Source organism: Vibrio sp. D401a, assembly GCF_030248515.1.
GTDB lineage: Bacteria > Pseudomonadota > Gammaproteobacteria > Enterobacterales > Vibrionaceae > Vibrio > Vibrio rotiferianus.
In genome coordinates, this window is the sequence record NZ_JAHGAI010000038.1 from 1 (window position 1) to 115343 (window position 115343).

Genomic DNA, 115343 nt, shown 5'->3' on the forward strand with positions numbered 1-115343 from the left:
CGCAAGCGTCAAGCTCAATTCTTGCGCAAGCGAAACAAGCGCCAAACTCAGCGCTAAGCTTACTAGGTTAGTCAACCTAATACGACGCGATACAAAAGCCAGGCTCGCCCCTGGCTTTTTGCTTATTCAAATTACGCACTAGACAGGCCGTATAGGGCGGGGACAAGGAGTTGGTATCGATTAGATGGTCTCTTTAAATACCAATGTTACTGCGATGATGACGCAGCGACACCTCGGTCATGCAACTGAGCAAAATATAGAATCGCAGCGTAATCTTACCTCGGGTTATCGGATTAATTCTGCCAGTGATGACGCTGCTGGTCTACAGATCTCCAATACTCTTAATGTCCAAACAAGAGGGTTGGATGTCGCCTTGAGAAATGCGAACGACGCATATTCGGTGGCGCAAACCGCAGAGGGGGCTTTGCATGAGAGTAGCGATATATTGCAACGCTTACGCTCTCTGGGGCTTCAAGCTGCAAACGGCAGTAATGATTCAAGTGACCGGCAAAGTATTCAATACGAGGTCGTAGCGCTACAAGATGAGCTTGATCGTGTTGCGATCACGACGACATTTGCGGATAAAAACCTGTTTGATGGATCTTACGGCTCACAAAGCTTCCATATCGGAGCAAATGCCAACTCAATCTCTTTGACACTGCGAAATATGCGCAGCCATATCCCGGAGATGGGAGGGCAGCATTATATCGGTGATGCAGTCGAGAAAGATTGGCAAGTCTCCAAAGGTAATCAAACTCTCAAGTTTGAATACCAAGACAGCGAAGGGCAAACCCAAACAGAATCTATTAGGCTCAAACGAGGAGACCGCATCGAGCAAGTGGCCACTTACATCAATGCGCAGCAATCGATAGTGAGTGCCTCAGTGACTGAAAACAATGAACTGCAATTCTTTTCCTCGACGCTGAATGCGCCAGAAGGTGTGGAACTAAAGGGCAGTTTAGTGGATGAGCTTGATGTTACTGCTGGTGGGTTAGTCACAATGGACGACATCGATATGTCGACTGTCGGCGGAGCACAGCTTTCGGTTGGCGTGATAGATGCGGCAATTAAGTACGTTGACTCGCATCGAAGTGAAATAGGCGGCTTTCAAAACCGGGTTAGTGGCACTATGGACAACCTCAATACCGTCAATCGCAGTGTGACTGAATCTAAAGGGCGGATACGAGATACTGACTTTGCTCGAGAATCGACAGAGATGGTACGTTCACAAGTGCTGCAAGACGCAACGACAGCATTGTTGGCTCAAGCGAAACAGAGACCTAACTCGGCACTTGGCTTGCTCAGTTGAACGAGGTTCAGCGATAGAAATCGTTCGGAAGTAAAAGTTTCAGGTAATAAAAAACGCTGCCGTTGGCAGCGTTTTTTTCGTGTTAGGTTAAGTAATAATTACTTAGTTACACGTAGAACTGGAGTTTCACCAACAGTTACAGAACCAGAAAGCTTGTTCAGCTCTTTGATTTCGTCCATGTTAGAGATAACAACTGGAGTTAGCGTTGATTTCGCTTTCTCTTCTAGAAGAGCTAGGTCGAATTCAATTACAGTGTCGCCAGCTTTAACAGTTTGACCTTCTTCTGCGATACGCTTGAAGCCTTCGCCTTTCAGTTCAACAGTGTCGATACCGAAGTGAACGAATAGCTCAACACCGTCGTCAGATTCGATAGAGAACGCGTGGTTCGTTTCGAAGATCTTACCGATAGTACCGTTTACAGGAGCTACCATTTTGTTACCAGCAGGTTTGATAGCAATACCATCACCAACGATTTTCTCAGCGAAAACAACATCTGGCACATCTTCGATGTTCACGATCTCACCAGAAAGTGGTGCGATGATTTCGATTGCACCTGCGTCAGCGCTGTCGTCAGATACTAGCTTCTTAAGTTTGTCAAACAGACCCATTGTGTCATGCTCCTAACGTTTTATTTAATTCTGTCGAATTATAGTATACCAATCTTTCGAGATAGACGACTTTTTTTAACCGCCTATCTCATTGGAATTAGTTGATTATTGAGTTTTCTCTGCAATGAACTTTTCTACAACTGCTTCGATTTCTGCTGCTGTTGGTAGAGAAAGTGCTTCTTCAGCCATTGCTTTCACTTCTGCGAAGTTAGAGTTACGGATAACTTTCTTCACTTTAGGGATAGAGATACCGCTCATTGAGAACTCGTCTAGACCCATACCTAGAAGTAGAAGTGTTGCACGCTCATCACCTGCTAGCTCACCACACATACCAGTCCACTTACCTTCAGCGTGAGAAGCGTCGATAACTTGCTTGATCACAGTAAGTACAGCTGGTGATAGTGGGTTGTATAGGTGAGAAATCATCTCGTTACCACGGTCAACCGCTAGTGTGTACTGAGTTAGGTCGTTTGTACCAATAGAGAAGAAAGATACTTCCTTCGCTAGGTGGTGTGCGATAGCTGCTGCAGCTGGAGTTTCAACCATTACACCGATTTCGATGTTTTCGTCGAATGCATGACCTTCAGCGCGTAGTTCTGCTTTGTACTCTTCGATCGCTTTCTTAAGCTCACGGATTTCTTCTACAGAGATGATCATTGGGAACATGATACGCAGTTTACCGTGTGCAGATGCACGTAGGATACCACGTAGCTGGTCACGTAGGATTTCACGACGATCCAAGCTGATACGTACTGCACGCCAGCCTAGGAACGGGTTCATCTCTTTTGGAAGATCCATGTATGGAAGATCTTTGTCGCCGCCGATATCCATAGTACGGATGATCACAGACTCACCGTTCATCGCTTCAGCAACTTCTTTGTAAGCTTGGTATTGCTCTTCTTCAGTTGGAAGTGCATCGCGGTCCATGAACAGGAATTCAGTACGGTACAGACCAACACCTTCACCACCGTTACGGATGATACCGTCACAGTCTTTAACCGTACCGATGTTACCGCAAACTTCAACGCGGTGACCGTCAGTTGTCTCAGCGTGTAGGTCTTTTAGCTTCGCTAGCTCTTCTTTTTCAGCGATGAATGCAGCTTTAACTGCTTTCGCTTCTTCTAGTTCAGCGTCAGATGGGTTGATAACGATCTTGTTGTTCATCGCGTCAAGAATCAGCATATCGCCGTTCTTAACTTGTTTAGTGATGTCGTTAGTACCAACGATAGCTGGAAGCTCAAGAGAGCGAGCCATGATTGAAGTGTGAGAAGTACGACCGCCGATGTCACAAGCAAAACCAAGAACGTAGTCTAGGTTAATCTGTGCAGTTTCAGATGGTGTTAGGTCGTAAGCTACTAGGATAACTTCTTCATCGATGTCGCTTAGCGAAACGATGTTGATGCCTAGAGCGTTCTTAACAAAACGAGAACCGATATCGCGAATGTCAGTAGCACGTTCTTTTAGGTATTCATCATCTAGAGACTCAAGAGCACATGCTTGCTCTTCGATCACAGAGTGAATCGCGTGATCAGCAGTCATCTTGTCGTTTTTGATAAGTGCTAGGATTTCCTCTTCTAGCTCTTCGTCTTCAAGAAGCATGATGTGACCTTCAAAGATCGCTTCTTTTTCTTCGCCGAAAGTTTCAAGCGCTTTTTGCTTGATAGTTTCTAGCTGAGCTGCAGATTTGTTACGTGCGTCAAAAAAACGTGCAACTTCTGCTTCTACTTGATCGTCAGAAATAGTGTTTGTGTTTAGGACAATTTCATCTTCTTGAAGTAGTAGTGCTTTACCGATTGCAATACCAGGAGATGCTAGGATGCCTGAAATCATAGCCTTACCTTAAGTTGGTCAACTTTATAAAACGGGAGAATAATGGGTGCGCTAACGAATAGTATTAGCTTAGTTTTGAGCCTATTTCCAACGAAGCCATTTTGCTTTCACAAAATGGCTTCTGAAATAGGAGACCGAATTAGTGTAGTTGGTCCATTAGAGCAACTAGGTGGTCAACTGCTTGCTGAGCTTGTGGGCCTTCAGCAGAGATAGTTACTAGAGTACCTTTTACTAGGCCTAGTGTTTGCAGCTTGAATAGGCTCTTAGCGCTAGCGCTTTTACCGTTAGAAGTCACAGTGATGTCCGCGTCGAATGCTTTAGCTTCTTTAACGAACTGTGCAGCTGGACGAGTGTGAAGACCGTTTTCTGCTGTGATTTCTACTTGCTTCTCGTACATGTGATATACCCCAATAAATGTATTTTTTTGTTAGTTTGTGACTGAGTTTTAGCTTAACTGCTTTACTTCTTGTGCGCTAGCACGGGAGAGTTCAAAGCGTGTCAGAACTGATACTAGTCAAAAGTTTGGTAATTACGCAACTGTTTGCGTGCACAATTACTTAGAAAACTTTTTGGTTTAGATTCTTTATTTTGAACCTAAAAATAAAACACCCTGATATTACCAAAGGTGAGGCAGGGATCAACAAAAAAGCCCCTGAACGGGGCTTTTTTAAACGAAAAATTGATTTGACCACATATTACTGTTGGTTCTCTTTCTCGGTAAAGATACCCGCAAATAGCGCGGTACTTAGGTAACGTTCACCAGAGCTTGGTAGAACCGTAACAATAGTTTTTCCTTCAAATTCAGGGAGTTCTGCAAGTCGATTTGCTGCTACTACCGCTGCGCCCGAAGAAATGCCAGCTAGGATACCTTCTTCTTCCATTAGGCGACGAGCCATCTCGATTGCTTCTTCAGAAGTGACTTGCTCAACGCGGTCTAGAAGTTCTAAATCTAAGTTACCAGGGATGAAACCTGCGCCGATACCTTGGATTTTGTGTGGTGCTGGTTGGATTTCTTCACCTGCTAGCGCTTGGGCAATCACTGGTGATTCAGCTGGCTCTACTGCCACAGAAGTGATGGCTTTGCCTTTTTCGCCTTTGATGTAACGGCTTGTACCTGTGATAGTACCACCCGTACCTACACCCGCTACGAATACATCGATTTCACCGTCTGTTGCTTCCCAAATCTCAGGGCCAGTCGTCTTCTCGTGGATTTCTGGGTTAGCTGGGTTGTTGAACTGTTGTAGGAGAAGGTATTTGTCTGGGTTGCTTGCTACGATTTCTTCCGCTTTAGCAATCGCACCTTTCATGCCTTTTGCTGCTTCTGTTAGTTCTAGATTTGCACCTAGTGCTTTTAGAAGTTTGCGGCGTTCAAGACTCATTGACTCTGGCATGGTTAGCGTTAGCTTGTAACCGCGAGCGGCTGCTACGAATGCAAGCGCAACGCCTGTGTTACCACTGGTCGGCTCTACTAGCTCAACACCCGGCTTAAGCGTGCCAGCTTTTTCCGCTTCCCAAATCATGTTGGCACCAATACGGCACTTAACGCTGAAGCTTGGGTTACGTGCTTCGATTTTCGCTAGAACTTTGCCTTTGCTCACTTTATTAAGGCGAACTAGAGGAGTATTACCAATAGTAAGAGAGTTGTCTTCGTAGATCTTGCTCATAGTGATGTTCCTTCATTACACGTTTTGTGAATATGGGTAAAAGAATATGCGGTATGAAAAAAAGGGAAAAGGATTAAAAAGTTATATCTTATGAGGTTGGTCGAGAATTAAACAAAATGAAAGGGGGAGGTATGTGGAGCCTCCCCTAATCGGATGAAAACGCGCTTTATTGTTGATGCTTAAACTCGGTGACCCACATTGCAGTCGCACCACAGACGGCAACTGGCATCACGATGAGGTTAAGAATTGGAATGGTCGTGAATACAGAAACCAACACACCAAAGCCATATGCCTTACCTTGCTTTTGTTTCAATTTGTAACGCATGTCATTGAAAGGCACTTTATGATTATCAAATGGATAGTCACAGTACTGAATCGCCAACATCCAAGCCGTGAAGATGAACCATAGGATTGGTCCCACAGTTTGACCTAACGCCGGAATTAGTAGAAGTAAGAATAAGCCGATGGCTTTTGGTAATACATAGAGTAACTTTCGCCATTCACGCGCAAGAATTCTAGGCGTGTCTTTGAGTAAGGCTTTTAGTCCATCATCGTTAAGCTTTTTTCCAGTTAAAGACTCTTCTACTTTTTCAGCAAGCAGGCCATTGAAAGGCGCGGCGATAAAATTTGCTAGGGTGCTAAAGAAGTACGAGAAAGTAGCGAGGATGGTCAGTGCTAATAGTGGCCATAAAATGTACGTAAGCCAAGATAAGAACTCGGGTAGTTGCCCAATCCAACTCTCTATCCAGAGATTCAAATTAGAAAATAAATAATAGATAGCGCTACCAACCAACAAAATATTGGCCATTAATGGCAATACTACAAATCTTCTCAGTTGGGGAGAAAGGGCTAGTTTAAGCCCATAGAAAAAGTACCCAAATCCACTACGCTGTTTTATATCCACAGATTCCTAATCTCTTGTCATAAACGGTAAAGGCTCCATTGTAACCACCTAGTGAACAACTGCAATGTCGTAGCTCGCCCCAGCGACTCTTTGTACTAAAAGTGATAATCATGACTGAGGATTAATTTTCGTGGCAAAAATCACAACAAAAAACGGAACTTCTTGCATTAAGTTGTTCTAAACCAGCATACAGTTTTGGTAAAGTACATCTATCTATAGAATTTTTGGCGCTTAGCGTGACTGCTTCAGGATACCCAAAGGCAGTTTTACTAAGGATATTGAGAGTAAATAATGCAGGAATTGCGATTCGTACTCATCGTTGTTGGTGGTTTAGCCATTGCAGCGTTGTTGTTCCATGGTTTGTGGACAAGTAAAAAAGAAGGTAAAGCCAAATTTGGGGATAAACCATTAGGTAAGCTCGATAATGATCTGGTTGACGAGCAGAGCTTAGCTGGTGGTGACTTTGCTCCTGCGCCTGAAGATGATTTTGAGATAATCCGTAAAGACCGAAAAGAGCCGGATTTTGGTAGCAATGATCCTTTTGAGAAGAATATCGAATCGGATCCTTTGATTAACCACGATCCTCTTATTGATGGTGTTCCAGATACGGAGCCAGTAAAAAAGCCTTCAGCTATTGTAGAGCAAGAGAGTGAGTTGCCAGCGTTTAGCGCCGTTGCCGATGAAGAAGTCGAAATCGAGGCGCCAGTTGTTCAACCTAAAGAGTCGCTAAAGGAACCGCTTGAAAGTACCCTTGTAGAAGATACCGAAGAACAAGCGTTGCCAGAAGTGATTGAGCCAAACGTAGTAGAAGAACCAAAGCCAGAGCCAGAAATGCAGGTGATCATATTAAATGTGCACTGTGCTGGAGAAGACCCGTTTGTGGGAACTAAGCTGTTCGATAGTCTTCAACAAAATGGTTTGATCTACGGTGAAATGAACATTTTCCACCGTCATGTAGACTTATCTGGTAATGGCAAAGTGCTATTCAGCGTTGCAAACATGATGCACCCAGGCACGTTGGAGCACGGTGATCCAGCTGAGTTCACGACCAAAGGCATTTCATTCTTTATGACGCTACCTTGCTATGGTGAAGCGGATCAAAACTTCAACCTTATGCTGCGTATTGCACAACAAGTAGCGGATGATATGGGTGGTAACGTACTGGACGATCAACGTAACTTGATGACGCCAGATCGATTGGCATCATATCGACGTCAAATAGTTGAGTTTAATGCTGCTAACGCATAACCTTAACACCAAATAATGATAGGGCTCCGTTAGGAGCCCTTTTTCTTAGATTCCCAACCTCATTGAACAATATACACGGGGCTTTAATATGTCTGAATCAGTACATCAGCGACTAGAAGAATTAAAAGAGTCGTTGCATTACCACGCTGTTCGTTACTACGTGGAAGATAACCCAGAGATTCCAGACGCAGAATACGACCGTATGATGCGTGAACTATTGGATATTGAAGCCGAGCACCCAGAGTTGGTGACTGTTGACTCTCCAAGCCAACGTGTTGGTGGTCAGCCACTGTCTGAATTCAGCCAAGTCACTCACGAAGTGCCAATGCTGTCGCTAGATAACGCTTTTGATGATGCAGAGTTAGACGGCTTTCATAAACGTGCTCAAGACCGTGTTGTTGGTCATAGCATTAAACAATACTGCTGTGAGCCAAAGCTTGATGGCTTGGCGGTAAGCCTATTATACGAGAACGGCGTACTGGTTCAGGCAGCAACTCGTGGCGATGGTACAACAGGTGAAAACATCACTGAGAACGTGCGAACTATCAGTGCAATTCCTCTTCGACTGCAAGGCAATGATTGGCCTGCTCGACTCGAGGTCCGTGGTGAAGTGTTTATGCCCAAAGCGGGTTTTGACAAGCTTAACGAGATCGCTCGTCAAAAAGGCGAGAAAGTATTTGTTAACCCGCGTAATGCAGCGGCGGGTAGCCTACGTCAATTAGATTCACGTATTACCGCTTCGCGTCCACTGAGCTTTTACGCATACAGTGTTGGTGTTGTTGAGGGCGCTACACTTGCCAACAGTCACTACGAGCGATTCTTGCAAATCAAATCTTGGGGCTTACCAATGTGCCCTGAAACCAAGCGTGTCGACAACTTAGAAGAGGTCAAAGCTTACTACCAGTATATTCTCACGCGCCGTGAGGCTTTAGCTTACGAAATCGACGGCGTAGTAATCAAGGTTGATGACATTGCTATTCAAGAGCAATTGGGATTTGTTGCTCGTGCTCCGCGTTGGGCAATTGCCTACAAATTTCCTGCTCAGGAAGAAATTACAACGCTAAATGAAGTCGAGTTCCAAGTGGGTCGTACCGGTGCAATTACCCCTGTCGCTAAGCTTGAGCCAGTGTTCGTTGGTGGTGTGACGGTCTCTAACGCTACGCTTCATAACGCAGACGAGATCGAACGCTTACAAGTGATGGTCGGTGACCAAGTTGTTATTCGTCGCGCTGGTGATGTGATTCCACAAGTTGTATCGGTGATTAAAGAGCGCCGTCCAGAGACGGCTCGTGAGATCATCTTCCCGAATGCTTGTCCAGTATGTGGCTCTCACGTTGAGCGCATCGAAGGGGAGGCGGTAACACGTTGTACTGGCGGTTTAGTTTGTCAGGCTCAACGTAAAGAAGCGCTGAAGCATTTTGTGTCTCGTAAGGCTCTTGATGTGGACGGCTTAGGCGATAAGGTGATTGAGCAGCTGGTGGATCGTGAAATGGTGGAAACCCCAGCTGACTTATTCAAGCTCTCTGCGGGCGTATTGACGGTTCTAGAGCGAATGGGACCGAAATCGGCGACCAACGTTGTGAATGCGCTTGAGAAGTCAAAACTAACAACGTTGCCACGTTTCTTGTACTCGCTCGGTATTCGTGAAGTAGGGGAGGCGACTGCAGCCAACCTAGCACAGTACTTCAAAAACCTCGATGCCATTCAACAAGCCACAGAAGAGCAGTTGATTGAAGTTCAAGACATTGGTGTGATAGTAGCGAAACACATTACCACCTTCTTCAGCGAAGAGAAAAACCAAGTAGTTGTACAAGACTTGTTAGAACAAGGTATTCACTGGCCAGAAATTGCAGCACCACAAGAAGGGGTAGAGCTGCCTTTGGAAGGGAAAACGGTCGTGTTAACTGGCACTCTTTCTCAGTTAGGCCGCTCAGAAGCTAAAGAAGCGCTACAGAATCTAGGAGCGAAAGTGACAGGCAGTGTATCTAAGAAAACAGACATTCTGTTTGCAGGTGAGAATGCTGGTTCTAAGCTTGCAAAAGCGCAGGAGCTAGGTATTGAGATTCAAACTGAACAAGACTTACTCAATTTGATGAAATAACCCACCTAAAAAAACAAAAAATTGCCTTCAAGAGCCCAAAGCTGTTCAAGTTTTGGGCTTTTTGTTTGCGCGTAATAAGTCACACATTAGCACTAATTTACCTCGCTTTTTTTATTCAGTGATCAATGTCTCTCCTTTAAATATTGAATTAATATCCCCTACAGCCATGCGACGCACTTCAAACTAACTAATGAGTTATTTACTTAAGCTATTGTTATTCATGTATTTATTTATGGTTCCAACTAGTAGTGACAAAAATCAGATCTAGATCAATAACTTAGATGGAACTTTGGCGTGGCTCATATTTTTTTAGAAAAAAAATAAGTTCTATTTGGATGTTTTTAGCTGCGAAGTTAGTCTTAAAGTCATGGATACACGGTGTGTATGCAGGAGCTAAAAAAAACCAAATTAGAAATGATTAGGTTTAATCAGGAAATTGACTTCTTGCCTTCGGCGGCCAACTAAAGGTGAGGAAAACAAGTACAGCTATATCCATTTTTAGGAGTTTTTCCATGGACAAATTTTTTAAAGTATCTGCGATCACTGCAGCAATGATGGGCGCAATCGCTGCTGCTCCAGCAATGGCTGAAGACCCTATGGGTCCTGAGTATGCTGATGCAGTTTCTGAGTTTTTCTCAGAATCAACAATTAGCGGTAACCTTAACTTTTGGATGCGTGCTCGTGACCGCGGTAACGTAGATGCTAACGGCAACGATACCAAGAAAACGACAAACCTAGACCATGGCTCTATTTTTGCTAATCTAGGCTTTAACTCTGGTTACGTAGGTGGTGTTGCAGGTCTTGATGTTGTTATCTACAGCACTTTCGACATGTGGCAAAACGGTGGTGCTGACCACGAAATGAACTTCTGGGGTGTAAATAACCCTTATGATAAGCAACCAAAAGACAGCGCATGTTCTAACGTTTGGACTGACTGTACTGATAACGGTGTATCGTTTGCTACTGCAGCAGCTAAGTTCAAATTTGGTGAGAATGTAACTGCTAAGTTAGGTTACTTCCAGCCTTCAGTTCCTAGTTCTCTTGGTGTGAACTGGTCTTTCGCTCCAGGTTCATACTTAGGTGGTGAGATTGGTGGCTCGGTTGCTGGTTTAGATCTTGGTTTGGTTGTTGCAACTGAATACAAAGCCCCATGGTTCAAAGAAACTTATGAGTTCCAAACAACCAAAGGTGAAGATGCAGGCACATTGTACTCAATTGGTGGTCGTTACACTCTAGATAATGGTATTTCTCTTGATGCTGCATACGGTGGTCTATCTGATGGTGACCGTTGGAATGCTCATTTCAAAGTGAAAGGTACTACTGAAGGTGGTCTATACTGGTCTCCACAACTATACATCGTTGATGACAGTGAACAATATGATAGCACTGCATTCCAACTAGCTCTTTTAACTAGCTTCTCTTCAGGTCAGTACTCTTACCGTGCAGAAGCAACATACACGGGTGCAGATTCCGGCGACTCAGCAGTTGTGGGCAACATGTCTTACCGTTTAACAAGCCAATACGGTGGTTCTAATGGTGCTTACGAAATCTGGTGGAACAACCGTTCTGACTTTAACCATGATGAAGAGCTAGCGGTATTCGCATCTGTATCTCGCGACTTCTCTGACATTGGTGGCAAAGGTTTCAGCGCTGGTATTAGCGGTGCATATGGCTTCGGTTCATCTGTTCAAGGTTACGATGACCTAACAGAATACGCATACAGTGCTTTCGCTAACTACGCTATCCAAGCTGGTGCTCTTAAAGATGCACACATCAGCTTCTACTACACTAACTACTTCAATGACACTAATGCTCCAAACTGGACTGGTTACACAAACTTGTTCCAAGACGAGGAAGATTTCAAGTTAGTGTTGGCAATCCCATTCTCTGTGAAATAAGAGAACTTGTTTAGTTAACTACTGTCTATAAAGCTGAGCACTTGCTCAGCTTTTTTTATTTCTTTGGGGTGGGTTATGAATAGAAAAATATTGATTATTCCAGCTTTATTAATTGGTTTACAAGCTTGTTCATCAAGTCCGAAAACAGCATCAGAATACTGGATGGGACAAGGTGAGAGGTTCGGTTCAAATGGTTATAGTTATCAAAATGACACTATTGAAATGTTGAAGCTGAAAGTCCCGTTTGATGAAGAAGCTTATAAGAGTGGTTATGAGCTAGGGAAAAAGGAATATTGCGATCCATTTAAGGCCTTTGAAAAGGGAATCCAAGGACTAAAATATACTGACCAATGCAGAGGGCAGCCACAAGAAGTGATGATCAAAGCAGAATGGCAAAGGGGATGGGATGCATTTATTGGTGCGGATTTCTACAGATTTCGTTGATGAATAACATTCAAAAGGGCCACTAGCTTTGCTGGTGGCCTTTTTGTGGTGGTTGCTTCGTTCTGAAATGTGTTTATGCATGAAGGACTAGTTATGACTACTTATGCTCACCACCATACATTTTGCATAATTCTCTCGGAAGGTGTTTGACTGTCCCATCGCTAAACGTACAATCTACACCAGCTCCAAATGCATGCCCTGCGCTATTTTGAGCTGAAACGCTGGTTACTGAGAATAATAGTCCCACAGCAAAAACTAGGCTTAAGATTTTCATAGTACATCCTCTTACTTACCAAAAATATAAGCATCAAAGTGAAATGCTCATGCGTTAAGTATGTATAGAGACCAAGAAAGATCAAAAATTAATTCAACAGTGTTTTATTTTTTAAAATAAATTTAGATTACGAAAAAGGAAATATATTTTTCTATGTATCTGAATTATTCGACTCGAATAATTGAATGGTAAATAGAACTGATAGAATACTAATAATATTTCTATTACTTAATTTCTATGGATAATTTAAATAAGTCGATGAAATAAAAGAGGTAGTTGGAATAAATATGAAATAGGGTGCTTTACACCCTATTATTTTGACACAAATCAGCGAGAAACAGGCTTAATCTTAAGAATAATACCTTCTACAGCCACAATCTCGACTCGAGTTCCTGCTGGTAAATCGTGCTCAGATTCTGCTGACCAAGTTGAATCCGCTATTCTTAAGCGATTCATCCCTACCTTGAAGTCTTCTTCTAAAGTGACAATGTTGCCGATTAATTGTTTGTGTTTTTGGTTGAGATCTCGGGACTCATCACCTTTGCGATCTTTTGACCATTGTTTTCTCCACCATAGCCATGTTGTTACTAAGCTAAAAGTAGCAAATGCAAGCCATTGCATCTGCCAACTGATGGGTAAGAAGGACATAATGGCGCCCACGATCAGCGCTGAGATGCCTAGCCAAAGAAAGTAGCCAGCGGTTCCCAGTAATTCAACGGCAAGCAACGCGAGGCCAAATGCAATCCAATGCCAGAATGTAACACCTTCTAATAGGCTAAATAGATCCATACGCAGGCCTTAGTCTTTACTTTGTTTGAACATTTCTGCGATACCAGCTACTGAGCCCATGAGGCCTGTTGCTTCGAGTGGCAGCATGACGATCTTACCATTTTCTGCTTGGCCGATGCTCTTTAACGCTTCGGTGTAACCTTGGGCAATGAAGTAGTTTACAGCTTGTACATCACCTTTTGCGATGGCTTCCGATACCATGTAGGTGGCTTTCGCTTCTGCTTGAGCTGCCCGTTCGCGAGCTTCAGCATGTAAAATTGCGGACTGTTTTTCACCTTCTGCTTTGAGGATTTCTGATTGCTTCTGGCCTTCTGCTCGTAAAATTTCTGCTTGTCGAACACCTTCTGCTTCTAAGATTTCGGCACGTTTGTTACGTTCAGCCTTCATTTGGGCATTCATCGCCGCAGTGAGATCTGCAGGTGGTTGAACGTCTTTGATTTCAATACGAGTAACTTTTACGCCCCAAGGGTTGGTTGCTTGGTCGACAATAGAGAGCAGTTTGGTATTGATCATGTCGCGTTGGCTGAGCATCTCGTCCAGTTCCATTGAGCCAAGCACGGTACGAATGTTAGTGAGGGTTAGGTTGCGAATGGCATGTTCTAGATCGTTAACCTCATAAGCGGCTTTTGCAGCATCGATGACTTGAACAAAACCTACCGCGTCGATGACTACATTGGCGTTATCTTTGGAAATAACTTCTTGAGCAGGAATGTCGAGAACGCGTTCCATCATATTGACCTTTTGTCCGACACGGTCGACGAAAGGAATGATTAGGTTGAGACCTGGCTTTAAAGTGTGGGTATAACGCCCAAAGCGTTCAACTGTCCAGTTATTGCCTTGTGGAACGGTTTTAATTGCAGAGGCGAGGATGACGACGGCTAAAGCAACGAAAATACCGATGGTTATCAATGAGTCAATTGGCATGTGCTATTCCCTTAAATGCATAATAATTAATCCATTCTTACGCATTTCGCTTTATTAAACAATCGTAGAAATGAGAGGTTTGATAAATTCCGAATAAAATAAAGGCCGGAGATTTTCCGGCCTTTTCTATTCAAACTCTTTAACTTTACGAAGATTTGATTAGTACAAAATCGAGTAAAGTTGACGGCGGTATTTGCTTGCCAATGCGTTACCTTGGCCAAGTGCGCTCAAGATATCCATAAAGACTTTCTTCACTTCACCGTCTTGTGCACCGAGGTTGGCTTTGAGAATGTTCCAAAGTAGCTCAAGTGCTTCTTCATCACGGCCGACTTGGTTGTATTGAACTGCAAGCTCACACGCGAGTTCTAAATTATCAGGGTTTGCGGCTAGCTCTTGTTCAAGGCGTTGAAGCTCTGGGCTATCTGCGGCTTGAAGATGTAGATCTAACTTCGCGATCAAACCTTTGTAGTAGTTGTCTTGGTATTCCAGTGGAATCGCACCCAATAGCGTTTGTGCCAATTCAAACTGCTTGGTTTCCAGTAAACAATCTGCCATCGCTAGTTTTACATCACCACGGTTTTGAAGCTCTTCCGATAACGTTTGTAGAATCGCCAAAGCTTGAGCATGTTCACCTTGTTGGAGCAGTTCGCTGGCTTGCTTCAACTGCATTTCATCTTGGCTTGGTAGATGCTTTTGCAGCATTGCCGTAATCGCGTCAATTGGCTGAGGGCCACCCATCCCATCGACTGCTTGACCATTCATAAACAATGCGATGGTCGGTAGCACTTGCACGCCGAATTGAGAAGCAAGAGCAGGCTGCTGTTCACAGTTCAATAGAGCAAGGGTGAAAGCGCCGTTGTATTGCTGAGCCAGCATTTGTAATTCAGGAATCACTTGTGCACTTTCTGGTTGAGCACTCGCCCAAAAATGAATCAACACCGGCGTGTTCATTGATCCTTCAAGCGTTTCACGGAAGTTTTGTTCTGTTAACTCAACGATAAATGGGGATTGCATCAGAGTATCCTTGCTTTTTGTTTCTTGTCGTTGATTGTAGATATGGAGTTGATATTTGGGAAATTCAAGCGATAGAAAGGAAAAACGCTGCCGAAGCAGCGTATTCCTGATAGCAAGCGAAAGTGCTATTAAATTTGGCAAGTCCAGCACGGGTTAGAGAGTCTTGTTAGACGTTATAGTTGTGTGCTGGGTGTGGTATCAAAATAGGATGAACATGGTCAACACTACACCCACACTAAGCCAGTTAAGCTGATTTAATGTCATTATTGTCTCGCGAAAATACAAAACAGAAAGGGTGGCGATACCAAATCTAAAGTGAGTATCCACATCGCGTTCAGGCTCGATGGATGAAGATACTAACCTAGAAATTGATTCGAACATTGAGGTTTTCTTAACCTACATGCTCATAATGACATCACATTGTTACGATAAAATTACATTGTGATAAAAAGTTTTTATGCTGCTTGTCGCAAAATTTTATCAAGAAGACGAGTTGGTAATAGGCGCTTTAAAACGGCAAAGACTTTAGTTGGTGTGGTGATTCTGTAGCGAATCTTTGGTTTATCACTGTTGAGTGCGTGAAGCACGGGCTCAATACAAGATTCAGCAGGAAGCACAAACTTGTTGTTCGACTTGTCGTTATCTAAACGCTGCTTCTGCCCTTCGTAAGCTGCTCTGTGGGCGCTGCTTTCCACATCAATCCACTGCTCAAACGCCTTTAAGGCATTCTGTCTAAACTGGGTCTCTATCGGCCCTGGTTCGATCAATGCAACCTTGATGTTGGTATCCATCAATTCCAAACGTAGGGTGTCTGTCCAGCCTTCTAGCGCGAACTTAGATGCGTTATAGGCGCCACGATACTTCATGGCGGCAAAGCCGAGTACGGAGCTGTTTTGGATGATGCGCCCTTCACCCTGTTTACGCATGTGCGGTAGCACTTCTCTTACGAGTTGGTGCCAGCCGAAGAAGTTGGTTTGAAATTGTGCTTGAAGGGCCTCTGTCGGCAAGTCTTCCAAAGCACCCGGCTGACCGTAAGCGCCATTGTTGAAGACGGCATAAAGTTTACCCTCAGCTAGCTCGAGCGCTTGCGCGACGCCGGATGAAATACTCTCAGGATCATTAAGGTCAAGCTTAATACACGTTAAGCCCTCGTTGGTTAGGCGTTCGATGTCTTGGTCTTGTCGGCAGGAAGCAATGACGTGGAAGCCTTCCTTTTGCAAAGCATGGGCACATACGTAACCGATGCCAGTGGAGCATCCGGTGATAAGAACTGACTTTTTCATGGTATAGGGCTCACTGAGAGGGCGTGAGCCTTATGATTCAACAACTTCGGTCTTGAAGCAAGTGTTTGAGGGCTGGGGCAACTCTAGAGTAACTGAACTTGAAGCCGAGTTCGGTTAACTTTTTCGGCTTAGCTCGCGCACTATCGAAGAGTAGGCAAGCTGCCTCGCCCATGGCTAACTCCATCACCCATTTAGGAGAACGCATGAAGTGGGGACGCTTTAAGGTTTTTGCTAATGTCTTGCTAAAAATACTGTTGGTAACTGGATGGGGAGCGCATAGGTTAAAGAGTCCATGAGCATGAGGCGTTTCTAATAGGTACATTATTGCTCGCACCATATCGAGTAAGTGTATCCAAGGCATATACTGGTTGCCGCTACCCAGTGGCCCACCCAAACCAAACTTGTAGGGAGGGATCATTTTTGCCAACGCGCCACCATTTTGGCCAAGTACGATACCAGTGCGTATTATACAAACTCTAGTTTGCTCAGATTCGGCATGTTTTGCGATTTGTTCCCATTTTTCACAAACTTGATGGGCAAAGCAGTTGCTATTCACATGCAACGCTTCATCAAAGGGGTGATCCTGTTGGTCGCCGTAGTAACCAACAGCGGAACCACTTATAAACACCGAAGGTGGCTTGGTGCTGGCATGAATCAGCTCGACAATTCGCTCCGTTATTTTCCACCTACTACTGCAGATAAGCTCTTTTTGCTGCTTGGTCCAGCGTTTATCTGCAATTGGCTCTCCTGCGAGGTTAATTACGGCATCAATGTCGTTGAGATCTTCAAGGGAGTTAAGAGAGTCTAAGTATTGAATATTTCCAACATCAGCATGCTGAAGACGCTGTTTTGCCTGTGCGGGATTGCGAGTTAACAAAAGTACTTGATGAGTTGTGAGTAACTTCATCAATTCTGAACCAATAAAACCAGTGCCGCCAGTAAGCAGTATCTTCATGGTATCCCTTTGAGTTAAAGACATATTTACTCATTATAGTCTTTTTTGACTGAGATGATCAGTGATGTGTTCAATTGATGTTGATACATTGGCACATTCCCAATTTAAGTCATTGCCCTCCCACTTAGTTCACATTTTTAACATATGTAACCAAATGTTATTTATGTCGGAATGTTGCTCACACTCGCTTGTTCAAAACTATGTCATTCTAAAAAAGCACATACAAAAAAGGGAATTGAATGGCAGCATTGTTGGCACTATTTCGCGCCTGTCTAAGCAGCGCAAGGGACTTACTTCCTATTGTTGTTGTGATTACTTTTTTCCAACTGGTTGTTTTACAAGAGCCGCTACCCAACATCGCTCCAATTCTTTTTGGTTTATTGCTGGTTGTTCTTGGCCTGACGTTTTTTATTTTTGGGTTGGAAATGGGGTTGTTTCCGATTGGAGAAAGCATGGCGCAGGCTTTTGCCAGAAAAGGCAGCGTATTCTGGTTGCTTATTTTTGCTTTTTGTCTTGGCTTTGGAACAACCATCGCAGAGCCAGCTCTGACTGCTGTTGCTGATGAAGCTTCAGAAGTGGCAGCTGAGGGCGGGATGATACTCAATACCGAAGAAGCGATGGAAGAATACGCGGATGGCTTACGTCTCACAGTTGCATTGTCGGTAGGGATTGCAATCGTGCTCGGTGTTCTACGCATTCTTAAAGGTTGGCCAATTCAGTATATGATTATTGGTGGGTATATCGGTGTTGTTATTCTAACCGGGTTTGCTCCAGAGAATATTATTAGTATTGCTTATGATTCTGGCGGCGTTACAACCTCTACTATTACCGTACCTTTGGTAACCGCTTTGGGAGTAGGGCTTGCTTCTGCGATCAAAGGTCGTAATCCGATGATTGATGGTTTTGGGCTGATTGCTTTTGCCTCTCTTCTACCGATGATGTTTGTGATGGTTTATGGGATGGTGGTGGCATGATCTCATTTGCTCAGTTTTCGGATACTTTTCTTTCCACCGTCCGTGATGTAGTGCCTATCGCGACCATTATTTTTGGTTTCCAACTTGCGGTATTGAGACGTCCTGTTACCAACCTCTCTAAAGTCATACTTGGCTTCTTCTACGTTATTTTAGGATTATCTCTTTTTTTAATCGGGCTCGAAATGGCGTTGTTTCCATTAGGTGAAACAATGGCGATGCAGCTAACAGCTCCTGACTTTTTGATCGAATTTAAAGTCTCACTGGGTAAAGCTCTGAGTTGGGTTGACTATTATTGGGTGTACCTATTCGCGTTTTGTATTGGCTTTAGTACTACGATAGCTGAACCTTCGCTTATCGCTGTTGCCATCAAGGCAAATCAAGTGTCTGGGGGAAGTATTAGTGTTAACGGACTCAGAATTGCGGTTGCGTTAGGGGTGGCCATTGGTATTGCTTTAGGTAGCTATCGAATTGTAGTGGGTGATCCTATTCATTATTACATCATAGCGGGTTATATAGTGGTGGTTATTCAAACACTATATGCACCAAAGTTAATCATTCCCTTGGCATATGACTCGGGAGGGGTGACGACATCGACGGTCACTGTCCCATTGGTTACGGCTTTGGGATTAGGGCTTGCGTCTACTGTACCTGGACGAAACCCGATGATTGATGGTTTTGGCTTAATCGCTTTTGCCAGTCTATTTCCTATGATTTCTGTGATGGGCTATGCCCAAATAACCCAGTGGTTGAATAAAGATACCGCGGAGGAGAAAGAAAATGCGCTTTAAATTAATTCTGGCCTTTGTGGAGGATAGCAAAACCGACACAGTGTTGGATGCCGCTCGCGAAGCAGGTGCAACCGGGGCGACGGTCATCAATAACGCCCGAGGGCAAGGTTTAAATCAAAAACGTACCTTCTTTGGTCTCACTCTTGAAGTACAGAAAGATGTGTTGCTATTTGTCGTTGAAGAGCATCTTTCGCGGCATATATTAGAAACGATCAGTGAGGTCGGAGAGTTTGACCAAGAATCCGGTCAGGGAATCGCGGTACAAATCGATGTGGAAGACGCAGTGGGTGTTGCGCACCAAGTCGAGACATTAGCAAAGGTTGTTGAGGATGAGCTATGAGTAATCAAGAAATCATTCGTATTAGAGATGTGATGGCATCTACCTACGTTATCGTTGATGGACTTATGACGGTTCATGAAGGTATCGGTCTGGCTCGAAAACATCAGGTCAAAGCATTAGTCGTCCAGAAACGCAATCAAGATGATGAGTTTGGTATTGTGCTGATGAACGACATTGCAAAAAAAGTGCTTGCCGTTGATCGATCTCCTCAAAGAACCAATATCTACGAAATCATGACTAAACCAGCGCTGACAGTCGACCCTAACATGAACGTAAAATATTGTGCGCGGTTATTTGAGCGTTTTGGTATTAGTCGGGCACCAGTGATTGAAAATGGCCAAGTCATTGGCATGGTTAGTTACAATAACATTGTCATGAATGGGATGGCGAAAGGGGAATAGCTGATCATTAATCTCATTCAAGCGACTGGGAGTGAACAGCATTATTTCAGCTATAAATCCCTTTGCATAACCGAAGTATGCATTTTATCCTTTTGCAAAGAGTAGAATTTTAAGGAAATAGTGAATGCCTTTAGTTGCCTGTCCTGTCTGCGAAAGACAGATTTCAAAACGAGCACACAGTTGCCCGGGGTGTGGAGAGCCAGATCCTCTAAATCATTTGGCTAAATCTAAGTTTCTGTCGATGACACTATGGCTAGCTGCATTGATTGGTTTTGGTTATGCCTTCTGGTTTTACCTTTTGCCTATGATGATTGAGTTTGCTCGTCAGCAGTAGTTGAATCCGTACTGAAGCTGAATCGCTGTTGAGGTTATATAAGAAAGCCGTAGAATGGCGTCATTCTTTTTGAGGAGACGATGTCGTGAAACTATTTTTTGCCTCAGATTTGCACGGTTCTTTGCCAGCAACAGAAGAAACCATCAAACTGTATTTAGCCTCAGGTGCAGAGCACTTGATCTTACTTGGAGATACGCTCAATCACGGGCCGAGAAACCCAGTGCCAGAAGGCTACAATCCGCCACAAGTGGCAGAGCTTCTGAATCAATACAGTGAACAGATTATTTCGGTACGTGGTAACTGTGACAGTGAAGTTGACCAGATGCTATTGAACTTTCCAATGATGACAGACTATGCGTGGATCCTTTTAGAATCCGGCAAGCGCATTTTCTTAACTCATGGTCACTTGTATCATAGTGGTAAGCGTCCACCATTGCGTGAGGGAGACATTATTGCTCACGGCCATACTCATATACCAGTGGCAGAGGAACAAGACGGGGCTGTTATTTTTAACCCTGGCTCGATGACATTTCCTCGAAACGGTTTGCCGCGCAGCTATGGTTTGATGGAAGGTAACACACTAACCGTGCAAACGCCGGAAGGTGCAGTGCTAGCTCAAACAACGATTTAATCAACGAGTCATAGAGCACATCAGATATTAAATAATAGGGAGCCATTGGCTCCCTATTTTGTATCTGAATGGCCTAAATCACGCTCTGGGTCGATGATGTCTCTTACTCGTTGTTTAAGGACTTTAGCCTCAGGAAAACCGCCGTCTTTTTTACGCTCCCAAATTTGCGTGCCGTTGCAAAAAATCTCAAAACGGCCACCTGTGTCCGGATGCAAGCTGATGGTTTCAATCTCTTCACTGAAAGTATGAAGTAGCTCTTGCGATAGCCAAGTAGAGCGCAACATCCAATTGCACTGGCGACAGTAGTAAATGTCTATGATGGCTTTATCCATTTCTTATTTCCTTTCTCTAAAGACTAAAGTAGCAGTTTGATGCCGACAGCAAAGGTGAGGATCTCAAACGCAATCTTGATAACGCGATTGCTGTATCGAGTTGCTGCCCACGCACCTAAACTGCCACCTAAAAATGAACTCAATAACAGCACGGGTAGCCATGCCCAATGAATCGGAGCGCCTGCGTGTACGATGGCAACACCACCAATACCATTCCAAAACAGACCGACACAAATCATGGTGTAAGCCACTGCTTGCTTGTAGTCGTACCCAAACCAACGCACGAGGAACAGCGTCACAAGGAGACCTGAACCTGCGGTCAGAGAACCATTGACTATGCCTATTAACATCAACCCCAATCCGCCCAAGATCCAGCCCAATGTATCTCGGTGGGTAGCAAGCTCGACTTGGCCAAGTTCTTTTTTAAAGCGGGAATAGATGCCAAGAGCAAGGATCATCGCACCAAGCATTTTCTCAGCGATATTGTCAGGTATTTGGACAATCAGATTCGCACCAATCACGACACCAATGCTGCCGACTAGAATCAGATAAAGTGCGACTTTCGGTTTTATTGTGCCCGCTTTGAGGTGTGTGCTTGCCGCACCTAGTCCAAGTGCCACTGAAGCCACTTTGTGTGTACCAAGTGCGACAGAAAAGGGCAAGCCGAGAAAGATCAATAGCGGAAATTGCAATAAGCCAGCACCGCCACCAGAGAGGGAAGCGAGTGTATTTGCAACAAGGGAACCGAAGAAGAGAGTGAGAGTATCTAGCCAATCCATGCGTGAAAGAAAGGGGCCATCTTGGCCCCTTATCATTGAATCAAAATCAGTTTCTAAACAGTACCGTAGAACCGTGGTTCAAGCTAGTCAGTAGTAACGTTTTTTCGTTAACCACGTCGATGCGACGGCTTTGCTCGGCATCCAGTCGGAAAATCTGCGTAATTAAGCTCAGCTGTTCGTCAGTAAAATCCTTTGACTGAGATGACGAGATATCCTTGAACTCTGATGGGGTGACTAAGAGGTAATTGTCACTTACTTCCCAGCGTCCTCGTTCTGAAATGTTGATCGTGGACTCAGCAGATGAACCCTGAGCAAACAACTTAATATTTGCTACGCGAATGTAATCGCCGTTAGGTAAGTATTTGACGTTCGATTCAACGTTGACACGGCGTAATGGACCTACTGTGTCATCCGGTAAATTATCTGTAATGACGGTAACCATAGTGGATTGCCACTCATTAGAAGTCAGAACTTGTTCTACTTTTAGGTCACTGCCCCAATAAAGCCAGCTACTAAATAATGCAGACACGGCTAACACCGCAATAGCGAGTTTAATTTTCATCATGCCTCCTATTATTTGCAGATGTCAGTTGGGTCGTTTTGACCAGCAAAAATACGCAATGTCACATTTTCATATGAATGGTCCGTATCGTGAATGTAGTTCAATACAAGCTTATTACCTTGACCTCCAGTAGCGATAACTTTCACTGGCATTACATCGTTTGTATGATTTTCTACGTATCGAGCAACACATTGCTCGATGGAAGGCATCCACTGCATCAATTGAGGGTGGTTTGCCGGAGTCATAACGGGTACACCGCTAAACTCTGCAATTTGGCGAAATTGAGATTCAGCTGGTTTAGTGAGGGTAAAGACGATGATTGGCAGCAGTACAGCAACGAATAAAATGGCACGCGTGAACCAGTTGTTTTTTGAACTTACTTTTGCCGCTGAAAGTGGTGTTGCGTTGTCGCTTACTGAGCTTGGATCTGTTGATACAGAGTCTTCAGCCTGCGGTTGCGCTTGAATCTCTTCGGTAACACTTTCAAAAGTGCTTTCTTCAGCGTCGATATCTTCAAGCTCGGCATTTGGCTCTGAGGTTGGAGTGCTCATTCTTTCGACACTACAAATCAACTGATAGCCGCGTTTAGGTACCGTTTTTACAAACTCGGGGGATTTTGTTGAGTCCTTCAACATTTTGCGCAATGTAGAAATCGCTTGAGTTAGGCTTGAGTCATCCACCTCAAAGCCTTGATCTCGCCAAACAAACTCATGGAGCTCATGGCGGGTTAATACTTCATTTGGTCTCTCTGAAAGCATAAGCAGAATTCGACTTTCATTGCTTCCTAAGCGAACAACTTCATTGCCACTTTGTTGGTCAGCGAGAGAATTGCTATTTGGGTCAAAGATAAACCTTTGAGCAAGTAGGAATTTGGTGCCGATGTTAGTCATTTAGTTCTTCTTAGATGGATGATTTTGTAATAGTGGTGATTTGCATCGCATTTATTCTGCAATAACAAGATCAAAATAGTGAATTTTAGAAGGTTTTATGCATCAAGGATAAACAAATTTTTCTAAAAAAACACCGTTTTTACCAATATTGACCTTGAATTTACATTTGTCAGCCACATGTTAAATAGCATCTCACGTTGGCATTGAATGATTAAATGCCTCTCAGGCTACGCCAGTTATGGCCGTTAATTTAGATATATGGAGCAAACATGAGCGAGACCGTATCTCAAAACAAAGAAACTCGTGGCTTTCAATCTGAAGTAAAACAGCTACTTCACCTTATGATTCATTCTCTTTATTCGAATAAAGAGATTTTCCTGCGCGAATTGATCTCAAATGCGTCTGATGCATCGGATAAACTGCGTTTTCAAGCGCTATCTAACCCAGACTTGTTTGAGGGCAATGCAGACCTTGGTGTCAAGCTTGCGTTTGATGAAAGCGCGAACACATTAACCATCTCTGATAACGGCATCGGTATGAGCCGTGATGATGTGATTGAACACTTAGGTACGATCGCAAAATCAGGGACGGCAGAATTTTTCTCAAAATTATCTGATGAGCAGAGTAAAGACTCTCAGCTAATTGGTCAATTTGGTGTTGGTTTCTACTCGGCGTTCATCGTTGCTGATGCGGTAACTGTTCGCACTCGTGCTGCGGGCCTAGCGGTTGACGAAGCGGTTCAATGGCATTCTGCAGGTGAAGGTGATTACACCATCGAGACTATCACCAAAGACACTCGTGGTACGGATATCGTGCTACACATGCGTGAAGAAGGTAAAGAATTCCTAAACGAATGGCGTCTGCGTGATGTGATCAGCAAATACTCTGATCATATCGGTATCCCTGTTTCTATCCAAACTGCGGTTCGTGATGACGAAGGTAAAGAAACTGGTGAGAAGAAGTGGGAGCAAATCAACAAAGCTCAAGCGCTTTGGACTCGCAATAAATCAGATATCTCTGAAGAAGAGTACCAAGAGTTCTACAAGCACGTTTCTCATGACTTTGCTGATCCTCTTGCTTGGAGCCACAACCGTGTAGAAGGTAAGAACGACTACACCAGCCTGCTTTACATCCCGGCAAAAGCACCATGGGATATGATGAATCGTGACCATAAATCGGGTCTGAAGCTGTACGTGCAGCGTGTGTTCATCATGGATGATGCAGAGCAATTTATGCCTTCTTACTTGCGCTTTATTCGTGGTTTGATTGATTCCAACGATCTGCCTTTGAACGTATCGCGTGAAATCCTACAAGACAATAAAGTTACTCAATCGCTACGTAATGCTTGTACTAAGCGTGTGCTTACTATGCTAGAGCGCATGGCGAAGAATGATGAAGCTAAATACCAATCATTCTGGAAAGAGTTCGGCCTTGTGATGAAGGAAGGCGTTGCAGAAGACATGGCAAACAAAGAGAAAGTTGCCGGTCTATTGCGCTTTGCTTCTACTGAAGTGGATTCTGCTGAGCAAACTGTCGGACTTGCTTCTTACATTGAACGCATGAAAGAAGGCCAAGATAAGATTTACTATCTAACGGCAGACAGCTACGCAGCCGCGAAGAACAGCCCGCACCTAGAGCAGTTCAAAGCGAAAGGCATCGAAGTTATTTTGATGTTTGACCGCATTGATGAGTGGCTGATGAACTACCTGACTGAGTTTGATGGTAAGCAGTTCCAGTCGATTACTAAAGCAGGCTTAGACCTAAGTAAGTTTGAAGACGAAGCGGAAAAAGAAAAGCAGAAAGAAACTGAAGAAGAGTTTAAGTCTGTTGTTGAGCGCACCCAGTCTTACCTAGGCGACCGAGTGAAAGAAGTTCGTACGACTTTCAAACTTGCTACTACGCCAGCGGTTGTCGTGACGGATGATTTCGAAATGGGCACGCAGATGGCGAAGCTTCTCGAAGCCGCCGGTCAAGCGGTACCTGAAGTTAAGTACATCTTCGAAATTAACCCAGAGCATGAGCTAGTGAAGCGTATGGCGGACGAAGCAGATGAAGAAGCATTCGGACGTTGGGTAGAAGTGTTACTAGGCCAAGCAATGCTGGCAGAGCGAGGTTCGATGGAAGATCCAACGCAATTTGTCGGTGCCATCAACAAGCTTTTGACTAAGGTTTAATAGTCAAATATCAGCAAAAAGCTCGCAAAATGCGGGCTTTTTGTTTGCTACCGCATAGATTCACACTTTAAGTGTTGAGTTAGTAATCAATAAGACAAGAAAGCAGGCATTGCTAACATTCTTTAGTCTTAACCTGCTCATTGCATCGTTAACCTGTGTTAGAATCGCAACACTTGAATGTGAGTAATAAGGCGTGTATTTTGGCTCGCCTAAACGTTATACCGAAACTTATCGTTGCCAGTGCTTCGCAGGATTGATTCCTGGAAGCCCAGCTATTGTGAGCTTCGGTATAAATCTTAAATATTAAAGAGGATAAATCATGCGCATCATTCTTCTAGGTGCTCCAGGTGCAGGTAAAGGCACACAAGCAAACTTCATCATGGATAAATACGGTATTCCACAAATCTCTACTGGTGATATGCTTCGTGCTGCTATCAAAGCAGGTACAGAGCTTGGTAAACAAGCTAAAGCTGTTATCGACGCTGGTCAGCTAGTTTCTGATGAAATCATCCTTGGTCTAATCAAAGAGCGTATTGCTCAAGACGATTGCGAAAAAGGTTTCCTACTAGATGGTTTCCCTCGCACTATCCCTCAAGCTGACGGCCTAAAAGAAATGGGCGTTGACGTAGACTACGTTATTGAATTTGATGTAGCGGATGACGTGATTGTTGAGCGTATGGCTGGTCGTCGTGCTCACCTTCCTTCAGGTCGTACTTACCATGTTGTTTACAACCCACCAAAAGTGGAAGGTAAAGACGACGTAACGGGTGAAGACCTAGTTGTTCGTGATGACGACAAAGAAGAAACAGTACGTGCACGTCTAGGTGTTTACCACGAGCAAACAGCGCCACTTATCAACTACTACGGTAAAGAAGCTGAAGCTGGTAACACTAAGTACCTTAAATTCGATGGTACTAAGCAAGTTGCAGAAGTAAGCGCAGATATTGAGAAAGCACTAGCATAATTTGCTAACGGCAAAATTTAATATTTTGATATATTTAAAAGCGACCTTTGGGTCGCTTTTTTATTTTTGCCTGTAAGTACGATGAACCATCTGGTTCGTTCCACCGTACAAAGCAAGCCGATCACCATGAATAGGATGTTATGAAAAACAACAATAATAAACAGGGCGTGTTATTGGTTAACTTGGGTACGCCTGATGAGCCAACTGCACCAGCTGTAAAACGCTTTTTAAGTCAGTTTCTTCATGATCATCGTGTCGTTGATATGACGCGTTGGCTTTGGTGTCCAATTCTTCACGGTGTCATCTTGCCAATTCGCTCACCGAAAGTTGCCAAGCTGTACCAGTCCGTCTGGATGGAAGAGGGCTCGCCTTTAATGGTGTACTCAAAACGACAAGCTCAGAAGTTAGCTGTTGCCCTCGATATGCCAGTTGAGTTGGGTATGACTTATGGTAACCCAAGCTTACAATCAGGCTTTGAAGCGCTGCAGGCTCAGGGGGTAGAGGAAGTGATTGTATTGCCTCTTTACCCGCAATACTCAGGCACAACGACGGCCGCCGTCTCTGATGGTATGACGAAGGCGTTCAAAAAAATGCCTGTAATGCCAGAGTTTAGCTTTATCCGTGATTACCACGACCATCCCCAATACATCGCTGCATTGGCGCAATCGGTGCGTGACCATTGGGCAGAGCATGGCCAAGGTGATTACTTGCTGTGTTCTTACCATGGTATTCCTAAACGATACGCAGATAATGGTGATATTTACCCTAAGCATTGTGAAGAGACGACACGTTTGCTTGGTGAAGCGCTAGGCTTGAATGAAGAGCAGATCGGCATGACGTATCAGTCTCGCTTCGGTCGCGAAGAGTGGCTACAGCCATACACGGATAAGACCCTAGAAGTGCTACCTGGCCAAGGTAAGAAGAAGCTGAACATTATAACTCCAGCTTTCTCGGCAGACTGTTTAGAAACGCTTGAAGAGATCTCTGAAGAGTGTCGTGAAATCTATCTAGAGGCTGGTGGCGAGAGCTTTAGCTATATCCCTTGTTTGAACGACAACGATGACCACATCGAAATGATGACTGAGCTTGTTCGTTCTAAGCTGTAAAGCTTAATCCAAATCTATCACCAACGTTGTTTGAGTGTCAGAAAACAAAAAGGGTCGCGATTGCGACCCTTTGTTTTTATTTGTACTTTATATTAAGCAACTTGAGTTTGTTGCTCTTCAATTTGTTCTGCTGTGCTGTGCGTGTTTTCAGCACCGTGCATCCAACGAACTAGCGTGTTAGAGAACAACAGTAGAATCACGCCTGAAATTGTTGCAGTAACTGCGATGCCGCTGAAGATAGCTAGCGCACCAAGTTCACCCACGTGAGAGCCTACGTAACCTGCAACGTAGTTTGCAATCGCGTTACAACCAAACCATGCACCCATCATAAGCGAAGCAAGGCGTAGCGGAGCTAGTTTCGTTACTAGAGATAGACCGATAGGAGATAGACACAGTTCACCAAGGGTATGGAAGAAGAATGCGCCCACTAGCCATAGCATTGATGTTTTAACAGCAGTGTCACCGCCTTGTTCCATAACTGCACCAACCATGCATAGGAAGCCAAGAGCTAGGAAGAACATAGCTAAGGCAAATTTCATTGGTGAGTTTGGTTCACGTTTGCCTAGTTTTACCCAAAGTACTGCTAATACAGGAGCAAGGGTGATAATGAAGAATGGGTTTAGTGATTGGAACCACGCTGCTGGAACTTCAAAGCCACCGATCATGCGATCCGTGTATTGCTGCGTGTAGATGTTCATTAGACCACCAGCTTGCTCAAAGCCAGCCCAGAAAACGATAGTAAACAAACTCATCACTAGGATAACTTTGATTCGATCCACTTCTTCTTTCGTTAGTGGCTCTTTTTTCTCTGAATTCTTGTTTGCTAGATCGCGTTTTGCTGCTGGTTCACGGCCGATATCACCAAGCCAAGACTGAGCGAATGTCATTTGCATAACAAGGCTGACAAGCATACCAATACCAGCGGCAACAAAACCTGCTTTCCAACCAAATTCGTTAGTTACTGAGCCTGATACAACGCCAGCAAGCAATGCACCGATGTTGATACCCATGTAGAAAATAGTGAAAGCACCATCACGACGGTTATCACCTTCTTGATATAGGTCACCTACCATCGTTGAGATGTTTGGCTTAAACAGGCCGTTACCAGCAATAAGAAGTCCAAGACCTAGGTAGAAAGTGTGAAGAGAACCAAGACCTAGAGCATCTGCAGGCATCGCTAGCGTGAATTGACCAACAGCCATTAACGCACCACCAATCAGAATTGAGCGGCGTTGACCTAAGTAGTTATCCGCAAGGTAGCCACCGATAAGAGGAGTGATGTAGACAAGTCCAGTATAGATGCCGTAAAGATCTAGAGCATCTTTAGTCGACCAGCCAAGACCACCGTTCATGGTTGTGTCAGTCAGGTAAAGTACTAGAATGGCGCGCATTGCGTAGTAAGAAAAGCGTTCCCATAGTTCAGTTCCGAACAATAAGAACAAGCCACGTGGGTGACCAAAGTATTGATGTTGGTTTGACATAAGCTCTTCTAATAGTAGTTATTACATTTTTTAACGAAATCTACGTATACATTGCAATTTGTGTGATGACAAATAATAAAATTTCATGTTTCGATAGCAATCCTTTGTTAAGTTGCTGTTTTTGAGCATAAATCCAGTGTTTTTGTCGGTGTAATGTTTGTATTACAAACTTACTTTTCAGTTTTGGTTATAGACTTTTGTGGCGTTGGGTTGTTTTAAGTTATTGATTTCGTGGATGTGTTTTGGTGTTACGTATATGATTTTGATCGGGAATGACTCGTTTTCTTGATAATGCTACGATAATTAAAAAAGCAGTAGGCGAATATAAAAAATGAAACGTTGGTATTTGATTTATTGTAAGCGTGGTGAGCAGGCTAGAGCGAAACTGCACTTAGAGAACCAATCGGTAGAGTGTTTCTATCCGACGGTAGAAGTCGAAAAGATTTTACGAGGGAAAAGGCAGGTTGTTAATGAGCCTCTTTTCCCTTCCTATGTTTTTGCTAAGTTTGACTATGAGCAAGGACCAACATTTACGGCAGTTCGTTCAACTCGAGGTGTCATTGACTTTGTTCGCTTTGGCTCACAACCCACAGAAGTGGATGGAGCATTGATTTCTGAACTAAGGGAATCGGAACATCAAATCGAACAAGTAACAGCCAGTTGCTTGCCAAAGCAAGGAGACATGATTCGTATTAAGAGTGGTCAGTTTGCTGGTATAGAAGCGATCTTCCAAGAAAAAGATGGCGAGAAGCGTTCAATGATGCTGGTGAAAATGATTACGCAAAGCGTACCTGTCAGTATTGAGAATAAAGATCTCGACTTGTGATGCTAGGGTCTGTTGATCTTTCGCGGTTAAATTTTGTTCGGATGGGGACGCCTAGTCAGAATCGTTTTAGGCGCGGCAAGAAGTATAAAACGATTCTAACCGAACCCTTCGGGCAGCCTTTGTGGTTCATTTCTACAGCGTTATCGGCTTCTCGTGTAGGCTAGCTACACTTCAAAGCCTCTGCCTTGTAGAAATTTCCCACAAAGTGCTGCAAAAATCAGCTCAAAAGATCAGCAGGCCCTAGTAAATAGAAAAAGAGGGGCGAAAGCACCTCTTTTTGATCGTGTTTGTCTTACCTGTATTCAAGGCTGGGGAAGCCAGCCCTAATAAAAGCTCAATAAGATTAGTATGCGTCGTTGTGAACGGTCTGTACTGCACGACCCGATGGGTCGACACAGTTTTGGAACGACTCATCCCACTCGATCGCTTTAGCCGAAGAACACGCTACTGACGGACCACCAGGAACACACTCTGCAGCAGATGGCAGTGGGAACAACTCTTCGAAGATCTCGCGGTACACATAACCTTCTTTCGTCGTTGGTGTGTTGTAAGGGAAGCGGAATTGCGCCGTTTCCATTTGTTGATCCGTTACTTTCTGTTCTGCAACTTCTTTGAGCGTATCGATCCAGCTGTAGCCTACACCATCAGAGAACTGTTCTTTTTGACGCCATGCGATCGACTCTGGAAGGTAGTGCTCAAAACATTCGCGAAGAATGTGTTTTTCCATCTTGCCGTTGCCACACATCTTGTCTGCTGGGTTCAAGCGCATTGCTACGTCAATAAACTCTTTGTCTAGGAAAGGTACACGGCCTTCTACGCCCCATGCTGCTAGTGATTTGTTAGCACGTGCACAGTCAAACATGTTCAGAGCAAGCAACTTACGTACTGTCTCTTCGTGGAATTCCTTCGCGTTTGGCGCTTTGTGGAAATATAGGTAACCACCGAAGATTTCATCTGCGCCTTCACCTGACAGTACCATCTTGATGCCCATTGCTTTGATCTTGCGACCCATTAGGAACATTGGTGTTGAAGCGCGAATCGTTGTTACGTCGTAGGTTTCAATGTGGTAAATCACATCACGAATCGCATCTAAACCTTCTTGAATGGTGTATGTCATCTCGTGGTGAACCGTACCAATCTGGTCTGCAACTTCACGAGCGGCTTTCAAGTCTGGTGCACCTTCCAGGCCAACTGCGAATGAGTGCAGTTGTGGCCACCATGCTTCAGATTTCTCATCGTCTTCAATACGCATCGCTGCAAATCGTTTTGCAACTGCTGATGTGATAGAAGAATCTAGACCACCAGAAAGAAGTACACCGTATGGCACGTCTGTCATGAGCTGACGCTTTACTGCTGCTTCTAGCGCTTCAGTTAGCTCTTCTTTGCTTGTGCTGTTGCCTTGTACGGCTGCATATTCGTTCCAGTCGCGGGTGTAGTAACGCTGAGGCTCCGCATCTGCACTGCTGTAGTGACAACCTGGAGGGAACTCACTCACGGTTTTACACACGGGTACTAGTGCTTTCATTTCTGATGCAACGTAGTAGTTGCCGTGCTCATCGTAACCTTGGTAAAGCGGAATGATACCGATGTGGTCACGACCTACTAAATACTCGTCTTTTTCTTCATCGTAAAGTACGAATGCAAAAATGCCGTTTAGTTCTTCCAGAAGGTCAGCGCCCATGTCTTGGTATAGCGCTAGGATCACTTCACAGTCTGAATCGGTTTGGAATTCGTACTTGCCTTCGTAGCGAGCACGAATCTCTTTGTGGTTGTAGATTTCACCGTTTACAGCAAGGATGAGTTTTTTATCAGGGCTGTATAGCGGTTGGGCACCACTATTTAGACCAACGATCGCCAGACGTTCATGCGCTAGGATTGCGCGCTCTGATGAGTAAATACCAGACCAGTCGGGACCACGGTGACGAAGCTTTTTCGACATCTCAAGTGCGATAGGGCGCAATGCCGCTGCATCGCTCTTAATGTCTAAAATGCCAAATACTGAACACATACAACATCCTTTTTAAACTAAACAATTTTTAATCGGTATGGATTCAATTTGCCATTCTGAGTAAAAAAAGCAACGTTTTGTGATTAAAAAAATGATAAAAAGGCTTGTTGATTAGATTTTATTTAAAAATTATCTATTTTTAATGAATGAGATCAAGGTTTGGTTTAAGAAATGTACAAAAAAGCCCTCTTATTGAAAGAGGGCTCGGTAAAAATATCCACCTCGATGCTTATTTCATCGGCGTAAATTGAGGTTGAAGTTGATCGCAAACATGACGTGCAAAACCACTACCAGCTTCGCTATAGATGTTGAATGCGGCATCGACGCCAGTCTCTAGCAAGCCTTCAAGTTGATCTGGGTATTCGGCAATCGCTGCAATTTGCCCTTTATAGTTTCGACTTTGCAGCTGCTCTAGCGCAGTTTGGTTACCTTGGTGATGCGGCATCGCCAATAGAACCAGTTTGACGTTTGCTGTATCTAAAATACGCTCCCAGAAATCTGGGTCAGTCGCATCGCCAGAGATGACATTGCGGCCTTCAGAGCGATGCTTGTGAGCGGCGTCTTCACGAACTTCTACGCCGAGCGAAATCTTACCGTAGCGAGCGCGTAATTCGTCGTAAGCACCAGTGCCAATTCGACCCATACCAAGAATTAAGACTTGGGCATGGCCGGGATTGATGAGCTGGTCGCGTTGGTTCAGTTTTTCTGCTGCAGTTTCTTGCAACCACTTGCCAGAATGTTGGTAAATCTGGTGGCCAAGTCTGTTCAGCGGGGCTGAAATGATGAATGAAATAGACACCGCAACAGCAATTGCAGCCAGCATGTCGCTAGGCATCCATCCCATCTTATAGGCCAAGCCACCAACAATCAGACCAAATTCACTGTAGTTGAAAAGTGATAACGATGTCAGCAATGAAGTACGCACACGGAACTTAAAGTGGTTGATGGTCAGGAAGTAGAGCAAGCCCTTGATTGGCAGCAGCAGAATAAATAGCAGAGCTAAGCCAACACCTGTAAAGCTCAATGACGCAGATAAACCGATGTTAAGGAAGAAACAGACTAAGAATAGCTCTTTCATATTAAAGAGCGATTTTGATAGCTCAGACGCTTTACGGTGACCAGCCAGTAGCATACCTAAGATCAAAGCCCCTAAATCTGGTTTCATACCAACCAGTTCAAATAAGCCTGCACCAACCACTAACGCGAAAAAGATGCCGAACAGAACCAGCATTTCACCGTGACCTACTTTATCGAGCAGCTTGTAGAACAATGGTCGAAGGAGCGGTAATGCAAATAAACCTATGGCGTACCACTCTGGAATCTTGCCTGTAGAAGCCGTAAGGAAGACCACAGCAAAAATATCCTGCATAACCAGAATACCAATTGCTAACGTACCGTAAGTAGCATTCATCTCACCTTTTTCTTGTAGAGTTTTAACGGCAAATACGGTACTAGAGAAAGAGAGCGCAAAGGCAAGTAATAGGATCTGACTGTGATCCATGGTGGCAAGGGATGAAAGCCCAAGCAACTTCAGCCCAACGAGAACCAGCGCAAAGAAAAGAGTCGAGAGAATATTGTGCGCTGTAGCACCGCCCCAAATTTCTTTAGAAAGCAGCGTTTTTACATCCAGCTTTAAACCAATGGTGAAAAGCAGCAAGGTCACACCAAGATCTGCGAGCGTGACAATGACGTCATTACTTTGGTAGCCAAACGCATGAAGGCCAAAACCTGCAAGTAGGAAGCCGACCAAAGGGGGGAGGTTACATTTTAGAGCGATGAAGCCGGCGAGAAACGCCGTTGTAATTAGAATAATTTCCATACTGTTGAGCTATATTCCTGATATACAAAAACGGGCTGTGAAACCACAGCCCGAGATTGTAACTCAATTGGTTGTATAAACTTAGTCTTCTAGCAACTTTTGTAACAAAACTCCGTTCAACATAGCGCGTTTGATCATCGCAAAGGCACCCATTGTCGGTTGTTTATCAATAAGAGATGCGACAATAGGCAGCTCATTGTGGAATGTTTTAAGTGACTGGTTTTCAACATTACGCTGGATTGCAGGGAAAACAATTTCTTCTGCTTCAGTAATATCGCCGGCAATGACGATTTTCTGTGGGTTAAACAAGTTAACAGTAATCGCAATGGCTTTTCCTAACTGGTTGCCCACGCGGACTAAGCTTTGTTTCGCTAATTCGTCACCGTTTATTGCATGCGTGCATACATCTTCAATGGTGATGTGCTCAAGCTGGGTAAGGCTAGATTCGTAACCTTGTGCAATCAGCTTTTTCACTCGTTGAACGATAGCTGGGTTTGCCGCTACGGTTTCTAAACAACCGAAGTTGCCACATTGGCATTGTTCGCCAAGCGGGTCGATTTGAATGTGACCAATTTCACCTACGTTGCGGTTAAAGCCGAGGAATACTTGGCCATTCACAATGATACCAGCACCGGTACCACGGTGAACACTGACAAGGATTGAGTCTTGGCAATCTTGGCTCGCACCAAAGTAGTGTTCAGCCAGTGCCATACCACGCACGTCGTTACCAACAAAACATGCGGTATTGAACTTTTCACGAATGATCTCACCCAAGGCTAGGTTATCAATATCTGTGTTTGGCATGTACTCAACTACGCCGGTGGTAGGGTTTACCAAGCCAGGAAGCGTAATGCCAATAGCAATTAATTGATCGATCTTATCGTGGCAGCGATCCACAAATTCTTTTAACAAATCGACCAAACCTGCAATGAGGTCTGCTTGATTGGTGTAGTGAAGTTCGTGTTGGTCTTCTGCTAGTGCGGTGCCACCGAGGTCATACAGACAAAACTGAACATAGTCTCGTCCTAATCGAACAGCGATGGAGTGAAAAGGTTTTACTTCAGTGGTCAGCGAGATAGCTCGTCGACCGCCGGTAGAAGCTTGTTGCGCGACTTCTTTGATTAAGCCGCGCTCTAAAAGTTGGCGGGTTATTTTGGTAACACTCGCTGGAGCGAGCTGACTAACATCCGCGACCTGAATACGGGAGATTGGACCTTGTTGGTCAATCAGCCTATATACCGCAGCGCTGTTAAGCTGTTTTACTAAATCTACATTACCAATCTGTCCGCCATTCATGCTTAATTTTGCTCGTATTGTCCGTTAACAACCGTCGCTTTTACATTGAAGTCACGATCGAAAACGGTCAGGTTAGCTACCATTCCTTTTCGAATACGACCAAGACTGTCTTCAACACCAATTGCGGTTGCTGGATACAGCGTAGCCATTCGTAGAGCTTCGTCTAAAGCGATGCCTGCGTGCTCAACTGTATTCTGAACTGCTTCAATCATAGTCAGAGCTGAGCCGCCTAGTGTGCCATTTTCATCAACACACTTACCATCTCGGTAATATACTTTCTTACCGACAAAAATAAAGTGATCAATGTTAGCACCTGCTGGAGCTGTGGCATCCGTCACCAAAACAAGCTTTTCACCTTTGATTTTATGAGCAATTCGAATGTTTGCGTAATCAACGTGGAAGCCGTCAGCAATGATACCTGCATAAACTTCAGGAGTGTCGTAAATCGCACCAACTACACCTGGTTCACGACCAACCATTGGTGTCATTGCGTTAAATAGGTGCGTAGCGAAAGTGATACCTGCGTCGAAGCCTTGACGAGCTTCTGCATAAGTCGCGTTGGTATGACCAATAGAAACCACGATACCAGCCGCTTTCAAACGAGAGATGTGCTCTGGGTCATTTTGTTCTGGTGCTAGCGTTACTTTTGCGATGATGTCAGCATTCGCACAGATCAGGTCAATCATACCGTCGTCAGAAGGGCGGATGAAGTCAACGCTGTGAATACCTTTTTTCGCTACGTTTAGGTACGGACCTTCAAGATGCAAACCTAGCGATTGGTTTTGGTATTTATTGTGGTACTCGCGGGCCGCAGCAATCGAAGCACGCATGTCTTCGTCTGAAGAAGTGATAAGAGTAGGTAAGAAGCTTGTACAACCAGACTTGAGGTTAGCTTCATGCATAATCTGCATTGTTTCTGGAGTGATTTCATCATTCAACATCACGCCGCCGCAGCCGTTTAGCTGAAGGTCAATAAAACCCGGGCTTAGGTTGGCACCTTCTAGGTTTCTAATTTCCATACCTTCTGGCAGTTCAGTAACTGGCACTACTGATTGAATCTTGTCGTTGTCGATGATGACCGCATGATCGGTAAGAACATCACTACCGGTATAGATTTTACAGTTACTTAGCGCATACATAGTCAGCTAATCCTTATACGTGAGAATTTAAATTCTTCCTCGTTATCTAATAGCGATGAATGCGAACCTAATCGGTAACTTACTTTGTGTTACTGAATTAGATAACGAGTTAAATACAGCAAGTCGCGTTTTATCGATGTCATTATCAGAGTAACCAACTGAAAAACATAAAAGTAATTGGTTTTTATGATTGTTTTTTAGAGCGAAGTTACTATGAATCATCTATTGAGATACCAAAATAACACTGATTCTGTCTTGCATAAAGTGCGAGAATCTTATCTTTAAAACGCCATTTTTTCGTATAATAAAATAAGTTTTATGATCTCGCTAGCAAAAACCTTTTGGAAAGGCAAAAACTGGTGATTATGATCACAAACAATGAGCTTTTAATTTGCGGAGCAAAATTAATATCATAAACTGAGAACGACTAAATTGAACGACTGAAATAAGTCTTTCGACAAAACATAAAATCCTATAGGGGGAACTTAAGGTGAATATTCTTGGATATGCGCAAAAGTTAGGTAAAGCTCTTATGCTTCCTATCGCAACGCTTCCAGTTGCGGCGCTTTTACTACGCTTAGGTCAAGGTGACCTATTAGACATTCCATTTATGGCTCAAGCTGGTGGCGCGATCTTCGGTCAGCTTCCACTTCTATTTGGTCTAGGTATTGCGATTGGTCTTTCTAAAGACGGTCAAGGTGCTGCAGGTCTAGCTGGTGCAGTTGCTTACTTCGTAATTACAGCAACAGCGACCACAATCAACGCTGACGTTAACATGTCATTCTTCGGCGGTATCATCGCTGGTATTATCGCTGGTCACTCTTACAACGCTTTCCATGCTACACGTCTTCCTGAGTGGTTGGCATTCTTCTCTGGCAAACGTCTAGTACCAATCATGGCAGGTCTATTCTCGCTAGTAGCTGGTGCTGTTGCTGGTGTTGTATGGCCAACAATCCAAGGCGGTCTTGACGCGCTAGCTCACGCAGTTTCTACTTCTGGTGCTATCGGTCAGTTCGTATACGGTACTCTTAACCGTGCACTTATCCCTGTAGGTCTACATCACGTACTAAACTCGTACTTCTGGTTCGGTATGGGTACGTGTCAAGAAGTTCTAGTTTCTGGCGCAACGGCTGCTGGTCAAGCTCTTCCTGCTCTACAACAGCTTTGTGTTGACCCAGCTCTAGCTAAGACTCTTGTTGTTGGTCAAACTCACACATTCGAATTTGCTAACTCTGTAACTCCAGAAATCACTGCAACAGTTAAAGAAGTAACAGAAACTGTTAAATCTGGTGACCTACACCGTTTCTTCGGCGGCGATAAGAGCGCTGGTGTATTCATGAACGGTTTCTTCCCAGTAATGATGTTCGGTCTACCTGGTGCAGCTCTAGCTATGTACCTTGCAGCACCTGCTGAAAAACGTAGCCAAGTTGGTGGTGCACTATTCTCAGTAGCATTCTGTTCATTCCTAACAGGTATCACTGAGCCACTAGAGTTCATGTTCGTATTCCTAGCTCCAGCTCTATACGCAATGCACGCAGTATTTACTGGTCTATCTCTAGTAGTTGCTAACATGTTTGGTACACTGCACGGCTTCGGCTTCTCTGCTGGTCTTATCGACTTCGTATTGAACTACGGCCTAGCAACTAAACCTCTACTATTGTTCGCAATCGGTCTAGGCTTCGGTGCTCTATACTTCTTCACATTTAGCTTCGCAATCCGCGCATTCAACCTGAAATCTCCAGGTCGTGAAGACGATGACGAAGATACATCTGCTGCTCCAGCTGGTGATGCGAAGAAAGGTGACCTAGCTCGTCAATACCTGAAAGCGCTAGGTGGTCATGACAACCTAACTTCAATCGACGCATGTATCACTCGTCTACGTCTTACTCTTAAAGACCGCTCAGTAGCAGACGAAGCTGTACTTAAGAAACTAGGTGCGAAAGGTGTCGTTAAGCTAGGCGAAAACAACCTTCAAGTTATCCTTGGTCCTCTTGCTGAAATCGTTGCTGGTGAAATGAAAGCAATCGGTGCAGGTGAAGACCTATCAGATGTAAAACTTCCTTAGTTACATCAAACTGACTCTCTATGATTGGGCCTCCTTCGGGAGGCCTTTTTTCGTTTTTAAGACGATGAACTGCTGAGCAATCAAGCTAACACGATAAATAATGGCTATTTAAAGCGAGATCTTGTTGTCTAATTACTAATAATTGTGGATCATTAGGAGCAATGCACTCTGTAAAACCATAGCGGTTAACAGAGTCTCGTTTTCTCTGACAATACTATTATTTTGAGGTGCTATAGATGAGTGAAGCTGATGCTCGTCCATCAAACTTTATTCGCCAGATCATTGATAAAGATCTAGCGGATGGTAAACACACTAGCGTGCATACTCGATTTCCGCCGGAACCAAATGGTTACCTGCATATCGGTCATGCTAAGTCTATCTGTTTGAACTTCGGTATTGCTCAGGACTACCAGGGTCAATGTAACCTACGTTTCGACGATACAAACCCTGAAAAAGAAGACATCGAATACGTTGAGTCTATCAAGAAAGATGTAAACTGGTTGGGCTTTGAGTGGGATGGTGAAGTATGTTACTCATCAAACTACTTCGACAAGCTTTACGAATATGCAATTGAATTGATTAATAAAGGCTTAGCGTACGTTGATGAGCTAAGTCCTGAGCAGATTCGTGAATACCGCGGTACGCTAACGGCTCCGGGTAAACCAAGCCCATACCGTGATCGTCCGGTAGAAGAAAACCTAGCGCTATTTGAAAAAATGCGTGCGGGTGAGTTCGAAGAAGGTAAAGCGTGTCTTCGTGCGAAGATCGACATGGGTTCTTCATTCATGGTTATGCGTGATCCAGTGATCTACCGTGTACGTTTCGCGACTCACCACCAGACTGGTGATAAGTGGTGCATTTACCCAATGTACGACTTCACACACTGTATCTCTGATGCGCTAGAAGGCATTACGCATTCTATCTGTACGCTAGAGTTCATGGATAACCGTCGTCTGTACGACTGGGTACTAGATAACATCACAATTGAATGTCGTCCTCACCAGTACGAGTTCAGCCGCCTAAACCTTGAATACACAGTGATGTCTAAGCGTAAGCTAAACCAACTAGTAACTGAGAAATTGGTTGATGGTTGGGATGACCCACGTATGCCAACCGTATCAGGTCTGCGTCGTCGTGGTTTCACATCTGCATCTATTCGTGAGTTCTGTAAGCGTATCGGCGTAACGAAGCAAGAGAACATGATTGAGTTCGGTTCACTAGAATCTTGTATTCGTGATGATCTAAACGAAAATGCACCACGTGCGATGGCCGTTCTAGATCCAGTTAAGATCGTTATCGAGAACTTTGAAGAAGGCGCGGTTGAAACTCTAACGGTAGCTAACCATCCAAACAAACCTGAAATGGGTGAGCGTGAAGTGCCATTCACTCGTGAAGTTTGGATCGAGCGCGAAGACTTCCGTGAAGAAGCAAACAAGAAGTACAAGCGTCTTGTTCTAGGTAAAGAAGTACGTCTACGTGGCGCATACGTGATCAAGGCTGAACGCATCGAGAAAGACGCAGAAGGCAACATCACAACAATCTTCTGTACTTACGATGCTGATACACTAGGTAAGAACCCAGCAGATGGACGTAAAGTGAAAGGTGTAATTCACTGGGTTTCAGCGGACAAAGCGCTGCCTGCAGAAATTCGTCTGTACGATCGTTTGTTCACAGTACCAAACCCAGCTGCTGCGGATGACTTTGCTGCGACAATCAACCCAGAATCACTAGTGATTCTAAACGGTTTTGTTGAGCCAAGTTTAGCATCATCAGAAGCTGAAAAAGGTTACCAATTTGAGCGTATGGGTTACTTCTGTGCAGATTCGAAAGACTCTTCAGCAGATAATCTAGTATTCAACCGTACGGTTGGTTTACGTGATACTTGGGCGAAAATCGAGAACCAATAATCTCAATTTATCGCCAACAAAAATGCCAGCAATTGCTGGCATTTTTTGTTTGTACGTTAGTGTTAGAGACGTCCTGGTTTTGTTGTGGAAGCGGTACCTTGTTTAGAGTCATACCAAATCACAAACTGAGCGCTGTCAGGATCATCATCATATCCCTTTACTGTATATATGTAATAACATACAGACCAGTGACCAGAGCTGTCTTTTACTCTTTTTGTAATGAAGTCGACAGCATCATGCTGGTTATTGGAGTTAGATAAACGATATTCAGCCCCCAATAACGCTTCCCATACGGCGATACAGCCTGGGTTGTTCTTGCCAATGTTAAAAGGACTACCAATCTTACCGTTACTGTTACCTTTGTTGGTTCCTAGCGGATAGCCAAATTCATTTACATCCAGGCTTCCACCACCATATCCTTGTAAATTGACCTGAGCTTCAGGTGTAGCACCATTGGCGAGCCACTGACTCTGGGTGAACTTTACCCCGGTTTGGAGGTTTGTGGCGATATCTTCGATTTTAGCTAGATATGCATCGTCTTGAATGTTGAGAAATCTTGGCGCTGCTACGACAGCAAGAATACCAAGCACAAAGATCGCGATTACAAGCTCAAGCAGTGTAAAACCATTCTGCTGAGAATTCATGGCTACCTCCAAAACAAAAAACGCCAGCTTTACGCTAGCGTTTTAACCATAAATTACATAAACATCAACAACTATTTATTTTGATGGTTTATGTGCGTCAGGGTTGTCTTTGCAAGAGCCATCACTGCACTTACCGTAAAGGTATAAGCTGTGGTTAGTCAGCTGTACGTTGTATTGAGCTGCAATCTCTTTCTGGCGTTGCTCGATAATGTCATCTGAGAATTCAATAACCTCACCACAATCAAGACACACTAGGTGGTCGTGATGGTGCTGAGTTGAAAGTTCGAATACCGACTTGCCGCCTTCAAAATGGTGGCGAGTTACGATACCCGCATCATCAAACTGGTTTAGAACTCGATAAACAGTCGCAAGACCAATTTCTTCACCTAAATCGATAAGCTTCTTGTACAAATCTTCAGCGCTGATGTGTTGGCAGTCTGGCTGTTGTAGTACTTCTAAAATTTTTAGCCTAGGAAGCGTTACTTTAAGACCCGCATCCTTTAGCGCCTGATTGTTGTCTGACATATACTTTCCCGTTGGATCATCTGCAGCGATTTAACAGAATTCAATATTCCTACCATTATAGGTTAAGCCGCGTCAACAATAAACCACGAACTTCAAAGGGTTAATAGATTATTTTTGTAAATTGGGAACGGGTCGATTATATTACAGATCAGACCAGTTACAATTGCGTAACATGGAAATGTTAGAGGCATGGAAGGCAATGAATAAGCGACTCGCCAAAATATATAAGCCGGGAATAGTGAAGTTTGCGCTCAATATTTGGCCTCCTTTTTGGGGGGCTGGAATTAAAATCTTACATATTTCCGAGGACTTTCGAACAGTTAAAGTCCGACTGAAGCTTCGGTGGTGGAACAAAAATGCAAATCGAACCCAATATGGTGGCAGTATCTTCTCTCTGACCGATCCTGTTTATTCTCTGATGCTAATGGGCATTCTGCGAGAGGAATACTATGTATGGGACAAAGAGGCGAGCATTAACTTTATTAAACCTGGTCAAAGTGATTTGTATGCAGATTTCGAAGTGACCGATGGGATGTTAGATGAGATCTATCAGATGACGCGAAATGGAGAAAAGTGTTTTCCTGAATTCATCACTTATGTGAAAGACAAAGATGGTAACGTAGTGTCTGAAGTTAAACGTAAGCTATATGTACGTAAAAAGCCTCAGTATCGAGAAGAAGAAATTGCAACAGAAGCACCATAATCATCAGAGAAAAAAAGACCTCCCAATAGGAGGTCTTTCTTCATGAATGCTGTGTTAGCCTTCAAGCTCGGCTAGGCACATCTCTTCGTAGATTTGCTTAACCCAGTTTTCAACGCGTTCGTCAGTCAATTCAGGTTGACGATCTTCATCAATACATAGACCGACGAATTGACTGTCATCGCCTTCAACAAGTGCTTTAGACGCTTCAAACTCATAACCATCAGTTGAAGTGTGGCCTAGGATAGTACCGCCTTTTGCTTCAACGATATCACGCACTGTGCCCATCGCGTCACAGAAATACTCTGCGTAATCTTCTTGGTCACCACAACCGAAGATAGCCACAAGCTTAGTTGAGAAGTCTACTTGCTCAAGCTCTGGGAAGAAGTCATCCCAATCACATTGTGCTTCACCGTAGTACCAAGTTGGGATACCTAGAAGTAGAAGATCAAAGTTATCAATGTCTTCTTTGCTGCTTTTTGCGATGTCTTGAACGTGAACTAGCTGTTTACCTAGCTGCTTTTGAATCATCTTTGCAACGGCTTCAGTATTACCTGTGTCGCTACCGAAGAAGATACCTACACTTGCCATAGAGTCTATACCTTTACATTGTATGTTACTGGCGATGGGGGAGCCGGACTTAACCTAATCCAGTACCTTCCCAGCTTAGCTGAATAATGCCTTTAGCGATAAAACCAGCACAGCCTAGGAAAAGGACTAACCATACGATACGACGACCAAAAACAGGTACATTGCCTTGCTTGAGTACATCTTTTATTGCCATCCCGATGAAAAAGAAGATAGCAGCAAAAAGCAGATCGAGTCCAATTGACTCGAGCATGTCCATATAGTCGTATAGCATTGTCGTCCTTCATGCCAAAAAATCTTGGGCGCACTATACCACTGTTAATCCGTAAAGTTAATGCACTATAAGAAGGGTTAATTCAATAATTAGGCGTAGTTTTTCGAATTTGTTAACTCGAAATATATTTCCTGATCACGCGCATCACTTCGGCCGGCTTCTCGGCATGTAACCAGTGCCCGGTATTGGCAATAATGTGTGCTTTGGCGTTATTAAACTGGCGCTGAACCGCAGGCTGGTGCTCAGGCATTAAGTAATCTGAATCACCACCCTTAACAAACAAAGTGGGAATGTTTGTAGGTGCGATTTCTTGCCAGCCAATGATGTCGTTATAGTTGTTGAACAAACTCGCAACGTTAAAGCGCCAATCCATTTTGTCGCCATTTTTATACAACGATTTCGACAGGAACTGTCTGACGCCATCGATCTCAATATGTTGAGCGAGAATATCCATTGTTTGCTGGCGATTAGCTGGTTGCTCTTTGATGACTGCTTGCAAGCCATTAAATACGTTGTCGTGACGGTTGGTTTGGTAAGCCACGGGCGCCATATCCAGCACGACAAGTCGTTTAACAAGCTCAGGTGCTGCATCCACCAACTTCATAGCGACTTTTCCACCCATAGAGTGGCCGATGACAAGTGCAGGCTCAACCTTTAGATAGCGAAGTAAATCGGCCACATCTTGTGCTAGAACTTCATAATTGTGCGTGTCTGAATGGAAAGAAAGGCCATGATTTCGGAGATCGATACTGATCACCGAGTGATCCTGAACGAGATCGCGAGCCAGTAACCCTAGATTACTGAAACTTCCAAACAATCCATGAATCAAAACAACCGGTTGGCCTTGCCCTTCTTGCTTATAGTTGAGTAATGCTGACATTTTATCTTATTCGTGATGGGTTTAACGTGGAGTATCCGAGAGGATCTCGTTATAATCCCCCAGAGTTTAAACATTGAGAATGTGAAAAGCGAATGAAAACAATTGAGGTTGATGAGGATCTATACCGTTTTATTGCGAGCAAAACTCAGCATATCGGTGAAAGTGCCTCGGATATTTTACGACGCCTTTTGGACCTAGATGGTCAAAAACAGCAGCAAACAAGTGCTCCTGTATTAGAGCAGCCACAGGGAATTGTAGTAAGTAAAGATGCTGGTAAAGACGCGCAAATTGATACTGTGAAAGAAATGCGTTCGCTATTAATTTCGGATGAGTTCGCGTCACTTAAAAAAGCAATTGATCGTTTTATGTTGGTATTGTCAACATTACATAACCTGAACCCAGAAGGGTTTGCGCAAGCAACAAAGGTTAAAGGTCGCAAACGTGTATATTTTGCAGACAACGAAGAGACACTGTTAGCAAACGGTAATACAACCAAGCCTAAAGCTATTCCGGATACACCGTTTTGGGTGATTACCAATAACAATACCAGTCGTAAAAGACAGATGGTTGAGCAGGTAATGACACACATGGAGTTCCAACCTGACTTAATCGAAAAAGTAACAGGTTCAATCTAAAGAAACCTGATAGAAGCCTCATAATGTGTAGCGTTTAGCGGATATTATGAGGCTTTTTTAATTTTATTTGTATTTAAAGAAAGGATGTCAAACATGGCTATGCACCCTCGTGCTGGGCAAAAAGCGCAGCAGGAAGATCTTCACAATATCCCAGCACTCGTTGCTAACTACTTCTTACTTCAACCAGACGCAGCAAACGCAGAACACAAAGTTCAATTTGGTACTTCTGGTCACCGCGGTACTGCAGATAAGCACACTTTTAACGAAAACCACATTTTAGCCATCGCTCAAGCGGTAGCGGAAGTTCGTGCTGAGCAAGGTACAACAGGTCCACTGTTTGTAGGTAAAGACACGCATGCACTATCAGAGCCAGCATTTTCAAGTGTGATTGAAGTATTGATTGCAAATGGCGTGAAAGTGATTGTTCAACAAGACAACGGCTACACACCAACACCGGGTATTTCACACGCGATTCTGACTCACAACATCAAGCATGATGACAAAGCTGACGGTATTGTAATTACCCCATCGCATAACCCACCGCAAGACGGCGGCATCAAATACAACCCGACTCACGGTGGTCCAGCAGAGGCTGAACTGACTCAAGCAATCGAAGATCGTGCAAACGCGCTGATTGCTGAAGGTTTGCAAGGTGTTAAACGCCTACCACTGGCAGAAGCGAAAGCATCGGATCTGTTTGTCGAGATGGATTTGGTGAAGCCATACATCGATGATCTAGTGAATGTTATCGATATGGAAGCAATCCAAAAAGCAAACCTGAAGATTGGTGTAGATCCATTGGGTGGCAGTGGCATTGATTACTGGCGTCAAATTGGTCAGGCATACGACCTAGACCTAACGCTAGTAAGTGAAGCGATTGACCCTTCTTTCCAATTCATGTCTCTAGATAAAGACGGCGTTGTACGTATGGACTGTTCATCTCCTTACGCAATGGCAGGTTTGTTGGCACTGAAAGACGAATACGATCTAGCATTTGGTAACGATCCTGACTACGACCGTCATGGTATCGTAACGCCAAAAGGTTTGATGAACCCGAATCACTTCTTAGCGGTTTGTATCGATTACCTATACCGTCACCGTGACGCGTGGGGTAAAGATGTCGCTGTGGGTAAAACGCTAGTATCAAGTGCTCTGATTGACCGTGTTGTTGCAGATCTAGGTCGTGAGCTATGTGAAGTACCTGTTGGCTTCAAATGGTTTGTGGATGGCCTGTACACTGGTAAGTTCGGTTTCGGCGGTGAAGAAAGCGCTGGTGCGTCTTTCCTTCGTAAAGATGGTACGCCTTGGTCAACAGACAAAGACGGCATCTTGCTATGTCTTCTAGCGGCAGAGATCACTGCGGTAACGGGTAAGAACCCTCAAGATTACTATGAAGAGCTTGCAGCGAAGCACGGTGAATCTAAGTACAACCGTATTCAAGCTGTAGCAAATGGCCCACAAAAAGACGTACTGAAGAAGTTGTCGCCAGAAATGGTAGCGGCTGAAACTCTAGCAGGTGATACAATTACTGCTCGCTTAACGCACGCTCCAGGTAATGGCGCTGCAATCGGTGGTCTAAAAGTAACAACAACTAATGGCTGGTTTGCAGCTCGCCCATCAGGCACAGAAGATATCTACAAGATTTACTGTGAGAGTTTTAAAGGTGAAGAGCACCTAAAACAAATCGAAGCAGAAGCACAGGAAATCGTTAATCAAGTGTTTGCAGCCGCTGGTTTGTAATTCAAAGGATTAAGGTTTTGAAAGGGTCGACAATGTGTCGGCCCTTTTTTTGTTTGTTGAGAGGGAACGCTGTGCTTCGAGAGGCGAGAAAAAGAAAGAAATCCCCAACTCGCTCGTTCCTTACTCTTGAGGATGATGAATTAGATATACTGACTTTGATAACGTCTTTCCCGAAAGCGACGAAGGAACGTAGTCGTGAATCTCTTACAACTGTGAACATGGAGATTAGGACGTTGATATAACCTATCCACAGAAAACCAAAATAAAATCTTACCTCGTCTCTAGTTTGGCCAAGTATCTGGTACAACAAACCAAAATTCCCCGCTCTTAGTTTGAGCGTGAATGAACCTATCGGATGGCTTATTGATTGGCTCTAAGAACTCCTCATTGCCTATTGCCCAAAGCGGTTTAGAAAGGGCGTAAAGCGGCTCTTCGACTTGCTCCCATTGACTTTGATAGCACCAGTAACCGGATATTTGGCTTTGGTTTAGTTCGTATCCTAAACAGCTTGTTGGGATAGGTTCTGCAGAAAAAGGGTTAACGTAAAGACGTCCCTGCATCAGGAGGTGCTCACTCGGGATATGGTCTAAAGGCAGTTGCTGATGGAACTCTTCTCTCTGGCTCATCTTTAGCTGGTGGGTGAGCATACGTTCGAGTTTCTTATGCAGTTGGTCGTGTGCATTCGGGCCATACCAAATGCCTTCATGCAGTAAGTAGAATTTAATGGCGACTTCCCAATGCTCGTGTTGGTTTGTTTCCTGATTTTCGAGGATCAAATCGACGGCGCCAATTGTGCGACCGGTAGCATCATTGAGTTGAATCTCTTCGGCAACCAACTCATATCGAGAGGAGCAAGTCAGCAACTTGGTACAAAGATGTTGGTATAGAAAGCCGAGTCGTGGGTTGCCATCGTAATCTTCATTGTCTGGTAGCGGCAATGCCGGAATATCTTCAACAGTGACAAAGGGCGTTTGAAGTTTAAAAAGTGGTGGGGTGTTAGCAATCCATTGATAGAAACGTTGTAGAGAATTCATCCATTATCCTTGTTGTCACGGGCAAAGCGTCTTTATTGTATCTAAATTTATTTGACTTGGGGATGCCACAACTGGCATCTCGATTGCGGTTCGAGATACACTTTGCTCAAGCCACAAGTATTGGAAGTAAAAATGAATAATTTACAGCTGGAAAAGCTCCTTAACGAGAAACTGTCGCCGCAACTGATTAAAGACTATGCACCTAATGGTATGCAAGTAGAAGGCAAATTAGAAATCAAACGCATCGTGACAGGTGTCACTGCTTCACAAGCGCTGATCGATAAAGCCATCGAGTTAGATGCTGATGCACTGCTTGTTCACCACGGCTACTTTTGGAAAGGCGAGCCAGAGCCAATTCGTGGTATGAAAGGAAAGCGTATCCGTAGCTTGATCAAAAATGATATCAACCTATATGGCTACCACTTACCGTTAGACATTCATCCTGAACTAGGTAACAACGCAGAACTTGCACGCTTGCTAGACATTGAAGTGGAAGGCGGCTTAGAAGGGCATCCTCAATCGGTAGCGATGTTTGGTCGTTTGAAACAGGCAATGACAGGTGCCGACTTCGCGAACAAAATCAATCAAGTACTAAACCGTGAACCTTTGCATATTGCCCCTGGCAATGCAGACAAAATGATTGAGACAGTCGGCTGGTGTACTGGCGGTGGTCAGGATTTCATTGAGCTTGCTGCTCAGCATGGATTAGATGCATTTATTTCGGGTGAGATCTCGGAGCGCACCACTTACACGGCTCGTGAGTTAGACATTCATTATTTCTCAGCTGGCCACCATGCTACCGAACGTTACGGCATTAAAGCGTTGGGTGAGTGGTTAGCGCAGGAGCATGGCTTAGACGTCACGTTTATCGATATTGATAACCCAGTATAAAAGGGAAGGGCTTTGTCCTTTGCTATGAGAGACTGTTGTACTTCGGGATCTGAAGGGAAGAACAGATCCCCAACTCGCTCGTCCCTCGCTCTTGAGGATGACGAAGTACTCGGACCCCGCACGAGCGCTATCCCGCACCCATAGGGCTTCAGCTCGCTCCTGAGTTCCTTAAATAAAGAAAGGGTTGACGCTTTCACGCCAACCCTTATTTTTATTCGATTCTAACCGTTACTCACGCTCGTGCAATGGTGAGAACTCACGTTGAGTTTCACCAGTGTATAGCTGACGAGGACGACCGATTCGGTTTAGTGGGTCGCTGTGCATTTCGTTCCAGTGAGCGATCCAACCGATAGTACGAGAAATCGCGAAGATTACCGTAAACATCGATACAGGAATACCGATCGCTTTTAAGATGATGCCTGAGTAGAAGTCTACGTTCGGGTAAAGCTTCTTAGACACGAAGTATTCGTCAGAAAGTGCAATACGCTCAAGTTCCATTGCTACATCTAGTAGTGGATCTTTGATGTTCAGCTCTTTTAGAACTTCGTGACATGTTTCACGCATTACTGTTGCACGTGGGTCGTAGTTCTTGTAAACGCGGTGACCGAAGCCCATCAGACGGAATGGGTCATCTTTGTCTTTCGCACGCTCTACATACTCAGGAATGTTATCTACGCTGCCAATCTCTTCAAGCATCTTCAGACACGCTTCGTTTGCACCACCGTGTGCAGGACCCCATAGAGAAGCAATACCTGCGGCAATACACGCAAACGGGTTCGCGCCAGAAGAACCAGATAGACGAACCGTCGACGTTGAAGCGTTTTGCTCGTGATCTGCGTGAAGTGTGAAGATTTTATCCATCGCACGCGCAACAACAGGGTTTACTTCGTATTCTTCACATGGGTTTGCGTACATCATGTGTAAGAAGTTTTCTGCGTAGTTTAGGTCGTTACGAGGGTAAATAAACGGCTGGCCGATTGAGTACTTGTAACACATCGCCGCCAATGTTGGCATTTTCGATAGCAGACGGTAAGCCGCAATTTCGCGGTGCTCGTCGTTGTTGATATCTAGTGAATCGTGGTAGAAGGCCGCTAGTGCACCAACTACGCCACACATTACTGCCATTGGGTGAGCGTCGCGACGGAAGCCATGGAAGAAGCTTGCGATTTGCTCGTGGACCATAGTATGGCGAGTAACAGTTGTTTTAAATTGCTCGTATTGCTCACGGGTAGGGGCTTCGCCATAAAGCAGGATGTAACATACTTCCAAGTAATCTGCGTTATTGGCTAATTGATCAATCGGGTAACCGCGGTGCAAAAGAATACCTTTGCCGCCATCGATGTATGTGATTGATGATTCACAAGATGCAGTGGCAAGAAAACCTGGGTCAAAAGTAAAGTAACCATTGGCTCCCAGTTTACGAACATCAATTACAGGTGTACCTAGCGTACCGTCCATAATTGGCAGTTCGATCGGCGCATGACCTTCAACATGAAGGGTAGCTTTCTTATCCGCCATAACAATCTCCTTTGTTTATTATTTAATCCGTCCAGGATGTTTATGTGCCATTTTTGTACTGTTGTTAAAGCTTAAAGTCAATTTTTCTCCATTTTTGTGTGCACTTGTTATGATTTTTCTCATGAAAATCGTTAAAAATCTGTTCTATGTAGCATAATTTGTTACATCAATTGTATTAGAATGTTGCTGGTCGTATATTAGCACAGAAAATTTTAGTTAAATCCTTATAAATTCGGGGCTGGAAACAAAAGTGAGGTTTGTTTGTGGACTCCGGTTGTTAACAAAGTGTTTACAATTATCTCTAGGTATATTGCGAGTATTTGTTAATCAAATGTTAACTTTTGCACATTTGGAAGCTGAAATTAGTTATAACAATAAATGCTCAATGGAGCTGAGTGAGCAAGCCCGTGAAAGAAAGAAAGTCAAGACCTGTTAATTTAGATTTACAGACCATCCGCTTTCCCATCACAGCAATCGCGTCAATCCTACACCGAGTGTCGGGAGTGATTACGTTTGTTGCGGTGGGCATATTGCTTTGGTTACTGTCCATTTCTCTGTCATCCCCTATGGGTTTTATGGAAGCCGCTGACATTGTCGATAGCTTCTTCGTGAAATTCATTCTGTGGGGCATTCTAACTGCACTTGCCTACCACATTGCTGGTGGTGTTCGTCACCTACTGATGGACCTAGGCCACTTTGAAGAACTCGAATCCGGCGCGATGAGCGCGAAAGTCGCGTTTGGTGCTACTGCAGTGTTATCACTATTGGCGGGGATCTTGGTATGGTAAAACACGTTTCTTCATTTGGTCGTAATGGTGTCCACGATTTCTTATTGATTCGTGCATCAGCGATCATTATGACTTTATACACGATTTATCTGGTTAGCTTTTGTGCCTTCACAGATATCTCTTATGCATCTTGGACCCAATTCTTTGGTGGAACATTCACTAAAGTCTTCACCATGTTGGCACTTGTTTCAGTACTGATTCACGCGTGGATTGGTTTGTGGCAAGTATTAACCGATTACATTAAGTGCGCGAAACTTCGTGGTGCACTTCAACTTGGTGTTATTGCCGTGCTATTCGGCTATGTCTTCTCTGGTCTATTTATTCTGTGGGGTGCGTAAGTGTCTATTCCAGTTCGTGAGTTTGATGCCGTAGTAATCGGCGCTGGTGGTGCAGGTATGCGCGCTGCACTACAAATTTCAGAGCAAGGTCTTTCTTGTGCTTTGCTATCTAAAGTATTCCCAACTCGTTCACACACTGTTTCTGCTCAAGGTGGTATTACGGTTGCGCTAGGTAACGCGCACGAAGACCATTGGGAACAGCACATGTACGATACGGTTAAAGGTTCTGACTATATCGGTGACCAAGACGCAATCGAGTACATGTGTAAGAACGGTCCTGAATCTGTTATCGAGCTAGAGAAAATGGGTCTTCCTTTCTCTCGTTTTGATAACGGCACTATTTACCAACGCCCGTTTGGTGGTCAGTCAAAGAACTTTGGCGGTGAGCAAGCGGCACGTACAGCGGCAGCGGCTGACCGTACTGGTCACGCACTTCTGCACACGCTTTACCAACAGAACATCAAGCACAAAACAACGGTATTCTCTGAGTGGTATGCTCTTGATATCGTTAAAAATGAAGATGGTGTTGTTCTAGGCTGTACTGCGCTATGCATGGAAACGGGTGAAGTGTGCTACTTCAAATCGAAAGCAACTATCTTAGCAACTGGTGGTGCAGGCCGTATTTACGCATCAACAACTAACGCGCACATCAATACTGGTGATGGTGTTGGTATGGCACTTCGTGCGGGTGTTCCGATGCAAGATATGGAAATGTGGCAGTTCCACCCAACGGGTATCGCTGGCGCAGGTGTGCTTGTAACCGAAGGTTGTCGTGGCGAGGGTGGTTACCTTCTTAATAAAGACGGCGAGCGCTTCATGGAACGTTATGCACCTAACGCGAAAGACCTTGCTGGTCGTGACGTGGTTGCACGTTCAATGATGATTGAAATCCGTGAAGGTCGTGGCTGTGATGGCCCTTGGGGTCCACACATTAAACTGAAACTGGACCACCTGGGTAAAGAAACACTTGAGTCACGTCTACCTGGCGTTTGTGAACTGTCTCGTACATTTGCTCACGTTGATCCGGTCAAAGAGCCAATCCCTGTAATTCCTACTTGTCACTATATGATGGGTGGTATTCCTACTCAAGTATCAGGCCAAGCGATTCGTCAGGATGAGAATGGCGGTGACGTTGAAGTTCAAGGTCTATTTGCTTGTGGTGAGATTGCTTCTGTATCGGTACACGGTGCAAACCGTCTAGGTGGTAACTCACTACTTGACTTGGTGGTATTTGGTCGTGCGACGGGCCTTCATCTGGGTGAAACACTGCTTAAACAAGCTGACGCGAAACCTGCTACAGAAGCTGATATTGAACGTTCACTAGAGCGTTACAACCGTTGGGAAAATAGTACTGACGGTGAAGACCCAGCGCAAATTCGTAAAGACCTACAACAGTGTATGCAAAACAACTTCTCGGTATTCCGTGAAGGTGATGCAATGGCAAAAGGTCTAGTAGAGCTGAAAGCTATCCGTGAACGTCTGAAAAACGCTCACCTTGCTGATAAGTCGACTGAGTTCAACACACAACGTATTGAGTGTCTTGAACTAGAAAACTTGATGGAAACTGCTTATGCGACGGCGGTTGCGGCTAACTACCGCACAGAAAGCCGTGGTGCGCATGCTCGTTTTGACTTCCCAGACCGTGATGATGAGCAGTGGCTATGCCACTCTATCTACAACCCAGAAACGGAAGCAATGACGAAACGTGGTGTAAACATGGAGCCTATCCATCGTGAAGCATTTCCACCAAAAGCACGTACGTACTAAGGAAAGGAGGGTAATATTATGAAACTGAATTTCTCTTTGTACCGCTACAATCCTGATGTCGACCAAAAGCCGTACATGAAAGACTACACGCTTGAAGTGGAAGAAGGATCAGACATGATGCTTCTGGATGCCTTGATTCTATTAAAAGAGCAAGATCCTAGCATTGCGTTTCGTCGTTCATGCCGTGAAGGTGTATGTGGCTCTGATGGCCTAAACATGAACGGTAAGAATGGCCTTGCGTGTATTACGCCACTTTCAGCACTTCAAGGCGACCAGATTGTCATCCGTCCATTACCTGGTCTACCAGTAGTACGCGATCTTATCGTTGACATGACACAGTTCTACGATAACTATGCGAAAGTTAAGCCTTTCTTGATTGATGATGGTGCTCTACCACCATCTCGTGAAAACTTACAGTCGCCAGATGAGCGTGCCCATTTAGATGGATTGTACGAATGTATCATGTGTGCATGTTGTACAACGTCTTGTCCATCATTCTGGTGGAACCCAGATAAATTTATCGGCCCTGCTGGTCTTTTAGCGGCTTATCGCTGGCTAATTGATAGCCGAGATACAGCAACTGATGAACGTTTGTCCGATCTTGATGATGCATTTAGCGTTTTTCGTTGCCATGGCATCATGAATTGTGTAAGTGTTTGTCCTAAGGGGCTAAATCCTACGAAAGCCATCGGTCACATCAAGTCGATGCTAGTGAATCGTTCGATTTAATTAACAACAAAAATTGCCGCTCCACTTGGAGCGGCTCTTAATAGCTCGGCGCAGACCGAAGCAAACGTGAAAACTACTGGTTAAGGGAAAATATGCACAACGGCGTGATGAAGGCATGGCTCGAGTCTTCACACTTGGCTGGCGCCAATGCAACGTATGTAGAGGACCTCTACGAACTGTATCTAAGTGACCCCGATCTGGTAAGTGAGGAGTGGAAACGTGTATTCGATGAGTTGCCTAAGAACTCAGAAGAAGTGGCTGATCAGCCGCACTCGCGTGTCCGCGACTACTTCCGACGACTCGCTCAAGAAACAAAGCATTACAGTGTCCAGGTTAGTGATCCAGATGTCGACGCTAAGCAAGTAAAAGTTCTCCAGCTTATCAACGCATACCGCTTCCGCGGTCATGAAGCTGCTGAACTTGATCCTCTAGGTTTATGGCAACGCCCACCTGTGGCGGAGCTAGACCCTGCATTCCACAATCTCACCGAAGATGACTTCGCAGAAACTTTCAACGTAGGTTCTTTTGCCATTGGCCAAGAAACGATGCAGTTGAAAGACATCTACTCAGCACTGAAGAAAACCTACTGTGGTTCTATCGGTGCAGAATACATGCACATGACAGACACAGAGCAAAAGCGTTGGATCCAACAACGTCTTGAATCTGTCGTTGGTCAGCCATCTTTCGATAAAGACGAAAAACGTACATTCCTTGAGGAGCTAACGGCTGCTGAAGGGCTTGAGCGTTACTTGGGTGCTAAGTTCCCAGGTGCGAAGCGTTTCTCTCTAGAAGGTGGTGATGCACTGATTCCGATGACAAAAGAGCTGATCCGTCATGCTGGTACAAGTGGCATGCGTGAAGTGGTTATCGGTATGGCTCACCGTGGACGTTTGAACATGCTTGTTAACGTTCTTGGTAAGAAGCCGCAAGATTTGTTTGATGAGTTTGCGGGTAAGCATGATGAAACATGGGGTACGGGTGACGTTAAGTACCACCAAGGTTTCTCTGCAGACTTTGCAACACCGGGTGGTGATGTTCACCTCGCGCTAGCCTTCAACCCATCTCACCTTGAGATTGTAAACCCAGTAGTTATTGGTTCGGTTCGTGCTCGTCAAGATCGCTTAGGTGACTTTGATGGAAGCCGCGTACTGCCTATTACTATCCACGGTGACTCTGCAATCGCAGGTCAGGGTGTGGTAGCAGAGACGTTCAACATGTCTCTTGCACGTGGTTTCTGCGTTGGCGGTACGGTCCGTATTGTTGTTAACAACCAAGTTGGCTTCACTACGTCGAACCCTCGTGATACACGTTCGACTATGTACTGTACTGATATCGCGAAGATGGTTCAGGCACCAATTTTCCACGTTAATGCAGACGATCCAGAAGCGGTTGCTTTCGTAACACGCATTGCACTGGATTACCGTAACGAGTTCAAACGTGATGTTGTGATTGATTTGGTTTGTTACCGTCGTCACGGTCACAACGAAGCGGATGAGCCGAATGCGACTCAGCCGTTGATGTACCAAAAAATCAAAAAACATCCAACGCCTCGTAAGCTGTACGCTGATGTTCTGATCGACAAAAACGAATCAGACATCGAGGTGGCGACCCAGCTAGTTAATGAGTACCGTGACGCACTTGATAAAGGTGAGGTTGTGGTAAAAGAGTGGCGTCCAATGGCACTTCATTCAGTAGACTGGTCACCATACCTTGGTCACGACTGGGATGTGGAGTGGGACAACAAGTTTGATGCGACTCGCTTGAAAGAGCTAGGTCAACGTCTGATTCAATACCCAGATAGCCATAAGCTGCAAAGCCGTGTAAACAAGCTTTACAATGATCGTTCTGCAATGATCAGCGGTGAAAAGGCGATTGACTGGGGTATGGCTGAAACACTGGCATACGCAACGCTGGTTGATGATGGCAAGCGTATTCGTATCTCAGGCCAGGACTCTGGACGTGGTACTTTCTTCCACCGCCACTCAGTTCTACATAACCAGAACGATGCTAGCACCTATATCCCGCTGGCGAATATTCATGACAAACAAGGTCCATTCCAAGTCTTTGACTCAGTGTTGTCAGAAGAAGCGGTATTGGCGTTTGAATATGGTTACGCTACAGCAGAGCCAAGCGGCTTGACCATTTGGGAAGCACAGTTCGGTGACTTCGCAAACGGTGCACAAGTGGTGATTGACCAGTTCATCTCGTCAGGTGAGCAAAAGTGGGCTCGTCTGTGTGGCCTAACCATGCTGTTGCCACACGGTTATGAAGGTCAAGGTCCAGAGCACTCATCAGCGCGTCTAGAGCGTTACCTACAATTATGTGCAGAACAAAACATGCAGGTTGTAGTGCCATCTACACCAGCTCAGGTTTACCACATGATCCGTCGTCAGGTGGTGCGTCCTATGCGTCGCCCACTGATTGTTATGTCACCTAAGTCGCTACTGCGTCATCCACTTTGTACTTCAACGTTGGAAGAGTTGTCTGATGGCACATTCCAACCAGCAATTCCAGAAACTGATAATCTGGAGCCAAGCAAAGTGAAGCGTGTTGTGTTCTGTTCGGGTAAGGTTTACTTCGACTTGCTAGAACAGCGTCGCAACAACGAACAAGATGATGTGGCTATTGTGCGTATCGAGCAGCTTTATCCATTCCCGATGGATGAGGTTCAAGCCGCTATTGCACAATACACGAATGTTGAAGATTTCGTATGGTGTCAGGAAGAGCCTCAAAACCAGGGTGCTTGGTACTGTAGCCAACACAACTTCCGTGCTGCTATCCCAGCAGGCGCAGATCTTAAATACGCAGGTCGCCCAGCTTCTGCTTCGCCAGCAGTAGGCTACATGTCGGTGCACTTGAAACAACAAAAAGCGTTGGTTGAAGACGCTCTGAACGTGAACTCAAAAACTTCGAATTAAGAACTAGAAGTTAAAGGAAGAAACAGATATGACAATTGAAATTCTGGTTCCAGATTTACCTGAATCAGTTGCTGACGCAACCGTAGCGACATGGCACAAACAACCAGGCGACGCAGTAGAGCGTGATGAAGTTCTGGTTGACATCGAAACCGATAAAGTTGTGCTTGAAGTACCTGCTCCGGAAGCGGGCGTATTAGAAGCCATTATTGAAGAAGAAGGTGCAACAGTACTTTCTAAGCAGTTGATCGCTAAGCTTAAGCCAGGTGCAGTAGCAGGCGAACCAACAACAGATTCAACAGAAGACAAAGAAGCGTCTCCTGATAAGCGTCATAAAGCAACGCTAACAGAAGAGAGCAACGATGCGCTAAGCCCAGCAGTTCGTCGTCTTCTTGCTGAACACGGTCTTGAAGCTAGCCAAGTGAAAGGCTCTGGTGTTGGCGGCCGTATTACTCGCGAAGACATTGAAGCACACCTTGCAAACGCAAAAGCGGCACCGAAAGCAGAAGCTCCAGCAGCCGTTGAAGCGCCTGCAGCAGCTCGTAGCCAAAAACGTGTACCAATGACGCGTCTGCGCAAGACAGTAGCAAACCGTCTTCTAGAAGCGAAGAACAACACGGCAATGCTAACCACGTTTAACGAAGTGAACATGAAGCCAATCATGGACCTTCGTAAGCAATACAAAGACCAGTTCGAAGAGCGTCACGGCACTCGTCTTGGCTTCATGTCTTTCTACGTGAAAGCAGTAACTGAAGCACTAAAACGTTACCCAGAAGTGAATGCCTCTATCGATGGTGATGATATCGTTTACCACAACTACTTCGACATCAGCATGGCGGTTTCTACGCCACGTGGTCTAGTGACTCCAGTTCTAAAAGACTGTGACACACTAGGTTTTGCTGATATCGAGAAAGGCATCAAAGAGCTAGCGATCAAAGGCCGTGACGGCAAGCTAACGGTTGATGAGTTGATGGGCGGTAACTTCACTATCACCAATGGCGGTGTATTTGGTTCATTGATGTCTACGCCAATCATCAACCCACCACAATCGGCAATCTTGGGCATGCACAAAATCCAAGAGCGTCCAATGGCGGTTGACGGCAAAGTAGAAATCTTGCCAATGATGTATCTAGCACTATCTTACGATCACCGTTTGATTGATGGTCGTGAATCTGTGGGTTTCCTAGTAACCATTAAAGAGCTACTAGAAGATCCAGCACGTCTGTTATTAGACGTTTAATATCGCTAAAACGTCGAGTTGTCCTTGATAGCTCGACGTCCACGATATCCAAGGCTAGACTGGCTCAGCGTCTGGCCTTCACTTGAACTGCGCCCGATAAATACATAAGCAGTTGATTTGAGAAGACCCTACAGACGCACCGCATGAAGTGGTGTTATGGAAATAATAAATCCCTTGAGGGATAAACAAACGGAATATCAAAATGAATTTGCATGAATACCAAGCCAAACAGCTGTTTGCAGAATTCGGTTTGCCTGTACCGGAAGGCTACGCATGTGATACGCCACAAGAAGCTTTCGAAGCAGCGGGTCGCATCACTACTGAAAAGAAAGTTGTAAAATGTCAGGTTCACGCTGGTGGCCGCGGTAAAGCGGGCGGTGTTGAGCTACACGATACAAAAGATGGCGTAAAAGAATTCGCACAAAAATGGCTAGGTAAGAACTTGGTGACTTACCAAACAGACGCAAATGGTCAGCCTGTTACTAAAATCCTTGTAGAAGAAGCGTCTAACATCGCTAACGAACTTTACCTTGGTGCGGTTGTAGACCGTGCGACTCGTAAGATCGTTTTCATGGCTTCGACTGAAGGTGGTGTGGAAATCGAAAAAGTTGCGGAAGAAACGCCGGAGCTAATCCACAAAGCAGCAATCGATCCACTGGTGGGCCCTCAGGCTTACCAAGGTCGCGAGCTAGCATTCAAACTTGGTCTTGAAGGTGACCAAATCAAACAATTCGTTAAGATCTTCATGGGTCTTGGCACTATGTTCTCTCAGTACGACCTAGCGCTACTAGAGATCAACCCACTGGTTATTACTGGCGAAGGCAACCTGCTGTGTCTTGATGGTAAGATCAACATCGACTCAAACGCGCTATACCGTCAGCCTAAGCTTCGTGAAATGCACGATCCTTCACAAGAAGACGAGCGTGAAGCACACGCAGCTCAGTGGGAACTGAACTACGTAGCACTCGATGGCAACGTTGGTTGTATGGTTAACGGTGCGGGTCTAGCGATGGGTACAATGGACATCGTGAACCTACACGGTGGTAAGCCTGCTAACTTCCTAGATGTAGGTGGCGGCGCGACAAAAGAGCGTGTAGCAGAAGCATTCAAGATCATCCTATCTGATGACAACGTGAAAGCCGTTCTAGTAAACATCTTCGGCGGTATCGTACGTTGTGACATGATCGCAGAAGGCATCATCGGTGCAGTGAAAGAAGTTGGTGTAACTGTACCTGTTGTTGTTCGTCTAGAAGGTACTAACGCAGACCTAGGTCGCGAAGTTCTTGCTAATTCTGATGTTGATATCATTGCTGCTGAGTCGCTAACAGATGCTGCTCAGAAAGTTGTTGCTGCTGCGGAGGCTAAATAATGTCTGTACTAATTAACAAAGACACTAAAGTAATCTGTCAGGGCTTCACTGGTGGTCAAGGTACTTTCCACTCAGAGCAGGCAATTGCTTACGGTACACAAATGGTTGGTGGTGTATCTCCAGGTAAAGGTGGTCAAACTCACCTTGGCCTTCCTGTATTCAACACGGTACGTGAAGCAGTAGAAGTGACTGGCGCAACAGCAACAGTTATCTACGTTCCAGCACCATTCTGTAAAGATGCAATCCTAGAAGCGATCGACGCAGGTATCGAGCTTATCGTAACGATCACTGAAGGCATCCCAACAACAGATATGATCGACGTAAAAGTGAAGCTAGAAGAAACTGGCGTTCGCATGATCGGTCCTAACTGTCCGGGTGTTATCACGCCTGATGAGTGTAAGATCGGCATCATGCCTGGTCACATCCACAAGAAAGGTAAAGTGGGCATCGTTTCTCGCTCAGGTACACTAACGTACGAAGCGGTTAAGCAAACGACTGACGAAGGCTTTGGCCAGTCAACGTGTGTTGGTATCGGTGGCGACCCAATTCCAGGTTCAAACTTCATTGACATCCTGAAGCTTTTCCAAGAAGACCCTGAAACAGAAGCAATCGTAATGATTGGCGAAATCGGTGGTACTGCGGAAGAGGAAGCTGCGGCTTACATCAAAGAAAACGTAACGAAGCCAGTGGTTTCTTACATTGCGGGTGTTACTGCTCCTCCTGGTAAGCGTATGGGTCACGCAGGTGCTATCATCTCTGGTGGTAAAGGTACTGCAGAAGACAAATTCGCAGCACTAGAAGCGGCTGGCGTTAAGACTGTGAAATCTCTAGCTGAGATTGGTAAAGGTCTACGCGAAGTGACAGGTTGGTAATCAACCAAACCACGTTATAAGTATTAAAAAGCCTGCGATTTCGCAGGCTTTTCTTTTTCTGGTCCATCTTGATTTGCGTCTCAAGCATGGTTTTTTCTAACACTCAGTGCGATTATGCTTTGCGCCTAATCAGTTGGCTAAGCATAAACAGGGTCGTCGCGCTAATCACAACGGAAGGGCCAGCTGGAGTATCGAAATGCCAAGACAGGCTCAGACCCATCAGCACAGCAATCGAACCGATAATCGAAGCAAACAGTGCCATTTGTTCTGGCGAAGAAGAAACTTTACGCGCAGTTGCGGCTGGGATGATCAATAGCGACGTCATGATCAATGCACCAACAAATTTCATTCCGACTGCAATCACCACACCTACCATAAGCATCAGTACTAGACGCACTAAATCGGTGTTCACTCCTTCAACAGCAGCAAGCTCTTCGCTCACAGTGCTGGATAGCAATGGGCGCCAAAACAGATACAAACAAGCGCTGACTGCGACAACACCAGCATAGATGAACATCAGATCTTGAGGTGATACCGCCAATAGGTCACCAAACAAGTAGCTCATTAGGTCGACACGAACGTTGTCTAAGAAACTCACCGATACTAAACCGATAGATAGAGCACTGTGCGCTAAGATGCCCAGCAAAGTATCTGTTGCGACAAGCTGTTGCTTTTGAAGTGTCACTAGCAGTACTGCTAAAGCGAGACAGCAAACAAGCAGTGCAAGGTATAGATTTATATCTAGTAGGAAGCCAAGTGCCAACCCCATCAAAGATGCATGTGCAAGCGTATCACCGAAGTAAGCCATTTTGCGCCATACCACGAATGAGCCAAGTGGGCCTGCGATGATTGCGATACCAATACCGGCCAGAATTGAAGGCAATAAAAACTCAATCATGATGATGGTGTCCGTGAGAATGGTTTGAACAAGATGTCGCGTCACCAGTCACTGGTGCTCCAGCCAAGTCGTGATGATGGTGTTCATGGTCGTGATGGTAAAATGCTAAAGACTCACGAGCGGCGTTACCAAATAACGCAATATAAGAAGGGTGTTGAGTAATGGTGGCTGGTGAACCTGAACAGCACACATGGTGATGTAAGCAAATTACATCATCAGTTTTTGCCATGACTAAATGCAGGTCGTGCGAAACCATAAATACACCACAATCAAAGCGATGGCGAATGCTCTCTATCAGATCATATAAGTCGATTTGACCTTGTACGTCGACACCTTGAGCCGGCTCATCCAGCACTAATAACTCTGGGCGCTGTAGGAGCGCACGGGCAAGCAGTACACGTTGATTCTCACCACCAGAAAGACGGTGCATGTTGCTTGCGATGAGGTGTTCAGCACCGACAAGCTTTAATGCATCGAGGCATTCTTGCTTACTGTATTTTCCTGCTAAGTTTAAGAAGCGGATGACAGTCAGTGGTAACGAGTCATTGAGTTTCAGCTTTTGAGGTACGTAGCCAATTTTCAGTTTACGTTGTCTAATTAGCTTGCCACTAGTTGGCTTTTGGAGACCTAAAATGACTTTAACTAACGTCGATTTCCCCGCTCCATTGGGACCAATTAGGGTGGTGATCTTGCCCTTTTCTAATTCCATAGTGATATTATCGAGAACTCTGCGTTCGTCAAATTCGACGCATAACTGCTCAAGACGGACTAGTGAAGACATGAATGAAACTCATTTGCAATTCAATAATGTTATAATGTAACATTATCTCACTTTCCACGCCATACCCCAAGAAAAACTATGAAAAGAGCCATCATTCTTGCCGTTTCTACATTATTGACAGTGCCTGTTCATGCAGTAACGGTGTTAACCAGTATTAAGCCAATTCAAATGATCACAACCGAGCTGACGGAAGGCGTTACATCGCCAGATGTTTTGCTGCAATCAAATGCGTCACCTCATGACTATGCGCTTCGTCCATCAGATGTGAAGAAAGTAGCTTCCGCCGACCTTGTCATTTGGTACGGCCATGATCTCGAACCTTTCCTAGAGAAAGTGGTGACGGATAAAGGTAACACGCTAACTGTTAGCGAAATTCCGGGCCTGTCGTTACGTGCATTTAGTGGTGAGCATGATCACCATGATGGTCACGATCACGGCACACACGATCCACATTTCTGGTTGGGTGTTGAAACCGTAAAACAAGTTGCCAACGCTATCGCTCACAAACTTGCAGAAATCGATCCTACGAATGCAGACACTTACGCAGCAAACTTGAAGAAGTTTGAAGCGGAGTTAAAAGCTACGGATGCGGAGATTAAGCAACAACTGACACCAGTGCAAGACAAAGGTTATTTTGTTTTCCACGATGCTTACGGCTATTTTGAATCACGTTACAACCTAAATCAACTCGGGCACTTTACGGTTTCTCCAGATCGTAAACCGGGAGCAAAAACATTGATTCATATTCGTAAAACGTTGGGTACAGGTGATGTTGCTTGTGTGTTCTCAGAACCACAATTCACCCCTGCTGTGGTTGAAAGTGTGATGCGTGGCAGCGATGTTAATGCTGGCGTTCTTGACCCATTGGGTAGCAGTGTTGATGTTAAATCAGGCAGTTACTTTGTATTCTTGAAAGGAATTTCAAACAGTTTTGCTCAATGTTTGAGCGAAAAGTAACAATTGTGTTGTACTTGTCGGCATTGAATCTGTTTTTAACGTGATCCAGCAGTAAGATTTGACAGCAATCGTGAGTCGAAACTTTTATCGCACGGGAATTGATATATTATTAGCATAATTAGCGCTTCGAAATAACGATACTTTTAAGCCTGACCATGGATTGTTGAAAGGCATATGAAGCGCAATATTATGTTATTAAGGGTTTCGACTTGCTCCGTACTATCACCCAGCTATGGTTGGGTATTTTGCTTTCCTTTCCAGTACTTGCGCTTGATAGTGCCAGTGCAATCTTCTACCCATTACCGACTCAGATAAAGGGTACGTTCATTGCTGCCCAACACCTTTTCTCTGGAGAGCAGGGCGGCTTGTGGATTCATGACGTGCATGGCCGAGTGCTTTTTTATGATGGCAGTAACCTTCAGCCCAAGTCAGGTAGTTTGCTAGATTTTTCTGTAGATCAAGTTGCTTATATTGATGGAGCGTTTTGGACTTTTTTCAATAACGAAGTCTATAGAACTAAGCCAAATCAAGAACGAAAGCTAATCTTTAGTTTGAATCCAGGTGCACAAATTAGAAAAATTGGTGCATCAGGTGACTATATCTGGGTTAGTGATGGCTCGCAGTTTTACACTTACCATGTTGCTCAAAATAAGCTCGAGGCGTACTCATTGCTTCAGTTGTATCAACATAGCAACAACAGTCATGTTTACATCAATGACGCTATTTTCGTAAAAACGCGCTGGGTATTAGCAACGAACTCAGGGGCGTACTTATCTGAAGGCAAGCGATTTAATCATGTTGTCTCTTCTAAAAAGCACTTCATTGAAAAAGTTTATTATTCAGCCTCAAGGCGTGAGATCGTCATTGGTTCCCTAAAAGGGGCGTTAGTGTTCAGTCTAGAAAATGCAGAACAACCTATTGTAAGAATTGGCGATTCGCATGTATTGGCAATAGCAGAAACGAATCAAGAGTATTGGATAGGTACAGAGCATGGGCTCTTCGTTCATTCGTTCTTATCCGGTGAGACTTCTAAGGTAACCGCTGCCAGTTTCCAAGAGCTCGATTTGAGTCAAAGTAAAATCTACTCATTGCTTAATGACAACATGGGCGGTATGTGGGTTGCGACAAATCGTGGTATTCGATATTACTCGATGTTTAGCAAAAAATTTGAGCGAATGACTTTCGATGGTGGACATCGAATTGCAGATCTCAACAAAATTACGCAAACCTACACAGGGCCAAAGGATCAGCTGTGGTTATCAAGTGGTCGGAATGTGTATCTGCGCAGTAATGATCGTACCAAACTCATCATTCAAGCTCAAAATGAGATCACACAGTTTGCTATAAGAGAGAAGCAGATTTGGATTGCTACCAATGATGGCCTTCAAGTTTATGACTTATCTACACAACAATGGGTTGAGCTTCCATATCTGAGGGCATTAGCGGGAGCGCCAATAGAGCACATTATTAATACAGATGAAGGAAAAATATGGCTTGCTCGTGGAAAAAGCCTTTTCTACATCGACCCTATTAAGCAGTTGCTACGTAACTTAGGCGGTGATTGGCTCGTTGCAAAATATCTTCCTGCGAAAATAACCCGATTATTTGCTTCTAGCTCTGAACTGATTATTGGTACTGACCATGGTTATTATCAGTATGATGGCGAAAAAATACGATTTAATCACTTTTCGGCAAGTTATGGAGAGGTGCTAGATATTGTCGAATCAACCGATGGGGCATATTGGTTTGCTTCGGCGTATGGCGTATTCAAAACTCAGCTACGTAGTAATGAACAAGTATCCATGGCGTTGCGGATTGATAATGCTCGTCCGGCCTGCATGTTGGCTGACTCTGAAGGTGTCTGGCTTTCATCATCCGTAGGTTTAAGTTATTACCGGTTATCTGGTGAATTAGTCAAACACTACTCTTCAGCTTCAGGGTTGATCAACAATGAATTTACCTCAGGGGTTTGTAATCAGATTTCTCATCCTGAGAGTAACCATAAAACATTAGTGTTTGGCTCAAAATACGGTCTGGTTAAGGCTGACTCCACAACCCTGCTTGTGTCTAAATCTCCTGAATCCAAAGTCATTATTAGCCGGGTGTCCTCGGAAAGTGGCGTGATTCAAGTTGGCGGTGGGGAGCTTAATGACACTTACATTCCGTATGGGTCTTCGGTGAGCTTTTTATTCGGTGTGATGCCAAAACCGAATACCCAAGTACTTCACTTTAGACTCAATACCTATGATGAGTGGCAAGTGCTAGAAGGCAGACAATTGAACTTAGAGCATCTGAGTTCTGGTCACTACACACTTCAAGTTAGCAGCGGTGAGCAAGTTATACGCGGTCAGGTGGGGGCTGAGTTTCAATTTACGGTATTAGAACCTTGGTATCGTACGTCATTTGCTATTTTTAGTTTTGTAATGACGCTGCTGTTCGTGTTTGGCGCTGTAGGTTACTGGCGGTCACGTTATGTCCTTCAACATAATAAAGAGTTGGCGGCGCAGGTAACATTAAAAACTAACCAGCTTCGTCATCAAAGTCGGGTATTACTTTCTAGTAATCAGCAACTACGTAAGCAAATTCAAGTGAGAAACCTGCTTGTTGATCACGTTGCAAGTTCCATAAAAACAAGTATCGACGTCTTTGCTAAGTTTGTTCCTGATGATTGCGATGAATCGACGCAAGATCATTTGAAGAAAGCATATTGGCAGCTTAATGAATTAAAAGTAGTACCGGTAGAGAACACTGGGAGTGCTCAGAGTTACGATTTGAATCAAATTACCAGTTCAGTGATTGACGTGTGGCGAGAAGACTTTAAAAAAGCAGGCTTAGAACTAGAATTTCAGGATGTTGAAAGCCACAGCAGAGTTGTACTGGAAAGCTTTAATCTTGATGTGATCTTTAATACAGTTTTCGCCAATATTATTAAACGTTCTTATCGAGGTCAGTCCGTTAGGGTTTCAATCGGGGAAGATGAGCAGCATATCACTTTAACCATGTTGGATTTTGGTAATCAACTCCCTTCTAAACTGACGTTTGGTAAGCCAATATCAATGAACCAAGTGGATCTGAGTATTGAGCAGTTATCAACGTTGGTTGAAGCTAGTGGAGGGAAGTTATCGATTATAAGCTCTGATACGCAGAATAAGTTCGACATTACGTGGCCGAAAGTTCATTTCACGGATGAACAACTCGAGCATGTAATGATGAATAGCTTCGATGACGTGTTAGAGCCGACTAGGCAAGAGCCAGTTAAGATGTCACCAGAACAAGAGTGGCTCAACAAAGTTTATCAGCTAGTGAGTGACAATTTCTCCGACGCTGAGTTTGGTACTGCCTCAGCTGCAAAATTGTTGTTTATGTCAGAAAGAAGCTTACAACGACGTTTTAAATCAGCGTCATCTCGTACTTTTAAAGATTATCTTACCGAAGTTCGCTTAGAAACAGCATGCGAGCAGCTCCTAGCTGGCGAGAAAATTAGCGAGGTCGCGTTTAATTGTGGCTTTAATGACCCTTCTTATTTTAGTCAGAAGTTTAGACTGCATTTTGGACTGCCACCGTCCAAGTTCGCAACGACTCAAGAGAGCCAAACAAGCCTATAGCTCTTAATTCGATATGACTTAGCCCAGCCTTAGTGCTGGGCTTTTTTACGCTTGCCGTGCGAGCTGCTGATAGAACAAAGCAAACTAAATGTTGGTTTGTTGGATATCCGCTTTAATTTCTACGAGATACGAGATACGAGATACGAGATACGAGATACGAGATACGAGATACGAGATGTCGCCTAAAAACTAGACACAGGGCTTTAGTTAACTAGTTCAAAATCAATGGGGTGGTATGTAAGAGCGATAGGTAATAAGGGTAACAACGACTATTGACTAGTAGTAGAGATTTAAGAGGTTAGTGGAGGTTACTTAAGAAACAATAAAGAAAGAGAAGAAAAAAATATCGTGGTATAGCCGGGGGGACTATACCACGGGTGTCAATGACACCTTCGCTTGCTGCCGGAGTGACATGTTGCCATGCCACCTCTGGAATTCTTTTGAGTGGCTGTTGCCTCTCGATGGGTTAACTATACGGGACCTTACTTATTTTTCTTATAAAAATAACGACACCTTTATGTGAGAAATGCGACAAGTTGAATTTTATACCGTAAGGCATTGATAAATAGGGTTTAATTTATTTTTGGGTTTCTTTTGTTATCGGTTTGTTATTGTTTTCTGTGGGCTCATTTATTGATTTTGACGAAAATGACGGAGTTTTAATTAACGAACTTGACGACTAATAAACAGGGTAGATTCGTGGAATCTTTGATTTCACACAATGAATAGGAGGGTATTGGGGAGTAGAATCGCCCCATTGAATACTCTTAATAATAATATTTATCATTAGCAATACTCTTAAGGGCCATTATGAAGCTATCAGAGATCAAACCCGGAGAAACGGTAACTATTCGATTACTTGAAGGTCTATCCTCAGATGTTCGAAAAAAGCTCATGGTAATGGGGCTACTTCCTAACACTCTAGTAAAAGTAATTCGACGCGCTCCTATGGGCGACCCTCTGCAAGTTGAAGTTCGTGGTGTTTCTGTTGCATTGCGAGAAGCGATTGCGCAAAACATTGAAGTGGAGCGAGCATAATGCAATATCAAATTCTTACTGTAGGTAACCCAAACAGCGGTAAAACAACACTTTTTAATGGCCTGACAGGTGCTAAACAGCAGGTTGGTAACTGGGCGGGTGTAACTGTTGAGAAGAAAACAGGTCAGTTTAAACATGCTGGTGATGATTTTGCTCTGACTGATCTGCCTGGTATTTACTCACTTGATAGTGGTAACGACAGCAACAGTATTGATGAGTCGATCGCATCCCGTGCGGTTTTGACCCACCCAGCGGATCTGATCATCAACGTAGTAGATGCAACCAGTCTTGAACGTAGTCTATATATGACACTTCAACTACGTGAACTTGGCCGTCCAATGATTGTTGTGTTGAACAAGATGGATGCGCTTAAGCGCGAGCGCCAAATCATCAATGTAGCTGAACTGGAAAAGACACTGGGTTGCCCAGTAGTAAGTCTATCTGCGACAAACAAAGCACAAGTTGCCGAGTTTAAAGAGAAGCTACACAAATCTGTGGTTCAAGGTGTTGCACTAAAAGAAATGTCTTTGAACTACGGCGAGCAAATGGAAGCGGCGATCAATAACGTTTCGGCTCTTTTTAATGATCAAACCGTTTCTAACCGTGCTCTAGCGATTCGTGCACTAGAAAAAGATGCACTTGTTCTTAACAGTATGTCGGATGCTGACCGCAATAGCGTTGAAAACACTATTACTGAGCTTGAACTGGATGTTGACCTGCACGTTGCCGACACTAAATACACGCACCTTCACGAAGAGTGTAAGAAAGTACGCCGTAGCGAAGGTAAGCTAAGTCGTAGTGTGACTGAAAAGCTCGACCAGTTCATCCTCAACAAGTGGGTGGGCATTCCATTCTTCTTCGTTGTGATGTACCTAATGTTCATGTTCTCTATCAACATTGGTAGTGCGTTCATCGACTTCTTCGATATCGGTGTTGGTGCGTTGCTAGTTGATGGCGGTCACCACTTATTGGATGGTCATTTGCCAGTTTGGCTGGTAACTGTTCTTGCTGATGGTATCGGTGGTGGTATCCAAACAGTCGCGACTTTCATTCCAGTTATCGCGTGTTTGTACCTTTTCCTAGCCGTGCTTGAAAGCTCAGGCTACATGGCTCGTGCAGCATTCGTACTAGATAAAGTGATGCAGAAGATCGGCCTACCGGGTAAAGCGTTTGTACCGCTTGTTCTTGGTTTTGGCTGTAACGTACCATCAATCATGGCAACTCGTACTTTAGACCAAGAGCGTGAACGTAAACTGGCTGCATCAATGGCACCATTTATGTCATGTGGTGCTCGTCTGCCTGTATACGCGCTATTTGCTGCTGCATTCTTCCCTGGCTCAGGTCAGAACATTGTATTTGCACTTTACCTACTTGGTATTGTGGCTGCGATTTTTACTGGTCTTTTCCTTAAGCACACGCTTTACCCAGGAAGCAGTGACACGTTGGTTATGGAAATGCCAGATTACGAGCTCCCAACACTACAAAACGTCGTGATCAAAACGTGGCAAAAACTGAAGCGCTTTGTATTGGGTGCGGGTAAAACCATCGTAATCGTTGTGGCAATCCTAAGTTTCTTTAACTCACTAGGTACAGATGGTAGCTTTGGTAACGAAGACAGTGAAAATTCTGTACTTTCTAAAGCAGCACAAGTCGTGACACCAGTGTTTGCACCTATCGGCGTTCAAGAAGACAACTGGCCGGCAACTGTTGGTATTATCACGGGGATCTTCGCTAAAGAAGCTGTGGTAGGTACGCTTAACAGCCTATACACCACACCAAGTGATGGCGAAGAAGCGGAATTTGACCTAATGGGCAGCCTAGAAGAAGCGGTAATGAGTATCCCTGATAACCTTGCTGGTTTGAGCTACTCAGATCCACTGGGCATTGAAGTCGGTGACCTTACTGATTCAAGTGCAGTAGCAGAAGAGCAAGAAGTAGATGCATCTATCTTTGGTAACATTAAAGCTCAATTTGCTTCTGGTAACGCAGCGTTTGCTTACCTAATCTTTATTCTTCTTTACACACCATGTGTAGCAGCGATGGGTGCATACGTACGTGAGTTCGGCCATAACTTTGCACGTTTTATTGCGGTGTGGACAATGGGCTTGGCTTACCTATGTGCGACGTTCTACAACCAGTTGACACACTTTGCAGATAGCCCTATTACTAGTGGTATTTGGATGGCAGTGATTGTGGCAATCTTCTTTGGCACATACCGCGTGTTCAAACAAGTTGGTAAGAAACAAAACGGTGCATTAGAGGCGCAAGTAGCATGATTTTAAAAGAGCTTTATCAATACATTGCAGACAAAGGAACCGTCTCCCAGTCAGATCTGGCTAAACAGTTTGGGATGAGTGAAGATGGCGCCGACGCGATGTTAAGCGTGTGGATCAAGAAGGGTAAAGTTAACCGCTTAGTCGACACCAATAAAGCTCATGACGTGACTCGAGTTCGCTACTCTGTAACTAAACAAGATGGTTTATCTTTAACAGTAACCATGTAGCAGCAAGAAGTCTCACGTAAAACCGACAAAGCCGCATCAGTAATGATGCGGCTTTTCTTTTTTGCCTATTCAATCAGCGATCTTCAGAGTGCTTGGTTGAGCCCAGTTCTAAAAATTTTAATCCAAGACTTAGAACTAAAATTGAAATTGGTAGGGTTAAGATCGTCCAGTCTAAGCTATCGAAATTAATCAGTACGAGCTCCAAGAACTTCACAAACAAAATCACAATAATGACTTCAGCTAAGATGTTTTTTAGGTGACCAATGTTTGGTGTTCTGATCCAATGCAAAACGGATTGGTCTTGTGTTTTAGCTTTAACTTTATTGGAGATAAACAGAGTAAAGATACCGTGAGCAAAGATAAACAAAACCAGTGCGACAAGAAACGTATCTAGAGACTTGATCAAATAAGCGATCGCGATGTCTGCTTTATCTAAATGTGCGAGTGTTTCTGGAGGTGTTTGATTAAGAATGAAGACCGCAAATGCCGAGTAGGTTTTTGCTGCACCCATAACAAAAAGCAAGAACGAAGCAGCCATAGAACAGATGATGGCAATCCAGCTGACGTATCGGAATGTGTTGAAGACTTGTTTCATGATGACCCTCTCTAATTGAGCTAGCAGTCTAAACAAGTTTGATTTGAGTGATAATCCCAGGAAAATGAGAAAGATTGTTACAAATAAGTATTAATCTTTCTCGTCTATTTCAGCGATATTCAAAGACGAATTATTTTCGCTAGCAGTGCTTATGCTTTTTGGAAAATAGAGCTCAGTGACAGCACGTTCTTAATACGGCCAAGCAATTCGTTCTGCTCTTCTTCTGTGCGGAATTCACCTTTGGTGTTACCCCAAACTGGTCCCGGCCATGCCACATCGTCTTCGAAGCGAGCAATATGGTGAATGTGCAGTTGTGGCACCATGTTGCCTAGCGCACCAAGGTTTAACTTGTCTGGACGGAATGTTGCTTCCAGTGCTTGGCTTACCGCTTGAGATTCTAGCAAAAACTGTTGCTGTTCTTGCATTGGCAAGTGGTGAAGCTCTTTTAGGTTTGCACGTTTAGGTACCAAGATAACCCATGGCACGGCATTGTCTTTATGCAGAAGTGCCACGCACAGTGGGAAGTGACCGATAACGGTGGTGTCTTTTGCCAGTTGAGGGTGCAGTTCAAAACTCATGATCTTTCCAATTAATTGTTTTAGTTGAGTATAAGGTTGGAGAGAGGATGTGGCTAGGTCTTAAATATTAAACGAGAGATTCCCTACCGCGTTCGTCCCTCACTGTAGGGAGTGACGTGTTTCTACCGACGCTAGTTGGGGGATTGCTTGGTTTCACACAGATGATATATGCGGAGCAATAAAAAAGGCTGACGCTTTCACGCCAACCTTTCTAACTTGTCTCGAGACTCGGATCGTTTACATACGCTCTAGAGTATCGATACCTAGTAGAGATAGACCTTGCTTGATGGTCTTCGCCGTTAGCGCTGCTAGTTTCAGACGGCTTTGTTTCACAGCTTCGTCTTCAGCAACTAGGATAGGGCACGCTTCGTAGAAGCTAGAGAACTGACCTGCTAGTTCGAATAGGTAGCTACACATGATGTGCGGTTGACCTTCGCGAGCAACAGATTGAACCGCTTCTTCGAATTGCATAAGTTTTGCGATAAGCGCTTTTTCTTTCTCGTCAGTGATCTTAATTTCACCTTGTAGATCATCCATAGAAACGCCAGCTTTAGCGAATACAGATGCTACACGAGTGTAAGCGTATTGCATGTAAGGTGCAGTGTTACCTTCGAACGCTAGCATGTTGTCCCAATCGAACACGTAGTCTGTGGTACGGTGCTTAGAAAGGTCTGCGTACTTAACCGCTGCCATTGCAACTGTGTTAGCGATCGCTTTCTTCTCGTCTTCAGCTAGTTCTGGGTTCTTAGATTCGATCAGCTGTGCTGCACGAACTTCTGCTTCATCAAGAAGATCTGCAAGACGAACAGTACCGCCAGCACGAGTCTTGAATGGTTTACCATCTTTACCTAGCATCATGCCGAATGCGTGGTGTTCAAGAGAAACAGATTCTGGGATGTAACCCGCTTTACGAACAATAGTCCAAGCTTGCATTAGGTGCTGGTGCTGACGAGAGTCGATGAAGTAAAGCACACGATCTGCGCCTAGCTCTTCGTAACGGTATTTCGCACATGCGATATCTGTTGTTGTGTATAGGAAGCCGCCGTCACGCTTCTGAACGATAACGCCCATCGCTTCGCCGTCTTTGTTCTTGAATTCTTCAAGGAACACAACTTGTGCGCCATCATCTTCAACCGCAAGGCCTTGTGCTTTTAGGTCTGCTACGATCTTAGGTAGCATGTCGTTGTACATGCTTTCGCCCATTACGTCATCACGAGTAAGAGATACGTTGAGACGATCGTAGTTGCGTTGGTTTTGAATCATGGTGACGTCAACAAGCTTCTTCCACATTTCTGCGCAGAACTCGTCGCCACTTTGCAGTTTCACAACGTAGTTACGTGCTTTCACTGCGAATTCTTCGTCTTCGTCGTACAGTTTCTTAGACTCACGGTAGAAGCCTTCAAGGTCAGCCAGTTCCATAGAAACTTCGCCAGACTCTTGTTGTACACGCTCAAGGTTTGCGATAAGCATACCGAACTGAGTACCCCAGTCACCGATGTGGTTCGCACGGATCACTTTGTGACCTAGGAACTCAAGAGTACGTACTACCGCATCACCGATGATGGTTGAACGTAGGTGACCAACGTGCATTTCTTTCGCAACGTTTGGTGCAGAGTAGTCAGCAACGATAGTTTGAGCTTCGTCTGCAGCAACGCCAAGGCGTGAGTCAGCCAGTGCTGCTTCTGCTTGCTTCGCTAGAAACTCTTCGCTTAGGAAAATGTTGATGAAACCAGGACCTGCGATTTCTGTCTTGCTCGCAATACCGTCGAGGTCTAGAACATCCAGTACTTTCTGTGCAAATTCTCGTGGGTTAGTACCCAGTTTTTTAGCAACGCCCATTACGCCGTTTGCTTGGTAGTCACCAAATTGTGGCTTTGCTGATTGGCGAACTGCAGCAGGACTGCCTGCAGGTGCGCCAGCGGCTTCTAGAGCCTGAGATACTTTGTCATTAATAAGTGCTTGGATATTCACACGCGTTTCCTTCAATTCAAGGACGAAGAACTCGGCGAAGTAAGTGCCGAGTTCTGTTGGAGTTCACAAAAATGGGGCTAATGATAACAACTTTATTGCTTTTCATACAGAGAGGAATTGGGGAAATTTATACTTTTTCGATTGAATGGAAATGTGGCTTGGTTTGCGTTTACTATTGCGCTCAGAGTAATGAGATAAATCGCCCCAAAAGAGAGCCACAATGACGACTCAACTAGTTGAAAAACGCCTAGCGCCTGAATTGATGATCCAAGATCTGGATGCATTTATGGCGAAGATTGAAGAGCTTGCATCCCTGTTAAAACTGGATCTGAGCTTTGCTCAAGCTGACCATATTGCGCTGCGTATTAATGATACTGAAACAGCGAAAGCCGCGCATGAAGCATGGAATCAATACGGTAAGGTGATTTCACGAGCGAAAATCAACGGTCGCCCGATTATTGTTATTGAATTCGACAAAATGTTGGAAAGCCGTGGCTGGAAGATTGAGTGTTTGGAGTTGCCATACCCTGCGGAAGGCAAAATCTACCCAACTGAAAGCTGGGAACATGTGGAGTTTGTGATTCCGTCTCATGCCGAAACCGCAGACGATTTTCTTGCTGATTTGAAACACACTTATCCAGCATTTGGTGCACGCTTTGATGAGTTGGAACAGCTGGGTGTAAAGATCAAATTGTCGAGCCCGAAAGGGGAAGGCGAACGCTTGAATAACCCAACCGTGGCGTTTAAGTATCAAGGCATTTGTATCAAGCTGCACCCGCATTCACTCAAGCGTATTGTGGAGTCTGAGCAGGCTTAATTTGTTTTACGTGTGCTGTTAGCTTTGTGGGCAAACTGGAGCTGACAGTGCGCGGATATGAGATTCCTGATCTCGCTTAAGCTCGTCGGAATGACGCGTTTGAGTTGTTTGCGCTTGGTTAAGTCATGTAGTCCAATGGATTTGAGCTCCAATCACAATTACGTCATTCCCGAAAGCGACGAAGGAGCGCAGTCGAGAATCTCTTACATGCACTGCCATAAAACATCCGACGACTGATACAAAAAACGCGTAACGAAAAGGCAATACCTTCTCTAATTACGCGTTTTTAATAGTTAGCAGTCAGTCGCTAACTTAAAGAATAACCGTCTTATTACCATAAACAAATACGTGGTCATTGAGCACTTTGTTTAGTGCTTTACTCAACACGTTCTTTTCTACATCACGACCCGCTTGCGCCATATCTTGTGCGCTGAAGGTGTGATCGACAGGAATTACGTCCTGCTTGATGATTGGACCTTCATCCAAGTCATTTGTCACGAAGTGCGCCGTAGCACCAATGATTTTCACGCCACGATCAAACGCTTGTTGGTACGGTTTCGCACCGATGAAAGCGGGCAAGAAACTGTGGTGAATATTAATAATCTTGTGATGGTACTGCTCTACAAAAGCTGGGGTTAGCACACGCATGTACTTCGCCAGAACTAAAAAGTCCGCATCGTATTGAGCGATGACTTCGAGCATCTTTTGCTCATGCTCTTCGCGGCTCAGATCTTCGTGAGTAACATGGTGATAGGGGATATCGAAGCGTTCAGTAAGGCCTTGTAGCTTGTCGTAGTTACCTACGACGGCGGCGATTTCTACATCCAAACTTCCGTCGTAGTTCTTCATTAAAATATCGCCTAAACAATGCGCTTCTTTAGTTACTAAAATAACGATGCGCTTACGGCGGGAACTGATGAGCTTTCGCTTCGCACCTTGAGGCAGTGCTTGGTCTAAATCTGCTAGAAAAGTCTGATCATTGAAGTAGCCTTCTAGCTCGGTACGCATAAAAAAGTGACCACTGGCATTATCTACAAACTCATTATTGTGGACGATATTCAGTTGGTGCTTATAACAAATATTGGTGATTTTTGAGATCAGGCCTGGGGCGTCTGAACAATGAGTAAGTAGTGTTTTCTTTTCCATAAATAGAATACTTCCATGTTTTATTTTTTTTAGCGTACGAAAAATTGTTTAGCCCTAATAGGGTGAACTATGCCGCAATTTGACCACCATAAATAATCTATTATCAAAATGGTTTCAACAAATTATCTAGGTGAATTTAAACAGTCACAAGTTTGTTGACGTAAGACAAAATTAAAAGGCTAAGGTGGTGCGTATGGATAAAGAACTACTAGCACGCAAACTGTACCAAGAGCGAGTAAGTGCACTAGTGGGAGAACAAGGCATTGATGAGCAGGTGCTCAGTCAAATGTGGGAAAATAAAACCACTCCTACCGAAGCGGCGAAAGCCATGGTATCGGACGATGCATTCCAAGGACCAGCTTGGCTAAATCGCTACTTAAATCGTAAATAACTTCACAAACACCTTCCGGGGCGGGTCTTATTATTGGCTCGCCCCGGCTCACTTTCTGCACTTTTGTCACCTCGTGATCCTTTCCCGTTCTTTGGTATACTCTCGGCAATTTTTCTCGCTCAGGCAAAAAGTGGATGATCGCAAAAACCTTTTCCTCTGATGGTGCGCTAGGTAAAGCTATACCTGGTTTTCAAGCTCGTCAGCCCCAAATCGATATGGCAGAAGCCGTCAGCAGTGCGATCAAAGACCAAACTCAGCTGGTGGTTGAAGCAGGGACGGGAACAGGTAAAACCTTTGCTTACCTAGTGCCTGCGTTATTGAGTGGCAAAAAAGTCATCATCAGTACCGGGTCTAAGAACTTACAAGAGCAGCTATATCATCGTGACCTGCCGTTGATGGTGAATGCGCTGGGATTCTATGGTCAAGTAGCATTGTTAAAAGGTCGCTCTAACTACCTTTGTTTAGATCGCTTAAGCCGACAGATGGTCGAAAGCCACACCAACGAAGCAGATCCAACACTGCTGACTCAATTGGTTAAGGTACGCTCTTGGTCTTCGGAAACGAAAACGGGCGATTTAGGAGATTGTGAAGATCTGCCTGAAGACAGCATGATCATCCCAACCATTACCTCAACCAACGACAACTGCTTAGGCAAAGAGTGTCCGAGCTATACTGATTGTTTCGTCTTAAAAGCACGTAAACGTGCGATGGATTCGGACATCGTTGTCGTAAACCACCATCTGTTCCTCGCCGATCTTGCGATAAAAGAAACGGGTTTTGGCGAACTGATCCCTGAGGCAGATGTATTCATCTTCGACGAAGCTCACCAGCTTCCAGATATCGCCAGCGAATACTTCGGACAGTCCATCTCCAGCCGTCAGATCCAAGAGCTTGCCAAAGACATTGAAATTGCCTACCGCACAGAAGCGAAAGACATGCGTCAACTGCAAAAAGTGGGGGATAAACTGACGCAAAGTGCCATGGACATGCGCATTGTATTAGGTGAACCCGGTTTTCGTGGCAACTGGCGTGAGGCTCTGCAGTCGGAATCGATCAAGCGTGAACTGGTACGTTTAATTGATAGCCTAGATCTTGCCATCGATGTACTAAAACTGGCGTTGGGTAGAAGCCAGTTGCTGGATACCGCGTTTGAGCGTGCCAACCTTATCAAAGGTCGGATCGACAGAGTGTGTGACGTAGACATCACCGGTTATTCCTACTGGTACGATACTTCTCCGCGCCATTTCGCCCTGCACATTACACCGCTTTCGGTGGCGGATAAATTCCATGAGCAAATCGAAATCAAACAAGGTGCGTGGATTTTTACATCAGCAACCCTTGCTGTCTCTGGTGACTTCAAGCACTTTACTGAACGCTTGGGTCTGAAGCCAAAACAACAGTTTTCCCTGCCTTCTCCGTTTGATTACGAGCAGCAAGCGCGTTTATGTGTACCTCGTTATTTACCTGAGCCAAACAGCCCAGGCTTAGCCGACAAACTGGTGCGAATGCTCGCGCCTGTCATTGAAGAGAATGACGGACGTTGTTTCTTCTTATGTACTTCGCACAGCATGATGCGTGAGCTAGGAGAACGCTTTCGTGAAGTGCTGGATTTGCCAGTACTCATGCAAGGCGAAATGAGTAAACAGAAGACCCTAGCCGAGTTTATGGAGCTGGGTAATGCACTGCTGGTGGCCACTGGTGCATTTTGGGAAGGGATAGATGTTAGAGGTGATGCACTGAGCTGTGTTATCATCGATAAATTACCGTTTACAGCCCCTGATGATCCATTGCTTAAGGCACGTATTGAAGATTGTCGGTTACGTGGTGGTGAGCCATTTGCAGAAGTGCAAATTCCGGACGCCGTTATCACGTTAAAACAAGGGGTCGGGCGTTTGATTCGAGATCAGAAAGATCACGGTGCATTAATCATTTGTGACAACCGTTTGGTCACACGAGATTATGGTGGGATCTTTTTAGCAAGTTTACCTCCGATCCCAAGAACACGAGATCTGGAACGAATCAAAACATTCCTAAAAGCCGAACAAGATAGCCAGTCATAGAGTGGCCTTAATTACATTTAGAAAGAGTTATAGAGAGTCAAATGAGCGCAAAAATTCTTGCTATCGATACTGCAACAGAAAATTGTTCTGTTGCATTATTAGTGGGTGATAAAGTGATTTCACGTAGTGAAGTTGCACCTCGCGATCACACCAAGAAAGTGCTACCAATGGTAGATGAACTTTTGAAAGAAGCCGGTTTGACCCTTCAAGAGTTGGATGCGCTTGCGTTTGGTCGTGGTCCGGGCAGCTTTACTGGTGTTCGTATTGGTATTGGTATTGCACAAGGCTTAGCATTTGGTGCAGACCTACCAATGATTGGCGTTTCAACACTTGCAGCCATGGCGCAAGGCAGCTACCGCAGACACGGTGCGACTGATGTTGCGGTTGCAATTGATGCACGCATGAGTGAAGTTTATTGGGCTCGTTATACTCGTCAAGAGAATGGCGAATGGGCAGGAGTGGATGCAGAATGCGTGATTCCACCTGCGCGTTTAGCCGAAGAAGTACAAGCTGACGATAATACATGGACAACCGCAGGTACAGGTTGGGATGCATACCAAGATGAGTTAGGTCAACTTCGATTGAATCTAACTGCTGGTGAGGTACTTTACCCTGATTCGCAAGACATTGTTATTTTGGCAAAACAGGAGCTGGAGAAAGGCAATACCGTCCCAGTAGAAGAGTCGAGCCCAGTTTATCTGCGCGACAATGTGACTTGGAAGAAGCTACCAGGTCGCGAATAATCCTTATTGAGTTAGGGCGAAGTTTACTTCGCCCTAAATAAAGATGGAGCGTTATGGCATCGATAAATGGTTTACCTCCTGCGTTGGTTCCCGGTGCAAATCGAACGACGAAAACCAACAAAAAAAGTCAGGTAAAGAAAAGTCAGCAAAAGCAACCCGTTGGCCAACCATCAAAGGTGGCGAATGCGGTCGCGCACTCCATCAAACAGGTTGATGAATCACAAATACATCGGGCTCAAATTCAATATGATTTGCCTGAAGGACGTGCTCGCAAAGCCATGGAAGAATATATGGGTGTAATGAACCAAGCGAAAAAAGAGGAACTCGCTCAATTGCTTGGTGTCGATATTTACATCTAAACTGCAACACAACCTTTAAAGGGGAAACATGAACCTATCCAAACGAATTTTATTTACCCTTCTTGTTACGATTGGCTTGTCCGCGTGTAGCTCCCTACCAGAAGAGCTTACTGCGTCAACAGAACAAGTCATGACAGATTACAAAACCTTCGCAGAATCCCAAGGTCAAGTTAAGGAAGACGTAAGACTCGGCGGCGTTATTGCTCAAGTCGACAACTTGAAAGATAAAACCCGTTTGGAAGTTGTGAACCTCCCAATTAGTAAAACTGGTAAACCAAATATTGATAAAGAACCTATTGGCCGCTTTGTTGTATATATGGATGGATATTTAGAACCAGTATCGTTTAGCAAAGGCAGGCTGATTACTGTTGTTGGTAAAAGTGCAGGGGAAGAGCAAGGCAAAATCGGTGAGCACCCTTACATTTTCCCTGTAGTGAAAGGCGATGGCTACCGCTTATGGAAGATTGAAGAGCGTGTACGCATGTACGATACGCCAACTTACTTCTACCCTTGTTACTCCATTAACTGCCGCATGATGAGAAATGACTTCCCACAAGACGGCAAGGTGATCAAGAAGGTTAAGTAATCTGTGATTAATGAGCGCCGTTTTGAACTCCCATCTGGGAGTATGGCTGCCCTAGAGATCGGAAACGAAAAAACGACTGCTTGTTCAGTCGTTTTTCTTCATGGGTGGATGGATAATGCGGGCAGTTTTAAGGCTCTGATGAATGCTATTAACCAGAAAGCGCCTGAGCTTCACTTGTTAGCAATTGACCTATTTGGTCATGGTCTCTCCAGTCATAAATCCTCCGATAATTACTATCCTTTTCATGACTACATTGCTGATTTACACCAACTATTGGATGAATTATCGCCAAACAGACTGGTGTTAGTAGGGCATTCACTAGGCGCATTAATCGCAAGTTGCTATAGTGCTGCTTTTCCAGAGCAAGTCGAAGCATTAGTGCAAATTGAAGGGGCAGGCCCACTCGCTGAAAACCCTTCAAATAGCGTTAAACGTCTGCGTAACGGTGTCCTCAGTCGACAACGTCAACGTAACAAACCGGAGCGAGCCATCGCTTCTTTCGATCTGGCGTTAAAGCTACGCATGCAAGCGAATCACCTGACCGCCGAGCAGTTGATGCCTATCGTAGAGCGCGGAACTGAATGTCGTGATAACCAATGGTTTTGGCGACATGATGCCAAATTAAAATGCGAGTCTCTTTATCGTATGGCGCAGGATCACGCGAATGCGATCACCAGCCAAATCTGCTGTCCGCACCTGATCATTTTAGGTGACAAAGGATTTCAGCATTTACAGTCTAACCAAGTCGATTGGGGAGAAAATCCACCGAATGTGGTTTCTGTCGCAGGTGGGCATCATTGTCATTTAGAGCAAAAGCTCGAGGTCGCAAAGCGAATTCTTGGTGTAGTTAACAAAATTTAAACAAGTGTTTGAGAGTTACGTGCTCAAGCACGTTTGCTGTGCTGTAATAGTGCTCAAAATAAAAAGGACGCTATTTTTTAGCCAGTTATAAACGAGGAGTAACATCGTGGATAAACCATGGCTTTCACGTTATCCAAGTGACGTACCTGAAACCATCAATCCAGAGCAATATGAGTCTTTGGTAGAAATGTTCGAGCAGTCTGTACAAAAATACGCAGACCAACCGGCATTCATGAACATGGGCTCGGTCATGACCTTCCGCAAGTTGGAAGAGCGTAGCCGCGCATTTGCCGCATACCTACAAAACGAACTAAAGCTGAAAAAGGGTGACCGCGTTGCTCTTATGATGCCAAACCTGCTGCAATACCCTGTCGCGCTATTTGGTATTTTGCGTGCTGGTTGTATCGCGGTGAACGTGAACCCACTTTACACTCCCCGTGAGCTAGAGCATCAGCTAAACGATGCTGGAGCAACGGCGATCGTTATCGTTTCTAACTTCGCGAACACACTTGAGCAGATCGTTGAAAACACGCCTGTTAAGCACGTAGTTCTGACCAGCCTTGGTCAAATGCTGCCACGTGCGAAAGGTACGCTTGTTGATTTCGTAGTTAAGTACGTGAAAGGCATGGTACCTAAGTACGATCTGCCGGGTGCAATCTCAATGCGTAAAGCGCTGCATAAAGGTCGTCGTCTTCAGTACGTGAAGCCATTTATGTCTGGCGATGATATTGCGTTCCTTCAGTACACCGGTGGTACAACGGGCGTAGCGAAAGGCGCAATCCTGACGCACCGCAACATGATTGCGAACGTAATGCAGGCGAAAGGCGCGTATGGCCCCGTTCTGTCTCCGGGGCGTGAACTGGTTGTGACGGCGTTGCCGCTTTATCACGTATTCGCACTGACGGTGAACTGTCTACTATTCATCGAAATGGGTGGCAACAACCTACTGATTACTAACCCACGTGACATTCCAGGTTTTGTGAAAGAGCTGCAGAAGCACCAGTTCACCGCGATTACCGGTGTAAACACGCTGTTTAATGCATTGGTAAACAACGAAGATTTCCATGAGCTAGATTTCAGTAACCTTCGCCTAGCAGTAGGTGGTGGTATGGCAGTACAACGCGCGGTTGCAGAGAGTTGGCAGAAAACAACAGGATGTTACCTACTCGAAGGTTACGGCCTAACAGAATGTTCTCCGCTAGTGGCGGCTTACCCGCATGACCTAGTGGAATATAACGGCTCTATCGGTCTGCCTGTGCCATCAACGGAAGTACGTATCGTTGATGAAGAAGGTAACGGCCTACCAAACACTGAAACCGGTGAGCTTCAAGTTCGTGGTCCTCAAGTTATGCAGGGCTACTGGCAGCGTCCGGAAGCGACCAAAGAAGTGATCAACGAAGATGGTTGGTTATCGACCGGTGATATCGTTAAGTTTGATGAGGAAGGCTTCCTACACATCGTCGACCGTAAGAAAGACATGATTCTTGTGTCTGGTTTTAACGTTTACCCGAACGAAATCGAAGACGTTGTAGCACTGCACGGTAAAGTGTTAGAAGTCGCGGCAATCGGTCAGCCTCACGAAGTTTCTGGTGAGTTAGTGAAGATTTACGTGGTTAAACGTGATCCAAGCTTAACTAAAGACGAAGTCATTGCACATTGTCGCCAACACCTAACTGGCTACAAAGTACCTAAGTTGGTTGAGTTTCGTGAAGATCTACCTAAGACCAACGTAGGCAAGATCCTTCGTCGCGTATTGCGTGAAGAAAACGACGCAGAGCTCGCGAAGAAGAGCGCATAAGCGGATTTCTTTGTGCAACAATCATTTATTGATAATTAATGTTAGAATGCCAGCGTTTTGCTGGCATTTTTTTATAGCGAGAAGCATGTGAATTATCAGATTATTACTAAAAACAAAGACCTAGAACAAGTTTGCGCTCTAGCTCGAGAAGCAGATGTCGTTATGTTGGATACTGAGTTTGTCCGTGTAAGGACTTACTATCCGCAGCTAGGCTTGATTCAGCTTTTCGATGGCAAGCAACTTTCCCTAATTGACCCAACTGAACTTACCGACATGAGTTCATTTGTTGAGTTACTTAAAGACACCTCAGTACTTAAAGTTCTACACGCATGTGGTGAAGATCTAGAAGTCTTCCAAAATGCCTTTGATTGCACGCCATTCCCAATGGTGGACACTCAACTTATGGCGGCGTTTCTTGGCCACGGGCTTTCAACTGGTTTTGCAACGCTAGTCGAAGAATACCTTGGTGTGGAACTTGATAAGAGTGAATCTCGCACCGATTGGATGGCACGTCCATTAACACAAAAGCAGCTTGATTATGCCGCAGCGGATGTTCACTACTTACTGCCTCTCTATGAGAAGTTGTTCGACAAGGTTACGGAAGCAGGCTGGTGGGAAGCCGTTCAGCAAGAAAGCGACCTACTGGTTTCTAAACGTATTCGTAATACTAACCCAGACAACGCCTACCTTGATATTAAAGGCGCTTGGCAGCTAAAACCTCGTGAGTTAGCCGTTCTTAAGCCTCTTGCAACTTGGCGCTACCGCGAAGCACTAAAGCGCGATCTTGCGCTGAACTTTATCTTCAAAGAAGGGGACTTGCTCACAGTGGCACGCCTTGGCCTGACGAGTTTCAAGAAGATGGAAGCAGAAGGTATTGATATTCGCGCAATCAATCGTCATGGTGCGCGTATAGCGGCTATCGTCAAGCAAGCGAAGCTCACTCCAGCCGATGAGTACCCTGCTACTATTGAACGTTTGATGGATTACCCTGGCTACAAGCAAATCTTCAAGAACATGAAGGATGTAGTGAAAGTAGCGTCTCAAAAATCTGGCTTAGCGACCGAGTTTTTGGCGTCGAAAAAGCAGATTAACCAAATCATCAGTTGGGTTTGGAAGAAAGATCGTGATCCAGCGAGACTACCGGACGTGATGCAAGGTTGGCGTCTAGAGTTGCTCGGTGAGAAGATGGATAAGATTCTCAAGTAAGCACTACTCAAAACAAGATAAATGAAAAAGGTTGGCAAATAGGCCAACCTTTTTTTGTAACACGCATTTGTATTTAGCCTGAAGTTCTCATCTTACGACGTTAAGCCACCGAGTCGTTCCAGATAATCTAGGCGAACCGCAAGAATCTAAGTGAGGCTAGGAGTCTACTCACAGCTCGCTTGCTTTGAAGCCAAAGCCATACCTCAACAATCCGAGCTCGTTGGGAACAGATTCTGAATCACGCTCGTTCCTCGCTGTTCAGAATGACGAAGAGGAGGGCACTCAGGCAAAGACGAAAAGTAATTACTTCTCGTCTTCTGGCAACTTCACGTTGAGCTCAAGAACGGAAATATCATCGTCTTTGTGCTCAAACGTCAGGTCAACCATGTTCGGGTCAATAGCCACGTACTTACTGATCACTTTAAGGATGTCTTCCTTAAGTTGTGGTAAGTATGAAGGCGCAGGATCATCTTGGCTACGACGTTCCGCCACGATAATTTGTAAACGCTCTTTCGCTAGGCTTGCTGATGCTTTCTTCTGAGGTCGGAAAAATTCCAATAGTGACATTATTAGCCTCCAAATAGTCGTTTAAAGAGTCCTTTCTTCTCCTCAGTAAGGAAACGAAATTCAACTTGCTCACCCAGTAGGCGGTCAACGGTATCTGAGTACGCCATACCAGCATCTGTATTCTCATCAAAAATAACAGGAACACCTTTGTTTGATGCATTCAATACAGCTTGGCTTTCAGGGATAACACCAAGTAGGGAAATATGCAGGATCTCTTCTACGTCTTGAACGCTCAGCATTTCACCTTGGTTTACACGGCCAGGGTTGTAGCGAGTCAGTAGAAGGTGCTGCTTCACTGGCTCTAAACCTTGCTCAGCGCGAAGTGATTTAGAATCAAGAATACCAAGAATACGGTCTGAGTCGCGTACTGAAGAGACTTCAGGGTTGGTTGTTACGATCGCTTCATCTGCGTAGTAAAGCGCCATTAGGGCACCTTGCTCGATACCTGCTGGAGAGTCACAGATAATGAAATCGAAACCCATCTCACCCATCTCGTTGAACACACGTTGTACACCGTCTCTAGTCAGTGCATCTTTATCTCGAGTTTGAGAAGCAGGAAGAATAAACAGGTTATCGGTACGTTTGTCTTTGATCAACGCTTGGTTCAGCGTTGCCTCACCATTAATAACGTTAACGAAATCATAAACAACGCGACGTTCGCAGCCCATGATTAAATCGAGATTACGCAGGCCGATATCGAAATCGATCACCGCTGTCTTTTTACCCTTGAGGGCAAGACCAGAAGCGATGGCTGCGCTAGAAGTGGTTTTACCCACGCCACCCTTACCAGACGTTACAACAATAATGCGTGCCATTTTATTTCCTTTTTAAAACTTAAATCGTGAGAGTCTCAAGATGTAATGATTCTTCTGCTTTACTGATCATTACTTTTTGTTTCCAGAACTCACTCGCAATTTGATCACTAAGCCAATAGTCACCCGCTATGGAGATTAGCTCAGCTTGTAAATTGTGGCAGATAATTCGAGCTTCACTTTGTCCGCTTGCTCCTGCGATTGCACGGCCACGTAATGTTCCGTGAATATGAATAGAGCCATCGGCAATGACTTCAGCCCCTTCGCTAACATGCGCGAGTACGACTAAATCGCCATCTTTGGCGTATACCTGTTGGCCAGAGCGCACAGGCGTGCGCACCATTTTAGTTGGTGCCATTTTCGCTGGTGCTTTTGCAGGAGATTTACTAGCAGACATAATGGCGAAGCCCGCTTCAGAGGCAAGGTTTTGTATGCGTTTGTCTTTGCAACCCGTTACGCCAACCGGAATAAAGCCGGCATCAGCAATACCTTGCTTCAATGCGTTAAAATCAATATCGCCTTCGACTTTTGCTATATTGATCACCAATGGGGCGGACGCAAAAAAAGAAGGAGCTTGAGAAACCTTTTCTTGCAAAAATTCGACAGTTTTGACGATCTCATTGTCAGAAAGGTGTAAAACAGACAATGTAAAACTGCTACCTTTAAGGTCAGGTGAATGGGTCATCGTGGACTTCTTGCCTCTGTTGAAAGAGCGTTGCCTTAAACTAGGTATGTCATGTTATATTTCATCCCTTGACGCAGCAAGTTATCTTAAGGGCAAATAAGTGATTTAATCTCATTTTTGCTATCAAGTTTGCGAGAATTTTACGTTTTTATTTAAATCCGCCCCAAAATGGGGGAAATCAGCACAAAAGGCTTGTCATGCTTTGTTCTATTTATAAAAGTTCCAAGAAAGAAGGCGCTTACCTCTACATCCCGAAAAAAGACGATTTTTCACAGGTGCCTGACACACTTATGCAGATGTTCGGTAAGCCTATGCCGGTTATGACGATCAAACTAGAAGGTCGTAGCTTAGCGCAAGTGGATGTCGAGAAAGTGAAAGCTTCATTACAAGACGAAGGCTTTTTCCTTCAGTTGCCACCACCACCAGAAAATTTATTAGAAAAATACAAAGAACAAAAAGCTCAACAGAAAGACGAACAATAAGTCGGTTTGCTATTGAGTGATCTGCCTTGCTCAAGGAGGGCAATATGAAAAAAATACTGGCAACGATGCTTAGCTTAGGGGTTTGTACTTCGGCTTTTGCTAGTAGCGAAGGGTTTGACGAATACCTTAATAAACTGCGAGCAGAAGCTCGTGATAAAGGTATCTCCGAGCAAGTCATCAGTGCCGCGTTTGCCGATGTTGAATACAAACCACGCGCGGTGAAAGCGGACCGAAACCAGCCAGAAAAAAAACTGACGTTGGACGAGTATATCCCTCGTGCAGTACCTGAGTGGAAGGTCAAACAAGCGAAGCAGTTATACAAAGAGCATTACGCAGAGTTAAAACGCATTGGCGATGAGTTTGGTGTTCAACCGCGCTTTATTGTCGCGCTTTGGGGCGTGGAAAGTAATTTCGGCAAGTTCACTGGCAACTTCCGTGTTATCGATGCGTTGTCGACCATGGCATTTGAAGGTCGACGTGAAGAGTTTTTCCGCAAAGAAACCATGGCCGCGCTACAAATTCTTGATCAAGGCCATATCGAGCTAGAAAACTTTAAAGGCTCGTGGGCTGGTGCGATGGGACAGTGTCAGTTTATGCCTAGCTCATTTTTGCGTTTTGCCGCAGATGGCAATGGCGACGGTAAGAAAGACATCTGGCAATCAGAAGCAGATGTGTTTGCCTCAACCGCTAACTACTTAGGTGAGTCTGGTTGGGACGATAAATACACGTGGGGTCGTCAAGTAAAAGTGCCGCATGGTATTGATCATAACCTTGAAGGTCGTGGTGCTGAAAAAGGCAAGTACCTGCAAGAGTGGAGCAAGTTGGGCATTACTAAGTACGATGGTAGTCCGCTACCTAAACTGGATGAAGACATCAAAGCTTGGCTAATCATGCCAGACGATGAAAACGGCCGTACTTACTTGGTGTACAACAACTACAACGTATTGATGAAGTGGAACCGCTCTTACTACTTCGCACTGGCGGTAAGTCATTTAGCTGACCGCATCACTTTCTAAGTGCTTAATTCTAATTAATCAGTGAATATGAAAGGGGCTCTTCGGAGCCCTTTGTTTTCTCAAATTTTATCGAGGTTTGCGTGTTATCTGAACGTGCTGCACAAATGGTGATCTTCTCTGCGTTGATCAAACATAAGAACTTTACCGCCGCGGCTAAGAGCCTAGGTGTGTCCGTGTCTCACGTCAGTAAGCAGCTCAGTCAACTAGAGGCATCTCTAGGCATTAAGCTTGTGCAACGCACCACACGTAGCTTCACCCCGACGGAGGCTGGACGAACTTTTTATCACCATTGTGAGCAAGTTTTACAAGCGGTGAAAAGCGCCACGCTCGAAATGGAAAGCCAAAGAGATGAAGTGGCGGGCCTCGTCCGATTGGGACTATCGCAGTCATTTGGCACCTTACATATTATTCCTGCGATTCAAGAATTGCGAGAACAGTACCCACAGTTACAAGTAGAAGTTCACCTATTTGATTACAAAGTGGATATGTTAGATGAGGGGTTAGACCTGTGGATCACCAATAATGAGCGCCTACCAGAAGGCTACATTGCACAGCGATTAACAGATTGCCAGTTTATTGTAGCTGCCTCACCAGAATACTTGTTAAAGCACACCACACCCACGGAACCCAATGAGCTCTCTCAACACAATTGTTTGATATATAGAAGTTGGGAGCGTGACTACACCAGTTGGGCTTTCACTAAAGGCGAGCAAGAGCTTAACGTCAAAGTATCAGGCAACTACTCGGTTGACTTAGCAGAAGCGGTTCGTGATGCTGCGATATCGGGGTGGGGGATTGCCTACTTAGCCACTTATCTGCTTGGTGATGAGTTCCGAACCGGTAAGTTGATTCAGCTGTTACCAGACTGGAAAGCAAGTCAATCAATGCCGTTTTATGCGGTCTACCCAAGCCGTCAACACATGCCGAAAAAGATCTCCGCAGTGATCGATTTTATTAAGCAAAGGATTGGCACGCCTTGTCACTGGGATCAGAAATTAGCACCATACATCTCTTTACCAAAGTAGCGGCTACAGAAGGTGATTTAAGTCACAAAATTTTTCTGGTTTCAGAAACATCTTTTCCAAATGGAAATAATATAAAGAGGCAAACGTTTAAGTTTAATTATTTCAATTGGTTATATTTGTGGTTAAATAGTAATCAGGCTGACTTTTCACACTGTTAACATACCCAACTTGCAGCTTTTTCTTCTCTCTATAGAATCCGACGCCTTTCCTATCCCCCTTTTGTCGGAACCACTTTATGAACTCAATTATTGGTATCGTAGCCATTCTATTCGTAGCATGGCTGCTTTCTACAAACAGAAAAAATATCAAGCTCAGAACGGTATCTTTAGCGTTTGCTCTTCAAGTGCTGTTTGCACTACTAGTGCTGTATGTACCAGCAGGCAGAGAAGCGTTAAGTTCGGTAAGTGGCGTCGTCTCTAAACTGATCAACTATGGCCAAGAAGGTATCGCATTTCTTTTTGGTAATCTTGCTACTGGCGGATTCACGTTTGCGATTAATGTCCTTGGCATCATCGTCTTCTTCTCTTCATTAATCTCTGGTTTGTATCATTTAGGGGTAATGCCGAGAGTCATCAACTTCATTGGTGGTGGTATCCAAAAGCTATTGGGTATTGGCCGTGCTGAATCGCTTTCTGCAACCGCGAACATTTTTGTGGGCACGATTGAAGCTCCTTTGATGGTGAAGCCATACCTAAAGCACATGACGGATTCTCAGTTCTTCGCGGTAATGACGGGTGGTTTGGCTTCTGTTGCTGGTGGTACTTTGGTTGGTTACGCTTCTTTAGGGGTGGATTTAAACTACTTGATAGCTGCGGCATTTATGTCTGCACCTGCTGGTCTTTTGATGGCGAAAATGCTGATGCCAGAAGATGAGGTAAAAGCACCAGATATCGATATCAGCCAAGTAGAGATCCCGCGTGCAACTAACGTGGTAGAAGCTTTGGCGGATGGTGCCATGGCAGGTGTCAGTATTGCTATCTCTGTTGGTGGCACTTTGCTGGCATTCATCAGTGTGATTGCTCTACTTAATGGTGTGCTAGGCTGGGTTGGTGATTGGTTTGGTGTTCAACTGAGTTTTGAATTAGTCCTTGGTTACGTGTTTGCTCCTGTCGCTTGGTTGCTTGGTATTCCTTGGAATGAGGCCATCACTGCAGGCTCATTAATCGGTAACAAAATCGTAGTGAACGAGTTTGTCGCTTTCATTCAATTGGCTGACGTGAAGTCTCAACTGAGTGCCCATTCACAAGCGATTGTGACTTTTGCTCTGTGTGGCTTTGCTAACATCTCAAGCATGGCAATGCTAATTGGTGGCCTAGGTTCACTTGTTCCTGAGAAGCGCGCTTTCGTATCTAAACACGGTTTCCGAGCAATTATTGCTGGTGTGATGGCTAACCTGATGAGTGCATCAATCGCTGGCGTGATTTTGAGTTTATAACAGAACCCCTCTCTAACCCTCCCCTTCGAAAGGGGAGGGAAATAGGCTCGAGTGCGCTGATTGTGAAGCGTCAATCGACAGCTAATATAATTTCTGTGGCGATTGCATTAGTTGAATCGAACTCATTCCAGTCCTACCCCTTTCCAAAGGGGAGTTAGAGGGGGTTATTACTCCGAACTAAATCCAGCTTTGGCATTTGGATAAGTCAGGAAACAAAAAGCGAATGCAGCCCAGTCCTCCCCCTTTCCAAGGGGGAGCTAGAGGGGGTTGTTGCTCCGAACTGAATCCAGCTTCGGCATTCGAATAAGTCAGAAAACAAAAAGCGATCTCAGTCCAGTCCTCCCCATTTTCAAGGGGGAGTTAGAGTGGGTTGTTACTCCGAACTAAATCCGGTTTCGATATTTGAATAAGTCAGCGAACTAAAAGCGATCTCAGTCCGGTCCTCCCCATTTTCAAGGGGGAGTTAGAGGGGGTTATTACTTCAAACAAAAAGGGCTCCTTGCGGAGCCCTTTCAGTATCGGTAATTCTTTATTTCTTAGTATGGAACTGCTCGCAAGCCAGCATCGTGTTCTCAATTAGGCTTGCTACCGTCATTGGGCCAACGCCGCCCGGTACTGGTGTAATGAAGCTCGCATTCTCACGTGCTTTATCGTATTCCACGTCACCCACTAGCTTGCCAGATTCAAGACGGTTGATGCCCACATCGACCACAACCGCGCCTTTCTTAATCCACTCACCAGGAATGAAGTTTGGTTTACCAACTGCAACCACAACTAGATCAGCTTGGCGGACATGGCCTTCTAGGTCTTTTGTGAAGCGGTGACAAGTCGTTGTTGTACAACCAGCAAGAAGCAGCTCAAGCGTCATTGGGCGGCCAACGATGTTCGATGCGCCAACCACAACCGCATGCTTACCACGTAGCTCAATGTTGTAACGGTCGAGAAGAGTGATGATGCCTTTTGGTGTACAAGAGCGAAGCTTAGGAATGCGCTGCGCTAGACGGCCCACATTGTAAGGGTGGAAGCCATCTACGTCTTTTTCTGGGTGAATACGCTCAAGAACGTGTGTTGCATCGATGCCAGCAGGAAGTGGCAACTGAACAAGAATGCCATCGATTTCTGCATCGTTGTTCAACTCATCAATCAGAGCCAACAACTCTTCTTCTGATGAAGTTGCAGGAAGGTCAAAAGACTTAGATACAAAGCCAACTTCTTCACACGCACGGCGTTTACTGCCAACGTATACCTGAGATGCTGGGTCTTCGCCAACTAAAACCACTGCCAATCCTGGCGCACGTAGTCCTGCTTCTTTGCGAGCTTTCACTCGAGCCGCAACTTCCGAACGAACAGTTTGGGAGATAAGGGTTCCATCAATATTTTGAGCAGTCATGACTTTCCTTAATAAATTGAGAAGGCAAATTAATCGCTGCGCATTGTCGCAGAAAAACTGTGAGACATCCATACGCAAACGTTTGCTTTGTGGTGTTTTTGAACATTTCTCATTTCAATGCCCTTTTTTTAGGCACTCAGATCAGAATGTTATGAAAACCCGTTGATTTAAGCGTTTGAACTCGTATAATCCTGTCCCTGTAGCGCGCCCTTAGCTCAGCTGGATAGAGCACGTCCCTTCTAAGGATGTGGTCATAGGTTCGAATCCTATAGGGCGTGCCATTTATTTAGAAACCCCGATAGCTCCTCGAGTTATCGGGGTTTTGTCGTTTTGGACTTCAGAATTTCTAACGCAACGTCTCCTACAACTTCTGCACTACCTGCTAGTCTTTGCAATCAATAGCACTTACTATGTGTTCACTTCAATTGCAGCCTTATCTTTATGTCCTCAACTTCTAATTTCTATAACCAAAATGCGAGCTCATTAGCGGAGCAATACAACTCGACGACGTTTGAGAACGTTCATGCGAGCTGGCAGGCTTTTTGGCCTCATGCTGGCGATCGGGTATTGGATGTGGGAGCGGGGTCTGGGCGAGATGCAAAATGGATGATGGAACAAGGCTGTGAGGTAATTGCTCTTGAGCCTGCTGTATCTCTACTAGAGCTTGGTAAAGTTAAGACGGGTGATTTGGTTACTTGGCTTGATGATGCCTTGCCTGCACTTGAGAAAACTACCAATTTAGGGCTTCGTTTTGATCTGATATTAGTGAGTGCGGTTTGGATGCATCTTGCTACTTCTCATCGTGAGCGTGCTTTCCGTAAGCTCTCTAATCTGCTTGCGCCTAATGGTCGATTGGTCATAAGTCTTCGCTATGGAGAGTTCACTGATGGTCGCACGGCTTACCCTGTCTCCGTTCAAGAGTTAGAACAGCTGGCAAAGAACAGTGCGCTTATGGTTAGGCATGTTTCTGAAAGCGACGATCAGCTTAAGCGTGATGATGTTCATTGGCAGACGGTTGTCATGTCACTTCCCGATGATGGCTCCGGTGATCTCAACAAGGTTCGCCATATCATCGTAAACGACTCTAAATCGGCTACTTATAAACTGGCATTGCTACGAACCTTACTACGAATTGCAGATGCACATTCTGGAGCCGTTATTGATCGTACAGACGGGAAAGTCGCGATCCCTCTTGGTTTAGTTGGCCTGTATTGGATCCGTCAGTTCAAACGCCTCATCGATAAAGAAAACATCCAACAGAATTCTAATGCATCAAAGGGCCTCGGATTCATCAAGCCTGATGGTTGGGACAAGCTATCTCATTTAAGCCCGGATGATTTAGCAATTGGTACTATGTTTGTTGGTGATGATGCGGCTGCTTTAGATAAAGCGATTAAAGACAGTTTGAAAACCATCAAAGATGGCCCAGTTACCTACACATACCAAGGTGACAAATCGAATCCATATTTTGAAATGGTACGTTCATCGAAAAAGCATAAAGGTACTATTGTTGTTGATGGTGCATTCCTTGAAAGCTATGGCCAATTTATTCTGGATGAGAGCTTGTGGGACTGCTTTAGGCTTTATCATTCGTGGATTGAGCCGCTGGTGGTCAATCAATGGATTCTTGAGATGCAGCGGTTTAGCTCAAACCAACAACGAGCAATTGCCCTGCAAACATACCACGACTGTTTGGTTTGGATTGATAAAGATCACGACACTCGCGCGGTACGTAAGCGGGTAGAGCAGTTGCGTTCGAATCACTCAGAGATCATCAGTGTTTGGAGTGGGAGCAAGCTTCGCAACGAATACCATGTTGACCATTGCTTGCCGTTCGCCTACTGGCCGAACAACGATAAATGGAATCTGTTGCCAACATCTAAAACTGAAAACCTCAACAAGCGCGATCGGCTGCCAGCGGTCTATCGGTTGAATGCGTCGAAACAACGTATTTTGGATTGGTGGGAGTTGGCGTGGGGAGAGTCAGAGACACTGAGCCAGTCATTCTTTACAGAAGCAGCGCTGTCTTTACCCAATGTGCCAGCTTCCTGCCAAGACTTTGAGCATGTATTTGAGGCAATGGGATTACAGATTCGTGGTGTGAAAAGTCGCCTTTGTATTGCAGAGTGTTAACTGAGTATGAACGGATTATTAAGCACGCTTTTATTGAGTTTTGCTGCATCGGCTTCGTTACCACCTTCTTGGGATGGCAATTACCGATGTGAGTTAAACTTAGGGGAGAATGCAGCAGGTCAGAGTACATGGGCGGAATACGAACTGAGCATTTCGAAAGATTCTTGTTCTCTTGATGCAAAAGGTTTTCAGTTGGATGAGTCGATTGTGTGTTCGACGAAAGCTCAAGGCGATCGTTTAGATGTGCGGTTTAAATCCTACTCCAATGGGGAGCTCATTAACCTGTTTGGTGTTCAAGTTTACAGGGTTAAGGAGACACTATTCTCGTTGGAGAGGGGACAAAAAGGTCTCTTAACGCATTGGTTGTCGTACTGGCCTGGAGAGCCCGCACCGAAGTCTCAATCGTGTTTTAAGAGAAAATAATGTTTCAATTCTCCCTCATTACCAGCACTTTCTCCCGCCGGAATTGTTGCGGTATTGAGCATTATTGCCGGAATCTTTGTTGGGGTTAGAGCGGGAAGATAAATGGTACTTAAAAATGTGACAACAATTGCATATTAGATTGCATGAATAAAGTATAACACTGGCTTTATATCATTATAAATCATGGGTTTATTTTGATTTTGGTTTTATGTTCAGACTTTGAGATTATTTATGAGCAAAAATGTCGCATTACTGGTTGCCGAAGCCCCTTGGTTTTCTTTTAAATCGAACCACGATCAGGCAAGCAGCTTGCCTTTTTTTGAAGGCGTGAAAAGGTTGGTTAATGATGGTACCGATAAGCCACAACTTAATATCTATCATTGCAACTACTACGATAATAAATCCCTTGAGCAAGCGCTAAACCATCTAGTGGATACCAGAGAAGACATTCAGATCTTATATATTGGTGGGCATGGCGATGGTAAACGCGTAGCCAATGCAACAATTAAAAAAACGACCGATCTTATTCGCGAAAGAGGGAAGAAATTAAAAGGCTTGATAGTGAGTTCTTGCATGGCAGGTTTAACAGATTCGATAGCGGAAGCAACTCGCTATGGAATTGATTGTTCCAATAACTCAGTAGAGTGGGTTAACGGGCCAAACTGGATTGTGACGTATAAGCACTCTGTCGGTTGGTTCCAGTCCGCGATGCTAGAAACGGCAATACTTAAAGAATTTACTGAGCATTACCATCATGAAGGCAAGCTCAACTCAAAAGAGAAAATTCTGCAGTGTTTAGAAGCTGCGTTGATGCCTTTTGATTTGCACCAAGATGGCTTTGCAACGGACAAAAACAATCAACCTCAACCTATAGGTGATACATTGCGTGTATGGGTTCGCGCGCAAGGTGCAAGTTATCCTACAGAAGTCACTGAAGAGCTTTTTGAATCAATGGGTTACCAAATTAAGATGACTTGAGTTTACGCCAAAATCGTAAGATTTTTAGATTTGATTCGTGTATAAGGCATATTCGTAGCATTCGCTACACCATCCTTTCATAAAAGACAGAGACCTCACTCGATTTCGGGTGAGGTCTTTTTCGATCCAAAAATTCAATAAAGGAAATAATTATGGCTGTTATTACACGACACACGATCACGCCTGAAAAACTGACTTTCAAGCAATTAGCAAAGGTGATTTTACTGTTTAAAGGAATCTCTCCGGAATACAAAGAGGAGTGTTGCCCTAGTTTCAAAATTCGTGAAACTGCTATCCAACAGCTAATTGGGCAATCTCTATCGTTGGAAAACCGCGCAGATTTAGTCAGGGAGTTCAACCTATTGGGGGGGGAAGTTGCCATTAACCCTGAATATTGGTTGGTGTTTACAGTGCCAAATGTCCATAACTGGCATGAAGTTGGACAATGGCTACCGTACAGCGTGACTGAGAACTTCCAGCGCGGCATTGCTCCTTGCTCACGAGACTTGTGCCAAAAGTTGGGCATATCTGTGAATGAAGTTGCTAAGTTCTATGGCTACAGCGAGGAAAAGATTCGTGATGAGCTAGTTTGTGAGGCCTATGACTGTGCAGATGAAGAAACACAAGAAGAGTTTGATGAAACAGGTGATGAGTCCCTGTTCGATATCGAAGAAGGTACGCAGTTACCGATAGATACCTTTTCATATTGGCAGTATCTAGACTTCTATTTGGCCACTAAGGGCTTAAACAGAAAAGCGCCATTGTTCTAATTGTCGATAGCCCCGCTAGTCGGGGCTTATTGTGGAGATAAGCGATGAGCATTAATCACATATTGGGTATTCCAGAAGAAGTAAAACACCATTTGGAGAATATAAATGCGATGTTTGAGCAAGGAAAGTACAACGCTGAGTACTTACATGAACAGGTTTTGATACTGGAGTGGCAGTTGGAGTTGCTCGCTATCAGTCATTTAGCTCGTGATCTTCAGTTGCTGCCAAGTAACAAACGATCGATGAAAAGAGAGCAACTTATCAGGCGATTGCTATTGATGCGTCGGCAGATCGAAGACGTCATTCAAAACAATAAATGGACGGCGGTAACACTCGCATCGGATATATGCAGGTTGTTAGCGAAGTTAGCAATAGAGCTAAGAGAAAGTCCGTCAGCATTTACCAAATAGGTGATTGTATATTCAACTGTCCGATTACTTTTAATTGTTTGAATTACCGAAGAAATTATTTTTGTAAATAAAAATGATTTGGTTTATCGTTTTCCTTTTTCAAGGATGAAGTAATGAAGCTCAATGGACTACTCTCTTACAGAATTTTGACCACCTTTCTTGCTGGGGCTGTCTTACAAGGATGCGAATATTTACCTCACTCAGCCAAGGTTGATTTAACTCCAGAGCAAATAGAAAAGGTGATCGAAAAGGCGCAACCTGCGAACTCTGCCATCATGCGAGCTTTTGCGACGCATCAGGTTGTTGGGTTGGGAGATTATCATTGGAATGATGCTTTTATTTTTCAAGCGATTGAGCTGATCCGTGATCCTGAGTTCGCTAAAGAAGTGCAGCATGTTGTGGTGGAATTTGGTAACGCCAAACATCAGGAACTTCTCAACCAATACCTTCGTGGTGAGGACGTGCCGGATTATGAGTTGCAACAAGTGGTGCGTGACTCTATTTATTTTATGGCCTGGACTCCTGAAGTGTATCTAAGCTTTTTTAAAGCAGTAAGAGAGCAAAATAAAACCCTACCTTTAGAACAACAGATTATTGTCCACTTAGCTGAAGCGCCATTTGATTGGACGACAGTTAAGAGTGAAAAGACTTGGAAGAAAGTGGCTAAATCTAAAACGGATTACTTCTACAAGGTGACAGAGGAGATCCTCAATAAGGGAGATAAAGCGTTACTTATTTTTGGTGCATTCCACTTAGTCCAAGCCCCCGCTCAATATGTGACAGAAAATAGCGAGGCAATGTGGCCTTTGGCAACTCGTTTAGAGACGCATTTTCCAGAGCAAGTGTATTTAGTTTGGCCAATGACAGAACCCGTTGTGCTAGATCGTTTTTCAGGTGCTTCTTCGCCATCCATCTTACCTGTATCAACAACGCCATTGGCATCGACTCGCTTCATTGATCTATTGCCTAAATCTCGCTTCAAGTTAGCAGACATGGGGGAGATGAACGCTAAAACGGGCGAACTGTTCGATGCTTTTTTGTATGTTAGTGAAAACAAACGTAGCGAAGTGTTCCCTAAAGCCATGATGGAAGATAAAGCTTGGCTTGATGAAATGGACCGTCGATTAGAGATTATCGGTGGGAAGATGCAAGAAAAGTTTGTGTCTATCAAAGAGCAAAGTGAAGCGCATTATGGGCTCTAAGCTCGACTTGTAAGGTCTGATATGAATTGAAACAGCCTCCAAAACTGGAGGCTGTTTTAGTAATAATACTATCCACCAATCAACACGGTTGGCATCCCCATCACTATGGTTCCGCCATGGGCAGTGAGATCGCCCATGCGCGCCGCGGGCTTATTGTTAATCAGCACGGTTGCACTTCCTTTAACTACGCTATCTGGTGGGCCAACACAAACACATATCTGCCCTAGAGTGGCGGCTGGTAGGTTACCGATCAATACTGTTGTTGGTAGAGGGAGCAATGGCCCGCCTACGTGAGGGATTGGCACCACTGCTGGTGTTTGCATCGGACACATGTGCATGTCTGTTGCTCTGGCTGCTGGTAGCATGTTCTTTCCCTATTGTTGCCCGTTTCCGCCAGAGGCGATGTTTAGACCCATTTCTACAAACTGTTGATAGCGTTCTTTCGCCTCTTCACCGTCAGGTAAAACGGCTGAAAGGTTAATGCTTCCTGCAACCGCTTGCGCGTACAAGTATGGGGGAGGGGGAACGGCAGGATCCTCTGGCTTAATCATACTGCCACCACTCCAAAAAGCCGCTTGAGCTGCCCAGCCTGCACCGGTTTCTAATCCTGCTTTATCTGCCATTTGTTCTGCAAATCGGCGGCTTGTTTCATCAGGTGTATAAACCCAAGCCTTTGCTGCGCGAATGGCATTGGCTTCGTCTTCTTTCCAGTGATGCAGAGATACGGCGCAGGTTACGCTCCACCAAATGGATTCACGAACTGGGAGAGCATGCGCAAGAAAAGTCACTGTATCGGCAAACAGCTCTTCTTCCATCGCCACAGAAATCAAATCGATAGGCGTAGTGTTCGCGTCTGCTAACTCTGCGAATGCGGCATTTGGCTCGTAGACACTCAAGATGTCTTGCGCGGATTGGTGAGGAACCTTTATCAACATCATCAATTTACCTTTGTAATTGCGCCTTGAATTTGCACCATGGCCCCGGCTTTTATTTGTGTCATGGCACTGCCGTTAACCGACACTAACGCTGCTTTTACATCGGCCTTACCTTGGCCTTCAATATTGATCATTGCGGCTTTCATCTCTGCTTTTGCTTTACCTGAAACTGAGACTTGAGGAGCGTCGATCTTAATACCACTAGCGCTGATCTCGATTTTACTCGCGCCCACTTTGAGTTCGATCTTCGATTTACCGCAGATCGATACTTGGTTGCCATCAACGCTGACTGTCGATTTAGCCGCAATATTGATGTTGGAAGCGGCACTGAGGTTTAGATCTTTATCACTGTCACCCGTCCAGTTGTCTTTACTTTTGGCGGTAAGCGTTTTTTCACTTTCGACTTGTATGTCTTCTTTAACGTTTAGGGTGGCACTCTTCTCAACTTGGGTCTTTTTCATGCCTTTAATCGTTGACTGGCTGTCGTTATTTACGTCCAGCAGCCAATCTTTTTCAGCATGTAAATACACTTGTTCTTTGTCTTTTTGATCTTCAAAACGCAGTTCGTTTCCTTGCTTGCTGCTGCCCTTAGGCGTTGAACGAGTTTTGATGCCATTTTGAGTATCCGAGCTGTAAGGCGCTGCGCTGTTCTTGTTGTATAAAGAGCCGGTCACGATAGGGCGATTGGGATCACCATCAATGTACTGAACGATCACTTCATCACCAATGCGTGGTGTGAACTGAGAACCGAACCCCTTACTGGCGAACCCTTGCGAAACTGGCAACCAACATGAACTGTTCTCGTCATTTTTGCCGCCTCTATCCCAGTGAAATTGCACTTTTACTCGACCCAATTTATCTCGGTAAATATCTTCTCCCTTAGGCCCGGTCACGGTTGCGGTATGCAAGCTATGGACACGCGGTTTATCTAGTATTTCTGGACGAAAGACCAGTGACGAAGGGATGCAAGAAAACTGATTCTGATAAGCGACATCGTTGTTCGACTCTTCTCTGGATATGCGGTGTGATAGATGAGTGACGATGTACTCTTGGTTCATTGAACCGAGAGGATGGTTCGTTAGTTCAAATTTATAGCCACAAGCAAGCGTCGCTAAATTCGATGATGAGTGAGAGGCTGACTTCTTAAGATCTAACGCTTCCATATGCATTTTTGCAGCGTCACGGACTTCATTTTTATTTTCGTGACCAAATGCAAAGAGTTCTTGCGTCAATGAAGCTGACGCGTAACTTTCGGTGCTTTTTCGGGTGCCGCTATCAAAAAATTCAGCCAGATCTTGAGTATGATCGGCGACAGATACCTTTCCGCTGCCAACATGGTGTGATTGGCTCCACGTTGTTAGTACGTGCTGCTGATTGTTGCCACCTATTTGATAGCTTAACTTTGGATCAGATATTTTCTCAAATCGTTGATTCGAATCGCCAATGCAGATTGTCGACTTATTAGATTGGTGGCGTACGTGGTAGTGCCAACCTTCGCTTGCTAACAAGCGCTGTATAAAAGCTTGGTCGGTTTCATCAAGTTGAACACAATACTCATGCTTTTTCCCGTTTCCGGAAAGGGAAAAGTGAAAATAGCTTTTGAGATCAGCTTGTTCTAGCAGCTTTTCAATGATCTGTTTCGTCGTCATGTTTTGAAAAATCTGACGACTGCGTTTGTATTGCAGCAAGCTAAGCGGATCCAATATCTCTACTTGATAATAAAACTGGTGCTTGTCTTTGCTATATCCAGTGAATTGCAGAGTGCTACATATGCCTGAAAAAAAGCGCTTTCCAGAATCAAACTCATAAGACACACAAACGGCTTTGCCTAGGTTTTTGGTATCGATCTCCATGTTGGCTGCGATGGAAACGGAAAACTGACAACCGCCGGATACGCTTTCTTCCCCAATTAATTGGGTAACGATATAACTTTTGTTATCTGAAAGCTTAATGGTGAGGGAGCGGGTTTGGTGCTTTAATTCGTTACTGCTCATATTCACTTAATTCACTATTAAATAAACAGTTCTAAAAGGCTGTTTATTGGATGAACATTCGAAATTATTACATAATAATTGATATTATTATTACTTGATGTATTGGTATCAACTTTCATGCTCTGTACATTTAATCTATTTCGAGTTAGAGCTTAATTCAAGGTAATTTGTTTATTTAATTATTATCTGAATAAGATGTAATCGATTACTTTGCGGTTATTTTTAATCTCAAATTTGTTTCATTTTTAAGACGCTGCGCTTGGGCGTTCATGTTTTTATGATGGCTATATCTTTGAGGGGATATTTAAGACATTGTTAATATATAAACCCTCATTGTGCTTTATTTATTTTAATTTAAATTAAATCAGTAACTTATCGAATTTCATTTCTTTTTGTAGTGCTATTTTTAAGAGGTTGGATGACCTAAAAATCACCTAAATATGGCGTGAATAGGTCTTTCTATAATTCATCTCAAAGATATACTCTTGGCAATTAATAAATGTGTCACTTCGTATGAGACAATATTAGTAAAATGTTATTTTTGCTGCGCAAATAAGAATTTGGCAGGTTGAACTAACTCAATACCTCTACCGTTTTTCCTTATCTAAAAATACAGAAAATAGCGATTGAACTTAATTAGCACTTAAGCGAATAGTCGGCTGATTAACCCAATAGAGCAGGAACCTATGCCTTTTTCAAAGCATCAAATTGAGCAACTTTCTACACCTCTGAGTGATGATTCTATCTGTGGCGTTTACCTTAAACTGGATAAAGGTGCTTTTCGCCCATTACGTAATGAATTTAATGTCGCGCAAACAGCGCTGCGTAAGCTAAGTCAAAACCCCAGTGCTGACGAGAAAGACGCGTTACAAGAGGTATGTCTAAATAGCTGGAAGACTCTTTCAGACAGCTTGTTCGAACAGTTTTCAAATACAACCAGAGATATCGAGCTCATCTCATGGTTTGTTGCCGCTCAATTCCTTCTCGATACCACGTTAGAAAGTGCTGCGAATAGCCTTGAGTGGTTAGCCGACTTAAGTGAGAAGTACTGGGATCACCTCAACCCTGTACTGCCAGTTGAAAAGCTCAAATCTGATGATGATAAGGGCAAAGACAGAGAGCAAGCTGATGCGAAAGTTAAAGCATTTTTCCAATTAGTTGGTGATAGCGAGGAAAGCTCGATTCTCTATGCACCGATGCTGCAACTGCCCTTAGTTGGGGACGTAACGTTTTTTGATTTTCAAAGTGCAGAGAGAAAAGGCGAAATTAGCCAACTGAAATCTACGCTTACCACCACGGTGGCTCAAGAGCGTTCCGCGATTCAATTCAAGATGGAAAATGCCAAACGTTGTATCTCCCAGTTGGAGCGTTTGTCTGCGTTAGTGAGCACTCATTGTCAGTCTGTAGGCAGTCAAAGTACCAACTTTGGATTTGCGAAGTCACTGCTTACCCGCGTTGAAAACGCTTTGGTTCATTTAAGCGGAATTAAGTTGGCCCCGAAAGCGGAGACCAAGGCAGTAGAGCAAGAGGTTGCCGAAAGTTCAGTTTCTGAAGGTCATCAGCCAAGCGATATGGATGCAAAACAGATAGAGCCAATACCTATGGCATCGGAGCAGGCTCAGACCGTAAGCCAACACTTACACGCAGGAAATCTCTCTGAACTGGGTAACTTAAACAACATGAACCGAGACTTAGCTTTCCATTTGCTGAGAGAAGTCTCTGATTATTTTCGCCAGAGCGAACCGCATAGCCCAATTTCATTCTTGTTAGAAAAAGCGATTCGATGGGGATATTTATCCTTACCAGAGTTGCTGCAAGAAATGATGTCGGAACAAAACGGTGACGCTCTTAGTACGATTTTTAATGCCGCCGGATTGAATCATCTCGATCAGGTTTTGCTGCCGGAGGTGAGTACTCCAACGGTGGACATTGAAAGCCCCCAGACACCTCAAGCGACGCCTCCCGTTTCGGAGCCGCCAAGTGTCGAAGAGCATGTATCTCAGACTTCCCCTGTAGATACCCAATCTAAGCAAGATGAAAAACCACAATCATCCGCTACGTCGGCTCTGAGTTGGTAATTGTGTTTAAAAAATAAGGAAAAATCATGGCAAGTATTTACATGCGTGTAAGCGGTCTTCAAGTTGAGGGCGCAGCGACTATCGGTCAGCTAGAAACGGCTGAAGGTAAAAATGACGGTTGGTTTGCAATCAACTCTTACTCTTGGGGTGGCGTTCGTAACGTTGCTATGGACATCGGTAACGGCACCAATGCGGATTCAGGCATGGTTGGCGTAAGCGAAGTTAGCGTAACTAAAGAAGTCGATGGTGCTTCTGAAGATCTACTGTCTTACCTATTCAACCCAGGTAAAGAAGGTAAAACAGTTGAGATTGCATTTACTAAGCCTTCTAACGATGGCCAAGGTGCAGACGTTTACTTCCAAGTTAAGCTAGAAAAAGCACGTCTAGTTTCTTACAACGTGAGCGGCACTGACGGTTCTCAACCGTACGAAAGCCTATCTCTTTCTTACACTTCTATTTCTCAGAAACATCACTACGAGAAAGAAGGTGGTGAACTACAAAGCGGTGGTGTTGTGACTTACGACCTACCGACCGGAAAAATGACTTCTGGTAAGTAATTCTTTCATTAGACATGCCACGTTCAGTGGCATGTCTATTTCATGAATATCTCATTTTAGGACACCGTTATGGCATTGAACTCACAACACAAGCGCGTTAGTAAGAACCGTGTCAGCATCACTTATGACGTTGAAACGAACGGCGCTGTAGAGACGAAAGAGCTGCCGTTTGTTGTTGGCGTAATTGGCGACTTTTCAGGCCACAAACCAGAATCAGAAAAAGTTGATTTAGAAGAGCGAGAGTTCACGGGTATCGATAAAGACAACTTCGATACAGTGATGGGTCAAATTCACCCGCGTCTTTCGTACAAGGTTGATAACAAGCTAGCTAATGATGATAGCCAGTTTGAAGTGAACTTAAGCTTCCGTTCGATGAAAGATTTCCACCCAGAGAACTTAGTTGATCAAATTGAGCCGCTTAAGCAGTTGGTTGAAACACGTAACCAGCTAAAAGTACTGCTAAGCAAAGCCGATCGTTCGAGAGATCTTGAGCGTCTACTGAAAGAAGTTCTGCAAAGCGCAGATGCCATCAACGGTTTAGCTCAAGAACTAGGTTTGAGCAAAGAGGGAGCGGAATAATGTCTGTAGAACAACAAGCAGTACAAGGTGCTACTGAAGCAGAAGCAACGCAGAGCTTTCTTGACCGAGCGATCAGCGCAACAGCACAAACACCAGTAGATACGACAAAAGAGCTATTGAGCATCATGGCCTCTCAAGCGCTGGAAGGTACAGTGACTTGGGATAAGAACCTAACGTTGACGATTGAAAAAGCAATCAGCGCGCTAGACAGCAAAATCTCTGAGCAGCTGTCAACGGTGATGCAAAACGGTGAGTTCCAAAAAATGGAAGGCTCATGGCTAGGTTTGCAAAAGCTTGTGAAAAACAGCGAGCTAGGCCCAGATCTGAAAATCAAACTGGCGGATTACACCAAAGACGAATTGCTAGAGCAGTTTGAAGATGCACCAGCGATCGATCGCAGCCGTTTCTTCAATATGGTTTATCAAGAAGAATTTGGTACAGCTGGTGGTCAGCCATACGGCGCACTGCTAGGTGACTACGAATTTGGTTACGGTGATGAAGACGTTGCTCTGCTACGTTACATGGGTGAAGTTGCTTCTGCATCTCACGCACCTTTCGTTGCTGCTGCGAATGCAAGTATGTTCGACTTCAACGCATTCAGTAGCTTTTCTGAAGGCAAGCCAGTTGCAGCAGGCTTTGATTCGCCAGCATACGCAAGCTGGAATGCATTCCGTGAAAGCGATGACTCACGCTACGTTGCTCTGACTCTACCGAAAACGATGGCTCGCCTTCCTTACGGTGCAGAAACTGTTCCAGTTAAATCATTTGCATTTGAAGAACTTCAAACTCGCGACAACGGTCAGCAAGTAGTGTCTTCAGACGGCGATTTTGTTTGGAGCAATGCGGCGTATGAGTTTGGTCTTCTGATGACTCAAGCTTACACCAAGTACGGTTGGTGCACGGCGATCCGCGGCACTGAAAACGGCGGTAAAGTTGAGAACCTGCCAAACTTCACTCACTACTCTGATGCCGGTGACTTGCTACAGCAATGTCCGACAGAAGTTAACCTAACGGATGAGCGTGAGAAAGAGCTGAGTGATCTTGGCTTCTTGCCACTGGTTCACTACAAAAACACCAACTATGCGGTGTTTATGGGTGCTCAGACTGCGCATAAACCAAAAACGTACACAGACCCAGATGCAACGGCAAACGCGGCAATTTCAGCACGTCTTCCATACACAATGGCAAGCAGCCGAATCGCACAGTACCTAAAAGTAATGGGCCGTGATCGTATTGGTTCAAACCTAGATCCAAACGACGTTGAGAAAGAGTTGAACTCTTGGATCAACCAATACGTTAACCCAAATGCGATTGGTAACGATGCGAAAGCAACACATCCATTGGTTGAAGCGAAAGTGACAGTAGAAGAGCAAGCTGGACGCCCAGGTGCTTACTCTGCAGTGGCTTACTTACGCCCTTGGCTGCAAATGGAAGAGCTAACCACTTCACTACGAATGGTTGCGAACATTCCTGGCTAATTCTATTCGGGGACGCTGTCCCCGAATGTTTTGAACTGAGTCGCTGATGTATACAGATTCCGAATTTGACCGCATTTTAGCTGAGAATCCTGCCTGGCAGGAGCTGTTACTGTGCGCGAAAAATCAGTCGGTGGCCCAATTCAAAGCATTGTTGGTTCGTTTGATCTCCGAGATTGATACGTCAATAAGTGAACAGTTGTCGGACGTTATCCAACACCCTAACTATAAGCAGTTAGAAGCCTCTTGGACGGGGCTCAAATCGTTAGCGCAGCTGCAAGTATCCCAGCGTCGAGTCAAAATCAAAATGCTCGACTTGAGTTGGAGTATGGTTTCGGCAGATCTCAATTACTCTTTCGATCTAAAGCAGTCATCCCTATACCGAAAGCTGTATTCAAATGAGCTGGATACCGCCGGTGGTAGCCCATTTGGCATGGTGATGGTCGATCACAAGGTCTCGGCTGATTACGCCGATGATCAGGAGTATGACGATCTCTACACCCTTCAACTGCTCTCTGAGCTGGGGGAGCTCTCTTTTTGCCCAGTGGTGCTCGGAACCGACGAGTTTTTCTTTGGTGATGAACCGAGAAGGTTGCTTCACGACAGTGCGAGAATTGATCGCATTCTTACTAGTCGAGATTTTGTTTCATGGCAGCTGCTACGAGAAAAAAGCTCATCACGATTTTTGCATTTGGTGATGCCAGAACATTTGATTCGTCAACCATATCGTCAATATCAGGCTGGGTTTGTTTTTAACGAACGCCAGCAAGAGAAATATGCCTTATGGGGCAGCAGCGCTTACCTCCTGCTAGGTAATGTGATGCGGGAGTTTGACCGAATCAGCTGGTTTGGATTCCTGCGTTCTTACGATGAGACAGGTTCATATGGGGCGATCGTTCAGGACTCAAAAGAGCTTAAGACCAAGGTAGACATCTACAGTGAAGATGATGGCTTTTGGTCGTCTCAAGGGTTCATGCCTTTAACCAGTATTTACTTAAGTGGCCATAAAGGTTTCTTTAGTAATCAATCTGTTTGGCAAGCGCCTGATGAAGCTCAACGCCAGCTCGGTATGCTCCAAACCAACCTAATGGCTTGCCGATTTGCCCATTACATCAAAGTTCAAATTCGTGACCAAGTTGGTCGATATGACAGCGCAGAAAGTTGTCGACGCAGTCTAGAGCGATGGCTAGAGCAGTTCATTAGCAACGTCAATTATGGTGAGGATGCCGTACTTGCCCGATACCCGCTGAGGTCTTGCTATGTACGTATTGAAGAGGCTCCTCATGATAAAACCCGCTACCTATGCGAGATCATGCTTCAGCCTCAATATCAATACGAAATGATGGATGCGAAAGTGGTGTTAACAACTTCGGTATCTGGCACTGAGGTTGGAGAGACATCATGAGCTTAATGGCTAAGTTAACCCAAAGCTGGAATGACGATATCGACAGCGTTCGAGATGCGATTGTTGATAACGTCTGTGATCTTATTTCCAGCCGAGCACCTCTGTGCTCAGAGATGTTTTTATCGGAAAAAGGAACGATTGCCGAGTTCGGTATGCGCAACATGGCTCGCGCTCAAAGTAAAAACAACACCAGTGACATTGTCGCAGAAATTGAAGTGCTGATCCGAAACTTCGAACCTCGCCTGAGCCAGGTAGAGATTGATGTTCAAGAAGGGGAATTGGGTAGCAACCAATTGAGCTTTCGCCTTTCCGCCGTGGTGCATTCAGAGCTCGGTGATGAGGCGATCGTACTGGATTCTTTTTTGGATTTGAGCAGCAACAAACTAGATGTAAGGAAGTCGAATTTTGTCTGATTCATTGCTTTCCTATTTTGAACAGGAACTGCGCTTTATTCGCAATGAAGCCTCTCAGTTCGCGGAACGTCATCCGGGGACGGCTCGTGCGTTGGGAATGCGTAAAGACAGTATTGATGATCCTCAGATCGCGCGTTTAATTGAAAGTGTTGCCTTGATGAATGGCAAACTGCAGCAGCGCTTGGATGAGTCTTACCCAGAGCTGACAGAAAGCTTGGTGAACTTGTTGTTCCCGCATTATCTAAGGCCAGTGCCGTCATACAGCATGTTGGACTTCGCTATTTTTGAAGAAGCGAATGCAAAGCACAGTATACCTAAAGGCACAGAATTTGATGTCGCGAGCGAAGCCGGTGAGCCAGTGGTGTTTCGCACCTCCGAAGATATAGCGCTGCTGCCAATTCAAGTTGCTTCGGCTGAAGTGCTGTTTGCGCCATTTGAACTGGCTAAGCCTGCGGGTGCAGAAAACGCAAAAGCGATGTTGGAGCTGACGATTAAGGCAACCGACAGCGGTATCGAGTTGCGTGATTTGGATATTGACCAGTTGAAACTGCATCTCAAAGGTGAAAGCCACTTCGCGTTGCGTTTGTATGATGTACTCGCCCACGGGCGCTGTCAGGTGTGTATCCAGAATAATGGTAAGAGCTACTCATTAGGTAAGTCTGCACTACAGCCAATTGGCTTCGATGTGAATGACACTATTTTACCGTATCAAGCAGCAAGCTTTGGCGGCTTTAAGTTGCTGACCGAGTTCTTCATGTTCCCTGAAAGATTTCAAGGATTCAAATTAGACCTTGGCAATGTCATGCAACACGCAATCGGCTCAGAGTTTCGTATTCAGATTTTCTTAAATGAGATGAGTGTGGTGCAAGCTCGTAGCATTCAAGCGCAGCATTTTTCTCTGTTTTGTACGCCATTGGTGAACCTGCAAACCAAAGTGTCAGAACCTCTGCAAATCGACTTCACCCAAAAGCAGTACCCAATTTATCTTGATGCAAGCCAAGGTAATGATTTGGAAGTGTTTTCTGTTGATGAAGTGCTAGACGTAACGGAAGGCGAACCGTTTAAGGTTTGTCAGATCTACGGAGACAAGTACAACAGCACAGAGACTGCACTTCGTTGGCAGCTCGTACAGGATACCCACGAAAGAGGCGTGCTTCGCAGTGGCTTAAAAGTGGCTGATATTGGGCATGTTAGTGCCACGATGTCGTCCAGAGTTTGGTCGGTGACGACAACCGCGACTGACGGCATTCGAGCAGGCTCATTGCCTGTAAACAGCCAAGTGACATGTCGGGAATCTCTTACGATTCCAGCGGCTATGAACTTGCTGCGCCGCCCAACCTTGCCAGTGCGTAGTCGTGACGCAAATAAGAATGTATGGGCACTGCTTTGCCATTTGCACTTTAACTATCACGCGATTCTAGGGACGGATGACCCAACCGCTACGCTGAAAAATGTGTTTGATTTGTATAACCACAACCAAGCGGTGCAAAACCACATCTATATCGAGTCCCTACAAAATATCGAGCAGGAGCAAGTGGTGGCTCCGATCCGTGTGTCAGGAAAAACATGTTTTGCTTACGGCACAAAAATTTCGGTGACGTTAGACGCAAGCAATGTCAACGGAGGCGTATCGCTCTTTGGTCATTTGCTTGACCACTTCTTCGCTTATTTCGCAGGCTTCAACAGCTTTACTCAAGTGGATATTTATTTGGAAGGCCAAGACGGTGTTTACCTGTCCTTCCCGAGGAGAACTGGGTGCAAGAGTTTGTTGTAAGCCGTTTCGCTTATGGTGCGTTTGAGGGGCAGCTAGAAAAAGCGTGGCAGATCTTCAAGCATCAGGCTCATTTAAAGGGTCAGCGACCTGAAGTGAGGTTCAGTGCGGAAATTCTCCCAGCTTACTATCAAGCAGAAGTCTCTACGGTTACTTCGGAGCGAGAGGGTGAATTTACGGTAAAGACATCATTGGCGGCTTTGTCTGGAAACTCTGGTTCGATGCCAAGAGCGATGTATGGCGATGCACTAAAAGCGCGTTTTGAACTTGGCGATGAAGCGCCGCTCGACTTCTTCGACATGTTTAATAACCGTTACTACCGTTTGTACTGCGAAACAAAGCAAAAGCACGAGCTGACGTATCAGATTGAGGAAGAGGCGTTTCATTGGAATCGTGACCGTCAATCTATTACTGAAATGCTTTCCAGTTTGGCTGGACAGCCTGGAGATAAGGCACCAATGCCGGAATCTCATTTGGTGCAATACACCGGCTTATTAGGGTTGAAATTGACCTGCCCATTGGCGCTTAAGTCGATGCTAGAAGATTACTTCGAGTCGGAGTTTGAGGTTGAACGCAGTAGCCTAGAGTATTTGCCTCTCACAGAGTGTTCCTTAACTCAAATTGGCCAAGCTGGAAACAATCATCAATTGGGAATGGGCGCATTGGTCGGGATGTCGACGCCAATGACGGGGCAGAAACTCAACATAAAAATTTGCCCTCAAGACTATCAGCATTACTTAAAAATACGCAGTGACAAAGAGATGGTTCTTGCGCTGGACCATATGGTTAGAAGCTATATGGGAGTGAATACCAAATATGCACTCTATATGAAGGTAAATAGCCAGTATCTGCCGAGAGTGAAGCTATCAGGCAGTCACCAAAAAGCGTTAAGAATTGGCCAATCCGCGTGGATGAGTCATCAATCAGATCATCAACAGTTTGTTGAAATGCCACTGACGAAAAGTTAGGAAACAGAATGATAAATATTGAACTACAAAGCTTGGTCAAAAGGCTTACTCCGTTATTAAAAAGTGCCCTGGAAACGGCTGCTGGCGATTGTGTAAGTAAAGGACACTTTGCGATAGAAGCTGAGCATTGGTTTGTTCAGTTGTTACAGCAGTCCAAAGGCTGGGAGGCCGCACTGCAGCAAGCATCAATGGCCAAAGAGTCGATGTTGGAGCGTTGTAATGACCGTCTGATGCACTTGGCTCGTGGTAATGACTCTTCACCTTCTTTGTCCCCTGAGTTGGTTGAGTTACTTAAAGATGCATGGATGCTTGCTTCATTAAACAATCAGCAATCGGTGGTGAATGAATTTCATCTGCTTATGGTGCTGAAGCAGCGTCTGGACCAAAGCGCTTACAATGGCGTGTTGAGCTCGTGGGTGTCAGTATTGTCTTCTGAATGGTTACGCAGTCAGTCGATGGTGATCAGCAGACCCAGTGAAGTCTCATCGTCTACCGAGAGCATGGTCCCAACCCGTGGTGACTCAGCGACGCCAGCTTTGGACAAGTTCTCGCAAAACCTGACAGAGGCCGCGCGTAATGGCGAGTTGGATCCTATTACAGGGCGCGGAGATGAAATTCGCAAATCCATTGATATTTTGTGCCGCCGCCGTCAAAACAGCCCGATCCTCGTTGGTGACCCAGGTGTAGGTAAAACGGCCATTGTTGAAGGTCTTGCCCAAGAAATCGTGAATGGCAATGTCCCACCTGCGCTTGCGAACGTTGAGCTGCGCAGCCTTGATTTGTCCCTTTTGCAAGCTGGTGCGAGCATCAAAGGTGAGTTTGAAAACCGCCTTAAAGATGTGATCAATGAGATCAAGCAGTCAACGACGCCAATCATCATGTTTATCGATGAAGCACATACGCTGATTGGGGCGGGGGGCACAGCGGGCCAGAATGATGCAGCTAATATTCTGAAACCAGCGCTTGCGCGTGGCGAGTTTCGTTCACTTGCAGCGACCACATGGGCAGAATACAAACAGTACTTTGAATCGGATGCCGCGCTGACTCGTCGTTTTCAAGTTGTTGCGGTTAATGAACCTAATGAAGAAGATGCTATCCACATGCTTCGCGGCGTGAAGCGCAGCCTTGAAAAGCACCATGGCGTTAAAGTCATGCAAGAAGCCATCGATGCCGCCGTCGCTCTCTCTATTCGTTACCTTCCTGAGCGTAAGTTACCTGATAAAGCAATTAGTCTGTTAGATACAGCGTGTTCACGCATTGGATTGAGCCAAAGTGCGGCACCAAGACAGTTGGAAGCCATTGCAGAAAAAATCCGCTATACCAACAACGAGATCGAAACGTTACATCATGAGTCGGCATTGTGGTCGATTGAAAACGTACGCTTGGAAGAAGCAAAACAACGATTGGCGGCTTTAGAACAAGAGCATCAGTCACTTGAGTGCTCTTGGAACGCAGAGCGCCTCTTGGTGGAAGAGATCATTGAGTTGCAGTCTGGCTTAGACACTGAGCTAAAAGAAAATGGCTCGGTGATATCGCATGAAGCGAAAATCCTGTTAGCAGACAAAATGGCAGCCCTGCGAGAGCTCCAGGGTGAGCAACCATTAGTCCTGCCACAGGTAACAGAGCAAACCATCGCTGAAGTGGTGGCGCTATGGACGGGGATTCCAGTGGGCAACATGCTTAGCCAAGAAGTTGAGAAGTTGATGCACCTAGAGACTCGTATCGGTGAGCGAGTGATTGGTCAGACAACGCCGATAGCAGAGCTTTCACAAGCAATTCGCTTGTCGCGTGCAGGTTTAACCGACCCACGCAAACCTGTTGGGGTATTTCTGATGTGTGGTCCAAGTGGTGTGGGTAAAACCGAAACTGCATTGGCGCTTACCGACTTGCTATACGGTGGTGAGCGAAATATCACCACCATCAACATGACGGAGTTTAAAGAAGAGCACAAGGTGTCGATGCTTTTAGGCTCTCCTGCAGGTTATGTTGGCTACGGTAAAGGCGGTGTCTTAACAGAAGCGGTACGTAAGAACCCATATTCTGTACTGCTGCTGGATGAAATGGAAAAAGCCCACCCTGGTGTGCACGACATCTTCTATCAAATCTTTGATAAAGGCTCTATCTCGGACAGTGAAGGTCGACACATCGATTTTCGTAATACGATCATCATCATGACATCAAACGCGGCAGACAGCGCTGTTGTTAATGCATGTGAAAATGGTCGACCGGATGTTCCGACTCTGACTCAGTCTATTTTCCCTGAGCTGCAAAAACACTTTAAACCAGCATTTCTTGGCCGTGCGACCATCGTGCCTTACTTCCCTTTGAACGATGAAGAAATGGCGCAAATTGCAACCTTGTCTCTGAACCGCATTCGCAAGCGCGTTCAATCCCACTACAAAGCAAGTTTTGAATTTCACCCTGATGTGATTGATCTGCTGGTCAATATGAACGATTCACCTGAAACAGGCGCTCGTGCCGTTGAGCAACTGATCAATCGTCAACTTATGCCGGATTTAGCGAATCAATGCATTGTTCGCATGAGTGAGAACAAGCCGGTAGAAGCGGTCACTGTTCACGTTGAAGAAGGCAAATTTAAGATTCAGATTCAATAGCATTAAGAGGCAATAGACCTCAAAAAAACAATGGGTTGTATGTCAACCCAACTAAAACAATAACGTAATTTTATTAACGCTTTTTGTTGCGGGCCGTGTTTAACGCGACCTTTTCGCAGCACAACATTATGAGTACTAACAGATGATGCATTCAGTCTTTTCTACGCAACAATTGGAATGGATTCGCAAGAACTTAAAAATCGCAGTGATTCACGGTGGGGATAAAGAGCAGGACGGCAGTTTTATCTTTGAAAACTTGAGCCCTCGCTCAACCAAAACGTATGCACCTGTTGCACACGATATTGCTAATGCACTGCGTGAATCTAATTTCCAGTTCGTTGAGGTGTTAGCTGAAGACATCAACTTAGCGCAGTGCCTGAAAGATAAAGGTATTGACTTGGTGATCACGAACAGTGGTGGTTTGCAAGGTTTTGACTCCATGTGTCATTTGCCTTCTACATTGGAAATGCTGGGCGTGCCTTATGTTGGGCACTCGCCAATGACGGCAGGGATCTTGGATAACAAGCACCTGTTTAAGCATGAAATTAAAGCCGCTGGACTGCCGACTGCACCATTTATCACCATTGGTATTGATGAACATTTTGAAGATGTAGCAAAGCAAGATGCGATCGATCAAATTGAAGCGCAGTTCAAAGATGGTTTCATTGTTAAGCCAGTGTCTGGCCGAGCTTCAATTCATGTTTATCCTGTTTTTAATCGTAGTGATCTCGCGGGTGTTGTAGAGCATGTACGTCAAGCGACGGGGAACACTGTAATGATTGAACCTTTCCTTGGTGGCCGAGAGTTTGTTGTTGCTGTTGCAGGAGAGTATGTCTTTAAAGAAGGCAAACTGACGCAGTCTGAAATGCCGATGGCTTTCTCAATTACTGAACGTGTACTGGACGCTGACGAGCCGATTTTTACTTCTATGGATGTAAAGCCGATCACTCAAGACCGTTTGGTTGCTGTTAATGAAGAGGGGCTACGCAATCAGTTAGCACTGATCGGTCAGAAGATTTATCGCCAGCTTGGCCTTCAAACCTTAGTGAGAGTGGACTTACGAATGGACAAAGAAGGCAACCTTTATGTGCTGGAAACCAATCCAAAACCGGATCTAAAACGTCCGGAGGGAGAAAAGGTAAGTTTGGTTTGCCATGATCTGGCTCGTGAAGGTATGGATTACACAGACCTAGTTCAGTCGTTGGTGTTTAACCGATTATCTTTCCTCAAGCAAAAACGACCAATGTCGGTTGCGCATTGCCTCAATGAGCAATTCGACGCTCTAAGCGTGGGTTAGGAGTGAACTTTGAACTCTTTTAAGCAATATAGCCGCTTGTTGCTCGGAGCATTACTGGTTCTGTTATCACTAATGCTGATCTTTGTTGTTGGCTATGCACAAGCATTGAAAAGCTATCAACAGCAGAGCCGTGATGCGATTTTAGCCCAAACAGAAGCCGCCCGAATCGGTATAGAACAAGTTCTCAGTTCCGGCGTGCCGCTTCAGGACTTTGCTGGTCTTGAGAAAGTGCTATCGCCAATCGCGAAAGCGGATTCTTCTGTGGTTGATATCCGAGTGATTTCTGGGCAGCAAGAGCTATATCGCTACACCGATGACAACTTTGTTGGCAGTTTAGTCACCATCCCTTTGAACAATAAATTTGCTCAAGTTGGTGCTTTGGAGATTTGGCTGAGTGATGAAGAAATCGAAAGGAGCATCGATAGGCACTTCCAGCCGATGGTGCTGCTGGTGGTTTTACTGACCGCTGCGTTTATCTTCTTTGTGTTGCGTAGCCAAAACCCCAAGATTTACTTCACTGCATTTGGTGGGGTGTTCTTAGCCATGTCGGCGAGCGTGCTGTTGATGGTCGGTGCATTGTACAAATCCGGCTTGGAGCACAAGGCGGATTCCATGGCGAACATTGTTACTCAACGTTTGGCCCCAGTACTGAATGCAGGGATCAGCTATCGTCAAGTGAGTGGCATCGATGAGATGCTAGACAGTTTTCGTCAGTCAAACCCAGAAGTCTCTTCCATTTCTGTTGCTCAGGGATCTGAGTTGATCGCCAAAAGTAAAGCGCAGAACAGTATGTCAGTCGATGAGATGGCCGAATTTTTGGTCAGCGATGCGAAAGGGAACGAGGTGACGGTCGCTTTTTTCCCTAAAGTACTGTTTGCGCAGTTGGTACGTACACTAAAGAACTTTGCCATTCTATTTGCTGGTTGTGCGTTCATTTGCTTTGCTTTTATTCGCTTGCTGAGCCACTCAGAGCAACAGCCAAAAAACGATATCGTACTGGCACAGGTTAAGCCGTTGCTGTTGGTTACGGTGCTGATGGAATCGTTAATGGCGCCGGTTTTACCTCAGTACTTAACGCAAATCGCGGTAGAGAATGGCGCGGGTGAAAGTTGGTCGTCTTACTTCTTTACACTCTATTTTGTCGGCTTTGCTGCAACGCTATTGCCGGTTTCGCGTCTAGTTGAAGTGTTTGATATTCGCAAAGTACTTGGCGTGGGTATTCTGTTATCTGCGGCTGGCTGTTTGTTGCTAGCGTACGAGTCCCAGTTAGCGATGGTGCTTATTGCGCGATTCACCTCTGGCGTTGGGCAAGCGACGATCTTTATTGCCGTTCAAGGTTATATTCTGCGTTGCAGTGATCAATCTAACAAGACACAAGCCGCAGGCATCATCGTATTTTGCTTCAATGCTGGATTCATCTCTGGTGCAGCAATCGGTGCCTTGTTGGCTGATACCGTAGGGGTGCAAGGCATCTTCATGTTGTCGGCTTTAGTTGGTGGCCTGATGTATCTGTTCGCGTTGTCGCTGCCGTCGATGATTCCTCAGGGGAATGCTCAAGGTTCACTCAAAGAGAACCTGACGATGATGCTAAAAGATTCCGCAGCTTTGATGCGTGTACCGTCATTCATGCGCACCATGTTGCTTGTTGGTATCCCAACCAAAATGATGCTAACGGGTGTCGTATTCTTTGCTGTGCCAATCCTTCTTTCTGATGTCGGTGTCGAGCGCGAAAGTATCGGTCAGGTGCTGATGGCTTATGCATTCTCTGTGCTTTTCATTAGTGGCAAGGTCTCGCCAATGATTGACCGTATTGGCTCTGCAAAATGGGCGCTTTGCTTAGGAAGTATCGTTGGCGCTGTTGCTTTGGCCATTCTTTCTGCTGCCTTCTTACTTGAAGACATAGCCTATCTTGTCCTCGTCGCAACGTTCGCAATGTTAGTCATGGGCGTTTCACACGGCTTTATTAATGCCCCAGTTGTGACTCATGTGGTGACCACCACTCAAGGTATGAATGCCAATTCAGTTGCTTCTACTTATCGCTTTTTGGAAAGGCTAGGTCATGTGTTGGGTTCGGTCGTTGTCGGTGCTTTGCTTGCTCACCTCGGAACGGACTACGCATTCTTTGCGCTTTCAGCATTCTTTACCTTAGCTGGCTTGTTGATGTGGTTGTTTGACCGTGGTGCACAAAAGGAGGCGAAAGCATGATTCGATTGATTTTACTTTTGGTACTGGCTGCATCCTCATCGGTGAGTTTGGCGGATTGGCCTGAGTGGTTGGGTGAACACTTACAAGCTGAGAAGGCGGTACAGTGGGAAATCAATGCTAATGACAGCGATGTATTGTTCGCCCCACGTGGTGAACATCCGATGGTTTGGGTTTTAGTTTCTCGAAAAGCGGACTCGTATGATGTTGCGTTGTCGACCATCTTAAAAGTGTTTCGCAGAGAAATGCCTAACGTTTCATTTCGCGCTTTCCTTTTACCTAAAAGCCAAGAGGAACTGGTTGCTTGGACGAAAGCTGCCGATATAAAGGCGAACATGATCTACACGGTTGGATCTCGTGCGACCGTCTCACTGCATAAGGTTTACGCTGGAGGTAAGCTGCCGGTTGTATCGGTGAACGCAAAAGATCCGGTGTTACTGGGCCTGACGGATAACTATCACTCAAGCGGCAACAACTTTGCTTACACCTCCTTGAATTTGCCTGCTGATATTACGCTGAGCTTTTTACGTCGCTTTAAACCAAGTCTGACTCAAATTGGTGTGCTGTACGCCAAGTCGAACACCAGTGCTTATCTCACTCAGTTTTTGCCACTTCAAAAAGAGGCTGAGAAGCAAGGAGTGACAGTCTTTCCTATCGAAGTTGACGAGAATAACCCTGAGCTTACTCTTCAACTCGTGATGCAAACCACCGTTGAATCGATGAAGGTCAATGATGGCAATTTACATCAATCCTTGCTTTGGCTAACGGGTAGCTCAAGTCTTCTAAACCGAATTGATGAGATCAACCTGTATTCAGAGCAGCTTCCTCTGCTAACCGCAGTGCCTGATGCGGTTAATGGCACGCAACAAAGTGCGCTGATGTCTGTTGGCGTAGGGTTTGAGAACAATGCCCACCAAGCGGCACTTTACGGCATTGAAGTACTTAAAAAGGGTGCAGCTCCTGCTTCTCTGCCTGTGGGCGTGCTGTCGCCACCAGATATCTCGATTAGCTTTAAACAAGCAGGTCGTGTTGATACGCAGCTTCCGTTTGTACTGATTGAAATGGCCAGCGATATCTATTCGCAAGATGGCAAGCTAGTGCGTTCAGCAGGCATGAGCATGGAGAGCCATTAACCATGATACGTGTCGTTTTTATTGCCGTTATGTTGACCGTGCTGAGCCAACCTGCTTTGGCCTATCAGCGCCCTGAGCGGTTACTACTCGCAACCCAAGAATGGTTTCCCTATCAGTACCAAGAAAACGGGGAAATGAAAGGGCCGGGGATAGAACGAGTGAAGTGTGTCATGAGAGTGATGGACCAGCCGT

The 115343-nt window shown here is 44.9% G+C and carries 105 protein-coding genes and 1 tRNA gene (1 of these 106 running past the window's edge); 67 read left to right on the forward strand and 39 right to left on the reverse strand.

The genetic code is table 11. From position 1 onward, the window contains the following. Positions 1–184 precede the first annotated feature (184 nt). The gene (locus tag KIV41_RS16260; protein WP_252041689.1) at positions 185–1309 is read left to right on the forward strand and encodes a flagellin; all 1125 of its coding nucleotides are present in this window, start codon (positions 185–187) and stop codon (positions 1307–1309) included. Positions 1310–1407: 98 nt separating this feature from the next. Here KIV41_RS16260 and crr read toward each other — a convergent pair whose 3' ends face one another. The 5 genes from crr to cysZ all read right to left on the reverse strand — a co-directional run bounded on the left by crr (position 1408) and on the right by cysZ (position 6315). Continuing rightward, complete coding sequence (crr, locus tag KIV41_RS16265; RefSeq protein WP_005425608.1) at positions 1408–1917, reverse strand: PTS glucose transporter subunit IIA; 510 nt, start codon at positions 1915–1917, stop codon at positions 1408–1410. 105 nt (positions 1918–2022) lie between these two features. Next, complete coding sequence (gene ptsI / locus KIV41_RS16270; protein WP_010446728.1) at positions 2023–3747, reverse strand: phosphoenolpyruvate-protein phosphotransferase PtsI; 1725 nt, start codon at positions 3745–3747, stop codon at positions 2023–2025. A gap of 139 nt (positions 3748–3886) precedes the next feature. Continuing rightward, positions 3887–4144: an HPr family phosphocarrier protein gene (locus tag KIV41_RS16275; protein WP_005436894.1), complete on the reverse strand. Its 258-nt coding sequence runs from the start codon at positions 4142–4144 to the stop codon at positions 3887–3889. A gap of 298 nt (positions 4145–4442) precedes the next feature. After that, a complete protein-coding gene (gene cysK / locus KIV41_RS16280; protein WP_005436896.1) occupies positions 4443–5411 on the reverse strand; it encodes a cysteine synthase A in 969 nt (322 codons plus the stop codon). Between the two features lie 166 nt (positions 5412–5577). Then, positions 5578–6315 carry a sulfate transporter CysZ gene (cysZ, locus tag KIV41_RS16285; protein ID WP_252041690.1) on the reverse strand — a complete coding sequence of 246 codons (738 nt, stop codon included), beginning with the start codon at positions 6313–6315 and terminating at the stop codon, positions 5578–5580. A gap of 291 nt (positions 6316–6606) precedes the next feature. Here cysZ and zipA point away from each other — a divergent pair, with 291 nt between their 5' ends. From zipA to KIV41_RS16305, 4 genes are all read left to right on the forward strand, one after another. Beyond that, a complete protein-coding gene (gene zipA / locus KIV41_RS16290; protein WP_010446730.1) occupies positions 6607–7563 on the forward strand; it encodes a cell division protein ZipA in 957 nt (318 codons plus the stop codon). Between the two features lie 88 nt (positions 7564–7651). Next, entirely contained in the window at positions 7652–9664 is a 2013-nt protein-coding gene (ligA, locus tag KIV41_RS16295; RefSeq protein WP_045385371.1) for an NAD-dependent DNA ligase LigA, read from the forward strand. Between the two features lie 512 nt (positions 9665–10176). Beyond that, positions 10177–11562 carry a hypothetical protein gene (locus KIV41_RS16300; RefSeq protein ID WP_010446732.1) on the forward strand — a complete coding sequence of 462 codons (1386 nt, stop codon included), beginning with the start codon at positions 10177–10179 and terminating at the stop codon, positions 11560–11562. A 75-nt stretch (positions 11563–11637) separates the two neighbouring features. Then, positions 11638–12006: a DUF2799 domain-containing protein gene (locus tag KIV41_RS16305; RefSeq protein WP_010446733.1), complete on the forward strand. Its 369-nt coding sequence runs from the start codon at positions 11638–11640 to the stop codon at positions 12004–12006. A 601-nt stretch (positions 12007–12607) separates the two neighbouring features. Here the strand turns inward: KIV41_RS16305 and KIV41_RS16310 are convergent. The 5 genes from KIV41_RS16310 to KIV41_RS16330 all read right to left on the reverse strand — a co-directional run bounded on the left by KIV41_RS16310 (position 12608) and on the right by KIV41_RS16330 (position 17245). Next, positions 12608–13069, reverse strand: a complete 462-nt coding sequence (locus tag KIV41_RS16310) for an NfeD family protein (protein WP_045385374.1) — start codon at positions 13067–13069, stop codon at positions 12608–12610. A gap of 9 nt (positions 13070–13078) precedes the next feature. Continuing rightward, positions 13079–13993, reverse strand: a complete 915-nt coding sequence (locus KIV41_RS16315) for an SPFH domain-containing protein (protein WP_010446739.1) — start codon at positions 13991–13993, stop codon at positions 13079–13081. Positions 13994–14152: 159 nt separating this feature from the next. Beyond that, positions 14153–15007, reverse strand: coding sequence for a co-chaperone YbbN (locus tag KIV41_RS16320; RefSeq protein WP_010446759.1), 855 nt, complete (start codon positions 15005–15007; stop codon positions 14153–14155). Between the two features lie 455 nt (positions 15008–15462). Beyond that, entirely contained in the window at positions 15463–16290 is an 828-nt protein-coding gene (locus KIV41_RS16325) for an SDR family oxidoreductase (RefSeq protein ID WP_010446761.1), read from the reverse strand. A gap of 37 nt (positions 16291–16327) precedes the next feature. Beyond that, positions 16328–17245, reverse strand: a complete 918-nt coding sequence (locus KIV41_RS16330; RefSeq protein ID WP_038885316.1) for a TIGR01777 family oxidoreductase — start codon at positions 17243–17245, stop codon at positions 16328–16330. A gap of 239 nt (positions 17246–17484) precedes the next feature. On the opposite strand from KIV41_RS16330, the gene KIV41_RS16335 reads away from it, so the two are divergent. The 6 genes from KIV41_RS16335 to yfcE all read left to right on the forward strand — a co-directional run bounded on the left by KIV41_RS16335 (position 17485) and on the right by yfcE (position 20713). Continuing rightward, complete coding sequence (locus tag KIV41_RS16335; protein ID WP_285337025.1) at positions 17485–18219, forward strand: DUF1538 domain-containing protein; 735 nt, start codon at positions 17485–17487, stop codon at positions 18217–18219. Beyond that, positions 18216–19007 (forward strand): DUF1538 domain-containing protein, encoded by a 792-nt coding sequence (locus tag KIV41_RS16340; RefSeq protein ID WP_010446768.1) that lies wholly within the window; start codon positions 18216–18218, stop codon positions 19005–19007. Before KIV41_RS16335 ends, KIV41_RS16340 begins: the two co-directional genes overlap by 4 nt. Further along, positions 18997–19347 carry a P-II family nitrogen regulator gene (locus KIV41_RS16345; protein WP_010446770.1) on the forward strand — a complete coding sequence of 117 codons (351 nt, stop codon included), beginning with the start codon at positions 18997–18999 and terminating at the stop codon, positions 19345–19347. The genes KIV41_RS16340 and KIV41_RS16345 overlap by 11 nt, the downstream gene beginning before the upstream one ends. Beyond that, positions 19344–19748, forward strand: coding sequence for a CBS domain-containing protein (locus KIV41_RS16350; protein ID WP_010446771.1), 405 nt, complete (start codon positions 19344–19346; stop codon positions 19746–19748). Before KIV41_RS16345 ends, KIV41_RS16350 begins: the two co-directional genes overlap by 4 nt. Before the next feature lie 124 nt (positions 19749–19872). Beyond that, complete coding sequence (locus tag KIV41_RS16355; RefSeq protein ID WP_010446774.1) at positions 19873–20082, forward strand: hypothetical protein; 210 nt, start codon at positions 19873–19875, stop codon at positions 20080–20082. 85 nt (positions 20083–20167) lie between these two features. After that, positions 20168–20713: a phosphodiesterase gene (yfcE, locus tag KIV41_RS16360; protein ID WP_038885303.1), complete on the forward strand. Its 546-nt coding sequence runs from the start codon at positions 20168–20170 to the stop codon at positions 20711–20713. A gap of 53 nt (positions 20714–20766) precedes the next feature. On the opposite strand, the gene KIV41_RS16365 is transcribed toward yfcE, so the two are convergent. Genes KIV41_RS16365 through KIV41_RS16380 form a run of 4 tightly spaced genes read right to left on the reverse strand, consistent with a single transcriptional unit; the run spans position 20767 to position 23276 of the window. Then, positions 20767–21045, reverse strand: coding sequence for a SelT/SelW/SelH family protein (locus KIV41_RS16365; RefSeq protein WP_045399025.1), 279 nt, complete (start codon positions 21043–21045; stop codon positions 20767–20769). 23 nt (positions 21046–21068) lie between these two features. Continuing rightward, the gene (locus KIV41_RS16370; RefSeq protein WP_285337026.1) at positions 21069–21824 is read right to left on the reverse strand and encodes a sulfite exporter TauE/SafE family protein; all 756 of its coding nucleotides are present in this window, start codon (positions 21822–21824) and stop codon (positions 21069–21071) included. 46 nt (positions 21825–21870) lie between these two features. After that, a complete protein-coding gene (locus tag KIV41_RS16375) occupies positions 21871–22386 on the reverse strand; it encodes a regulatory protein ToxS (RefSeq protein ID WP_010446781.1) in 516 nt (171 codons plus the stop codon). Between the two features lie 11 nt (positions 22387–22397). Beyond that, complete coding sequence (locus KIV41_RS16380) at positions 22398–23276, reverse strand: transcriptional regulator (RefSeq protein WP_071235567.1); 879 nt, start codon at positions 23274–23276, stop codon at positions 22398–22400. A gap of 269 nt (positions 23277–23545) precedes the next feature. Here KIV41_RS16380 and htpG point away from each other — a divergent pair, with 269 nt between their 5' ends. From htpG to hemH, 3 genes are all read left to right on the forward strand, one after another. Then, positions 23546–25450 (forward strand): molecular chaperone HtpG, encoded by a 1905-nt coding sequence (htpG, locus tag KIV41_RS16385; protein WP_252041693.1) that lies wholly within the window; start codon positions 23546–23548, stop codon positions 25448–25450. A gap of 319 nt (positions 25451–25769) precedes the next feature. After that, positions 25770–26414 (forward strand): adenylate kinase, encoded by a 645-nt coding sequence (adk, locus tag KIV41_RS16390; RefSeq protein ID WP_005425498.1) that lies wholly within the window; start codon positions 25770–25772, stop codon positions 26412–26414. 140 nt (positions 26415–26554) lie between these two features. After that, a complete protein-coding gene (hemH, locus tag KIV41_RS16395; protein WP_285337027.1) occupies positions 26555–27520 on the forward strand; it encodes a ferrochelatase in 966 nt (321 codons plus the stop codon). A 92-nt stretch (positions 27521–27612) separates the two neighbouring features. Here hemH and KIV41_RS16400 read toward each other — a convergent pair whose 3' ends face one another. After that, on the reverse strand, positions 27613–29001 hold the full coding sequence (locus KIV41_RS16400) for a peptide MFS transporter (protein ID WP_010446785.1): 1389 nt from the start codon (positions 28999–29001) through the stop codon (positions 27613–27615). Positions 29002–29332: 331 nt separating this feature from the next. Between KIV41_RS16400 and rfaH the strand changes: the two genes are divergently transcribed. Next, positions 29333–29827 carry a transcription/translation regulatory transformer protein RfaH gene (gene rfaH / locus KIV41_RS16405; RefSeq protein ID WP_010446786.1) on the forward strand — a complete coding sequence of 165 codons (495 nt, stop codon included), beginning with the start codon at positions 29333–29335 and terminating at the stop codon, positions 29825–29827. A gap of 343 nt (positions 29828–30170) precedes the next feature. Here the strand turns inward: rfaH and asnB are convergent, their stop codons facing one another. The 4 genes from asnB to nagA form a co-directional block, all read right to left on the reverse strand. Further along, positions 30171–31835: an asparagine synthase B gene (gene asnB / locus KIV41_RS16410; RefSeq protein WP_010446787.1), complete on the reverse strand. Its 1665-nt coding sequence runs from the start codon at positions 31833–31835 to the stop codon at positions 30171–30173. A gap of 229 nt (positions 31836–32064) precedes the next feature. Next, complete coding sequence (locus KIV41_RS16415; RefSeq protein ID WP_138956011.1) at positions 32065–33654, reverse strand: cation:proton antiporter family protein; 1590 nt, start codon at positions 33652–33654, stop codon at positions 32065–32067. Between the two features lie 81 nt (positions 33655–33735). Then, a complete protein-coding gene (locus KIV41_RS16420; RefSeq protein WP_010446789.1) occupies positions 33736–34950 on the reverse strand; it encodes an ROK family protein in 1215 nt (404 codons plus the stop codon). Positions 34951–34952: 2 nt separating this feature from the next. Next, entirely contained in the window at positions 34953–36089 is a 1137-nt protein-coding gene (nagA, locus tag KIV41_RS16425; protein ID WP_038885294.1) for an N-acetylglucosamine-6-phosphate deacetylase, read from the reverse strand. 490 nt (positions 36090–36579) lie between these two features. Here nagA and nagE point away from each other — a divergent pair, with 490 nt between their 5' ends. Together nagE and glnS are read left to right on the forward strand one after the other, a co-directional pair. Further along, on the forward strand, positions 36580–38154 hold the full coding sequence (gene nagE, locus KIV41_RS16430) for an N-acetylglucosamine-specific PTS transporter subunit IIBC (protein WP_252041695.1): 1575 nt from the start codon (positions 36580–36582) through the stop codon (positions 38152–38154). Between the two features lie 236 nt (positions 38155–38390). Further along, on the forward strand, positions 38391–40061 hold the full coding sequence (glnS, locus tag KIV41_RS16435; RefSeq protein WP_038885293.1) for a glutamine--tRNA ligase: 1671 nt from the start codon (positions 38391–38393) through the stop codon (positions 40059–40061). 62 nt (positions 40062–40123) lie between these two features. Here the strand turns inward: glnS and KIV41_RS16440 are convergent, their stop codons facing one another. Further along, positions 40124–40705 carry a type II secretion system protein gene (locus KIV41_RS16440; RefSeq protein ID WP_252041696.1) on the reverse strand — a complete coding sequence of 194 codons (582 nt, stop codon included), beginning with the start codon at positions 40703–40705 and terminating at the stop codon, positions 40124–40126. A gap of 75 nt (positions 40706–40780) precedes the next feature. Continuing rightward, positions 40781–41230: a ferric iron uptake transcriptional regulator FcrX gene (gene fcrX / locus KIV41_RS16445; protein ID WP_010446797.1), complete on the reverse strand. Its 450-nt coding sequence runs from the start codon at positions 41228–41230 to the stop codon at positions 40781–40783. 199 nt (positions 41231–41429) lie between these two features. Here fcrX and KIV41_RS16450 point away from each other — a divergent pair, with 199 nt between their 5' ends. Next, entirely contained in the window at positions 41430–41933 is a 504-nt protein-coding gene (locus KIV41_RS16450) for a DUF4442 domain-containing protein (protein WP_038885315.1), read from the forward strand. Positions 41934–41987: 54 nt separating this feature from the next. Here KIV41_RS16450 and fldA read toward each other — a convergent pair whose 3' ends face one another. From fldA to KIV41_RS16465, 3 genes are all read right to left on the reverse strand, one after another. Beyond that, complete coding sequence (fldA, locus tag KIV41_RS16455; protein WP_038885291.1) at positions 41988–42521, reverse strand: flavodoxin FldA; 534 nt, start codon at positions 42519–42521, stop codon at positions 41988–41990. Positions 42522–42570: 49 nt separating this feature from the next. Beyond that, positions 42571–42792 (reverse strand): DUF2788 domain-containing protein, encoded by a 222-nt coding sequence (locus KIV41_RS16460; protein ID WP_010446802.1) that lies wholly within the window; start codon positions 42790–42792, stop codon positions 42571–42573. A gap of 112 nt (positions 42793–42904) precedes the next feature. Continuing rightward, positions 42905–43672, reverse strand: coding sequence for an alpha/beta fold hydrolase (locus KIV41_RS16465; RefSeq protein WP_285337028.1), 768 nt, complete (start codon positions 43670–43672; stop codon positions 42905–42907). Between the two features lie 92 nt (positions 43673–43764). Between KIV41_RS16465 and seqA the strand changes: the two genes are divergently transcribed. Next, complete coding sequence (seqA, locus tag KIV41_RS16470; protein ID WP_010446807.1) at positions 43765–44307, forward strand: replication initiation negative regulator SeqA; 543 nt, start codon at positions 43765–43767, stop codon at positions 44305–44307. A gap of 93 nt (positions 44308–44400) precedes the next feature. Continuing rightward, on the forward strand, positions 44401–46047 hold the full coding sequence (gene pgm / locus KIV41_RS16475; RefSeq protein WP_285337029.1) for a phosphoglucomutase (alpha-D-glucose-1,6-bisphosphate-dependent): 1647 nt from the start codon (positions 44401–44403) through the stop codon (positions 46045–46047). Between the two features lie 281 nt (positions 46048–46328). Here pgm and KIV41_RS16480 read toward each other — a convergent pair whose 3' ends face one another. Next, positions 46329–47081 carry a DUF1853 family protein gene (locus KIV41_RS16480; RefSeq protein ID WP_285337030.1) on the reverse strand — a complete coding sequence of 251 codons (753 nt, stop codon included), beginning with the start codon at positions 47079–47081 and terminating at the stop codon, positions 46329–46331. A 132-nt stretch (positions 47082–47213) separates the two neighbouring features. On the opposite strand from KIV41_RS16480, the gene KIV41_RS16485 reads away from it, so the two are divergent. After that, a complete protein-coding gene (locus KIV41_RS16485) occupies positions 47214–47972 on the forward strand; it encodes a Nif3-like dinuclear metal center hexameric protein (RefSeq protein WP_285337031.1) in 759 nt (252 codons plus the stop codon). Positions 47973–48200: 228 nt separating this feature from the next. Here the strand turns inward: KIV41_RS16485 and KIV41_RS16490 are convergent, their stop codons facing one another. Continuing rightward, positions 48201–49490 carry a citrate synthase gene (locus KIV41_RS16490; RefSeq protein ID WP_010446823.1) on the reverse strand — a complete coding sequence of 430 codons (1290 nt, stop codon included), beginning with the start codon at positions 49488–49490 and terminating at the stop codon, positions 48201–48203. 395 nt (positions 49491–49885) lie between these two features. On the opposite strand from KIV41_RS16490, the gene sdhC reads away from it, so the two are divergent. The 8 genes from sdhC to sucD all read left to right on the forward strand — a co-directional run bounded on the left by sdhC (position 49886) and on the right by sucD (position 59508). Beyond that, positions 49886–50278, forward strand: a complete 393-nt coding sequence (sdhC, locus tag KIV41_RS16495; RefSeq protein WP_005426687.1) for a succinate dehydrogenase cytochrome b556 subunit — start codon at positions 49886–49888, stop codon at positions 50276–50278. Further along, complete coding sequence (sdhD, locus tag KIV41_RS16500) at positions 50272–50616, forward strand: succinate dehydrogenase, hydrophobic membrane anchor protein (RefSeq protein ID WP_010446829.1); 345 nt, start codon at positions 50272–50274, stop codon at positions 50614–50616. The genes sdhC and sdhD overlap by 7 nt, the downstream gene beginning before the upstream one ends. Next, entirely contained in the window at positions 50617–52383 is a 1767-nt protein-coding gene (sdhA, locus tag KIV41_RS16505) for a succinate dehydrogenase flavoprotein subunit (protein ID WP_010446832.1), read from the forward strand. It abuts the gene before it with no gap. 18 nt (positions 52384–52401) lie between these two features. Continuing rightward, a complete protein-coding gene (locus KIV41_RS16510) occupies positions 52402–53112 on the forward strand; it encodes a succinate dehydrogenase iron-sulfur subunit (protein ID WP_038885285.1) in 711 nt (236 codons plus the stop codon). Between the two features lie 92 nt (positions 53113–53204). Then, entirely contained in the window at positions 53205–56030 is a 2826-nt protein-coding gene (gene sucA, locus KIV41_RS16515; protein WP_010446836.1) for a 2-oxoglutarate dehydrogenase E1 component, read from the forward strand. A 28-nt stretch (positions 56031–56058) separates the two neighbouring features. Further along, complete coding sequence (gene odhB, locus KIV41_RS16520) at positions 56059–57267, forward strand: 2-oxoglutarate dehydrogenase complex dihydrolipoyllysine-residue succinyltransferase (protein WP_010446837.1); 1209 nt, start codon at positions 56059–56061, stop codon at positions 57265–57267. Positions 57268–57469: 202 nt separating this feature from the next. Then, entirely contained in the window at positions 57470–58636 is a 1167-nt protein-coding gene (gene sucC / locus KIV41_RS16525; RefSeq protein WP_005426700.1) for an ADP-forming succinate--CoA ligase subunit beta, read from the forward strand. After that, the gene (sucD, locus tag KIV41_RS16530) at positions 58636–59508 is read left to right on the forward strand and encodes a succinate--CoA ligase subunit alpha (protein WP_005436989.1); all 873 of its coding nucleotides are present in this window, start codon (positions 58636–58638) and stop codon (positions 59506–59508) included. The genes sucC and sucD overlap by 1 nt, the downstream gene beginning before the upstream one ends. Positions 59509–59620: 112 nt before the next feature. Here the strand turns inward: sucD and znuB are convergent, their stop codons facing one another. Together znuB and znuC are read right to left on the reverse strand one after the other, a co-directional pair. Then, on the reverse strand, positions 59621–60406 hold the full coding sequence (gene znuB, locus KIV41_RS16535; protein WP_010446842.1) for a zinc ABC transporter permease subunit ZnuB: 786 nt from the start codon (positions 60404–60406) through the stop codon (positions 59621–59623). Continuing rightward, complete coding sequence (gene znuC / locus KIV41_RS16540) at positions 60399–61187, reverse strand: zinc ABC transporter ATP-binding protein ZnuC (RefSeq protein ID WP_045392953.1); 789 nt, start codon at positions 61185–61187, stop codon at positions 60399–60401. Before znuC ends, znuB begins: the two co-directional genes overlap by 8 nt. 78 nt (positions 61188–61265) lie before the next feature. Between znuC and znuA the strand changes: the two genes are divergently transcribed. The 5 genes from znuA (at position 61266) to KIV41_RS16565 (ending at position 69290) form a co-directional block, all read left to right on the forward strand. Then, positions 61266–62144 carry a zinc ABC transporter substrate-binding protein ZnuA gene (znuA, locus tag KIV41_RS16545; protein ID WP_045392950.1) on the forward strand — a complete coding sequence of 293 codons (879 nt, stop codon included), beginning with the start codon at positions 61266–61268 and terminating at the stop codon, positions 62142–62144. A 209-nt stretch (positions 62145–62353) separates the two neighbouring features. Next, positions 62354–65749, forward strand: coding sequence for an AraC family transcriptional regulator (locus tag KIV41_RS16550; RefSeq protein WP_045392946.1), 3396 nt, complete (start codon positions 62354–62356; stop codon positions 65747–65749). An 810-nt stretch (positions 65750–66559) separates the two neighbouring features. Continuing rightward, the gene (locus KIV41_RS16555) at positions 66560–66787 is read left to right on the forward strand and encodes a FeoA family protein (protein ID WP_010446851.1); all 228 of its coding nucleotides are present in this window, start codon (positions 66560–66562) and stop codon (positions 66785–66787) included. Further along, entirely contained in the window at positions 66787–69063 is a 2277-nt protein-coding gene (gene feoB / locus KIV41_RS16560) for a Fe(2+) transporter permease subunit FeoB (protein WP_045392943.1), read from the forward strand. The genes KIV41_RS16555 and feoB overlap by 1 nt, the downstream gene beginning before the upstream one ends. Next, on the forward strand, positions 69060–69290 hold the full coding sequence (locus KIV41_RS16565) for a FeoC-like transcriptional regulator (protein ID WP_010446855.1): 231 nt from the start codon (positions 69060–69062) through the stop codon (positions 69288–69290). The genes feoB and KIV41_RS16565 overlap by 4 nt, the downstream gene beginning before the upstream one ends. A gap of 73 nt (positions 69291–69363) precedes the next feature. On the opposite strand, the gene KIV41_RS16570 is transcribed toward KIV41_RS16565, so the two are convergent. From KIV41_RS16570 to argS, 3 genes are all read right to left on the reverse strand, one after another. Further along, positions 69364–69885 (reverse strand): YqhA family protein, encoded by a 522-nt coding sequence (locus KIV41_RS16570; RefSeq protein WP_088881179.1) that lies wholly within the window; start codon positions 69883–69885, stop codon positions 69364–69366. A gap of 149 nt (positions 69886–70034) precedes the next feature. After that, positions 70035–70463 (reverse strand): HIT domain-containing protein, encoded by a 429-nt coding sequence (locus tag KIV41_RS16575; protein WP_010446859.1) that lies wholly within the window; start codon positions 70461–70463, stop codon positions 70035–70037. 237 nt (positions 70464–70700) lie between these two features. Further along, on the reverse strand, positions 70701–72434 hold the full coding sequence (argS, locus tag KIV41_RS16580; protein WP_045392935.1) for an arginine--tRNA ligase: 1734 nt from the start codon (positions 72432–72434) through the stop codon (positions 70701–70703). Positions 72435–72654: 220 nt separating this feature from the next. Here argS and KIV41_RS16585 point away from each other — a divergent pair, with 220 nt between their 5' ends. Next, on the forward strand, positions 72655–73251 hold the full coding sequence (locus KIV41_RS16585; protein WP_285337032.1) for a VOC family protein: 597 nt from the start codon (positions 72655–72657) through the stop codon (positions 73249–73251). 312 nt (positions 73252–73563) lie between these two features. Here KIV41_RS16585 and purU read toward each other — a convergent pair whose 3' ends face one another. Further along, positions 73564–74397: a formyltetrahydrofolate deformylase gene (purU, locus tag KIV41_RS16590; RefSeq protein WP_038884829.1), complete on the reverse strand. Its 834-nt coding sequence runs from the start codon at positions 74395–74397 to the stop codon at positions 73564–73566. A gap of 193 nt (positions 74398–74590) precedes the next feature. Between purU and KIV41_RS16595 the strand changes: the two genes are divergently transcribed. From KIV41_RS16595 to rnd, 8 genes are all read left to right on the forward strand, one after another. Continuing rightward, complete coding sequence (locus tag KIV41_RS16595; RefSeq protein ID WP_285337033.1) at positions 74591–74788, forward strand: hypothetical protein; 198 nt, start codon at positions 74591–74593, stop codon at positions 74786–74788. A 134-nt stretch (positions 74789–74922) separates the two neighbouring features. Further along, positions 74923–76848 (forward strand): ATP-dependent DNA helicase, encoded by a 1926-nt coding sequence (locus tag KIV41_RS16600; protein ID WP_285337034.1) that lies wholly within the window; start codon positions 74923–74925, stop codon positions 76846–76848. Positions 76849–76889: 41 nt separating this feature from the next. After that, complete coding sequence (gene tsaB, locus KIV41_RS16605) at positions 76890–77591, forward strand: tRNA (adenosine(37)-N6)-threonylcarbamoyltransferase complex dimerization subunit type 1 TsaB (protein ID WP_010446871.1); 702 nt, start codon at positions 76890–76892, stop codon at positions 77589–77591. Positions 77592–77644: 53 nt separating this feature from the next. Then, a complete protein-coding gene (locus KIV41_RS16610; RefSeq protein WP_010446873.1) occupies positions 77645–77950 on the forward strand; it encodes a hypothetical protein in 306 nt (101 codons plus the stop codon). 28 nt (positions 77951–77978) lie between these two features. Continuing rightward, on the forward strand, positions 77979–78536 hold the full coding sequence (locus KIV41_RS16615) for a Slp family lipoprotein (protein WP_010446875.1): 558 nt from the start codon (positions 77979–77981) through the stop codon (positions 78534–78536). 6 nt (positions 78537–78542) lie between these two features. Then, the gene (locus KIV41_RS16620; RefSeq protein ID WP_029560938.1) at positions 78543–79397 is read left to right on the forward strand and encodes an alpha/beta fold hydrolase; all 855 of its coding nucleotides are present in this window, start codon (positions 78543–78545) and stop codon (positions 79395–79397) included. Positions 79398–79503: 106 nt separating this feature from the next. Continuing rightward, positions 79504–81195, forward strand: a complete 1692-nt coding sequence (fadD, locus tag KIV41_RS16625; protein ID WP_038884822.1) for a long-chain-fatty-acid--CoA ligase FadD — start codon at positions 79504–79506, stop codon at positions 81193–81195. Between the two features lie 87 nt (positions 81196–81282). Then, the gene (gene rnd / locus KIV41_RS16630; RefSeq protein ID WP_029560939.1) at positions 81283–82401 is read left to right on the forward strand and encodes a ribonuclease D; all 1119 of its coding nucleotides are present in this window, start codon (positions 81283–81285) and stop codon (positions 82399–82401) included. 303 nt (positions 82402–82704) lie between these two features. Here rnd and minE read toward each other — a convergent pair whose 3' ends face one another. Genes minE through minC form a run of 3 tightly spaced genes read right to left on the reverse strand, consistent with a single transcriptional unit; the run spans position 82705 to position 84465 of the window. Beyond that, entirely contained in the window at positions 82705–82968 is a 264-nt protein-coding gene (gene minE / locus KIV41_RS16635; protein WP_010446883.1) for a cell division topological specificity factor MinE, read from the reverse strand. 2 nt (positions 82969–82970) lie between these two features. After that, positions 82971–83783, reverse strand: coding sequence for a septum site-determining protein MinD (gene minD, locus KIV41_RS16640; RefSeq protein ID WP_010446885.1), 813 nt, complete (start codon positions 83781–83783; stop codon positions 82971–82973). Positions 83784–83802: 19 nt separating this feature from the next. Next, positions 83803–84465 (reverse strand): septum site-determining protein MinC, encoded by a 663-nt coding sequence (gene minC / locus KIV41_RS16645; protein WP_285337035.1) that lies wholly within the window; start codon positions 84463–84465, stop codon positions 83803–83805. A 197-nt stretch (positions 84466–84662) separates the two neighbouring features. Here minC and KIV41_RS16650 point away from each other — a divergent pair, with 197 nt between their 5' ends. The 4 genes from KIV41_RS16650 (at position 84663) to KIV41_RS16665 (ending at position 88423) form a co-directional block, all read left to right on the forward strand. Beyond that, entirely contained in the window at positions 84663–84947 is a 285-nt protein-coding gene (locus KIV41_RS16650; protein ID WP_045392920.1) for a YcgL domain-containing protein, read from the forward strand. Positions 84948–84991: 44 nt separating this feature from the next. Continuing rightward, positions 84992–85963: a lytic transglycosylase domain-containing protein gene (locus tag KIV41_RS16655; protein WP_010446891.1), complete on the forward strand. Its 972-nt coding sequence runs from the start codon at positions 84992–84994 to the stop codon at positions 85961–85963. A gap of 80 nt (positions 85964–86043) precedes the next feature. Further along, positions 86044–86988: a LysR family transcriptional regulator gene (locus KIV41_RS16660; RefSeq protein WP_010446893.1), complete on the forward strand. Its 945-nt coding sequence runs from the start codon at positions 86044–86046 to the stop codon at positions 86986–86988. Between the two features lie 235 nt (positions 86989–87223). Further along, complete coding sequence (locus KIV41_RS16665; RefSeq protein ID WP_071235582.1) at positions 87224–88423, forward strand: NupC/NupG family nucleoside CNT transporter; 1200 nt, start codon at positions 87224–87226, stop codon at positions 88421–88423. A 529-nt stretch (positions 88424–88952) separates the two neighbouring features. Here the strand turns inward: KIV41_RS16665 and folD are convergent. Further along, positions 88953–89813: a bifunctional methylenetetrahydrofolate dehydrogenase/methenyltetrahydrofolate cyclohydrolase FolD gene (gene folD, locus KIV41_RS16670; RefSeq protein ID WP_010446897.1), complete on the reverse strand. Its 861-nt coding sequence runs from the start codon at positions 89811–89813 to the stop codon at positions 88953–88955. A 204-nt stretch (positions 89814–90017) separates the two neighbouring features. On the opposite strand from folD, the gene KIV41_RS16675 reads away from it, so the two are divergent. The 7 genes from KIV41_RS16675 to KIV41_RS16705 all read left to right on the forward strand — a co-directional run bounded on the left by KIV41_RS16675 (position 90018) and on the right by KIV41_RS16705 (position 95729). Then, positions 90018–90094, forward strand: a tRNA-Arg gene (locus tag KIV41_RS16675). 160 nt (positions 90095–90254) lie between these two features. Beyond that, positions 90255–91946, forward strand: coding sequence for a class I SAM-dependent methyltransferase (locus KIV41_RS16680; RefSeq protein WP_285337036.1), 1692 nt, complete (start codon positions 90255–90257; stop codon positions 91944–91946). A gap of 6 nt (positions 91947–91952) precedes the next feature. After that, a complete protein-coding gene (locus KIV41_RS16685; protein WP_285337037.1) occupies positions 91953–92369 on the forward strand; it encodes a DUF5991 domain-containing protein in 417 nt (138 codons plus the stop codon). Between the two features lie 231 nt (positions 92370–92600). Next, complete coding sequence (locus tag KIV41_RS16690) at positions 92601–93347, forward strand: hypothetical protein (RefSeq protein WP_138955993.1); 747 nt, start codon at positions 92601–92603, stop codon at positions 93345–93347. 152 nt (positions 93348–93499) lie between these two features. Next, entirely contained in the window at positions 93500–94117 is a 618-nt protein-coding gene (locus KIV41_RS16695; RefSeq protein WP_285337038.1) for a hypothetical protein, read from the forward strand. 44 nt (positions 94118–94161) lie between these two features. Continuing rightward, positions 94162–94527 (forward strand): hypothetical protein, encoded by a 366-nt coding sequence (locus KIV41_RS16700; protein ID WP_285337039.1) that lies wholly within the window; start codon positions 94162–94164, stop codon positions 94525–94527. A 113-nt stretch (positions 94528–94640) separates the two neighbouring features. After that, on the forward strand, positions 94641–95729 hold the full coding sequence (locus tag KIV41_RS16705) for a hypothetical protein (protein ID WP_285337040.1): 1089 nt from the start codon (positions 94641–94643) through the stop codon (positions 95727–95729). Positions 95730–95797: 68 nt separating this feature from the next. On the opposite strand, the gene KIV41_RS16710 is transcribed toward KIV41_RS16705, so the two are convergent. Genes KIV41_RS16710 through KIV41_RS16720 form a run of 3 tightly spaced genes read right to left on the reverse strand, consistent with a single transcriptional unit; the run spans position 95798 to position 98658 of the window. Beyond that, a complete protein-coding gene (locus KIV41_RS16710) occupies positions 95798–96094 on the reverse strand; it encodes a PAAR domain-containing protein (protein WP_010446907.1) in 297 nt (98 codons plus the stop codon). Positions 96095–96103: 9 nt separating this feature from the next. Next, on the reverse strand, positions 96104–96667 hold the full coding sequence (locus KIV41_RS16715; RefSeq protein ID WP_285337041.1) for a Twin-arginine translocation pathway signal: 564 nt from the start codon (positions 96665–96667) through the stop codon (positions 96104–96106). Beyond that, positions 96667–98658 carry a type VI secretion system Vgr family protein gene (locus KIV41_RS16720; RefSeq protein WP_285337042.1) on the reverse strand — a complete coding sequence of 664 codons (1992 nt, stop codon included), beginning with the start codon at positions 98656–98658 and terminating at the stop codon, positions 96667–96669. The genes KIV41_RS16715 and KIV41_RS16720 overlap by 1 nt, the downstream gene beginning before the upstream one ends. Positions 98659–99344: 686 nt before the next feature. Here KIV41_RS16720 and KIV41_RS16725 point away from each other — a divergent pair. From KIV41_RS16725 to KIV41_RS16785, 13 genes are all read left to right on the forward strand, one after another. Beyond that, complete coding sequence (locus tag KIV41_RS16725; protein ID WP_285337043.1) at positions 99345–100736, forward strand: ImpA family type VI secretion system protein; 1392 nt, start codon at positions 99345–99347, stop codon at positions 100734–100736. Between the two features lie 26 nt (positions 100737–100762). Next, positions 100763–101293: a type VI secretion system tube protein Hcp gene (locus KIV41_RS16730; protein ID WP_008219014.1), complete on the forward strand. Its 531-nt coding sequence runs from the start codon at positions 100763–100765 to the stop codon at positions 101291–101293. Positions 101294–101362: 69 nt separating this feature from the next. Next, a complete protein-coding gene (gene tssB / locus KIV41_RS16735) occupies positions 101363–101872 on the forward strand; it encodes a type VI secretion system contractile sheath small subunit (RefSeq protein WP_008219012.1) in 510 nt (169 codons plus the stop codon). Then, positions 101872–103350, forward strand: a complete 1479-nt coding sequence (gene tssC / locus KIV41_RS16740; RefSeq protein WP_010446919.1) for a type VI secretion system contractile sheath large subunit — start codon at positions 101872–101874, stop codon at positions 103348–103350. The genes tssB and tssC overlap by 1 nt, the downstream gene beginning before the upstream one ends. Positions 103351–103396: 46 nt before the next feature. Beyond that, complete coding sequence (locus KIV41_RS16745; RefSeq protein ID WP_285337044.1) at positions 103397–104752, forward strand: type VI secretion system contractile sheath domain-containing protein; 1356 nt, start codon at positions 103397–103399, stop codon at positions 104750–104752. Continuing rightward, entirely contained in the window at positions 104749–105165 is a 417-nt protein-coding gene (gene tssE, locus KIV41_RS16750) for a type VI secretion system baseplate subunit TssE (protein ID WP_010446924.1), read from the forward strand. Before KIV41_RS16745 ends, tssE begins: the two co-directional genes overlap by 4 nt. Continuing rightward, positions 105158–106939 carry a type VI secretion system baseplate subunit TssF gene (gene tssF / locus KIV41_RS16755; protein ID WP_285337045.1) on the forward strand — a complete coding sequence of 594 codons (1782 nt, stop codon included), beginning with the start codon at positions 105158–105160 and terminating at the stop codon, positions 106937–106939. The genes tssE and tssF overlap by 8 nt, the downstream gene beginning before the upstream one ends. Beyond that, entirely contained in the window at positions 106921–107904 is a 984-nt protein-coding gene (locus tag KIV41_RS16760; RefSeq protein WP_285337046.1) for a type VI secretion system baseplate subunit TssG, read from the forward strand. The genes tssF and KIV41_RS16760 overlap by 19 nt, the downstream gene beginning before the upstream one ends. Before the next feature lie 8 nt (positions 107905–107912). Beyond that, positions 107913–110519 carry a type VI secretion system ATPase TssH gene (gene tssH, locus KIV41_RS16765; protein ID WP_285337047.1) on the forward strand — a complete coding sequence of 869 codons (2607 nt, stop codon included), beginning with the start codon at positions 107913–107915 and terminating at the stop codon, positions 110517–110519. Positions 110520–110661: 142 nt separating this feature from the next. Continuing rightward, entirely contained in the window at positions 110662–111816 is a 1155-nt protein-coding gene (locus KIV41_RS16770; protein ID WP_252041745.1) for an ATP-grasp domain-containing protein, read from the forward strand. Positions 111817–111825: 9 nt separating this feature from the next. Then, complete coding sequence (locus tag KIV41_RS16775; protein ID WP_285337048.1) at positions 111826–114021, forward strand: MFS transporter; 2196 nt, start codon at positions 111826–111828, stop codon at positions 114019–114021. Next, positions 114018–115151, forward strand: coding sequence for an ABC transporter substrate binding protein (locus tag KIV41_RS16780; RefSeq protein ID WP_285337049.1), 1134 nt, complete (start codon positions 114018–114020; stop codon positions 115149–115151). The genes KIV41_RS16775 and KIV41_RS16780 overlap by 4 nt, the downstream gene beginning before the upstream one ends. 2 nt (positions 115152–115153) lie before the next feature. Then, on the forward strand, positions 115154–115343 hold the 5' end (the start) of the coding sequence (locus KIV41_RS16785) for an ABC transporter substrate-binding protein (RefSeq protein WP_010446937.1). 506 nt of this gene lie beyond the right edge of the window; only the first 190 of its 696 coding nucleotides appear in the window; the start codon lies at positions 115154–115156; its stop codon lies beyond the right edge, outside the window.

Bases quoted from the DNA above. Each gene is read 5' to 3' on its own strand.
- KIV41_RS16725 (WP_285337043.1), top strand. From the start codon at position 99,345: ATGCCTTTTTCAAAGCATCAAATTGAGCAACTTTCTACACCTCTGAGT.
- KIV41_RS16555 (WP_010446851.1), top strand. From the start codon at position 66,560: ATGAAGCTATCAGAGATCAAACCCGGAGAAACGGTAACTATTCGATTA.
- KIV41_RS16460 (WP_010446802.1), bottom strand. From the start codon at position 42,792: ATGCTATACGACTATATGGACATGCTCGAGTCAATTGGACTCGATCTG.
- rfaH (WP_010446786.1), top strand. From the start codon at position 29,333: ATGAAACGTTGGTATTTGATTTATTGTAAGCGTGGTGAGCAGGCTAGA.
- KIV41_RS16705 (WP_285337040.1), top strand. From the start codon at position 94,641: ATGAAGCTCAATGGACTACTCTCTTACAGAATTTTGACCACCTTTCTT.
- KIV41_RS16315 (WP_010446739.1), bottom strand. From the start codon at position 13,993: ATGCCAATTGACTCATTGATAACCATCGGTATTTTCGTTGCTTTAGCC.
- KIV41_RS16380 (WP_071235567.1), bottom strand. From the start codon at position 23,276: ATGACTAACATCGGCACCAAATTCCTACTTGCTCAAAGGTTTATCTTT.
- znuB (WP_010446842.1), bottom strand. From the start codon at position 60,406: ATGATTGAGTTTTTATTGCCTTCAATTCTGGCCGGTATTGGTATCGCA.
- KIV41_RS16365 (WP_045399025.1), bottom strand. From the start codon at position 21,045: ATGGATAAAGCCATCATAGACATTTACTACTGTCGCCAGTGCAATTGG.
- KIV41_RS16485 (WP_285337031.1), top strand. From the start codon at position 47,214: ATGAATAATTTACAGCTGGAAAAGCTCCTTAACGAGAAACTGTCGCCG.
- KIV41_RS16300 (WP_010446732.1), top strand. From the start codon at position 10,177: ATGGACAAATTTTTTAAAGTATCTGCGATCACTGCAGCAATGATGGGC.
- KIV41_RS16700 (WP_285337039.1), top strand. From the start codon at position 94,162: ATGAGCATTAATCACATATTGGGTATTCCAGAAGAAGTAAAACACCAT.
- KIV41_RS16565 (WP_010446855.1), top strand. From the start codon at position 69,060: ATGATTTTAAAAGAGCTTTATCAATACATTGCAGACAAAGGAACCGTC.
- cysK (WP_005436896.1), bottom strand. From the start codon at position 5,411: ATGAGCAAGATCTACGAAGACAACTCTCTTACTATTGGTAATACTCCT.
- KIV41_RS16420 (WP_010446789.1), bottom strand. From the start codon at position 34,950: ATGAATGGCGGACAGATTGGTAATGTAGATTTAGTAAAACAGCTTAAC.
- htpG (WP_252041693.1), top strand. From the start codon at position 23,546: ATGAGCGAGACCGTATCTCAAAACAAAGAAACTCGTGGCTTTCAATCT.
- KIV41_RS16450 (WP_038885315.1), top strand. From the start codon at position 41,430: ATGAATAAGCGACTCGCCAAAATATATAAGCCGGGAATAGTGAAGTTT.
- sucC (WP_005426700.1), top strand. From the start codon at position 57,470: ATGAATTTGCATGAATACCAAGCCAAACAGCTGTTTGCAGAATTCGGT.
- KIV41_RS16490 (WP_010446823.1), bottom strand. From the start codon at position 49,490: ATGGCGGATAAGAAAGCTACCCTTCATGTTGAAGGTCATGCGCCGATC.
- ptsI (WP_010446728.1), bottom strand. From the start codon at position 3,747: ATGATTTCAGGCATCCTAGCATCTCCTGGTATTGCAATCGGTAAAGCA.
- KIV41_RS16330 (WP_038885316.1), bottom strand. From the start codon at position 17,245: ATGAAGATACTGCTTACTGGCGGCACTGGTTTTATTGGTTCAGAATTG.
- KIV41_RS16680 (WP_285337036.1), top strand. From the start codon at position 90,255: ATGTCCTCAACTTCTAATTTCTATAACCAAAATGCGAGCTCATTAGCG.
- sucD (WP_005436989.1), top strand. From the start codon at position 58,636: ATGTCTGTACTAATTAACAAAGACACTAAAGTAATCTGTCAGGGCTTC.
- KIV41_RS16655 (WP_010446891.1), top strand. From the start codon at position 84,992: ATGAAAAAAATACTGGCAACGATGCTTAGCTTAGGGGTTTGTACTTCG.
- KIV41_RS16480 (WP_285337030.1), bottom strand. From the start codon at position 47,081: ATGAATTCTCTACAACGTTTCTATCAATGGATTGCTAACACCCCACCA.
- KIV41_RS16695 (WP_285337038.1), top strand. From the start codon at position 93,500: ATGGCTGTTATTACACGACACACGATCACGCCTGAAAAACTGACTTTC.
- KIV41_RS16375 (WP_010446781.1), bottom strand. From the start codon at position 22,386: ATGAAAATTAAACTCGCTATTGCGGTGTTAGCCGTGTCTGCATTATTT.
- sucA (WP_010446836.1), top strand. From the start codon at position 53,205: ATGCACAACGGCGTGATGAAGGCATGGCTCGAGTCTTCACACTTGGCT.
- KIV41_RS16320 (WP_010446759.1), bottom strand. From the start codon at position 15,007: ATGCAATCCCCATTTATCGTTGAGTTAACAGAACAAAACTTCCGTGAA.
- fcrX (WP_010446797.1), bottom strand. From the start codon at position 41,230: ATGTCAGACAACAATCAGGCGCTAAAGGATGCGGGTCTTAAAGTAACG.
- minE (WP_010446883.1), bottom strand. From the start codon at position 82,968: ATGTCACTATTGGAATTTTTCCGACCTCAGAAGAAAGCATCAGCAAGC.
- KIV41_RS16585 (WP_285337032.1), top strand. From the start codon at position 72,655: ATGACGACTCAACTAGTTGAAAAACGCCTAGCGCCTGAATTGATGATC.
- tssE (WP_010446924.1), top strand. From the start codon at position 104,749: ATGAGCTTAATGGCTAAGTTAACCCAAAGCTGGAATGACGATATCGAC.
- folD (WP_010446897.1), bottom strand. From the start codon at position 89,813: ATGACTGCTCAAAATATTGATGGAACCCTTATCTCCCAAACTGTTCGT.
- KIV41_RS16310 (WP_045385374.1), bottom strand. From the start codon at position 13,069: ATGGATCTATTTAGCCTATTAGAAGGTGTTACATTCTGGCATTGGATT.
- zipA (WP_010446730.1), top strand. From the start codon at position 6,607: ATGCAGGAATTGCGATTCGTACTCATCGTTGTTGGTGGTTTAGCCATT.
- KIV41_RS16350 (WP_010446771.1), top strand. From the start codon at position 19,344: ATGAGTAATCAAGAAATCATTCGTATTAGAGATGTGATGGCATCTACC.
- odhB (WP_010446837.1), top strand. From the start codon at position 56,059: ATGACAATTGAAATTCTGGTTCCAGATTTACCTGAATCAGTTGCTGAC.
- KIV41_RS16610 (WP_010446873.1), top strand. From the start codon at position 77,645: ATGGCATCGATAAATGGTTTACCTCCTGCGTTGGTTCCCGGTGCAAAT.
- feoB (WP_045392943.1), top strand. From the start codon at position 66,787: ATGCAATATCAAATTCTTACTGTAGGTAACCCAAACAGCGGTAAAACA.
- KIV41_RS16400 (WP_010446785.1), bottom strand. From the start codon at position 29,001: ATGTCAAACCAACATCAATACTTTGGTCACCCACGTGGCTTGTTCTTA.
- crr (WP_005425608.1), bottom strand. From the start codon at position 1,917: ATGGGTCTGTTTGACAAACTTAAGAAGCTAGTATCTGACGACAGCGCT.
- znuC (WP_045392953.1), bottom strand. From the start codon at position 61,187: ATGTCTTCACTAGTCCGTCTTGAGCAGTTATGCGTCGAATTTGACGAA.
- KIV41_RS16440 (WP_252041696.1), bottom strand. From the start codon at position 40,705: ATGAATTCTCAGCAGAATGGTTTTACACTGCTTGAGCTTGTAATCGCG.
- KIV41_RS16650 (WP_045392920.1), top strand. From the start codon at position 84,663: ATGCTTTGTTCTATTTATAAAAGTTCCAAGAAAGAAGGCGCTTACCTC.
- KIV41_RS16370 (WP_285337026.1), bottom strand. From the start codon at position 21,824: ATGGATTGGCTAGATACTCTCACTCTCTTCTTCGGTTCCCTTGTTGCA.
- KIV41_RS16275 (WP_005436894.1), bottom strand. From the start codon at position 4,144: ATGTACGAGAAGCAAGTAGAAATCACAGCAGAAAACGGTCTTCACACT.
- KIV41_RS16575 (WP_010446859.1), bottom strand. From the start codon at position 70,463: ATGAGTTTTGAACTGCACCCTCAACTGGCAAAAGACACCACCGTTATC.
- purU (WP_038884829.1), bottom strand. From the start codon at position 74,397: ATGGAAAAGAAAACACTACTTACTCATTGTTCAGACGCCCCAGGCCTG.
- KIV41_RS16600 (WP_285337034.1), top strand. From the start codon at position 74,923: ATGATCGCAAAAACCTTTTCCTCTGATGGTGCGCTAGGTAAAGCTATA.
- KIV41_RS16780 (WP_285337049.1), top strand. From the start codon at position 114,018: ATGATTCGATTGATTTTACTTTTGGTACTGGCTGCATCCTCATCGGTG.
- KIV41_RS16325 (WP_010446761.1), bottom strand. From the start codon at position 16,290: ATGAAAAAGTCAGTTCTTATCACCGGATGCTCCACTGGCATCGGTTAC.
- KIV41_RS16570 (WP_088881179.1), bottom strand. From the start codon at position 69,885: ATGAAACAAGTCTTCAACACATTCCGATACGTCAGCTGGATTGCCATC.
- KIV41_RS16415 (WP_138956011.1), bottom strand. From the start codon at position 33,654: ATGGAAATTATTCTAATTACAACGGCGTTTCTCGCCGGCTTCATCGCT.
- tsaB (WP_010446871.1), top strand. From the start codon at position 76,890: ATGAGCGCAAAAATTCTTGCTATCGATACTGCAACAGAAAATTGTTCT.
- glnS (WP_038885293.1), top strand. From the start codon at position 38,391: ATGAGTGAAGCTGATGCTCGTCCATCAAACTTTATTCGCCAGATCATT.
- KIV41_RS16465 (WP_285337028.1), bottom strand. From the start codon at position 43,672: ATGTCAGCATTACTCAACTATAAGCAAGAAGGGCAAGGCCAACCGGTT.
- KIV41_RS16715 (WP_285337041.1), bottom strand. From the start codon at position 96,667: ATGATGTTGATAAAGGTTCCTCACCAATCCGCGCAAGACATCTTGAGT.
- KIV41_RS16305 (WP_010446733.1), top strand. From the start codon at position 11,638: ATGAATAGAAAAATATTGATTATTCCAGCTTTATTAATTGGTTTACAA.
- KIV41_RS16340 (WP_010446768.1), top strand. From the start codon at position 18,216: ATGATCTCATTTGCTCAGTTTTCGGATACTTTTCTTTCCACCGTCCGT.
- KIV41_RS16335 (WP_285337025.1), top strand. From the start codon at position 17,485: ATGGCAGCATTGTTGGCACTATTTCGCGCCTGTCTAAGCAGCGCAAGG.
- tssB (WP_008219012.1), top strand. From the start codon at position 101,363: ATGGCATTGAACTCACAACACAAGCGCGTTAGTAAGAACCGTGTCAGC.
- KIV41_RS16770 (WP_252041745.1), top strand. From the start codon at position 110,662: ATGATGCATTCAGTCTTTTCTACGCAACAATTGGAATGGATTCGCAAG.
- KIV41_RS16690 (WP_138955993.1), top strand. From the start codon at position 92,601: ATGAGCAAAAATGTCGCATTACTGGTTGCCGAAGCCCCTTGGTTTTCT.
- ligA (WP_045385371.1), top strand. From the start codon at position 7,652: ATGTCTGAATCAGTACATCAGCGACTAGAAGAATTAAAAGAGTCGTTG.
- minD (WP_010446885.1), bottom strand. From the start codon at position 83,783: ATGGCACGCATTATTGTTGTAACGTCTGGTAAGGGTGGCGTGGGTAAA.
- KIV41_RS16260 (WP_252041689.1), top strand. From the start codon at position 185: ATGGTCTCTTTAAATACCAATGTTACTGCGATGATGACGCAGCGACAC.
- minC (WP_285337035.1), bottom strand. From the start codon at position 84,465: ATGACCCATTCACCTGACCTTAAAGGTAGCAGTTTTACATTGTCTGTT.
- KIV41_RS16355 (WP_010446774.1), top strand. From the start codon at position 19,873: ATGCCTTTAGTTGCCTGTCCTGTCTGCGAAAGACAGATTTCAAAACGA.
- nagA (WP_038885294.1), bottom strand. From the start codon at position 36,089: ATGTATGCGCTAAGTAACTGTAAAATCTATACCGGTAGTGATGTTCTT.
- tssC (WP_010446919.1), top strand. From the start codon at position 101,872: ATGTCTGTAGAACAACAAGCAGTACAAGGTGCTACTGAAGCAGAAGCA.
- asnB (WP_010446787.1), bottom strand. From the start codon at position 31,835: ATGTGTTCAGTATTTGGCATTTTAGACATTAAGAGCGATGCAGCGGCA.
- znuA (WP_045392950.1), top strand. From the start codon at position 61,266: ATGAAAAGAGCCATCATTCTTGCCGTTTCTACATTATTGACAGTGCCT.
- adk (WP_005425498.1), top strand. From the start codon at position 25,770: ATGCGCATCATTCTTCTAGGTGCTCCAGGTGCAGGTAAAGGCACACAA.
- KIV41_RS16595 (WP_285337033.1), top strand. From the start codon at position 74,591: ATGGATAAAGAACTACTAGCACGCAAACTGTACCAAGAGCGAGTAAGT.
- sdhD (WP_010446829.1), top strand. From the start codon at position 50,272: ATGGTAAAACACGTTTCTTCATTTGGTCGTAATGGTGTCCACGATTTC.
- hemH (WP_285337027.1), top strand. From the start codon at position 26,555: ATGAAAAACAACAATAATAAACAGGGCGTGTTATTGGTTAACTTGGGT.
- KIV41_RS16665 (WP_071235582.1), top strand. From the start codon at position 87,224: ATGAACTCAATTATTGGTATCGTAGCCATTCTATTCGTAGCATGGCTG.
- KIV41_RS16745 (WP_285337044.1), top strand. From the start codon at position 103,397: ATGTATACAGATTCCGAATTTGACCGCATTTTAGCTGAGAATCCTGCC.
- tssH (WP_285337047.1), top strand. From the start codon at position 107,913: ATGATAAATATTGAACTACAAAGCTTGGTCAAAAGGCTTACTCCGTTA.
- KIV41_RS16345 (WP_010446770.1), top strand. From the start codon at position 18,997: ATGCGCTTTAAATTAATTCTGGCCTTTGTGGAGGATAGCAAAACCGAC.
- seqA (WP_010446807.1), top strand. From the start codon at position 43,765: ATGAAAACAATTGAGGTTGATGAGGATCTATACCGTTTTATTGCGAGC.
- KIV41_RS16710 (WP_010446907.1), bottom strand. From the start codon at position 96,094: ATGCTACCAGCAGCCAGAGCAACAGACATGCACATGTGTCCGATGCAA.
- KIV41_RS16615 (WP_010446875.1), top strand. From the start codon at position 77,979: ATGAACCTATCCAAACGAATTTTATTTACCCTTCTTGTTACGATTGGC.
- KIV41_RS16685 (WP_285337037.1), top strand. From the start codon at position 91,953: ATGAACGGATTATTAAGCACGCTTTTATTGAGTTTTGCTGCATCGGCT.
- pgm (WP_285337029.1), top strand. From the start codon at position 44,401: ATGGCTATGCACCCTCGTGCTGGGCAAAAAGCGCAGCAGGAAGATCTT.
- fldA (WP_038885291.1), bottom strand. From the start codon at position 42,521: ATGGCAAGTGTAGGTATCTTCTTCGGTAGCGACACAGGTAATACTGAA.
- KIV41_RS16510 (WP_038885285.1), top strand. From the start codon at position 52,402: ATGAAACTGAATTTCTCTTTGTACCGCTACAATCCTGATGTCGACCAA.
- KIV41_RS16720 (WP_285337042.1), bottom strand. From the start codon at position 98,658: ATGAGCAGTAACGAATTAAAGCACCAAACCCGCTCCCTCACCATTAAG.
- KIV41_RS16730 (WP_008219014.1), top strand. From the start codon at position 100,763: ATGGCAAGTATTTACATGCGTGTAAGCGGTCTTCAAGTTGAGGGCGCA.